Genomic DNA, 113,648 nt, shown 5'->3' on the forward strand with positions numbered 1-113,648 from the left:
ATGTTCGACATTCCCATGGACGCGATCCTGCCCGTCGACGCCGTCGATGTGCGCCTCGACGCCGAGCCGCATCCTTACGAGGCGCAGAACCTCGATGCCATCGAGGATAACTGGCGGACCGAGGTCGCCGCCAATCCGGCACTGTTCGACGGCACGATGGTCCTGCTTTCATCCCTGTCCTATTCGGGACGGCGCATGGTCGGCAAATGCCATGCGATCCGCTTCGCCACCTTCATGCACTGGCGCCGCCGCCGCTCGATCGACACGGCGCAGCACGCCTTTGCCCATGCCATGCTGGTCGCCGCCGACAATGCGCTGGTGGCGATCCGCATGGGCGCTCACACCGCGAGCCCCGGCAGCGTCTATTTCGCCGCGGGTTCGTTCGAGCCCAAGGATTTTCCGGAAGGCAAGGTCGATCTTCACTTCAACATGGCGCGTGAACTCAGTGAGGAAACAGGGCTTTCGATCGACGGCGCCCGACGCGAGGACCAGCATTATTTCATCTCGCTCGAAAGCGGCACGGTGATCTTCCGGCGCTACTTCCTCGACTATGAAGCCGAGACCCTGGCCGCTCAGATCCGTGAATTCGTAGCGACCGAAGCGGAACCGGAGATCGAGGGACCGGTGATCATACGCAATGCCACGGACCTGCCCGCCGGGCTTTCGCCCCATATGGTGCCGCTGGTCGCCTGGCATTTCGCCAATCCGCATTCCGGCTAACGCCTTCACATTGCCACCGCTTTCGCGGCGGCAAGATCGCGCCTCCACCAGAATGCCGGAGTGTGGAATGCCCGTTTCCTACACGATATGCTCCGTTTCGCAGGCTTGCGCCGTCGCCGGGGTCGTGGTTTCGGCCGCACCGGCCGGCCGCCGCCAGACGGCGCGGCATGGCCGCCCTCTCATGCGGGGCGAGGAGCCAGTGTCCTGATCTGGGCAGCGGCGCATGCCCTCCAGCATGTCGCGTGAAAAAGGGTTCACGTTTACGCGACACGCTGTAGGTTCTTGATTTGGCGCATGTCTTTTCCCCGAAAGCGCTGCTTTCGGGATACATGCTTTGGGCGCAGCGGCAGCGTTGCGTCCCCGTCCCACGCGAGCCCGACGACGCCCATGGTTTCGATTTTCGAGATTGCAGCCCTCCTGCTCACATTGTCCGCCATTTTCGGCTGGATCAATCTGCGCTTCTTCAAGCTGCCGCATACGATCGGTCTGCTGCTGATGGGGCTAGCCTCGTCGATATTCCTTCTGGGCATGCACCGCCTCCTGCCGGATCTCGGGATCGGAGCGCGGATGACCCATGCCATCGGCAGCATCGACTTCTACTCGACCATCATGGACGGCATGCTCGCCTTCCTGCTCTTCGCCGGAGCATTGCATGTCGACCTGCGCCCGCTGAAGAACCAGAAGTGGGCGATCGCGCTGATGGCGAGCATCGGGGTCGTCATCTCGACCGTCGTGATCGCCGTCTGCCTTTGGCTGGCCGCCCGGGCACTCGGTTTCCAACTCTCGATGCCCTGGGCTCTGGTCTTCGGAGCGCTGATCTCGCCTACGGACCCGGTGGCCGTACTCAGCCTGCTCAAATCCGCCGACGTGCCCGAATCGATCGAAGCCAAGATCGCAGGTGAATCCCTGTTCAACGACGGCGTGGCCGTCGTGGCCTTCAGCGCGCTGCTGGCGTTCGCGCTCGGTTCGCCGGACCAGGTTCCGCAGGACCTCAGCTTCGACACCGTGTCGGAAGTCCTGGCGGAGCAGGCTCCGGGCGCGGCGCTGTTCGGCCTCGCCACAGGCTGGATCGCCTGCCGCGCCATGGCTGCGATAAACGACCGTATCGTCGAGATCCTGATCTCGCTCGGCGTCTGTGTCGCGACCTATGCCGTCTGTCTGCGTTACGGCATGTCGGGACCGATCGCGGTGGTCGTCGCTGGCCTGCTGATCGGCAGCCGCGCAGGAGGTGGGATAAGCATGAAGGCGAAGGACCATCTGTTCGCCTTCTGGGAAGTGATCGACGAGATCCTCAACTCGGTGCTCTTCCTGCTGATCGGCCTCGAGGTTCTGGTGCTGCATCTCCAGGGCGGCCATCTCCTCCTGGTCCTGGCGGCAATCCCGATCGTCCTGTTCGGCAGGCTGGTTTCCGTGACGGTGCCGATTTCGCTTCTGTCGTTCCGGCAGAAATTCGCGGTCGGGGCGATCCCCATCCTGACATGGGGCGGCCTGCGCGGAGGCGTCTCGGTCGCGCTCGCCTTGTCCTTGCCCGACAGCGAGGCCAAGCCGACCATTCTGGCCGTGACCTATGGCGTGGTGCTCTTCTCGATCATCGTCCAGGGGCTGACGGTCAAGCACCTGGTGGCGCGGACCCTGAAACCCGCCTGACATATCCAGTGGGCGGATGCTGCGCATCGACCCGGCCTCGATCGTCGGCGCGGCCCATCCGGGCCGCTTGGCTTTCGCGCTGCCGCATCGGCCCGAAAATCGTACTCGATTTTTGCTGCGCTGACCTTCGGTTCGGAAAGCACGATGCGCCTCCTAATAGTGGCGGAGCGTCCTTTCCGCGTGCAAGTGGACGCGCGGCGCTCTGACGGGCGTGGGCCACGCGGTCGCGCGCTCCAGCGGTCGATCCTGTCGACCGCTGGTACTATTCGTGACGCAGCGCCTCGATCGGGTCGAGGCGCGCGCCGCGCAGCGCCGGGAAGAAGCCGAACACCATGCCGATGAGGGCGGAGAAGCCGACCGCGAGCAGGATCACGGCAAGGCTCGGACTGAACGGGATCGTCAGCGTCCAGCTCGCGAGGCCGGCGATAAGAAGGCCGAGCGCGATGCCGATGAGACCGCCGAACAGCGACAGCACCGTCGCCTCGACCAGGAACTGGACGAGGATGTGCCTTTCATGGGCGCCTATGGCCAGCCTGATGCCGATCTCGCGCGTGCGCTCGGTGACCGAGACGAGCATGATGTTCATGATGCCGATGCCGCCGACCAGGAGGCTGACGGCCGCGACGGCGCCCAGCATGCCGGTCATCACGCCGGTCGCGCTCGCCATGGCGTCTGCGACCTGGGTCATGTCGCGCACCGAGAAATCGTCTTCCCGGTCGGGCGCGATGCGCCGCGAGTCCCGCAATATGTCCTCCACGCGGTCCTGCAGCATGCTCGTGGGCGTGGCCTCGTCGGCCGAGACATAGATCGTCTCGATGTCGCGGTTGCCGGCGACGCGGCGCTGGAAAGCCGTCAGCGGCATCAGCACCACATTGTCCTGGTCCTGGCCGAATCCGGAGAAGCCTTTCGGTCCCAGAAGCCCGATGACCTTGCAGCTCATCTTGCCGACCCGGATCGTCATGCCTTCCGGGTCGCCCGCGCCGAAGAACTGCCGGCGCACGGTTTCGCCGAGCAGGCACAGGCCCGTTCCGCCGCGGACCTCGGATTCGGTGAAGGCGCGGCCGGAGGCCACCGTCCAGTCCCGCGCGTCGAAATAATCGAGGTCGGTGCCGGTGACGGAGACCGAAAGGCTTTCCGTGCCGTAGACGACGCGCACCGTCTTCTGCGACGCCGCCGAAACGGCGCGGGCCCCTTCCAACCCATGCGCAAGCGCTGCGACATCCTTCTCGTCCAGCGCACGGATGGCGCGCTCCGGCGGCGAGCCGGGCTGCGGCGGCCGCCCGGCGCGCACGACGAGCAGGTTGCTGCCGAGCTTGGAGATATCCGACTTCACCTTCTCGGTCGTGCCGCTGCCGATGGTGATCATGGCGATGACCGCCGCCACGCCGATGACGATGCCGAGCAGCGTCAGGATCGAGCGCAGCACATTGCGCCTGACCGAACCGAGGGCGAGCTTGACGGTCTCGTAAAGCATCAGGCCGCCTCGCTGTCGGCGGTATCGGATTCGACATGTCCGTCCAGGAAGCCGACGGTGCGCCCGGCATAGGCGGCGATGTCGGGCTCATGGGTGACCATCACCACAGTCAGGCCGAGATCTCGGTTGAGACCCGTCAGCAGGTCCATGATCTCATGGCTGCGGGCCGTGTCGAGATTGCCGGTCGGCTCGTCCGCGACGAGCAGGGTGGGCTTCGTCACGATCGCGCGGGCGATCGCGACACGCTGCTGCTGGCCGCCGGAAAGTTCCGCCGGCGTGTGATCGGCGCGGCCGGAAAGCCCGACCTGGGCCAGCGCCTCCAGGGCGCGCGACCGGCGCTCGGCGGCGCCGACCCCGCGATAGATCAGCGGCAGCTCGACATTCTCGACCGCCGTCGTGCGCGCAAGTAGATTGTAGCCCTGGAAGACGAAGCCGATGTGCAGGTTGCGCAGCGTGGCGCGGCGGCCGCGATCCAGCCGCCCCGCGTCGATGCCCAGGAAGCCATGACGGCCCGCCGTCGGTGTGTCGAGGCAGCCGATGATGTTCATGGCCGTCGACTTGCCGGATCCGGACGGCCCCATGATGGCGACGAACTCGCCGCGCCCGATGGCAAGGTCGACGCCGGCAAGCGCCTGGACCCTGGCTTCACCGTCGCCATAGGTCTTCCAGACCTTGTCGAAGGTGACGAGCGGCTCCGCGGCGGTCGGCATCAGCGTGCAGCGGCTGCCGGCGTGTTGCCGGTGATGACGGGATCGCCGGCTTCGAGGCCCGAAACGATCTCGGTCAGTTCGCCGTCGGTCGAGCCGGTCTTGACCCGCACCGGCTTGGGCTGTCCGTCCTCCAGGACGTAAAGCGTGCGCATCCCTGCCGGCGCGGTGTCGCGCTGGCGCTGGCCCATGCCGCGCGGCATGCGCGGCATGAAAAGGTTTTGCAGGCTCCAGCCGGAGCGGCGCTCGGTCACGGGCGGGCGATAGCGGAAGGCGGCGCTCGGCACGGTGATGACGTCGTTCGCCTGTTTGGTGACCACGGAGACGGTCGCGGTCATGCCCGGACGCAGGAGCAACTCCTCATTGTCGACATCGAGCCGCGCGTCATAGGTCACCACGCCCTCGGTGGTCACGGAGGCATAGGCGATGTCGCGGATGTCGGCGTCGAAGACGCGGCCGGGGAAGGCGTCGACGGTGAAGCTCGCCGCCTGGCCCGGTTTCACCGTGCCGATGTCGGCCTCGTCGATGGCAGCCTTGAGCTCCATCTTCGCGAGATCGGCGGCGATGACGAAGAGCACCGGCGCCTGCAGCGACGAAGCGACGGTCTGGCCGGGATCGACCGAGCGGGTCAGGACGACGCCGTCGATCGGTGCGTAGATCGTGCTCTTGGCGAGGTCGGCCTGCTGCAGTTTCAGCTCGGCCACGGCAATGGCGAGATTGGCCTCGGCGATGGCGACGGCGCTCGCCGCGCGGTCGCGTGCCGCGGTCGCCGCGTCGAGGGCCTGGGTGGTGGCCATGCCGCGTCCGGTGAGCTGGTTCGTCCTGACGAAGGCCTGCTCGGTCTCCTGCAGCGTCGTTTTCGCGTCGGTGACCTTGGCTTCGGCCGCCTTGACCGAGGCCTCGCCACGCTCGACCTGGGCGGCGAGGCGGGTCGTATCGAGTGCGGCGAGCACGTCGCCTTTGCTCACCCGTTGATTCTCGTTGACGGCCACCGAGCGGACGACACCCGACAGTTCGCTCGAAATGTCGACCTGGGTGAGGGGCTGGAGCGTGCCGGTGGCCGAGACCTCGACGGTGAGGCTGCCGCGCTCGGCAGGCACTGTTGCGAAGGCCGGCACCGGCGAGGGCCTGCCGAAATAGTGATAACCGCCATAGGCGGCGCCAACGACCAGCACGCCGGCGGCCAGCCAGCGCCACAAGCGACGGTGCTTGCGCCCGCGCCCTTTGTGGTCGAGCCCGAGCGCCGCCTCCATGGCCGCGACGCTCTCTGTGCGCGGGCGATTGACGACCTGGTCCATTGTGGACCTCCCCAAGCGCTCAATAGAATCCCTATCAGGGACACATCATGTCTGATCCAGCCGAATTCAAATTAAATTTCGCCCATGTTCTCTTTGCGGCATGATGGGGGCGAAGGAGAAATCACGATGCCGAAGCGCAGATACGCCGTCTACGACGTTTTCACCGACAAGGTGCTGGCCGGAAACCCTCTTGCCGTGGTGTTTGAAGCCGAGGGGCTGGACGATGCGGCTATGCAGCGCATCGCGGGAGAGTTCAACCTTTCCGAGACAAGCTTCGTCCTGCCGCCTGTCAATCCGCGACACCGGGCCAATGTCAGGATATTCACCCCGCACTACGAGATGCCCTTCGCCGGCCATCCGACCGTCGGGACGGCGATCGCACTCGCCGAAGCGGCTGCCGAGGCGGGAGAGCGCGGTACCGGCATCCTGGTGCTGGAGGAGAAGGTCGGGCCGATCCGCTGCGCGGTGAAACAGGATGGCGGCCCGGCCTTTGCCGAGTTCGACCTGCCCCGCCTGCCGGAGCAGTTGCCGCTGTCGGCCGAGCCCGATGCGATCGGAGCGGCACTCGGCCTCGATTCGCAGGAGATCGGCTTCGAGAATCACCGCGTCGGCCTCTGGTCCGGCGGCGTGCCCTACATCACCGTGCCGGTCGCCTCGCTGGCGGCGGCCGGCCGTGCGGTCCTCGACGGCAGCGCCTGGCTCGACCTCGCGCCCACCCGCGACAATGGCGCGCCGGCCTGCGCCTACGTCTACACGCGCGAGACGGTGGGGAAGGACAGTGCGTTCCATGCCCGCATGTTCGTACCGGGCAGTCCCGGCTACGAGGACCCGGCGACCGGTTCCGCGGCCGCGGCCTTTGCGGGCGTGATCCATCATTTCGACCGCCCGGTGGACGGGCCGGCGCGCTACTGGATCGAGCAGGGCATCGAGATGGGGCGCCCCTCGCGCATCCGGCTCGAGCTCGACATCGAAGGCGGCGGCATCGCCGCGGCCCGCATCGGCGGCAACGCGGTCAGGATCGCGGAGGGCAGCCTTTTCGCGTGAAGCGCTGTTCGGCGCCCTGTGAAAAAACAGCACGTCGTGGCTAGACAGGCCGGACGGCTATGGCTATATGCCCGCCATTCGCCGTCGCAAACGGCCGTGGGTGTGTAGCTCAGTTGGTAGAGCAGCTGACTCTTAATCAGCGGGTCCACAGTTCGATCCTGTGCACACCCACCACTAACTCCTTGGGAAACTTATGTTTTTCCAATCATCCAAAATAAATCAGCAGGCAGTGTGTTCTAAAGTGTGTCTGCGGGCATCTGGTCCACGGCGCGCTTTAGGGGCTTCAGGCTGTTTTGGGAATACCGGCGCGTCATCGAGGCGGTCTTGTGTCCCATCAGGTCCTGAGTGGTCTTATCCGCCACGCCTGAAGGCAGCGAGCTCCTCGCGGGTATGGATCTCCAGCAAGTCCCGGAGGAACTTGTTGTCCTCCTCCCAGGGCCAGCTCTCCGCGGTCTTCAGCGCTTCAATCAGCTTCTCGTTGTCGGCGGTCGTGTCGTTGACGTGCGCCAGCTGGATGCGGATGGTCGGCGCGTCCTGGAAGGCGTCCAGCGGTTCGACGACTGCGAGCCAACCCTTGAACGGATGGATGGAGAGGTATGCCGTCATGCGTCCACACCTTCCACCAAGCTGTACACCAGCGGGGTGTCCGAGTAGTCACAGATCACATCCTCGTCGTTGCCGTGGACGAGCATCAGCCAGCCGACCTTGCCGCTGTCCTCCTTGCGCCGGAATATGAACTGTGACTCGTCGGTGACGGCGACTTCGGCGGTGAGCTGCTCATAGTCGATCGATCTGATGACCGGCCAGTCCTCGCCGTCCCAGTCCTCGCCGTCGTAAACGGAGACGACGTAGTGCAGGCCGAGGGCCTTCTTGATGAGGGCTTCGACGATCTTCTGCTCGGCCGGCCTCATGTAGCTGGGGAATGCCACGCGATTGCTCCTCTTGCAGGCAGAGAAAAAGCCCCAAGAGTGCTCTTGGGGCTTCGCTATTGATGGTTGTTGAGATCGACTAACCGCCGGGTGCTGGTTTTCGCGGCGCGACGGCGGCGCTCGCGGAAGATGTTCCTCCTGCAGCCGCGTTGCGCGCCAACACCTCGCGCGCCTCCTGCGCTTTTTCTTCCCGTTGTCGATCCCGCCGATGCTTATGCAGTTTGGCTTCGCTTACGAATAACCGCGAGCGGACAAAGACCCACACAGCTCCAACAAAGCGCTCGACAGTGTCAGGAGTGGAAAAAAATTCTTGCTTGGGAAGCCTTTTGACTAGGTTCTTAATTTCTTCGTTCTCAAAATTGATCTCGACATCTGAGTGAGCAAAAGTATTTCGTATTTCACGTATTGTATGCAAATGTTTCCACGTTTCTTCGTCAATCCAACCCATCGAAAATACGTAATCAATTTTTGCAGAAAAACTACTCAAAGGGCCTGGGTATCTGAACAGCCTATTTATAAGTTTATCACCGTTATATTTCTTTTCTAGGTTAGCTGTTTCCATGTAGTACTCAATAATTTCCTTTAGAGTGTTTTCAATACGTGTAACTATGTATATGGCGGTGCCCGGGTCAGTTCGCCGTCGGAGTTCTTTCGCGAACGCTTTTATTTCCTCTGGGGATGCGTTCTCAACGTTCTTTCTCAAAACTTGAAGTATACCATCAATGCTCATAACCCCGAACTCCGTTCGCCGGCCCAATATCTGCCGATTGAGTGCTTTTCTAAAGTTGGGGCGTCCCGCCCTTAGACGTTCTTCGCCCGTATGTGGCGGGCATCAGCGGCCCGTCGCCGCCGATCCGCGCAACTTTCTCCAGCCTATCGGCTCAGTTTCTGCTCACTTGCTCCCGATTTTGCCCTCGATTTCCTGATTTTGGACGCAGCCTTCCCCTCAGGCCGTGCCGGCCTTGACGAGAACGAGCGCCCGTTTGGCATTTATCGCGCAGGCGACAAGCTGCAGATGGCAGTGGTTGCGCGCCAGGCCGAGATAGCGAACCCGGGCCATGCCGTACCAGTTCTTCATCGTCGCGTTGGTCCGCTCGATGCCGGCCCGCACGCTGGCGGCGACCTTGTTCATCCACTTCTGCCAATTCGGCTGCTGCTTGCCCCGCTTGGCCTTGTAGGCAATCCGGTCCTTGATGCCTCGATCCGCCAGTTCGTCGCGCAGCGCCTGACTGTCATAGGCCTTGTCGGCGTAATAGGCCTCTTCGTCACCTTGAATGAGCACAGCGCCCATCTGGCTGTCATGCAGATCGGCCGAGCTCATCTCCGCCTGGCGTATCAGCCCGCTCTCCGCGTCGCCGGCGAGATGGGCCTTGTAGCCGAAATAGGTCTTGCCGTGCTTGTGCGTGAAGCCTGCATCCGGATCGCGCGCCGACACCTGGCCCTTCTCGTAGTCGGGCCTGGCCACCGCCGCCGAGATGATGGTGGCGTCAACCAGCGTGCCGCGCCTTACCAGAAGACCGCGCCCTTCCAACTGCCGGTTCAATTCGGCAAGCAGCTTATCTTGAAGCGCCAGTTCGACCAGCCTCTGGCGGAAGCGCCAGATCGACATGTGGTCCGGTGTCTTTTGATCGAGCGGAAACCCACAGAAGCGGCGGAACGACAGCCGGTCGGCCACCGCTTCTTCCGCCGCCGGATCGGACAGGCCGTACCATTGCTGCAAGAGCGCAATCTTGAACATTGCTATCGGCGGGTAGCCGGGCGCCCCCAGAGCATCGTTATGGATTTCCCGGAACAGCACCTCGAAAGCCGACCAATCGATCAACTTCTGCACTTCTTCCAGAAACTTGTTACCCCTGCTCACGTCACGCACCAATGCATCGGCGAGTGAAGGTTGCGCCAAGTTACGACGAGACATAGCCGAATCAATCCTAACTTTTCTCTATTGAATCATAGAGTTGGGACTTTTGAAAAGCGCTCCGATTGTACTATCGGGCATTTAGGGGCGAGTCGCCAGATAGTGGCGCAGCACGCGCGTCAAGTTCGATGTCGCGTCGACCTTCGGCGGTCGTGTTCGGCGCAGTAGGCTTTCCAGCGCCGGAGGACGTATTGGGCGGCTCGGCGCCGTTCCCAGTCCTCGGGGGTGTTCAGCCATGAATGAAGGCCCAGGGCTTTCACCATGGGCCTCAAGTCGTTGTCGCGGGTTCGGTTGACCCCAAGGATCGAGATCGCTCTATCCATGTTCATCGAGGTCCTCCGGCTTGGCGTAGCGGGCCAGGCGTAGGCGGTGTTTGTCGTCGAAGGTGAGGAAGAACCCGTTGGCGCCGAGATCCAGGTCGTTCAGCGCCCGGATCAGTTCGACAGCCCTGCCGGGGAGCGTTTGACGGCGCGCCTCACGCCTGAGACTGAACTGAACCTCGTAGATCTCTCGCCAGGTGCGGGAGCCGGCGTGGGTGAAGCTCAGGACCTGGGGCTTTGTGAGCGCCATGAATTGCTCGGGCGTCGTGATGCCGTTGTTCCGCAGCACGTTACCTGCTCGGACGCTGAGTTCGAGCGTGTCGATGAAGTCATTGGTCAAGGCACAGCTCCGCGCCTTCACCTTGTCTAGCTCGGTGGTCATGGTATTCTCCAAGAATGAAGTGGTTTTGGCCGCCAGTGGCCTTGAAACGCCGAATTGAGGTCAAGTCGGTCGAGGAATGCCTCCAGCAAATGCGGCAGTGGCAGAGGGTCGGCCCCAAGATGAGGGCCGCCTATCCGGTCTGCTATGGTGCGCCAGAGGGGAGTTCGACCGTGGAGGAGGCGAGGGCCGCGTTCGTGGCGGCGGCGAAGGAGGCGAAGGTGCTGCTCGAGGGCTAGTGGTGGAAATCTGACGCTTGGTTGCGGAGCCGTAGGCCCACTTGGGTGGTCTTCGGCCGTACGTTCGCGCGATCGGAACGCGTGAAGCGCGGCGGGGCGGTAGCGTCTGTCGGCCGGTTGCGGTAGCGCCACCCACCGGAGGTGGCACACGCTGCTCTATTCGGTAGAATAGGAGCGTCAGGGGGTGCCGGGAGTGGGGCTAGGTTTCGAGAAGTGGTTCGTTCATGTAGTTGCCGCGATAGTGCTGGCACTGGAATGGGTTGAAGTTGCTTGGAATTTGGCCAGTGCCATTGGACGGTGCTGTCTCCTTAGGCGCTTACGTTGGTTCTTGTTTCCCTTTCGGCCCGATTGGCGGGTCATCGTGGTGGGCAAAAGATGAGTGGTATAGGGAATGCAAGGCACGGCAGCTTGTTTGACTGGATCCAGGCCGGCGGTACGATCGTTCAAACCATCGCAATTGTTGCAGGTATCTGGTTCGCAATCTCTGAACTCAGACAAGCCCTTACCAAGCTACCACGGTAAGTGAAATTCACGGGCGCACGACAGAATTACAATGGCGGGTAATCGACAACGACGACTTGGCTCCGTTGTTGCTTGATAAAGTCACTTCCGAAGCGAAGCAGGCTGTTGTTGCGGCAATGGTTATTAACGAGTTCGCTACGATGTTCGATCTCTGGAAGTTGGGTGGCATTCCGGACCGCGCTTGGGAGAGCTTCGACAGCGATATTAGGTCAACAATGTCCTCAAGGTACTTCTCGTCCCGTTGGAAGCAAGTACGTCGGCAGCATGGGGGCGAGTTTCAGCGATACATTGATGAAGTCGTGAAACTGGAGGGGAATAATCCATGAAACCAATACTAGTTGTTGCTTGTACACTTCTATCCCTGCAAGGATCGCAGTCTGCGGCCTATGCTCGCGGTTTTTGTAATGTGGACCACTATGGTAAGGATGAAAACCGTGAAGAGGCTAGGTCTGCCGCTGCACAGTTTTACGGCGGTGCCGCAAAGCTGATGCAGGCATTCGCGGCTTTCGAACTGGACAGTAACGATGACGTATACCGCAACGGCAAAGAGGCGGCTGAGGTTTTCCGTCGTTCTTCCGGCACCTATGCCAAAGCAAAAGCCCTCTTCGAGGAAAACCCTGGCAACAATGTCACGACGTTCGGCGATTTGAATCCTGATGCGATAGCTGCAATGGCAGGTGCAAACCAAGATGCATTGGCCGTATTGCACGCCGGTCAGGTGAGCCCGGGAATGCTCCTCGCGCGCTGCGGGGAAGAGGCAGAGGAAGTCGCAGCTGCCGTCGAGCGGTTTGTGTCGAAATCCACCGAGGAACTTAGGTCCGAGGACTTCAGCAGTGTGTTGGGGCAGCTTTCGGAGGCATTTAGATTCGGCAGCGTCATCTCAGCGACTTTTGCATACGCAAGCGGTGAAAGGCCTGAGCAGAAGCAACCTCAATAGGCCGATCTATTCGAAGAGGATGACGAAGCCGCGCTCACCCGCGAGCGGTTGGTGTTCTGGGGCGCCCGCCGCCTTCCACGACGAAGGCAACTGTCAGGCCATACGCGGCACCGCCAATGATGGCCATGAGCGAATACTGGCCGCCGAGCATATAGCCGACCCAGGCGGCCACCACGGCAATGATGCAGCCGTAAACGCTGCTTAGAAGAAGGCGTCTGAAGTCAAGCTGCATCATGACTGGCCGCCTGCGTTGAGGGAACTCCAATACATGGTCATCGCTACATATACCACGGCTGCCACCGCTCCGCCGATCACATAGGCAAGGAGAGCGTCGCCGCTGCTCTTCTTGAGCCATAAGTGGGCGACATAGTTCGCAATCGCCGTCGGTATCGTGAACTGCAGGAATAGAAAGATGAGTTCCGCGGTGGTCACGATCGCCTTCCCTCGATAGCGAATCGAATGCTAGACACTGAACCGGCAATCCGCTGTTGTATAGATGCTGCCTGCTCATCTTTTGGCGGTATGGGATTGCGGCCTCTGGAGCATCGGCAATGAAAAAAATTCTCGTGATGTTCTTCCTGTCGGCTTTGCTGGCGAGCAGCGCATCCGCGCAGTTCGCGGGGCCGAGCATTTCCCAGCAAATCACTACGGTTGAAGAAGCCCTGACGGCGCGCCGAGGGCAGGATGTCACCGTGAAGGGTTTCGTCGTCAAACACCTGCGCGATCGCTATTACCTGTTTCGCGACGTGACCGGGGAGATACGCGTCAAGGTCGACCGGCTTCGTTGGCGGGGCCGCAGGGTGACATCCAAGACCCCTGTTCGACTGACCGGCAGGATCGACCGCGATTTCCGGGAGCTCTACATCAACGTCGGTCGGGTGGACGTTCTGAAATAAGGGAATTCCATCACATTCCGGACTCCCGGTCGTGCTCAGAATTGTGAGATACGCCGATCGGGGGGAGCCTGGGAACTTCGCCGCGCGTCTTTACCGGTACGCGGAGCTGTGACGGTCGTCAGATCGTGAAAGACCAGAACAGGCAGGCAAGCGTCGCCCCTGCAAAGACGATTACGAACAGGCTGCGCAGCAGGACGTTGCGCCGGAAATCGTCCATCGCAAGGTGGCAGCCGACGATCGCCGCGACGAACAGGAAGCGCCAGTTCCACAGTGCCCACAATGCTTCGCCCTGTCCGAAGGCCCAGCGCGCGGCCAGGCCGCCGACGATGGTCGCGAACAGGACGACGGCGGTCCAGTGGATCGCTTCCGCGGCGGTGAAGACGAAGCCGGCGGCCCGGATCGGCAGGAGCATCATGAGCAGCGCGGCCAGGAAGTAGACGGCCGCCAGCGGCAGGAACGTGCCGGCATCGGCGATCATGTCCAGCCGCTTCACGCCGATGGCGCCGAACGGATAGCCATGCCGCGCCACCGCCAGGCTGAGCGCCATGAGCAGCGCGGCCATGACGGCCACGAAGGCGAAGGAGGCGAGTGTCTTGCCCATGCCGATTCCAATGCCGCTTGATTCGTACAGGCAGGTCCGTAGCGCACCACGACGAGCATTGCCAATGTGGGCATAAAGGGCCGCGCGGGAAGGGGGCGCCTTGCCCGATCCGCCATCTTCGCAAGGGCGATATGAAAAATTGTGCGTTGCAATATCGGATGGCCCGAACTAAATCTGAACCTGTCGGTCATCTACTCCTCCTCCCGGATGTCCGACGCCGAATGCGGCGTACCTCCTCCCACGCCGCATTTGAAATCAGAGCCCGCTGCCTCCTCCTCCCGGCAGCGGGCTTTTTCGTTTTCCTTCGCCGCTCAGGCTCACCATTTCTTGATCTCACGCCGGTTCGCTTCGCTCGCAGTTCCGATGGGGCGGTCTGACCGGCCGACGGGCGGTCGCCCTTGCGACCCTCCGGGTTCGATCGGCCGAGGGCAGATTGGTCCTGGCGGGAGCGTGCGGGTGGTCCAGCAATCACGCAAGCGCGATATGAAAAATTGTGCATTGCAACATCGAATGGCCCGGGCTAAATACACCCCTGTCGGTCATCTACTCCTCCTCCCGGATGTCCGACGCCGAATGCGGCATACCTCCTCCCATGCCGCATTTGAAATCAGAGCCCGCTGCCTCCTCCTCCCGGCAGCGGGCTTTTTCGTTTTCCTTCGCCGCCCAGGCGCACCATTTCTTGATCTCACGCCGGTTCTCTACGCTCGCAGTTCCGATGGGGCGGCCTGACCGGCCGACGGGCGGTCGCCCTTGCGAACCCTCCGGGTTCGATCGTCCGAGGGCAAATTGGTCCTGGCCGGGCGTGCGGGTGGTCCAGCAATCACGCAAGCGCGATATGAAAAATTGTGCATTGCAACATCGGATGGCTCTACCTAAATAAATGCCTGTCGGTCATCTACTCCTCCTCCCGGATGCCCGACGCCGAATGCGGCATACCTCCTCCCATGCCGCATTTGAGATCAAAGCCCGCTGCCTCCTCCTCCCGGCAGCGGGCTTTTTCATTTCTTCCGAAACAGAACTGCGACGTTTGACCCGGCGCTGCCACTGCCGGAGATTGTGGTCATTGAGACAATCTACTTTCTGTGGCACCTTTTCGGCTGGTGATCTTTCTTGCCGTGGGCCGTGGGGGTTGAAGAGACAATAGTCTCTGCGCCGAGATCGTCTTTCCATGACGGTGCCGACCTTGAAAGTCTCTATGTGAGTTCTTCATGAGCCGTCGAAAAAAGGAGGACGAGGATGGCAACTTTTACCGGCACGACCGGCGACGACACCATTACACCAGGTCTGGTCACATCAGGCGTGGTTGTGGTTCCGGCGGGAACCAAGCCAAGCAATGCCAATGACATCATCAACGCCGGCGCGGGCGCGGACACCATCGATTCCGGCGGCGGCAACGATACGGTCGCCGGCCAGCAGGGCAATGACATCATTCGGCTTGGCGACGGCAACGACACGGCTCTGTGGAACCCGGGTGACGGCAGCGACACAATTGACGGCGGCGCCGGTTTCGACACGTTGGACTTCTTTGCCAGCAACGCCAGCGAAATAGTGGCGCTTTCCAGCAATGCCGGCCACCTCCGGCTTAGCCGCGATGTGGGCAGCGTCACCCTGGATGTCGACGCCATGGAGAAGGTCGTGTTTCACGCCTTTGGCGGAACCGACTCGATCACTGTCGGCGACCTCTCCGGAACGGATGTCACGCAGGTCGTGATCAATCTGGAAGGCGTGCTCGGTTCCGGCAGCGGCGACGCGGTGGCCGATATCGTCGTCTTCAACGGGACCGACACCAGCAATTCCATCACGATCTCAGGAGTCGGCGGTAGCATCGCCATCGCCGGCCTTCCGTGGACGGCTGCCGTCAGCGCGGCAGATGCCTTCGACAGGCTGGTCGTCAATGGCGGCGGCGGCAACGACACGATTTCCGCCGCAGGATTGGGCACTACCCTGGCAAGCTTGACTATCGATGCTGGTCTCGGCAACGATACCGTCATCGGCAGCGCGGCTACAGACGTCCTGCTCGGGAGCGCCGGCAACGACGTGGTCACGGGCCGTGCGGGCAACGACATCATTTTCCTTGGCGCCGGATCCGATCGCGCGATCTGGAATCCCGGCGACGGCAGCGACACGATCGAAGGCCAGGGGCAGACCGATACGCTCGAGTTCAACGGCTCCGCGGCGACCGAGAACTTCACTCTCAGCGCCAATGGCGGTCGCGCGCGACTGTTCCGCGATGTTGCCGCCGTCACCATGGACCTCGACGATGTCGAACTGCTCGTGCTCAATGCCGGCAGCGGTTCGAACAGCCTGCAGGTCGGAAACATGACCGGCACCGATCTGGTCGGTTCGATCGTCTATGTCGGCGGCAGTCAGGTCGACACGGTCGATGCAAGCGCCGCCTTCAACGATATGATCGTGACCGGCGGCGGGGGCGCCGATTCCCTGATCGGCGGCAATGGGGACGACTACTTTCGCTACTTCTCAGGGGCCGACGCGGCGTCGGGCGAGGTTGTCCTCGGGGCAGGGGGCGTCAACGACACGATCCAGCTTTTCAACACCGGCGCGATCGGCTTTTCCGCAGTCACGCTTTCCGGACTGGAGCGGCTGCAGTTCGCGTCCGGCAACTCGTCCGTCACGTTCAAGGGAGATCAGATTGGCGGCTCTGGGATCGAGCGGGTGACGGGTGGCGCCGGCAGCGATGCGGTGATCGTGAAGGGCAATCTGCTCGATCTCTCGACGGTGCTGTTTTCAAGCTGGAACGACGCGACCGACCGAATCATGCTCTTCGGCACTGCCGACGTCAGCCATTTGACCGGCTCGGTGCGAAACGACGTCATCCATGGCGGCGGCGGAGCCGACCGGATGGCGGGTGAGGCGGGGAACGATGTCTATTATGTCGACAATATCGGCGACAGGACGATCGAGGAGGCGGGCGGCGGCACCGACACTGTCTACAGCGCGGTCAACTACGTCCTGGCTTCCGGCCAGCATATCGAAACGCTTGCTACGACACTGCTGGCAGGCACCGGCGCGATCCACCTCACGGGCAATGAACTCGGTCAACGCATCAACGGCAACAATGGCAACAACGGTCTCAACGGCCTTGCCGGCAACGACGTCCTGGCCGGCTATGGCGGCCATGACTGGCTGAAGGGGGGCGCCGGCAACGATACCTTGGCCGGTGGTGCCGGCTTCGACAATTTCGTGTTCGACACAGCGCTCAATGCCGCAACCAATGTCGACCGCATCACCGATTTCAACGTCACGGCCGACACGATCCGGCTCGACAATGCGATAATGCCGGGGCTAGGGGCGACGCTGGGTACGCTGGCCGCCGCCAAATTCTGGAAGAGTACGACCGGGCTCGCCCACGACGCCGACGACCGGATCATCTACGAGACCGATACGGGAAAACTGTTCTACGACGCCAACGGCAATGGCTCCGGCGGTGCCGTCCACTTCGCGACGCTGGCGCCGAACCTCGCCCTCACCAATGCGGATTTCGTTGTGTTCTGAACGATCGGCCGCGGCTATCGCTCGGCTTTCAGGAAGGTCTCGATGATGCCGGCCTCGAGGCCGGCTTCCTTGCCCAGGCGCCGGGCAAGCTCACAGGCTGCCGGCCGCGGCCGGCCTTCCGGGCGATCGAGCCAGTAGGATACGGGATTGAGAACCCGCCGCGTGTCGACCGCGACGATGCCGCCCGAGCGCAGCCGGGCTTCGCTGAGCGGCGGCCGGGCGAGCGCGATGCCGAGCCCATGTTCGGCTGCATCGAGCACGAGATTGTAGTCCTCGAACCGCCGATCCTGCGGACGAGGGCGATAGTCCATGCCCTGTGCGCCGAACCAGGCCCGCCAGCCGGAGGCATCGGAATCGTGGATCAGGGGAAGGTGCAGAAGCCGCCCGGCCCCGCCTTCGCCGATCCTGGCGGCGAGTGCGGGCGAGGCGATCGGAAAACATTGCTCTTCGAAGAGCTGGACCGAGACCCGGCCGGGGATGCGGCCTCGGCCGCAACGCACAGCGAGGTCGATACCTTCGTCGACGAGGTCGCTCTGGCGCTTGTCCACCTCCAGCAGGATGCGCAGTGGCGACACGCCGGCCTCGAGCGCGGCGAGACGCGGGATCAGCCACAGGCCGCAGATCGAGGGCAGGGTGGCCAGCCGCACCACGGCGGCGCCGCGCGGTTCGGTCCAGCGGTCCGTATTGTCCGCGATCAGCGCGAAAGCCTCCGAGGTGCGCAGGAAGAGGCGGTTGCCCTCTATGGTCAACGACACGCCGCGGGCGCCACGCTCGAAGACCTTGAAACCCAGCCAGGCTTCGAGCTTGGCGATCTGCCGGCTGACGGCGCCATGGGTCAGGTTGAGCGTTTCCGCGGCGGACGAGAAGCTGCCTGTGCGCGCGGCGACATCGAATGCATGCAGTGTCTCGAGCGGGGGGATAGGACGCGAGCTGTGCTCCATGCTCACAGCTGATCCTCGAATCGGTCGTTTGTCAATCAGCTCGAACACCGGCTTATTGGACGCGCATTTCGATTTTTCCGGAGGCGCCATGAGCACCGCTGTTTCTTCCACCGCCGTCAGGCCGTTCGACATGGTGACGGCTGCCGCCATCGCGATCACGGTGATCGGCTGGGCGTCCGCCTTTCCGGCGATCCGTGCCGGCCTCGCTTCCTTCGGTCCGGCCGAGCTCGGCGCGCTGCGTTTCGCCATCGCGGCGTTGCCGGCTGCGATCTTCCTGGCGCTGACACGTCCCGCTTTTCCCAGGCGTGGCGAGGTCTGGCGTTTCGCCTTCGGCGGCGTCGTGTTCGTGGCGCTCTACACGCTGTTCCTGAACTTCGGCGAGCTGACCGTTTCGGCGGGTGCTGCGAGCTTCATCATCAATGTCAGCCCGATCATCACGGCCGCACTCGCTTTGCCGATGCTTGGCGAACGCTTTCCGCCGCGGGGCTGGATCGGAACCTTCATATCCTTCGGCGGTGTCGGGCTGATCGCGCTCGGCGAGGGCGACGGCCTGACGCTGAACCAGGGCGCCTTGCTGGTGTTCGGCGGGGCCGTCTGCGCGGCCTTCACGAGTATCGTGCAGAAGCCGTTGTTCAAGACCCACAAGCCCGTCACGGTCGCGGCCTGGAACATGGTGATCGGAGCGCTGTGCCTCGCCCCGGCGCTGCCCGGCGGCATCGCGCAGGCTTCGGCAGCGGCACCCGCCGCCTTGTTCGCGGCGCTTTATCTCGGCGTCGTGCCGAGCCTCATCTCCTATGCGAGCTGGGCCGTCATGCTTTCGCGGCTGCCGGCGGCGCGCGCCGCCAACTTTCTCTATTGCGTGCCGCCGGTGGCGACGCTCATGGGCTTCTTCTGGCTCGGCGAGGTTCCAGGCCCGCTCGGCATCATCGGCGGCGTGCTGACGTTGGGAGGGGTGGTGATGGTGAATGTGAAACGGGGTTAGGAGCGAATAGCGAGTAGCCAGTAGCGAATAGGGAAGAAAAGGCTTGCAGCCAAAGCAATATTCGTGATCTGCTTCGCTATTCGCTATTCGCTATTCGCTATTCGCTATTCGCTATTCGCTATTCGCTATTCGCTACTCGCTATTCGCTATTCGCTAAGCTGCAATTTTCTCCCGCGCCGCGAGGATCTCCACGCACGCCCGTGCCGCTTCCTTCCCCTTCACCGTGAAATGCTCGAAGAAGAAGCGGTGATGCTCCGCGCCGTCGTGATAGTTGTGCGGCGTGAGAACGGCCGACAGCACCGGAACGCCTGTCGCGAGCTGCACCGACATCATGCCGTCCAGCACCGCCTGCGCCACGAATTCGTGCCGGTATATGCCGCCATTGACGACGAAGGCGCAGCCGAGGATCGCGGCATAACGGCCGGTCCCGGCAAGCGTCCTGGCATGCAGCGGAATCTCATAGGCGCCGGGCACGTCGAAGATGTCGACCGCAAGGCGTCCTGATGACAGCGTCGCGACGTCCGAGGCAAAGGCCGTGACGCACTGATCGACGATGTCGGCATGCCATCGGGCGCGGATGACGGCGACGCGGCTTCCAGCGAAGTCTTTGGGGGATTGCTGATTCATGGGTCCTTCCTTCCGTTTCGAACCAGAATCAGGACGCACGATACGGAAGCGCAGCCGCCGACAGGCGACCGTAGTCCCGCTCGTTCTCTTCCATCCGGACTGTAACCGTCGGCTCCGGAATCGCACCGGATCTGCTGACCCTTCCGAGGCCCGGAAGGCGCTCGCGGGCTCGGGCGAGAAGCCCTTACCGCCGGTGGGGACTTCCACCCCGCCCTGAGAACATTGACGGCGAAGCTATGGAAGAGCTGATCTTGCCTGTCAACCGACGCGATGATCTCGGACGCTTGGGAGCAAATGCGGCGATCCTGACAGGACAGTGTCAGGAGAAGCGGCGTCGTCTTGCTGTGACGGACGCCTGGGCATCTTGCTGGCACGGCCATTGCCCCGTTACCTCTGTCGTGTAGTGGACGTAGTCGGGGAACCGGCGCGAAGGATCGGGACGGAATGAAGGAAAAGCTCTCTCTGGCCATGGCGCGCCGCACGGCATTGGCGGCGCAGGGATTCGGGGAACGCCGCCCGGCAGGTCCGATCGACCGGCGACATCTCAAGCGCTTCCTCGCCCGCAACGGCCTGCTGCAGATGGATTCGGTCAACGTGCTGGTGCGGGCGCATTATATGCCGCTCTATTCGCGACTCGGGGCATACCCGCTCGGCCTCATCGACGACAATGCGCGCGGCCGCAAGCGCATGATGTTCGAATATTGGGCGCACGAGGCCTCGCTCCTGCCGATCGAACTGCAACCGCTGATGCGCTGGCGCATGGAGCGTGCCGCGCGCGGCGAGGGGGTCTATGGCGGGCTCGTCCGCTACGGACGGGAGCGAGCCGACTATATCGATGGCATCCACAAGGAGATCGTGGCGCGCGGGCCGGTCGCGGCTTCCGACTTCGACGGACAACGGGGGCAGGGCGGCTGGTGGGGCTGGAGCGAGGCCAAGCATGCGCTGGAATGGCTGTTCTGGACCGGCCGGGTGACCACGGCCGAACGCCGCGCCAGCTTCGAGCGCGTCTATGACGTGCCGGAACGGGTGTTGCCGGCCGCAGTCCTGGCGCAACCCACTCCGTCGGCCGAGGATGCCATACGCGAGTTGCTGCGCATTTCCGCCAGGGCGCTCGGCATCGCCACGGCGACTGACCTGCGGGACTATTTCCGGCTGCCGCCCGATGACGTGAAGGCGCGGCTTCCGGAACTGGTCGAGCAGGGAGAATTGCTGCCGGTGAAGGTCGACGGCTGGAGCCAGCAGGCATTCCTGCATCGCGAGGCCCGCATGCCCAGGCGGATCGAGGCGCAGGCGCTTCTGTCGCCTTTCGATCCTGTGGTGTGGGAGCGGTCGAGGGCCGAACGCCTTTTCGGTTTCCGTTACCGGATCGAGATCTACACGCCCGTGGAGAAGCGGGTCCATGGCTATTACGTGCTGCCTTTCCTCCTGGGCGATACGATCGCCGCCCGCGTCGATCTCAAGGCCGACCGGCAGGCGGGCGTGCTCAAGGTGGCGGCGGCGCATCGCGAAGAACAGGCGGGAGCGCATGTCGCGGAGGCACTCGCAACAGAGCTTCGCGGCATGGCTGGATGGCTGGGCCTGGCGAAGGTCGAGGTGCTGCCCAGCGGCGGTCTGGCGCCGGAGCTCGCGGCAGCCGTCGCATCGGTCTAAAGCAGATTCCGGAAAAGTGTCCCACGATTTTCCGACAAGAATCTGCGACAAAACAAAGGCCTAAGCAGACCATTCGTTGGCTTGCCAAGGAATGTCTGCTTAGAACCGCGCGAGCTTTCTCCGGACCTTCGCGAGGAAGGCCGCGCGGCTTTCCGGGGTCGAGCTGTCCATCATGTAATGCGCCGTGTAGAGCGTCTTGCAGCGCCAGGCGCAGAGCGCGCGCATACCGCGCAGCAAGGTCTTTCGACCCGGCTGACCGATCACGAACGACCACCAGCGCGGCGCCCCGCAAGTGGTGATGACGCCCAGCTTGCGGATATGTCCCATCAGCGGTGTGATCCTGCGGCGGCTGTCGCCCATGGCGAAGGCGACATCCTTGGCCCAGACGCGGTCCAGCCAGCCCTTCAGCATGGCGGGCAGGCCGTACCACCAGGTCGGATAGATGAAGAGTATGGCTTCCGCCCAGGCGAGATGAGCGATGTGAGCCTCGAGCGCCGGGTCCTTCGGAGCGCACTCGTTGTAGCTGCGGCGTTCGTCGACGGGCATCACCGGATCGAATTTTTCGGCGTAAAGGTCGATGACCCGCGCCTCGCATCCCTTCTGGACGATGGCCTCGATCGCCGTGTCGCGTATGGCAGCACAGAAGCTCTCCGGCACCGGATGGCAATAGACCACCAGGACGCGCATCAGAACGTGTCCATCTCGGCCGCGACTTTGTCCATGAATCTGCGCCGCGATTCGTCGGTGGAAAGGTTCATCGAATAATGCGCGAGGTAGGAAACCGGCGCGCCTGGCCGCACCGTGGCGCGCAGGAGCCGCCTTATCAGCTTGCGCGGCGGGTCACCCATCAGCCAGGCCCGGAGCCTGTCGCCGCCATAGGTGGTCACCGCGACGGCCTTGCGTATGTTGTGGAGCGATGGCCTGGCCTTGCCGTCGACCAGCACAAAGGAAACGCCGGGCAGGAAGACGCGGTCGAGGAAGCCCTTCAGGATCGCGGGATAGCCGTAGTTCCAGACGGGAAAGCAAAGCACCAGCGCCTGTGCCCAGCGCAGCCTCTCCACATAGGTCCGCACCGTCTCGATATTGCCGGGCACGTCGTGATAGGCGATCCGCTCGGCGCGGGTGAGGCGCGGATCGAAATCCTCGGCATAAAGGTCGCAGTCGTCGACTGTATGGCCCCTGGCGATCAGCCGCTCGACGATCAGCCGATGGAGTGCCGCGTTGAAGCTGGTCTCGACCGGATGGGCATAAAGAACGAGGACATTCATGCGTCCCACCGCGAAGCTGCGCGATCATATCGTGCTGGAGTTCGGCACCCGCGCATTCAGCCGACCTTCTGCAAACCCCTGAACAGGAAGGTCTTGCTTGACCGGTAGTCGTAAGCAGGGTCCTCCCAGGCGATCATCTTGCCGGGGTTGAGCAGGCCCTGCGGATCGGCTTCCTGCTTGAAGGCGAGCTGGATGTCGTCGGTCTGCTTCATCCCGCCTTCCTCGAGCGTGTAGCGGTGCGGGTTGAAGATCGGGCAGCCGTTCTCCTCATGGAGGCGCACGATCTCGTCCAGGCGTTCTTCGGTCGTGAAACGCACCAGCGGAAGGCCGAAGCAGGTGATGTTGCCGTCGAAGCGCACGAATTCGAGATGCGAAAAGACCTCGCCGGGAAACATGGCGTCCATCTTCTCGACCAGCGCCAGATGGTTCGGGAAGGGGTAGAGCGATTGCAGATAGGTGATGGAGGGATCGACGCGCAGTGCCCGCAACGTCGTATGGTTCCAGGCGAGCTCGAATGCAGGCGGAAGGCCCTTCCTGTCTTCCGCCTCCATGGTCGCGGCGTTGTAGGCGATCTCGCCGCCTTCGCGGCGGGTGAAGGCCAGGAAGGCGTCGAGAGAATGCGGCGCGACCATGACCAGGCAGATGCTCTGGCCCTCGCGCAGGAATTTCTGGTGCCGCTTGAAATAGAGCCATGGAACGGGGGCCGCGATCGGCGTGATCAGCTTGGTCAGGAGCCCGTCCTGGCAGGCCAGCGCGTTGCCGTAGCGGGCCGCGTCCATGAAGCTGTCGAAGCCCACGACGACGTCCACCCAGTCATAGGCAGCCGTCAGCGGCATCTCCACCTCCGTGATGATGCCGTTGGTGCCGTAGGCATGGGTCACCTTGTGCAGATCTTCGCCGGTGAGTTCGAGCACGCGCGGTTCGGCTTCCATGGTGACGACGCGCAGCCGCAGCACATTGCCGAAATCGCGCAAGCCGCCGAAATTGATCGATCCGACGCCGCCGGAGCCGCCGGCGATGAAACCGCCGATCGAGGCTGTGTTGTAGGTCGAGGGATGTAGCCGCAATTCCTGGCCCGAATGGGCGCGCGTGGCGCGATCGATATCGGCGAGCACGGCTCCGGGGCCGCAGACGACGCGGCCGGGTGCGATCGCGGTGACTGCGTTCATCTCGGCGAGGCTCAATACGACGCCGCCGGACAGCGGCATCGCCTGGCCGTAATTGCCCGTGCCGGTGCCGCGCGGGGTGACTGGGATGCCGAGCCGGTGGCAGGTCGCCAGGACGCGCACCACCTCGGCCTCGTTTCGCGGCGACACGACGATATCGGCCGTGACATGGTCGAGCTGGCGCTTCAGCACCGGGCTGTACCAGTAGAAGTCGCGGCTTTTCTGCTGGACGATCTTGGGGTTGTCCTCGATCTTCAGCCCGTCGAGGTCCCGTTTCAGTGTGGCGAGATCGATCGTCATGCCATCAGTTCATCCAGTTCCGAATAGTCCGGCAGCCTCGTATCGATCGCCTTGCCGCCGCGCACGACGAGCCGATCCGATTCGGGGCGCGACAGCAGTTCCGTCCAGCTTCGTCCGCGAAAGACGACGAAGTCGGCCGCCGCACCGGCGCCGAGTGTTCCGGGGCTCTGTAACCGCATGATGTCGCCGGGCGTCTCGGCCACCGCTTTCGGCCAGTCGCCGACCGGATGGTCGAAATGCAGGATGCGGGTCGCCATGCGGTACACTTCGAGCATGTCGAGATCGCCATAGGCGTAGAAGGGATCGCGTGTGTTGTCCGAGGCGACGGCGACGGGAATGCCGTGCGCCTTCATTTCGTGCAGCAGAGTGACCCCGCGCCAGCGTGGCGTGGTCAGGTCCGGGCGGCGGTCCTGGAGATAGAGATTGCACATTGGCAGCGACACGACAGAGAGGCCGGCCTTGGCCACCTTGGCGAGCGTGTCGGCCACCTCCCTGTCGGGCTGACGGGCGAGCGAGCAGCAATGGCCGACCAGGACCTTGCCCTCAAAGCCGCTCCACAGCGACGCTTCGGCGATCTTGCGCAGCGAGACGGCGGAGACGTCGTCGGTCTCGTCGGCATGGAAGTCGAGATCGAGTCCATGTTCGATCGCGGCGCGGAAGATGCGGTCGAGAAGCTCGTCGAGGTCCGGGACCATATAGGTCACCGCGCCGAGCACCCCGCCTGCCGCCGCGACCCGCTTGACCATTGTGTCGAACCAGGCCTCGTCGCGGATGGCATCGATGCCGAACAGGCAGGACGCCTGCAATTCGATCCTGCCTTTCCAGCGCTCGCGCATGGTCTCGAACACCGGCCAGGAGATCGCATCCTGGGGCGGGCTGCTGTCGAGATGCGTCCTGATCGCCCTTGTGCCGTGGGCATAGGCGCAACGCAGCGAGAACTCCATGCGTCGGGCGACGTCGTCGGCATTCCAGCGTGCGGCACGGTCGGTGCCGACGGCGGAGAGGGCGCCGGGAAAGGAGCCGTCCGGATTGGGGCTGCGGGCCCAGATATGGCCCTTGTCGAGATGGGTGTGGCAGTCGACGAAAGCCGGCAGCACGATGCGGCCGTTGAGGTCGAGGGTGCCGGGCTCCGGTGCCCGATGACGCGTGGGCGCTATGGCCGCAATCTTCCCGGCGGCCACGCCGATGTCGGCGGCGGCGAAACCGTCGGAATCGAAATCGGCCCTCAGGCCCGGCGTGAGCGAGGCGTGGACACGCGCGCCGGTGAGCACATAGGCGCCGGATGCGGGAAGTTGGATTTCAGTCATTCCAGCCCTTCATGAGTGTTTGACTGGCGGGGCGAAACTCTTGACGTCCGGCGCTGCCCCTCATCTGCCTGCCGGCAAATCGGTCTTCTCCCCGCGTTGCGGGGAGAAGGTACCGGTCCACCCTCCGCAGCTGCTGCGGAGGACGGGCAGGCGGATGAGACCCACCGGCCGGCGTCGGGCGCCATCCTGGATGAGTGCCGCGTGTCTTCGCACCCCTCTCTGTCCACCTGATATCTTCCCCACAAGGGGGGAGACCGGCCGGCCGCTTGGATTTCGCCAATCGTCAACGTTGCAGGACGAGTGCCGTCATCGATGACAGCCAGTCTCCCCCCTTGTGGGGGAGATGTCCGGCAGGACAGAGAGGGGTATCTGGCCAAGACGTATCCGACTGAAATCAAAAGGCTTTCTGCCCTGCTTTCAGAGCATGGGCCCAGACCGGCATCGCCGAATCCCTTATCCGACTGAAGCAAAACGGATTTCAGCGCTGCTTTCATGGCAGGGGCCTCTCGCGACGATCGTGAGACCCGTCGGAAAGCGGAGCAGGGCTTCGACAAACCACCCTACCGCTCCTGCTTCAACGCGCTTTCGTGCCAGCGCCTGAGGATAAGATGCGAGACCAGGCTGAGCACGAGGAAGATCAGGATGCCGGTGAGCGAGATGAGGATCAGCGCGGCGAAGAGGCGCGGGGCGTTCAGCCGGTAGCCGGCCTCTATGATGCGCGAGGCAAGGCCCGACGACTGGCCGCTTGCGCCGGCGACGAACTCGGCCACCACGGCGCCGATCAGCGACAGGCCGCCGGCGATCTTCAGTCCGCCGAGGAAATAGGGCATGGCCGCGGGCAGGCGCAGCAGGCGCAGTTGCTGCCAGCGCGTCGCGCCGTTGAGCTGGAACAGGTCGCGCAGGTTGCGGTCGACCGAATTCAGGCCGAGCGTCGTGTTCGACAGGATCGGGAAGAAGGCGACGATCCAGGCGCACAGCAGCAGCTTGGCCGTCTGGTTGTCGACATAGATGTTGATCAGCGGAAAGATCGCCACGATGGGCGTGACCTGGAGCACGACCGCGAAGGGGAAGAACGACATCTCCACCCATTTGGACTGCGCGAAAAGCACGGCCAGGCCGACGCCGCCGACGACCGCCAATGCGAGGCTGAGGAAGGTGATCTTCAGCGTGACGAGCAGCGACGAGAACAGCAGGGGGGCGTCGGTCCTGAGTGTCTGGAGCACCACGCCGGGGCGAGGCAGGATATATTGCGGGATCTCGTTCCAGACGCAGATGCGGTCCCACAGCCAGATCGCCACGATCATGATGACCAGCGGCAACAGCCAGCGGCCGACCCGCTCCAGCCGCGCGTTGCGGACGCGGCGCGCCTCCTCCGCGTCGAGCGCCTGCGGCCGCGCATTCTCTTCCAGAGCCGTCATCGCCGCGTCCCCGCATCGATCGCTTCGGCCAGCATGCCGGATGCCCGGCGGCAGAGCGCCGCATAGTCGGCCGACGTCCGGAAGGCTTCGCTCCGCGGATAGGGAGCCGTGACCGCAAGCTCCTTGTGGACGCGTCCGGGGCGGGCCGCCATCACAACGATGCGGTTCGACAAAAAGACGCTCTCGAACACGCTGTGGGTGACGAAGACCGCTGTGAAGCGCTCCTCCTGCCACAATTCCAGGAGGTCGTCGTTCAGCTTGAAGCGGGTGATCTCGTCGAGCGCAGCGAAGGGCTCGTCCATCAGGAGGACCCGCGGCTTGGTGACCAGAGCGCGGGCGATCGAGACGCGCATCTTCATTCCGCCGGAGAGTTCGCGCGGCACGGCGTGCTCGAAGCCGGCGAGATGAACGCGCTCCAGCATCATCCGCACGGCATGATCGGCCTGGCGGCGCGAGACGCCGCGCAGGCGGAGCGGCAGCCAGACATTGTCGAACACGCTCGCCCAGGGCAGCAGCGTCGGTTCCTGGAAGACGAAGCCCACGCGGTCGTCTCCCAAAATCTTGTGCCATTGAAGCGTGCCCGATGTGGGCATCGACAGGCCGGCGATGATGCGCAACGCCGTCGACTTGCCGCAACCCGACGGTCCGACGAGGCTCAGGAAGTCGCCCTCCCGGATCGTAAGGTCGACATCGGCAAGGGCCTTCACGCCATTGGAGAAGGTCTTGCCGACGGCGCGCAGCAACAGCAGCGGCGCGCCGCTCTCGGTATCCGCCGCCATTGGCGATGCCTGCTCCTGAAGCATTCCGGATTGGCCGGCCTTACTTCTTCAGCTCCAGCCCGACGCCCTTGTTCACGAACTCCAGCGTGTAGGCCTTCTTGATGTCGAGCCCTTCGGGAACGACCTTGGCCTTCACCATCGTGTCGTAGAAGCTCTTGATGTGCTCGTCGGTCATCGCGCCGATGCCGAGTTTTTCCGCATCGCCGGAATCGACGATGCCGAACTCTTTCATCTGCATGATCGAGAAGGCGATCTGCTCGTCGGTGATATCGGGATTGTCCTTCTTGATCATTTCGTTGGCGGCCTTGTTGTCGCCGTAGAGGTAGTTGTACCAGCCCTTGGCCGAGCCATCGACGAAGCACTTCACCACGTCAGGCCGCTCGTCGATCGTCTTCTGCATCGTCTCGATGGTGGTGGCATAGGTGCCGAAGCCGTAATCCGCGAGCAGGAAAATGTTCGGCTTGAAGCCGCCCTCTTTTTCGACGGCGAAAGGCTCCGACGTGACGTAGCCTTGCTGGATCGACTTCGGATTGGCGATGAAGGGTGCCGGGTTGTAGACGTAAGGAATGCGCTTGGCTGCATCGAAGCCGAAGTCAGTGATCATCCACTGGAAGAAGCTCTGGAATCCTTCATCGCCGATGATGAACTGTTCTGCGTTCTTCAGGTCCTCCCATTTGTCGAGGCCCTGGCCGGGGTGCGACATCACCACCTGGGGCTCCTTCTGGAACGAGGCGGCGACGATCCTCAGCGGAATGTTCTGCTGCACGGCGTCGAAGGCCTGCAGCAGGTTGCCGCCCATGTAGAAGTCGATCTTGCCGGCCATAAGCAGCGGTCGGCCGGTGACCTGGGGGCCGCCCTGCGTGATGGTGACGTCGAGGCCGCAGGCCGCATAGGTCCCGTCTGCCACGGCCTGATAGTAGCCGCCGTGCTCGGCCTGCGCGAACCAGTTGGTCATGTAGGTGACCTTTTCGGCGGCCGCCGCGCCGAAGGCCGACGCCGCCACCAACGCGGCCGTCGCGACGGAGATGCTGAAGTTCCTGTTCATCGACACCACCTCTTGTTGCCCGTGCTCTTCGCCGGGTCCGACACTGGAGAACCAAGAAGCAAATCGCATGCCATCGGCTCGCACTCTTGGAACCGTCGGCCGGGCCGTCGGCGGGTGGTGTGGCCGGACGGGTCATGCCGCTGCCCGAAAAGCATCGTGCCCATTTTTTGGGCCGCTGTCCACAGCGGGCAGGCGCTGCGCACAACCACCTTCTGCGGATCAGAGAATGGCTTGGGATAGCAGAAGGATTGCGCCCACAACCATCATGGCCAGGCCTGGCCAGTTCGTCCCCAGGCCGAGGAATCTCACCCCGCGCCGCGCCGGCTCGAGCGTGGGGCTTCGAGATTCCACCTGGGATGTCGTCGGATCGCTCATCCGGCCCCGCCAGATGCTCTGCCTGGCAAGATAGAGCAGGCCGGCAATCACAAGAAGCACGCCGAGCCATATGGTCAGCATCCTTGCCTCCGGAACGCATCGATCTTGGCTGCTATCTAGTGTGGCAAGCGATGGCGGCAACGCGCCAGCGACCTTACAAAAGGCGCCGGTCTGAACTATGGACAACATAACGCTGGCAAATCAGGCGAGGCAGAGGTGACAGAGAACAGAAGACGGGTCTGGTGGGGCGATTTCCGGACGACCGAATATGCCTCGATCGATCCGGAGGCGACGATCGCGGTGCTGCCCGTCGCCGCGATCGAGCAGCACGGGCCGCATCTGCCGGTTTCGACCGACACCACGATCATGAACGGCATGCTCGAAACGGTCATTGCGCGGCTGCCCGACGATCTCGACGTCCGCATCCTGCCGGTACAGGCGGTCGGAAAGTCCAACGAGCATCTCCATGCCGCCGGCACGCTTACCCTGCCGGCGACGACGTTGATCGATGCCTGGACCGAGCTTGGCGTCTCGATCGCGCGCGCCGGTCTGCGCAAGCTGGTCGTGGTCAATTCGCATGGCGGTAACGAGGAGATCATGGGCATCGTCACGCGCGAGTTGCGCGTGCGCTTTTCCATGATGGCGGTGAAGACGAGCTGGCAGCGCTTCGGCCGGCCGGCCGGCATGTATCCCGAGCTGGAGGATCGCCACGGCATTCACGGCGGGGACGTCGAAACCTCGCTGATGCTGCATTTCCGGCCCGATCTCGTCGACATGACCAAGGCCGAGAATTTCATTTCGGGTGTGGCGCGCGCCGAACAGGACTTCGAGCTTCTGCGCCATACCGGTACCCACGCCTTCGCCTGGATCGCGTCCGATCTCAACCCGCATGGCGTGGTCGGCGATGCTTCGGTCGCGACCGCCGAGAAGGGCAGGCTGACGGCGGAGTTCCAGGCCGACGGTTTCATCCGGCTGCTCAGGGACATCCGCAAGGCCAGCCTGGCGGATTATCTCGCATAGAGGCTACATACGCACGCGTTCGGCCTTCGGATCGTAAAGCGGCTTGAGTGCGGCTTCGGCGGCGAAGCGCTCGCCGGCGATTTCGATCTCGTAGGACGACGCGAGCACATCCGCCTCGCTCTCACCGGCGCAGGGCACATAACCGAGCCCGATGGCGCCGCCGAGATGGTGGCCGTAATTGCCCGATGTGATCGTGCCGACGATCCTGCCGTCGCGCACGATCGCCTCGTTGTGGAAGAGCAGGGGCTCGCGATCGGCGAGGCGGAACTGGACGAGCCGGCGGGAAAGCCCTGCCTCTTTTTTCCGCAGCACCGCGTCGCGGCCGATGAAGTCGCCCTTGGATGGCTTCACGGCAAAGCCGAGGCCGGCTTCCAGGACATGGTCCTCGTCGGTGATGTCGTGTCCGAAATGGCGGAACGCCTTTTCGATGCGGCAGGAGTCCAGCGTGTGCAGGCCGCAGAGTCTCAGCCCCGTCCCGGCGCCGGCGTCCTCGATCGCCTCGAAGACATGGGCCGCCTGGTCGGTCGGCACATAGAGCTCCCAGCCCAGTTCGCCGACATAGGTGACGCGGTGGGCCCGGGCCAGCCCCATCCCGATCTCGACTTCCTGAAACGTTCCGAACGGATTGTTCTCATTGGAGAAATCGTTCGGGCTCACCTTTTGAATCAAGCCGCGCGACCGCGGCCCCATCAGGCAAAGAACGCTTTCGGCAGCCGTCACGTCGGTGACCACGACGAATTCGTCGCCGAGATGCCGGCGCAGCCAGGCGAGGTCGCGCTGGAGCGTCGCCCCGGGCACCACCAGCAGGAAGGCGGTATCCGAAAGCCGGGCGACGGTGAGGTCGCTTTCGATGCCGCCTTTGGCGTTGAGCATCTGGGTGTAGACGATGCGCCCGGGAGCGACATCCACATCGTTGGCGCAGAGCTTCTGCAGGAACGCCGCCGCATCGCGGCCTTCCACCCGGATCTTGCCGAAGGAGGTCATGTCGAAGAGGCCGACGCCGTTGCGGACGGCGAGGTGCTCGTCTCGCTGGTTGTCGAACCAGTTCTGGCGTTTCCAGGAATAGCGGTATTCCCGCTCCTGTCCGTCGCGGGCGAACCAGTTGGCGCGCTCCCAGCCGGCAACCTCGCCGAAGACGGCGCCGCGCGCCTTGAGGTGCTCATGCAGGGGCGAGCGCCGCACGCCGCGCGAGGTCACGACCTGGCGGTAGGGGAAGTGGTCGGCATAGAGAAGGCCGAGCGTCTCGGAGACGCGCTCCTTCAGGTAGCGGCGGTTCTTCTGGAAGGGCTGGGCGCGGCGGATATCCACCTCCCAGAGGTCGAAGGGCGCTTCGCCGTCGTTTATCCATTGCGCCAGCGCCATGCCGGCGCCGCCCGACGAGACGATGCCGATCGAATTGTAGCCGGCCGCGACCCAGTAGCCGCCGAGTTCGGGCGCCTCGCCGAGATAATAGCGGTCGTCCGGCGTGAAGCTCTCCGGGCCGTTGAAGAATGTGTGGATGCCGGCCGTGCCGAGCATGGGCATGCGATTGACGCCCTTTTCCAGGATCGGCTCGAAATGCGCGAAATCCTCCGGCAACTGGTCGAAACAGAAGTCCTCCGGGATGCCGGCCATGCCCCAGGGTTTGGCGACCGGCTCGAAGGCGCCGAGCATCATCTTGCCGGCGTCCTCCTTGTAGTAGGCGCATTCGTCGGGCACACGCAGCACCGGCAGCCGGCTGAGGCCGGGGATCGGCTCGGTGACCAGATAGAAATGCTCGCAAGCGTGCAGCGGCACGGTCACGCCGCTCGAGGCGGCCAGCTCGCGTGCCCACATGCCGGCACAGTTGACGACGATGTCGCTGTCGATCGTCCCCCGTTCCTCTTCCTTCTCCCAGGACACCCCGGTGACGCGTCCCCTGGCGGCGTGGATCTTCGTCACTTTCACATTCTCGACGATGCGGGCGCCTCGCTGCCGGGCGCCCCTGGCGAGCGCCATGGCGATGTTGGCGGGATCGCATTGGCCGTCGAGCGGCAGATGCACGGCGCCGACGACGTCGGAGGTGTTGAGATGCGGATACATCTGCTTCACCTCGGCCGGCGAGATCTCGCGCACGTCGACGTCGAAGGCGCGCGCCAGCGAGGCTTGCCGGTAGATCTCGTGCTTGCGCTCTTCCGTCAGCGCCACGGTGATCGAGCCGACCTGGCGCATGCCGGTGGCGACGCCGGTCTCGGCTTCAAGCTTCACATAGAGGTCGGCGGAGTATTTCGCGAGCCGCGTCATGTTCTGGGAGGCGCGCAACTGGCCGATCAGCCCGGCGGCGTGCCAGGTCGTGCCCGACGTGAGTTGCTTGCGCTCGAGCAGCACGATGTCGCTCCAGCCGAGCTTCGCCAGGTGATAGGCGACCGAACAGCCCGAAACGCCGCCGCCGATGACGACGGCGCGCGCCTTGGCGGGTAGCAAACTCATGCGGCCTTGCTCCTGTATTGCGAAACGAAGCGGCGCAGACGCGTCACGGCTTCCTCGAGTATGGCGTCGGGCTGGCAGAGGCTGAGGCGGATATGGCCGGCCGCCGCCTCGCCGAAGCTGGCGCCGGGCATGACGCTGACCTTCTCCGCGTCCAGCAGGGCGAAGGCGAATTTCTCGCAGTCGGGTTCGATCGCGCGGATGTCGAGCATGACATACATGCCCCCTTCGGAGCCGCGCACCACGACGTCGTTCATGCCCAGGATCGCATCGAGCAGGATCAGTCGGCGCGCGGCATAACGCTCCGCGATCTCCCTGACGCCGTATTCCTTCTCCAGCGCCTCGGCCGCGGCGTGGGAGACGAAGTCGGTGAGGCCGTAGGTCGTGACGAGATTGAGGTCGATCAGTTGCCGGATCACGTCCTTCGGCGCGGTCAGCCAGCCGATGCGCCAGCCGGTCATGCCGTGGCTCTTCGACATGGAGTTGATGACCAGTGTGCGCTCGGCCATGCCGGGCAGGGCGCGCGGCGAGACATGCTCGCCGCTGCCCAGCGTCCAATAGACCTCGTCCGACAGAAGCCAGAGGTCGCGCTCGCGGCAGAGAGCTGCGATGTCCTCCAGCGATGCTTTCGAATAGACGGCGCCGGTCGGGTTGTTGGGCGTATTGATCAGGATCGCGCGGCTATCGGGCCGGAGCGCCCGTTCGATCGCGGCGGCATCGGGCTGGAAGCCGTCTTCGGCGCGCGTCTCGACAACGGTGTAGCCCGCGCCGGCGGCACGGAACGTGCCGGGATAGGTCGCGTAGTAGGGCGCGACCACGATGGCGTGGTCGCCGGGATCGAGCACGGCCTGTACCGCGGCGTAGAGGGCGGCCTGACCGCCCGGCGTGGCGATGACCTCGGCTGGCGTGGTCGCGACCCCGGTGGCTTGGGTCGAAACCTTGGCCATGGCCACGCGCAGCTCGGGTATTCCGGGAAGCTGCGTATAGTGATGGAAGCCACCATGCAGGGCGCTCACACACGCCTCGACGGTCTCTTGCGGCGTCGAGAAATCATGGTCGCCGACCGACAGCATGATGATGTCCTCGCCGGCATGCCTGCGCGTCATGGCAGTGAAATGCACTTCCCATCCGTCCTTGCCGGAAGGAATGATGCCGGTGATGCGGGAGGAGAGGCGAGGCATGTTGATGTTCCTGATGGGTGGAGTTCGTGGGCGGCGGCTTACCCCTCATCCGACCTCGCCCTTGCGGGCGAGGCCACCTTCTCCCACAAGGGGAGAAGGCTGGAGCCCAGCTTAGCCGCCGCTGCAAGTCGCCAGTATTTGTGATTGACCGAGACGTTGCCGCCGGCGTTCCCTTCTCCCCTTGTGGGAGAAGGTGGCCGCGCGCAAGCGCGGTCGGATGAGGGGTGCTCCAGCGCGCGACAACATCTCAGCTTCTCAGCCTCCGATTCTCCGGGTCCCACAGCGGCTTGTCCTCCTGGACGATCGCCGGATGGCGCACGCCGAAGATCTCGACTTCGACTGCCGTTCCCGGCGTCGCCAGGTCGGCGCGCAGCATGCCGAGCGCAATCGAGCGGTCGATGCGGTAACCCCAGCCGCCCGATGTCGTCTCTCCGACCACTTTTCCATCGTGCCAGAGCGTCGACATATAGGGCGCGTCGTAGTCGCCGGCTTCGACCAACAGCGTGACGAAACGTTTTGCGACGCCCTGCTGCCTTTCGTTGAGCAGCGCCGCCTTGCCCTTGAAGGCGGGTTTGTCCCACCTCACGAAGCGGTCGAGCCCGCCCTGCAGAACCGTGTAGTCGGTCGAAAGGTCCTGTTTCCATGCGCGGTAGCCCTTTTCCAGGCGCAGCGCGTCGAGCGCGAACATGCCGAAGGGCTTCAACCCGTGTTTCTGCCCGGCCGCCCAGACCGCGTCGAATATCGCGGCGGTGTCACCGACCTTGCTGTGGATTTCCCAGCCCAACTCGCCGGCGAAGGAGACACGCACGAGCTGGCACCAGCGCCCCGAAATCTGCACTGACTGGTGCGACAGCCAGGGCCGAGCCAGGTCGGCCTCGCTCACCTCGGCCAGTATGTCGCGCGATTTCGGCCCCGACAGGATCTGGCAGGCGAAGGCTTCGGTGGCATTCTCCAGCGTGATCGCGGAGCCCTCGGGCAAATGGTTCTTCAGCCATTCGAAATCGTGCCATTCGGCGACCGCGGCCGTGATCAGGAAGAAGAAGTCCTCGTCGGCCGCCATGATCGACATTTCGGTGACAATGCGTCCCTGGTCGTCGGCGAAATAGCCGAGGCCGATGCGGCCTGGCTTCGGCACGACGCCGGTGATCATGGTGGAGAGCCAGTCGCGCGCGCCGTCGCCCTGCAGCCGGAACCGTGAAAAACCCGGGAGGTCGAGGATGCCGGCGGCGTCGCGCACCGCGAGGCATTCCTCGCGGATACGCTTCTCCCACGGACCGGAGCGGGCGAAGGTCTGGATCGAGGCTTCCGAGACGTCGTCGCCGGAATGCGCATACCAGGTGGCGCGCTCCCAGCCGTTATAGGCGTTGAACTGGGCGTCAAGTGCGGCGATGCGGTCATGGATCGGCGACAGTTTCCGGTTCCGGCCGGCCGGCCAGGCGTGGCGCGGGAAATGGATCGCATATTCGTGGCCATAGACCTCCATGCCCTTGGCCACCGCATAGTCCTTGGCCGAGGCGAAGCCTGTGAAGCGGCGCGGATCGCAGCTCCACATGTCCCATTCCGTGCGGCCCTCGGTCACCCATTCGGCCAGCACCTTGCCGGCGCCGCCGGCCTGGGCGATGCCGAAGGTGAAGACGCAGGCTTCGAAGGCGTTGGGCACGCCGGGCATCGGGCCGATCAGGGGATTGCCGTCGGGCGCGTAGGGGATCGGCCCGTTGATCACCTTCGACAGGCCGGCCGTGCCGAGGATCGGGACGCGCGCGGCGGCGTCGGCGAGATAGTGCTCCAGCCGCTCCAGATCGTCGGGGAAGAGCTGGAAGGAGAAATCGTCCGGCATCGGATCGCCGGGGTCGGCCCAATGGGCGCGGCAGTTGCGCTCATAGGGGCCGAGATTCATGCCGTTCTTTTCCTGGCGCAGATAATATGAGGTGTCGACGTCGCGCAGCAGCGGCAGCTTCCGGCAGCTCTCGCGGGTCCAGGCCGCGAGCTCGGCAATCTCGTCGAACAGGATGTATTGATGGCTCATCACCATCATGGGTACGTCGCGGCCGAACATCCTGCCGACTTCGGCGGCGCGGTAGCCCGCGGCATTGACCACATACTCGCAGCGAATCTCGCCTTGCGGCGTGGCGACGACCCATTCGTCGCGGTCGCGCTTTACGCCCGTGACGGGACAGAAGCGCAGGATACGGGCGCCCATGTCGCGAGCGCCCTTGGCGAGCGCCTGGGTGAGTTGGGCCGGGTCGATGTCGCCGTCGCTCGGATCGTAAAGCGCGCCCTTCAGATCATGCGTCTCGATGAAGGGATAGCGCGATCGGATCTCATCCACCCCGATCACGTCGATCGCCATGCCCTGGTAGCGGCCCATGCCCCTGACGCGCTCGAATTCCTGCATCCGCTCCGCCGTGTGGGCGAGGCGGATCGAGCCGGTGACGTGATAGTTCATCGGATAGTCGACCGCCTGTGCCAGCCCGCGATAGAGCTCGGCCGAATAGCGTTGCATGTTCATGAGCGACCACGATGAGGAGAAGGTCGGCACATTGCCGGCGGCATGCCAGGTCGAGCCCGAGGTGAGTTCGTTCTTCTCCAGCAGCACGCTGTCGGTCCAGCCCGCCTTGGCCAGATGGTAGAGCGACGAGACGCCGACAGCGCCGCCGCCGATGATCACCACGCGTGCTGTGGCGGGCAAACCGGCCATGATGTCCTCCTCCCGTTGCGTCGCCGCCGGGCGGCGCCGCCTGTTCTCAGTACACCGGCGGCGATACGACCCAGATGACGACCGCCGGCTCCGCGCCGGGGTTGCGCCAGCGGAAGGGTTTGCCGCTGAATCGGAAGCTGTCGCCTTCCGACAGCCGATGCCAGGTCCCCGCGATCTCGATGTCGAAATGTCCCGAAACGACGTAGCCGGCCTCCTCGGTGGGGCGGTTGGCAGGTTCCGTCAGTTCGGCACCCGGCGCGAACACCGAGCGCAGCAATTCGAAACTGCCGCCGAGATCCGGCGAGAGCAGTTCTTCCACCAGACCGGATTCGCTCGTGCCGAGCGAGCGGCGGCGTCCGGCCCGCACGATCGCGCCGCGTTCCGCCTCGTTCGCGACCTCGTGGCCGAAGAACAGGCTGACGGGCACAGCGAAAAGATCGGCGAAGGCGCGCAAGTCGCCGAGAGTAGGCACCGAGAGGCCCCGCTCCACCTGGCTGACCCATCCCACCGATCGGCCGAGCCTGAGGGCGATCTCCGAAAGCGTCAGGCCGCGCGCCTTGCGCAGGGCGCGGATGTCGCCCGCCAGCATCGCGCCCGGCGGGGCCTCTTCATGATCGATCCGGATGGCGTCCGCTGCCACGTCATGTCCCATGAAAAACACGAATAGAATTTCATCTGTGACAGTTTCGTGAAAATTTCAAGCAGAATTTCATGGAGTCGCGCAAGATTTGCTTGCGGGACGAAAGCGGCTTATGCAAATGCTCGCCCGCCGAAAGCCATGTCAGGCTCGGACCGAGGAAAGTCGCCGCCCATGCTGGCACCGGACAGAAAGAACGAAATCCCTGATGAGACGGCGATCGTCGATGAAGCGATCACGTCGCGGCGGTCGGTGCGCGCCTTCCTGCCGGACCCTGTCGACGAAGCGATGATTCGCGACATTCTGGATGTGGCGTCGCGCGCGCCCTCGGGCACCAACATGCAGCCGTGGCGGGTCTACGTGACGACGGGGCAGGTCAAGGACCAGATCTCCGACGCGATCCTCAATTCGGGCATCCGGGCCGAAAAGGCAGCCTGGGATGAGTACAAATATTATCCCGACCAGTTCTTCGAGCCCTATCTGACGCGCCGGCGCTCCGTCGGTTTCGGCCTTTATTCCTCCCTAGGCATCGGCCGGCGCGAGGTCGACCGGATGCGCGAGCAGCACGACCGGAACTTCCTGTTTTTCGACGCGCCGGTCGGCATGATCTTCACCATCGACCGCCGGCTGAACCAGGGATCCTGGATCGATCTCGGCATGTTCCTCGAAAACATAATGATCGCCGCGCGGGGCAGGGGCCTGCACACCTGCCCGCAGGCTGCCTTCGCGCCCTATCACAACCAGATCCGCCCCGTGCTCGGCATGGCCGAGGAGGAGATCCTGGTGTGCGGCATGGCGCTCGGCTATGAGGACACCTCCAAGCCCGAGAACAATTTCCGCACGGAGCGGGCGCCCCAGGAAGAGTGGGTCAAGTTCCTGAAGTGAGCCGGTCCCAGGCGGCCATGGCGCCGTCGGCAACGGCATCGAGCATATCGCGGCTCGCGCCGTCGCGTGCCTGGATCGACATGCCCTGCTGCACCGTCGCGTAGAACTGCGCCACCGCGGCGCTGTCGATCCCGTCTGGCAGTTCGCCTGCCGCGATCGCCTTGTCGAGCCTTTCCCGCAAGCTCTCGACGTTCTCGGAGCGGATGCCCTTCAGCGCGTCGCAGATGCCGGCATTGCTGCCTGACATGTGGAGGGCGCCGAGCACGATCAGGCAGCCTTGCGGCTTGCCCGGTTGCGTGAAGGACATGGCGGTCGCGTGCAGATAGCCCGATATCGCCTCCCTGGCCGTCGGCGCCACGGTGAGGGCGTCCCAGATCTCCGTGCCTTCGGTCTTGCCGTAGAGCACGACCGCCTCGTTGAAAAGTTCCTCTTTTGAGCCGAAGGCCGCATAGAGGCTGGGCGCATTGATGCCCATCGCCGCCGTCAGATCCGCCAGCGACGTGTTGTCGTATCCTTTCGCCCAGAACACTTCCATCGCGCGCCGCAGCGCCATATCCCGGTCGAAGCTTCGCGGCCTGCCTCTTTCCGCCATGGCTCTCTCTTTTTTTGTAGTGACTGATAAATAAACCTGTTGACCCCATCCGACAAGGCTGTCATCAAATATGTATCGACCGATACATAAATGGAGATGGACATGTCTCGTCTGGACGGAAAAGTGGCCCTTGTGACCGGCGGCAGCCGCGGCATTGGCGCGGCGACTGCGCATCGGTTGGCGACCGAGGGCGCCGATGTGGCGATCACCTATGCGCGCTCGCCGGAGCGGGCCGGGCAGGTGGTGGGCGACATCGAGGCCGCCGGCCGGCGCGGCCTGGCGATCAAGGCGGACAATCTCGACGCCGACGCCGTCGAGGCCGCAGTCGCGACGACGGTCGAGAGGCTCGGCCGGCTCGATATCCTGGTCAACAATGCCGGTGTCTTCCAGGTCGGTCCGATCGATGAACTGACACGGGCGGACTTCGAGGAAACGGTTGCCGTCAATCTGCGTGCGCCGTTCCTCGCGGCACGGGCGGCGGCCCGGCATATGGGAAAGGGCGGCCGCATCGTCTCGATCGGCAGCAACCTCGCCGTGCGCGTGCCAGGCCCCGGCTTGAGCCTCTATTCGCTGAGCAAGGCCGCGCTGATCGGCATGACGAAAGGGCTGGCGCGGGATCTGGGCTCCCGGGGGATAACCGTCAACGTGATCCATCCCGGCCCGACGGATACCGAGATGAACCCGGCCCGCGGCCCGATGGCGGATGGCCAGCGCTCACTGATGGCGATCCCGCATTTCGGCGATGCCGGCGACGTCGCCGCCATGGTCGCCTATCTGTCCGGCGCGGAAGCGGGCGGCATCACCGGAGCCGAGTTCACGATCGACGGCGGCGCCAACGCCTGAGCGGTTCCGGCCAAGCGTCGCCGCGACGAATGCCGGGCCAACTTGGGAAACTCTGAAGAGCATGCGATCCAGACGGTCCCTCATGGCGTCGTTTCGCTTATTTTTCGGAATCCCTTAGGCCCGGCGGCTGTCGGAAGGCGAGCGGACGCTCACCCCTCCGCGTAGCGTTCGGGTGATTGCCTCAGCCGCTGGATATCCTTCAGCGGCGGGGCCCCGAAGAGCCGGCTGTATTCCCGGCTGAACTGGGAAGGGCTGTCATATCCGACGGAATGACCGGCAATGGCGGCATCGAGCGACTGGCTGAGGATCAGTCGCCTTGCTTCCTGGAGCCGAAGTTGCTTCTGGTACTGTAGCGGGCTCAAGCCGGTAACGTCCTTGAAATGCGCGTGCAGCGACGACGTGCTCATGCGTGCCTCCATCGCCACGGCCTCGATGCTGAACGGCTTCTTGAAATTCTGCTTGATCCAGCCGATCGCGCGGCTGACCTGTCTCGTGCTGCTGTCACCGGTCGCGATCTGCCGCAGCAGGGCCGCCTGATCGCCAAGAAGCAGGCGGTAGAGGATCTCGCGTTCCGCCATCGGCGCCAGCACCGCGATGTCGCGTGGACTATCGAGCAATCGTGCTAGCCGCAGCACGGCGTCGATCAGCTCCGGCGCGCTCGGATTTAGCGCCATGCCCAGATGTTCCGGTCGTGCGGCCTCGTCGGACATGCCCATGGCGAGCATCAGTTCCGCAACGATGGAAGTATCGAGTTCGAGCTTGAGGCTGAGATAGGGCTCTTCGGGACTGGCCTCGATCACCTGGCCGACGACGGGCACATCGACCGTCACCACAAGATGATGCGAGGGTCCATAGACATAGACGCGATCGCCGACCATAACCTGCTTTCTGCCCTGCGCGATCACGCAGAAGGCAGGCTGGTGCATGCCGTGCATCGGCTCGGTGATCTTGGATGCGCGGGCCATCGAGAGGCGCGGGACCGCCGTCGGAGTGACGCCGTCCCCTTCGGTCCATTGATCGATGATCTGGGCGAGTTCCGCGATCTGCTGCATATCGTTTTCTCCGACCGGATGTCGGCGTCACCCCTGGGGTTCCGCCCTTGTCCGTCAGATATGCAAGGTGCCGTCCCAGACAACGGTCAATCTGCATCTTTCGGATTTTTGTGCAATCATCCCGGAGGTCTGGTCTACCGCTCCCGGACCCTGGCGAGGCATTGTCGCCTCGTTCCAATCGAGCCGGTCCCAGAGGCGGCTCCAACATGGGAGCGACATCATGAATCTCTATCCAACCCAAATCGTCAGGCGTGTCGTTCCGAGCGCCCCGACACCACGCCGCCGTTCCGCGCGGGCCGTGCTTTCCGCGATCGAACGCGTGCTGCGCGGACGCACCGATCCCAAGCGGACGATGAACGGTTAGTAATATGCCCGGACGTTTTCCGTCCCTGGCAGCGAGGGCGATGCCTTGGATCGCTTTCGTCGCGGCGTTCATCACCGTGGCTGCGTTCGCCGTCGGTCCGGATCCGGACCGCGGCGCTTCCCGTTCAATCCAGGAGACGGGCCGAACGGGCTTGCACGCGAAAGACCGTTCCTATGTCGGCGTCTGGATGACGGCGGACGGCCAGGTCCGTCACGAGTTGTTGCCCGATGGACGCTACGACGAGACACGCGGCAAATGGAAAAGCTCCTATCGGGGGCGCTACTGGCTGGAGGGCGACCATATCGAATATGCCGACGACACCGGCTTCACCGCCGATGGCGATTTCCGCGACGGCGTGCTTCATCACGCCGGCATGGTGTTTTACCGGGAACCTCGTCGGCCAGCCCCCCGCTGATCGTCCAGGGGCTCCGTCCTTCCGGAATCCGAAATTGTATAGGGATGTATAGACAACTGCCGGCAAACATGTTCCAGTCTCTGCCGGCCGCGTTCCGGCGGCCAAGCGCAGCCATTGGGGGACGCCGGCATGACAGCGCCGTCCATGTTCGATCTGACGGGCCGCAAGGCGCTGGTGACGGGCGGCAACCGCGGCATCGGCCAAGCGATCGCCGAGGCGCTCGCCGGCGCCGGCGCCGACGTGGCGATCACCGCCCGTGACGAGTGCACGCTCGACGAGACCGTGTCGCGCCTGACGGCGTTGGGCCGCAAGGCGGTGACCGCGGCGCTCGACGTCACCGATACCGCACGCTGCGGCGTCGTGATCGGAGCCTGCGCCGAGGCGCTGGGCGGGCTCGACATACTCGTCAACAACGCCGGACATGAGGAGGTCCGTCCCTCGCTCGATGTCGACGAAGGTCTGTGGGATCGGGTCGTCTCGACCAACCTCAAGGGCGCATTCTTCTGCGCCCAGGCCGCCGCGCGGCGCATGACGGAAGCCGGCCAGGGCGGCGCCATCGTCAACCTCTGCTCGCTCACCTCCTATGTCGGCATTCCCACCGCCACGCCCTACGGCTCGTCGAAATCGGGACTGATGGGCATGACGAGGGCGCTCGCCGCCGAGTGGGCCCAGCACGGCATCCGCGTGAATGCGATCGCGCCCGGCTATTTCCACACCGGCATGACCGACGCCTTCTACCGCGATCCCGAATGGCAGCAGACCATGCTTGCCAAGATCCCGCAGCGCCGCTTCGGCGCCATGGAGGATATCGGCGGCGCGGTGGTCTTCCTGGCGAGCGCGGCGTCGTCCTATGTGACCGGCCATTGCATTCCGATCGATGGCGGCTATCTCGCCTCGATCTGATCTGTTTGGAAACGAGGGCATCGCCCGATGGTCGGCGAGGGGAAACGAATGCCGGATGCTTCCAGGGTTGCCGCCTCAATGGAACGTGCTGGCGAGCCCGACGCGACGGGCACGGCGCGCGACGTGGTGGTCGCGGCACGTGACCGGGCGGTTTCCACACATGACGTAGCGGTGTCCGCACGCGGCGTCGGCATGGAATTCAACGGTTTCCATGCGGTGAAGGACGCCTCCTTCGACCTGCCGAGGGGCCGTTTCCTGACCATCCTCGGCCCGTCCGGTTCCGGCAAGACGACCCTGCTGCGCATGATCGCCGGCTTCCAGAAACCCTCCGCCGGCGAGATCTTCATCAACGGCCAGGCGGTCAGCGCGGTGCCGCCGCACAAGCGCTCGATCGGCATGGTGTTCCAGAAGCTGGCGCTGTTCCCGCATATGACGGCGGCGGAGAACGTCGCCTTTCCGCTGAGGATGCGCCGCCAGGATGCCCGTGCCATTCCGGAGCGCGTGGACCGCTATCTCGACCTCGTGAAGCTCGGCGGTTATGGCGGCCGCCGCATCCACGAACTTTCCGGCGGCCAGCAGCAGCGCGTCGCCATCGCCCGCGCCCTGGTCTTCGAGCCAGATCTCCTGCTGCTCGACGAACCGCTCGCGGCCCTCGACCGCAAGCTGCGCGAGGAAATGCAGCTGGAATTTCGGCGTATCCAGCGCGAGCTCGGCGTCACCACAATCAACGTCACCCACGATCAGCGCGAGGCGCTCGTCGTCTCCGACGAGATCATCGTCATGGACCAGGGCGAAATCCAGCAGAAGGCGCAGCCGGCCGTGACCTATCGCCAGCCGAGCAACGCCTTCGTCGCCAATTTCATCGGCGTCACCAATTTTATCCCGGGCCTCGTCGACACCGTCTCCGGCGGTGCGGTCTCGATGACCAGCCGCGGTGTCGAGATTTCAGGGGTGGTCGGCGACGGGCGCGCTCCGCCGGTCGAAGGGCGGGAGGCATCGGGCGCGATCCGTGCCGAGCAGATCCGCATTGCAGGGGACGAGAGCCGTCTGGCGGGTCTCGCCACCGTGCTCGCCGGCGAGGTGACCGACGCGATCTTCGAAGGCGAACGCGTCGTCTACGAGATCGCCGTGCCGGCGCTTGATGGCGACGTGCTGAGGGTCTTCGATCACGACCCGGCGGGGCATACGCAACATGACATCGGCGCCAGGGTGTTCGTCGGCTGGAACGCCCGGGATGTTTTTATTTTCAACAACTAGCCGAGACCAACCAGAGGAGAATCACGATGAAAGGCCCGAAATTCCCGATGCCGTCACTCGATCGCCGCAGCTTCCTGCAAGCAGCGGCCGCGTTCGGAGGAGCCGCCGGCCTGTCGGCGCTCGGCGTCTCGCGCGGCTACGCCGCCGAGCCGGAAAAGCCGAAGGAACTGATCGTGCGCGCCTGGGGCGGAAGCTGGGTCGACAGCCTCAAGGCAGGGGTCTCCGACAGCTTCACCAAGGAGACCGGCATCGCCATCCGTCACGACCTCACCGAGGACAATGAGATCCAGCCCAAGGTCTGGGCCGCCGTCGCGCAGAAGCGCGTGCCCCCGATCCACATCAATTGGGACACCACCACCAACGCCACCAAATCGGCGCTGCGCGGGGTGACCGAGGACCTGTCCGACCTGCCCAATCTCGCCAATGTCACGGATCTCGCCAAGCCGGTCGGGCTCGACGGCTTTCCGATCGTCAACACCTACGGCTATGTCTATGTACTGGCCTATCGGCCCGAGGCCTTCCCGGACGGCGCGCCGAAATCCTGGAAGGACCTGCTCGATCCGAAATTCAAGGGACGGCTGGCCTTCTACAATGACGGCATCGGCTTCCACTTCCCCGCGCAGGTCGCCGGCGGCGGCAAGCTCGAGGACATTCCGGCCAACATGCAGCCGGCCTGGGACTTCATCGCGAAGATGAAGGAGCAGCAGCCGCTGCTCGGCGAGGATCCCGATTTCACCACCTGGTTCCAGAAGGGCGAGATCGACGCGGCCTGCACCATCTCGACCAATGCCCGCGAGGCGCGCAAGAACGGCATCGACATCAGATGGGTTGTGCCGGAGGAAGGCGCCAAGTTCGACACGGACGGGCTGTGGATTCCGAAGGGCCTTCCCGAGAACGAGTTGTTCTGGGCCAAGCAATACATCAATCACGCACTGACGAAGGAAGCGCAGCAGGTCTGGCTCGACGGCCTCGGCCTGCCTGGCGTGGTGCCCGGGCTGACGCCGCCGGCCGACCTCGTCGGCGACCCCTCTTATCCGACCAAGCCCGAGGACTTCGAGCACCTCATCCGCATCTCCTCGAAGATCCAGGTCGAAAACGAGAGCGACTGGTTCTCCAAATTCAAGGCCATCATGCAGGGCTGATCCATCGCAAAGGGGCCGCCGCCCGCGGCGGCCCCTCCGTCATCGACCTTGCACCTCGGGAATTCGGCATGCGTGCGGCCAGAACTGCCTATCCCCTGACCTGGCGCGTCATGGACGCGCTTGAGAGCTTCGCGGCCTTCATCTGGCCGGGCACCTTCAAGGGGGCCGTTCCTTACCTCTTGCTCGCGCCGGCTGTGCTTCTCGTCGGCCTGCTCGTGCTCGGCCTCTTCCAGATCGGCGACGCCAGCCTGCGCACGCTCGACACCACGACCTTCCTCTTCTCCGAGGACTATTCGCTCGCCAATTATCGCAGGGCCCTGTCGGAGCCGCTCTTCACCGCCGTCGCCGGCCGCAGCCTCATGGCCGCCGTGATCGTCACGGTAGTGACGCTGATCTTTGCTTTTCCCTATGCCTATCTGATGGTGCGAACGCCGTCGCCCGGCCTGCGCAAATTCCTGCTCATCGCGCTCTTCCTGCCCTTCTTCATCGGCCAGGTGGTGCGCGCCTATGGCTGGCTGATCATCCTCGGCAACCAGGGCATGGTCAACGAAGCCCTCGGGCTTGTCGGCATTCCTCCGATGCGGCTGATCTACAACTATCCTGCCGTGCTGTTCGGCCTCGTCCAGTACATGCTGCCCTTCGCCGTGCTGATGCTCGCCCCGGCATTGACGGCGATCCCGGAGGAACTGGAGGCGGCGGCCGGTTCGCTCGGCGCCAACTGGGTGAAAACCTTCATCCATGTCGTGCTGCCGCTCGCGCGGCCTGGCTTCGTCGGTGCCGGGCTCGTGGTGGTGACGCTGTCGCTCACCGACTTCGCCGTCCCCGCCATCCTCGGCGGCGGCTCGCAGGACTTCATCGCCAACGCCATCTACGACCAGTTCTTCCGCACCTCCGACCAGGGGCTCGGCGCCACGCTGACATTGATGCTGGTGGCGCTCGGTTCGCTGGTGGTCGGGCTGGTCTTCACGCTCTTCGGCGCCGGCACGCTGGCCATGGGGAGGGCGCGCCGATGAACGCCCCGTTGAGCAAGACCATTACGCTCTGGGTGTTCGTCGCGATCGCGCTGATCACGCTCTCCGCGCCGACCGTCGTCGTGCTGGGCGCGTCCTTCACCGCAGGCAACATCATCACCTTCCCGCCCGAGGGGTTCTCGCTGAAATGGTATGCGGCGATCTCGCAGGCGACCGATCTGCGCGACGCCTTCCTGCGCACACTGTTCGTGGCTTCCGTCTGCACCATCGTCGCGATCCCCGTCGGCACGCTGGCCGGCATCGCGCTCGCCAAATATGCGGTCCGCTTCGAAAAGACGTTCCAGATCTACCTCCTGCTTCCCTTCACCATTCCGCTGATCGGCTCGGGCATCGGCCTGATGCTGGTGTTCGGCAATGCCGGCGTGCTCGGCCAGCTCTGGCCCGTCGGCATCGCCTGCTGCGTCATCAACCTGCCCTTCATGATCTGGGCGGTCACGGCGAGCGCCTCGGCATTGGATCCCGATCTCGAGCTCGCCGCCGCCAATTGCGGCGCGCCGCCCTTGCAGACCTTCTTCTCGGTCACGCTACCGGCGGTCATGCCCGGCGTCATCAGCGGGTCGCTGCTGATGTTCATCCTGGCGCTCAACGAATTCCTGGTCAGCCTGCTCCTGGTCGACGCGCGCATCGTCACCCTGCCGGTCCAGATCTACAACTCCATCCGGTCGATTATCACGCCCGACCTCGCCGCGATCTCTGTCGTCTTCATCGCCTCCGCCGCGGCGGCGATCTTCCTGCTCGACCGGCTGGTCGGCCTCGACATCTTCCTCAAATCGAAATGACGGCCGCGTGTCCGCCGCGGCCGGGCGGAAAGGAGCCTCCCATGGCAGACGTATCGTTCCATGAACTCGAAAAGCTGGATGAGGGCCAACGCGCCACCCTTCTGAAACGCTCCGAGACCGACCTTTCCGGCTTCATCGAGAAGGTCGGGCCGATCATCGAGGCCGTGCGCAGCGAAGGCGACGCCGCACTCGTGCGCTTCGGCCGCGAACTCGACAAGGCCGACCTGAAGGCGGGCGGCCTGAAGGCGACGCCGGCCGAGTTCGACGCCGCCTTCAAGGCGGTCGACGCGCAAGTGATCGAGGCCATCCGCTTCGGCATCGACAATATCAGGCGTTTCCACGAGGAGCAGAAGCCGGAAGCCATGTGGCTGAAGGAGATGCGGCCCGGCGCCTTCGCCGGCGACCGCTTCACGCCGATCCGCTCCGTCGCGCTCTACATTCCGCGCGGCAAGGGCGCCTTTCCCTCGGTGACGATGATGACCGCGGTGCCGGCCGTGGTGGCCGGCGTTCCTGATATCGCCATCGTCACGCCGCCCGCACCCGACGGGACGGTCGATGCCGCGACGCTGGTCGCCGCGCGTCTTGCCGGGGTCGAGACCGTCTATAAATGCGGCGGCGCCCAGGCCGTCGCCGCCGTCGCCTATGGCACCGAGACGGTGAAGCCGGCGCTCAAGATCGTCGGCCCCGGCAGCCCTTGGGTGGTGGCGGCCAAGCGGCTGCTGTCCGGCGTGATCGATCCGGGCCTTCCGGCCGGCCCCTCCGAGGCGATCATCTTCGCCGACGACAGCGTCCATGGCGGCCTTGCCGCGCTCGACCTTTTGATCGAGGCCGAGCACGGGCCGGACTCGTCCGCCTATCTGGTCACCCACGTCAGGCGTGTCGCCGAGGAGGCGCTCGCGGCTCTGCCCGAACACTGGGCGCGCATGACCGAGCAGCGCGTGGCCTTCTCGACGGCGGTCCTGACCGGCAAGTTCGGCGGCATCGTGCTGACGCCGTCGCTGGAGGAGAGCTATCGCTTCGTCAACGACTATGCGCCGGAGCATCTGGAGATCCTCTCGACCGATCCCTTCGCCCATCTTGGCCGCATCACCGAAGCCGCCGAGATCCTGATGGGCCCGCACACGCCTGTCGCCATCGGCAATTTCGGTCTCGGGCCGAACGCGGTGCTGCCGACCAGCCGCTGGGCGCGGACCTACGGGCCGCTGTCGGTCACCGACTTCGTCAAGCGCTCCTCGATCGGCTATGTGACGGCATCCGCCTATCCGGAGTTTGCGCGGCACGCCCATACGCTGGCGCGTTATGAGGGGTTCTCTTCCCACGAACACGCGGTGTCGCCGGTGCGGGATGCGTATCTGGGGAGGTGAGGGGGCGATGGCGCGACGGTCGGGTGGGAGGACAAGGCAGGTGTCTCGGGTGGGCTGGGCGTTGCGTTCCGGGTGTTGGTCGCCGCCGTTGCTGGATGGGTGCCCAGATCGGGGCAACCGGCGCCATCTTACCCCTCATCCGACCTCGCTTCGCGAGGCCACCTTCTCCCACAAGGGGAGAAGGCCGGAGCCTGGCTTCGCCGGCCCTGCAAATCACCACCGTCGGCGATTGGCCGAGGCCTTGCTGCGGGCGTTCCCTTCTCCCCTTGTGGGAGAAGGTGGCCGCGCGAAGCGCGGACGGATGAGGGGTACCCTCCGCTTCCACCTCAACCATAGTCACCAGGAAACCTCCCCATGAAAGCCGCGCGTCTCCATGCGGCGGGCGATCTGCGCGTCGAGCATATCCCGGCCCCGGGCGAACCCGAGCGCGGCAATGTGCGCCTGCGTGTGACGGCAGCCGGTATCTGCGGCTCCGACATTCACAATTTCCGTACCGGCCAATGGATCAGCCGCGCGCCCAGCGTTGCCGGCCACGAATTCGCCGGCGTCGTCGCGGCGCTCGCCCCCGGTGTCACCGATCTCGCGATAGGCGATACCGTCGTCGCCGATTCCCGCTTCTGGTGCGGCGAATGCCCGGCATGCCGGCGCGGCCGCTGGAATGTCTGCGCGAAGCTCGGCTTCGTCGGCGAGGTCTGCGACGGCGGTTTCGCCGAGGAGGTCGAATTGCCGGCGCGCCTCTTGGTGCGGCACGATCCCGGCCTCGATCCGGCCATTGCCGCGATGGCCGAGCCGCTGGCGGTGGCGCTGCACGCCGTGCGCCGCCTCGCTCCCAGCAAAGGCGAACCGGTGCTGGTGGCCGGCTGCGGGCCGATCGGCGGCCTGACGGCGGTGCTGCTCTCTCGATTGCATGAGGGGCCCCTGCTGGTCGCCGACCGCAACCGGGAGCGTGCCGCCAGGGTGGCCGAGGCGACGGACGCAACGATCGTGGACCTCGACGCCGCTCCGATCGGCAAGGCATTGTCCGGCAAGGCGCTTCTTCACGCGATCGACGCCACGGGAAGCGTCGGTGTGGTCACCACGCTGCTCGACCTGATCGCGGGCGGCGGCTCGCTCGCCTTGGTCGGTATTTCGCATGGCAGGCTCGACCTGGACCCCAATTTGCTGGTCGAGCGCGAGATCGCCTTGCTGGGCTGCCACGTCTTCCGGGACGAACTGCCCGAGGCCGTCGCGATGCTCGGCCCGCTGGCGTCGGTCCTGCGTCCGCTGATCGATCGCGAGATCGCCATCGAAGACATCCCGGAAGCCTATCAGCGGCTGATCGCCGGAGAGAGCAGGGGCCTGAAGACGATCGTCCGCATCGGAGGGCCCAAATGACCATGGACGACCGGCTGAGACGACCCGCCAACGGCCTGCCGGAGGCGGCGAGCCCGCTCTACGAGCAGGTCAAGGACTATGTCTTGAAGAACATCGGCAGCGGCGAATGGTCGAAGGACCAGCGGCTGCCTTCAGAAAACGAGTTGGTCACCGCGCTCGGCGTCTCGCGCATGACGGTCAACCGCGCTCTGCGCGAACTGACGTCCGAGGGCTATCTCCTGCGCATCCAGGGCGTTGGCACCTTCGTCGCGCCGCCCAAGCCGCAATCGGCGCTGATCGAGATCATCGACATTGCCGACGAGATCCGTGCGCGCGGCAGCCGTTATTCGGCGAAGGTCGTGCTCCTTGAGAAGATTGCCGAGCCGTCGGCCGGGTTGATCGCGGCTTTCGAATTCGACGGGAGCCGCCCGATCTCCCATTCGATCGTCGTCCACTGCGAGAACGACGTCCCCGTTCTGCTCGAGGAGCGCTTCGTCAATGCCGACCTTGCGCCCGACTATCACCGGCAGGATTTCGTGCAGGCGACCACCACCTACGACTATCTGACCCGGGCGATGCCGCTGACCGAGGTCGAGCATGTGATCTCGGCCGTCGCCGCCGACGATGCCACCGCCGGCCATCTGGCGATCGCGGCGGGCGAACCCTGCCTGCTTCTCCACCGCCGCACCTGGTCGGGCGCGGCGGTCGCCACGGTCAACAAGTTCATCTATGCCGGCAGCCGCTACTCGCTCGGCAGCCGCTACGCGCCCGGCATGCTGGGGTGAGGGGCGGTTGTCGTCACCCGCCGGCAGGAGGAGATTCCTGCAAGCCGACAGTTGTCGCGATTCATAGCAATGTGACCTTGCCAGTCGCTATGTCATAGCGGGCGGCCACGACCTTCAGCTTCCCCTCCTTGATTGCCGCGGCGAGGATCGGGGAAGCTTCGCTGAGCAGTGTCGCCTGGATCCGAGCATTGGCGTCGATGGCGGCATCGAGGTCTGGGCCTGCAGCGTTCACGGCTGGCCAGATGGGGGCGTAGAGGGCGCCGATCTGGCCTGGCACGGCCTTGCCTTCGATGGTTGCTTTCACCGCGCCGCAATTGCTGTGCCCCATCACCATGATCACTTTGGTGCCCAGAACGGCGACACCATATTCCAGGCTCGCCGTGATCTCCGGTGTGGTGATGTTCCCGGCCACACGCACCACAAAGAGACGGCCGATGCTCTGGTCGAAGACGAACTCCACCGGCACCCGGGAATCCGCGCAGGACAGCAGGGCGGCAAAGGGCTCCTGCTTCTCGGCCGTTTTTGCCTTCAGGATCGACAGGTCCTCATTGAGCGACTGGAGCTGACCGCCGACATAGCGTTGGTTGCCGTCCATCAGCTCCTTGAGCGCAGCGTCCGGCGTCAACGTGCTCTGGGCCAAGGCCGGCCGGGTGGTGGAGACTGTGGCGCCAGCCAGCACCGCGGCCGTGCCGCCGATCGCGCTGGCCAGAAAGCCGCGCCGGGACAGCGCGCCATCCTTCTCGGCACCGCCTTGCGCTGTCGAGCAGCTGTCGCAACCGCACGCCACGCCGACATGCCGGACAAAACCGTTCTCGGGTTGCATATCCGTCTCCTCCTGTTTGCACGCCGCTGTCGAAAGACTGTCTGTGCGAAAATATACGCCATACTTAGATTTCTTTGAAAGTCTATTTAGACGATTGTGAAAATTTTACCTTATTCTATACGAGATCGAGTAACAAGCTGAATAGGAAGGCACTCGCGATGTCGATGAAGAACATCGGCAAGGGGCACGATATGGGGTGCCCAATGCGTCTTGGCGCTGCGTGACCGCCGTGATTCTGGTCGTAGCCGTCGACGGGCGCCAGGACCGACCCCGACGAGCCGGCCGGCACGGCAGCAGCGTTGCCGTCGCGGCTCGATCACGCGGAAGCCAGACAAGAATCGTAAACAGACCGCCAGCGCGATGTGCAGGGCAACCGGTGCCAGGAGCGGTCCGGCAAGGTCGTCGCGTCATGGCTGCATGCTCGCCAGCGACACGGCGAGGAACAGGTTCAATGCTGTCGCAGAGTTGCAAAGCCGATCGGTTAGAGTAACCTCGCCATTGCGAGTATGATTTGCGTGTCCAAGGCACATGAGGGGATCATGACCCAGGACGAGGGAAGTTCCGTTGCTGCAAAGCCGGACGCTTCGACACGCCGTAGGGAACTTATCGCTTTTCTCGTCCTGGCGTTCGGAATCTGGCCGGTCGTCGCGGTCGGTGTCGTCGGCGGCTACGGTTTCCTTGTCTGGATGTGGCAATTGGTCTTCGGGCCGCCCGGACCTCCGGGAAGCTGAGCCGATGGCGCATCCGGCCAGCATCAGCCGCAGGTCATTCCTTACCGGCCGCGCCGCGCAGCCGGTGCCTGACATAGCGCCGCCCGGGGTGGTCGAGGGCTGGACGGCTGCCTGCAGCGGGTGCGGCGCTTGTGCGGGCGCGTGTCCGACCGGGATCATCCTGATGCGCGACGGCAGGCCGTCGCTCGATTTCTCCGCCGGTGAATGCCTGTTCTGCGGCGACTGCGCCGAGGCATGTCCCGAGCCCGTGTTCGACCGCGCCGCAAAGCCTGCGTTCACGCACGTCGTTGCCGTCTCCGACACCTGCCTTGCCCGCAACGGCGTGTCCTGCATGAGCTGCCGCGACGCGTGTCCTGAGGCGGCGATCTCTTTCCGACCCCGTGTCGGCGGGCCGTTCGTGCCCGTACTGGCGGAGGACAGCTGTACCGGCTGCGGCGCCTGCATCGCGACATGCCCCGTCCGGGCGATCGCGGTCGCGCCAGGATCCCGTGAGGCCGGCCATGGCTGACGGCCGCCGCTATCATCACATATCGAGCGCCGTGATATCCGTCATGCCCGGCCGTCTCGATGAGGTGGCCGAGGCGATCGTCGGCATGAACGGCCCGGAAATCCGGGCGCAGGGCAACAACCGCATCGTGGTCGTCATGGAAGGCGAGAGCGCCGGAGAACTCGGCGCGCAACTCACGGCTCTCGGCGCCCTCGACGGGGTGGTCGCGGCCAACATGGTTTTCGAACATATCGAGGAATTGGAGGGCTCCGGGCCATGACGGCAGAGTTGAACCGGCGCGAATTGTTGAAGGCGCAGGCGGCCGCCGTCGCGGCTGCGACGGCAGGCATTGCCCTGCCGGCTTCCGCCCAGCCGATCCCCGGCGGGGTGAGTGCCCTCGAGATAAAATGGTCCAAGGCGCCGTGCCGGTTCTGCGGCACCGGCTGCGGCGTGATGGTGGGTGTGAAGGACGGCCAGGTGGTCGCCACTCACGGCGACACGCAGGCCGAGGTCAACCGCGGTCTCAACTGCGTGAAAGGGTACTTCCTCTCCAAGATCATGTATGGCGCGGACCGTCTGACCACGCCGCTGATGCGCAAGCGCGACGGCGTCTACGACAAGGACGGCGAGTTCGAGCCGGTGAGCTGGGACGAGGCCTTCGGCCTGATGGCCGAGCGCGTCAAGAAGGTGCTGAAGGAGAAGGGGCCGACGGCCGTGGGCATGTTCGGCTCCGGCCAATGGACGATCTTCGAGGGTTACGCCGCGACCAAGCTGATGCGGGCCGGCTTCCGCTCCAACAATCTCGATCCCAATGCGCGCCATTGCATGGCCTCGGCCGCCTACGCCTTCATGCGCACCTTCGGCATGGACGAGCCAATGGGCTGCTACGACGATTTCGAGCACGCCGATGCCTTCGTGCTGTGGGGCTCGAACATGGCCGAGATGCATCCGATCCTGTGGACGCGGCTGGCCGACCGCCGGCTCGGGCATGAGCATGTCAAGGTTGCGGTGCTGTCGACCTTCACCCACCGCAGCATGGACCTCGCCGACATTCCCGTCGTGTTCAGGCCCGGCACCGACCTTGCGATCCTCAACTACATCGCCAACCACATCATCGCCACGGGCCGGGTCAACGAGGACTTCGTCAGGAACCATACCGTGTTCATGCGCGGCGAGACCGACATCGGCTACGGCCTGAGAGCGGAGGACCCGCGCGAGACCTCCGCAAAGGGCGCGGCCAACGCCGCTAGGATGGAGCCGATCGACTTCGAGGCGTTCAAGGCGCTTGTGTCGGAATATACGCTCGAGAAGGTCGCCGAGCTCAGCGGTGTCGAGAAGGGGTTCCTGGAGGAACTCGCCGAGCTCTACGCCGATCCGGCGCGCAAGGTCATGTCGCTCTGGACGATGGGCTTCAACCAGCATGTGCGCGGCGTTTGGGCCAACCACATGGTCTACAACATCCACCTCCTGACCGGGAAAATCTCGGAGCCCGGCAACAGCCCGTTCTCGCTGACCGGCCAGCCGTCGGCCTGCGGCACGGCGCGGGAGGTGGGAACCTTCGCCCATCGCCTGCCCGCGGACATGGTGGTGACCAATCCGGAGCACCGCAAGCATGCCGAGGAGATCTGGAAGCTGCCGGCCGGGCTCTTGCCCGAGAAGCCCGGGTTCCATGCGGTCGAGCAGGACCGGATGCTGAAGGACGGCAAGCTCAACTTCTACTGGGTGCAGGTCAACAACAACATCCAGGCATCGCCCAACAGCAGCAACGAGGCTTATCCCGGTTATCGCAACCCGGACAATTTCGTCGTCGTCTCCGACGCCTATCCGACGGTCACCGGCATGTCGGCCGATATCATCCTTCCGGCGGCGATGTGGGTCGAGAAGGAGGGCGCCTATGGCAACGCCGAGCGCCGCACCCATGTCTGGCACCAGCTGGTGCAGGCGCCCGGCGAGGCCCGTTCCGACCTCTGGCAGCTCACCGAGTTCTCCAAACACTTCACCACGGACGAGGTGTGGCCGAAGGAGATCCTCGACGCCAATCCGGCCTATCGCGGCAAGACGCTCTTCGACGTGCTCTATCGCAACGGCACTGTCGACAAGTTCCCGCGCAGCGAGATCGATCCCGACTATCCCAACAACGAAGCGACGGAGTTCGGCTTCTACATCCAGAAAGGGTTGTTCGAGGAATATGCCGCCTTCGGGCGCGGCCATGGCCACGACCTCGCGCCATACGACACCTACCATGAGGTGCGCGGCCTCAGATGGCCGGTGGTCGACGGCAAGGAGACGCTTTGGCGTTACCGGGAAGGGTTGGATCCCTATGTGAAGGCGGGGGAGGGCGTCAAATTCTATGGGCGCCCGGACGGGAAAGCGGTCGTCCTCGCCGTGCCCTATGAACCGCCTGCCGAATCCCCCGACAGCGAGTTCGACCTGTGGCTGGTTACCGGCCGGGTGCTCGAACATTGGCATTCGGGTTCGATGACGCTGCGCGTGCCCGAGCTCTACCGGGCCTTCCCGGGCGCGCGCTGCTTCATGAATGCCGACGACGCCCGCAAGCGCGGCATCAACCAGGGGGCGGAGGTGCGTGTCATTTCGCGGCGCGGCGAAATCCGGTCGCGCATCGAGACGCGCGGCCGCAATCGCATGCCGAGCGGCGTGATCTTCGTGCCCTGGTTCGACGCCAGCCAGTTGATCAACAAGGTCACGCTCGACGCCACTGACCCCATCTCCAAGCAGACGGATTTCAAGAAATGCGCAGTCAAGATCGTTCCGGTCGCATGACCTTGCGGCGCACCGTTCCCGCGCTTGTCCTGCTCACCCTGTTTTGCGCTGGCACCACGGCGCTTGCCCAGATGGCGGCGAAGACCTCGCCCGAACTCGTCGGTCCGCCGTCGCCGATGGAAGAGATACCCGCGCCGTCGGTTCCGAAATGGGTCACCGACGATGTGCGCCAGATGCGTGCCTATCCCGAACAGCCACCGGTCATCCCGCATTCGATCGAAGGTTACCAGCTATCGGTCAACACCAATCGCTGCCTGTCCTGCCACAAGCGCGAATTCACGCAGAGTTCGGGCGCGCCGATGATCAGCGTCACGCATTTCATGACGCGGGACGGCCAGATGCTCGCCGACGTCTCGCCGCGCCGGTATTTCTGCACCGAGTGCCATGTGCCTCAGGCGCAGGTCCAGCCCCTGGTCGAGAACCGCTTCAAGGACATGAGCGAACTGGGCGTGAAGCCCGCCGGCAGCGAGTAGGCCCATGCAGCGATTGAAGAAGTGGTTGCTCTGGGCCTGGCGCATCATAAGCACGCCGGCCGCGACGCTGAGCCTCGGCTTCCTGACGCTCGGAGGGTTCGTCGGCGGCGTGATGTTCTGGGGCGCTTTCAACACCGCGCTGGAGGTCACCAACACCGAGGCGTTCTGCACGTCATGCCACGAGATGCGTGACAACGTCTATCAGGAGCTCACCCACACCATACATTTCGCCAATCGTTCCGGCGTTCGCGCCTCATGCCCCGATTGCCACGTGCCCCACGACTGGACCGACAAGATCGCCCGAAAGATGCAGGCGTCCAAGGAGGTCTGGGGCAAGATCTTCGGCACCATCGATACCCGCCGCAAATTCCTGGACAAGCGGCTGGAGCTCGCCCAGCACGAATGGGCGCGGCTGAAGGCCAATGACAGCCTCGAATGCCGCAACTGCCACTCGTCGGTGGCCATGGACCTCACGCGCCAGACCGAGCGCGCGGCCGAGATCCATACGCGCTACCTGCTGACGGGAAAGGCGACCTGCATAGACTGCCACAAGGGCATCGCCCATGAGCTGCCCAATATGCAGGGCATTCCGCCGGGCTGGCAGGTGCCGCCCGAATTGCAGGGCGAGACGCTGCCGCAATCCTCGGCGATCGACGCGCTCGACAGTTTCGTCAGGGCGGCGCATGCGGGCCTGCCGGCGCAAGTCATGGCGTTCGATTGAAGCGTTACCCGTGTGATGTTCCCTCGCAGGTGCCGGCCGGATGGCGACAGGCCCAGCCCTTTGTGAGCCTCGTCGATAGCGGAGCGCTCGCGAACCCGCGGCGGCCCTTAAGCTGGCGCTTGAAGCGAATTGCGCAAACGCGCCAGGCGTGGTTCCGGCGCAGCCGGAAATGCGGCCAGCAGGGCAGCGCCAATGCGAGGCTTTGACAAACTAGGTCAATTGTCCTAGTGGTGTTCCGCCATCCAGGGGCAATTCCAGCAAGAGCGCGCAGCGGTCTTGCGTCCGGAATTGCGTAAAGACAAATCGTCAAAGCGGAATGCTGGGGACAATTGACCTGACATGCCGGCGCCATCCACTCGCGAACTGATCGTCGAAAAGGCGGACGCACTCTTTTACGAAGGCGGCTTCGAGGCCACGTCCTTTGCCGACATCGCGGCCGCCGTGGGCATTTCGCGCGGCAATTTCTATCATCATTTCAAGACCAAGGATGACATACTGGATGCGGTGATCGTGCGTCGCATGGAATGCACGCGCGCCATGCTCGACGGCTGGGAGGCCGATGGCGACGGGCCGCGCGAGCGCATCCTGAGCTTCGTCCATATGCTGATCGCCAACCAGGCGAAGATCATGGCCTTTGGCTGCCCGGTCGGCACCCTCTGTTCCGAACTCGCCAAGCTCGATCATGCAGCACAGGACCGTGCTTCCGATATCTTCGGGCTGTTCCGCGATTGGCTCGCCGGGCAATTCCAGGCGCTTGGTGCCGGTGACAGGGCGGAGGCGCTGGCGCTGCAGCTCTTGTCGAGGTCGCAAGGGGTGGCGGTCATGGCTACGGCTTTCCGCGACGAAACCTTCATCCGCAGCGAGGTGGCCGGCATCGAGCATTGGCTGGCTACGTTGCCGGATATTTCCTCATCCAACTGACGCTGCGAACGCAATGCTCCTTTGCAACCGGAGGCGGCAGTTTCTTGTCCGCTACCCGGCACAAGGAACACGCGTTGCTGAGCCGGACCAATGGGACGTGAGCAAATGATGAAGCGCAGCTCGTATTGCCGCTCGACAACCGGATCGCCGTTGCGGCGGAAAGCGGAGGCGCGTTCCAGAACGGCATCCAACGAAAGGTGCGATCCCGGAGCGGCAAGGCCCGTGCAGGCCGGCCGGCCGGCGACGGCTGGACGGCAGTCCGCGGTTCTGGGGAGCCTGGTCACCGGCCTGCTCGGCACCGCGGCCTGGTTCGCGCTTCCCGGCCAGACCCTGGCGCAGGAAAACTACTGCAGCGTCCAGAACAACGTCTATGGCTGCAACATACCAGCGGGAACCTATACCTCCCCGGTCAGCGTCGTTGAACCGTTTGACAGCGTCATTCAAAAGCAGAGCATGACCGTCACGAATTTGGGCGGCATAAACATAATATCGTCATCGGAACCCGCCGGGGCCTGGGGCATCGCTGCCTTGTCAGCTACTGCCAATGGGGTCTTCTTAGGGCAGGTCAGCAACGGCGACACCTACGGAATGACCATCTCCAATCAGGGTGCGATCGGCCTTACACCGGGCACTGCGACGGGGGTCGACAACTATATTTTCGGCATCTACGTGCTGCAGGCGGCCGATGTCGGCGGCTCCTCCGAGAGCGGTGTCACCCTCACAAACTCCGCCGCGATCGACATGAACCTTTCGGGTGTTCAGGCATGGGGCGGCGCCGCCATCCGGGCAACGGACCAGGGAGGCACATCGCTTGGAGCCTCCACCGGTGCGGCGGTCACCAACAGCGGCGCGATCACCGCCACGATGTCCGGGCAGCAGGGTTTTGCCGGCATCCAGGCGGTTTCGCTCGGTGGCGACGCTGGCCCCAGCGAACAGGGCGGGTCCGCGGGCACGGCCTCGATCGTCAACTCGGCGGCGGTGGACGTCACCTGGACCTGGCAGGATGTCGGGAGCATCAACAACGGCGTCTACGGTCTCCAGGCGCTTTCCCAGGGCGGCAATGGTGGCAGCAACGACGACGGCGCCGGCGGTACCGGCGGCAGCGGCGGCTCGGCGTCGGTCACGCTCACTGAGGGCGGCGATGTTACCGTCAATGTGAGCGACACGCCGCCAAGCTCCAGTGCGCCGTACAGCGCCGGCGTCCTGGCGGCGGTCATCGGCGGCGACGGCGCAGCGGGAGCTGGCGGCAAGCACTACAGCGGCGGCAACGGCGCGGCGGCCGGCGGGCCTGCCCAGATATCGGTCACGGATGCGAGTGTGGTTACCACCGGCGACCTGCTGCCCGGCATCTTCGAGCTGCTCCAATCCGGTGCCGGCGGGGCCGGCGGCTGCCAGGACGGCAAGGACTGCGAATACAGCGATACTCATGGCGAGGAAAACGCCGGCTATGCCGGGCATGTCCTCGGCGCAGGCTCCATCACGGTCGGTGCGCAGTCGCAGCCGGTCACGGTATCGACCACTGGCGATCAGTCCGCAGCGATCCAGATGTTCCTGTTGGGTGGCGACGGCGGTAACGGCGGCTCCGACAATGCCCTCTCAAACGACCAGGACGCCGGCAATGGCGGCAATGGCGGCGTGGTCTACGGGCAGGCCACCGTCACGCTTGGCGGCACCGGGCAGAACCTCGTCACGGTTACGACGGCGGGCGACAGCTCGCCCGGTATTAATGTCGCCAGCCTCGGCGGCAACGGAGGGTTGGGCGGCTTCTTTCATGCCGGATCCGGTGGCACGAACAGCGGCGGCATCGCAGGTTCCGGCGGATCGGCCGGCGACATCACTATCGCGCTGACGGCCGCCTCGATTGCCACAAACGGGGCTACCTCTTCGCCAGGCATCGTCGCTCAGTCCATCGGAGGGACAGGCGCGGAGGGAGGCTCGGTCACCGGCAGTAACAGCGCGAAGGGCGGAGGAGGCGGCAACGGCGGCAACGGCGGCGCCGTGACGGTTACGCTCGACAGCGCCTCATCGATCACCACGCAGGGTGCCGATTCGATTGGAATCCTGGCACAGAGCGTCGCCGGTGCCGGCGGCAATGCCGGCACCGCCAACGGCGAGGACACCAGCACCGGCGGCGACGGTGGCTCCGGCGGTGCCGGTGGCAACGTGACTGTGGAGAACGACGGCGCGATCACCACGGCCGGAGCGACTGCCCGCGGCATCCTTGCTCAATCGCTCGCGGGCGCGGGCGGAACAGGGGGCTCTGTGTGGTCCATCTTTCACAGCGGCGGCGGGACAGGCGGTGCCGGTGGTAGCGTCGGCGCCGTCAGTGTGACGAACAGCGGCTCGATCGCCACCAGTGGATCGAATGCGCAGGGCATCCTGCTGCAATCGATCGGCGGCAGCGGCGGTGCCGGCGGACAGGCCAGCGGCCTGTTCGACTCGGTCGGCGGCAACGCCGACACCAATCCGCTTGCTGCCGACGGCAACAGCGTCACCTTCACGTCGGACGGCGGCAGCATCCTGACGACCGGCATCTCCGCGACCGGGGTAATGGGCCAGTCCATCGGCGGTGGCGGCGGTGACGGCGGCGGTGCCTCGAGCATCTTGGTCAGCGTGGGCGGCAGCGGCGGCGCCGGCGGCGACGGTGGGACGGTCACGGCAACGCTCGGCACTGGCACGCAGATCGTCACGGAGGGCGACGCCTCGGCGGCCGTCCTCATGCAGTCGATCGGCGGCGGCGGCGGCAACGCCGGCAACGCCAGCAGCGACGGGCTCTTCAAGACGGTCGCCATCGGCGGCAGCGGCGGCAGCGGCGGCGTCGGCGGCGATGCCACGATCAGCGCTGACGGAACGACGATCGTGACCAGCGGGTCGACGTCGGCCGGCCTTTTGGTGCAGTCGATCGGTGGCGGTGGCGGCGTCGGCGGCCAGGCGTTGTCCGGCGCGGTTGGCCCGGGCGTCGCGTACGCGATCTCGGTCGGCGGCAGCGGCGGCGACGGCGGCCGCGCCTACACGGCGGCAGCTACCGTTTCGGGCGGCAGCCTGATCGCGACGGGACAAGGTTCCTGCACCTCGTCGTCGTACTGCAACACGCTTCCGGTCAACAGCTACGGCGTCGTGGTGCAGAGCATCGGCGGCGGCGGCGGGTTCGGCGGCTCGGCGCTGGCGGAGGCGGTCGCGCTTGCGATTCCGGTGTCGGAGGATGTCCAGGTCGGTGTTGCCGCGGGCTCTGCGGTCGGCGGGACGGGCGGCGGCGGCGGCGTTGGCGGGAAGGCTCAGTTCGCCCTGTCGGACGGCAGCGCGATCGCCACCAGCGGCCAGGGCTCCACGGCCGTGCTGGTGCAGAGCGTCGGCGGCGGCGGTGGCGTCGGTGGCAATGCCTCTGCGCTCGCCACCGTGATTGGATATGACTACACGCCCGAGAACGCCACGTCGCTCGCCGTCACGGCAACCTTCGCGACGGGTGGCGATGGCGGCGTCGCCGGCAATGGCGGTGAGGTGCTGGTGGTGCTCGGTGGCACGATCGCGTCGGATGGTACCCCCTCGCAGGATCCGGCCGGCAGTGCCGCGACCACCATCGTCACCTATGGCGACTATGCGAACGGCGTGACGGCGCAATCGATCGGCGGCGGCGGCGGCGATGCCGGTTATGGCAGCGGCAATACGCAGTCCTTCGGCACCGGCACCAGCACGTCAATCGGCGTTGTCCAGGGCTCGAGCGGTGGGAGCGGCGGCGATGGCGACGAGGTGCATGCCTATCTCTTTGCCGGAAACGGCATCACGACCTATGGCTCGGGCGCAATCGGCATTGCGGCGCTGTCGGTCGGCGGCGGTGGCGGCTCATCCCAGGGTGGCTCCCTCAGCGTTGCCCAGAGCTTCACGGCAGGCGGCCAGGACTACAAGCCCAGCCTGAACATCGAGATGGGCACCACCGGCGCTGGCGGCGGCGCAGGCGACAACGTTTCGGTCACCGTGGCGGCCCCCATCGCGACCCATGGCGGCGACGCGACCGGCGTGCTGGCGCAGTCGATTGGCGGCGGCGGCGGGCTCAGCGGCTCGGCCGGTGCCGATGCGTCGGCAGACAATCCGATCGTTCCCGGCCTTGCTGCGCGCGAGGGGACGAGCGAGGTTGCCGGCTTCCTTAAGAACTATTTCAGCGGCGATGATCAATCCCTTCCGACGGTCGACGCCACTTTCTCGCTTACGATAGGCGGCTCGGGCGGCGCTGGCGGCATCGGCGGCACCGTTTCTGTCGACCTTTCCGCGGCCATCGCGACGGCCGGCGACTGGGCCAACGGCATCGTTGCGCAGTCGATCGGCGGCGGTGGTGGCAAGGGCGGCACTGCCGCCGCAAGCGGCACGGGCGGGATCCCCGAAATCACCATCAACGCCGACGTGGCCCTGGGGGGCAGCGGTGGCGCCGGTGGTGACGGCGGCCAGGTGACCGTCAATCTGGGTGAGGGCGATACGGCCATCGGCACCGCCGGCTACGCGGCGGCGGCAGTGGTCGCGCAGAGCATCGGCGGCGGCGGCGGGATGGGCGCCGACGGCTCCGACAGTGCGGCGGGCCTGATGTCCGTGGGCGGTTCCGATGGCGGCAGCGGCGGCGGGGGCGGCGACGGTCAGTTGGTGACGCTGAATTACGGAAACGCCGGCGGCACCCATATCACCACCACGGGCGACGCGGCCGACGGCATCGTCCTGCAATCGGTCGGCGGCGGCGGCGGCATCGCGGGCGCAGGCAGCAGCCTCTTCATTCCCTCGTTCCTGATGTCCGACCAGATGCTGTCCCTTACCGCGGGCGGCAGTTCGGCCGTGGGTGGCGACGGCGGCGACGTGACGCTCGAGGAGAATTACTTCAACGCCGACAACACGCTCGACATCTCGACGGGCGGCGATTTCGCCTTCGGCATCCTGGCGCAGTCGATCGGCGGCGGCGGCGGCCTCGTGACCGTTCAGCCGAGCGCGGGGACCGTGACGACAGAACTCGGCAGCACGGCGGGGAGCGGTGACGGCGGAACCGTACATGTCTTCGCCACCAACGTCACAGTCGTCACCAATGGTATCGCGGCGCATGGCATTGTCGCGCAGTCGATCGGCGGCGGCGGCGGTCTCGTTCGCGTGGCGGATGCGAGCAACGATAGTCCTGCGCTGACGACCTCCTGGGACGGGGTCAACCTGGGCCTGCATCAAGGAAGCGGAAGCGGCGGAGACCTCGTATACGTCTATGCCGGCGGCGGTGGCAACATTGCCGTGAGCGGCGCAGGCGCGGTCGGCATCCTGGCGCAGTCGATCGGCGGCGGCGGCGGGCTGGTCATCGACGACGACTCGATGTTTGCCGGCTCCTCCAACGCAGCTTATCACAAGGTCTGTATCGGAACTTGCGGCAGCGGCGGTGCCGTCACAGCGTGGGTGGACGTGGGTAGCACGGTGTCGGCTACCGGTGAGAACGGCATCGGCGTTTTCGCGCAAAGCCAGGGTTACGGGACGAACGGGCAGATCATCGTCAAGGTGGATGGCACCGTAACCGGCGGGAGTGGCGCCGGCGCCGCCGGCATTTGGTTCGATGGCGGCTCCTCCAATGAGCTCACCGTAAGCGGGACTGTCACCACCGTGGACGGAACGGATGGCACGGCCGTCACGGCCACTTCCGGGACAGATTCTGGGACAGTGACCATTACCAATAACGGCACGATCATCGGTTCGATCTATGGCTCGACCGATTCGGGTGCCGTCTCCGCGGCCACGAGCGCCGCCTTCGCCCTGAAGGCGGCGTCCGGACCCTCGGTGACCATGCACAATCGCGGCACCTATCACGCCGGCGCCGTGATGGATGGAACGCTTCGCAACAGCGGCACCGTGAATGTCGGGATGCCGGGCGAACTGCTTGTCACCAGTGTCACCGGCGATTTCATCCAGACCGGCGACGGCCGGCTCGGCGTGACCGTCGATTCCCTCAACGCCACCGCCAGCCACCTCAAGGTCGACGGTTACGCCTCCATCGACGGCCTCGTCGTGCCGACGGCGGTGACCCTTCTGCCCGGCTCGCTCGCCGTGGCGACATCAGGAGATCTCGACACCACGGCCGACGCATTGGATTCGCTGCTGTTCCGGTGGGATGCCGCGCAATCCGGCAACCAGCTGGTCATCACGCCGCACGCGAACTTCAAGGCGGACGGGGTTTCCCTGACCGCCAGCCAGGCGACGCTCGCCGATCACTTCGGCCGGAAGTGGGACGCCGCCGACCCCGCCTTCGCCAGGCATTTCGCCACCCTGTCCCACATCGATGGAGCGCAGGACTATGCGGCCGCCCTCGACGAATATTCGAGCAAGGATATCTATGCGCAGGCAATGGCCCTGGCCAATTCGGCGGGCACCATTCTCGGCTCGTCGATGAGTTGCCCGGTCTTCGTCGACCAGAAGGTGCAGCTCGAGGAAGACACCTGCCTCTGGCTAAGCGTCTCCGGCCGCTGGAGCGATCAGGACGCGACGGGCGAAGTTCAGGGCTATGACGTCACGACCACCAGCTACCGCATCGGCGGCCAGTACGAGGTTGCGCCAGACTGGTTTCTCGGCGGCTCCTTCGCCTATGGAACCACCTCGGCGACGATGGATGGCGGCTCCTTCGGCGACGGCCAGACCTTCGACGGCTCCATCGCGCTGAAGCACACGGCCGGCCCCTGGATGTTCGCCGGTTCGGTGGCGCTGGCCCAGGGCTCGTATGATGTCAGCCGCCAGGTCAACCTGCCTGCATTCATCGCGCCGCTGGAGAGCGATCCCAGCATCCTGCTCGCCGGCGCGCGGCTGCGCGCCGCCTACCAGTTCACCTTCGACGACTGGTACATCCGGCCCTATGGCGATCTCGACGTGGTCTATTCGCATATGCCGGGGGTGCAGGAAACGGGCTCTCCCCTCTATGCGCTGGATCTCGGAAGCAGCAGCAGGACCAATGTCGCGCTTTCGATGATGGTGGAGTTCGGCGGCCGCGTCGACCTCGACCCGCAGACGACGCTCAGGCCCTACGCCGCCTTCGGCGTCAGCTACCTGCCCGACAACAACCGCTCGATCGACGGCCGCTTCGTCAACGAAACCGTCGACAACGGAACCTTCAGCGATTTCCTGGAGGCGCCGGAGGTGCTCGGCCGGATCGACCTCGGCCTGCAGCTCTACAGCGGCAACCGCTTCGACGTGAAGGCCGGATATACCGCCGACATCGGTGATTCCTATCTGAGCCAGACCGCCAGCGCGCGGGTCGGTTTCCACTTCTGATGCCAACGGCCGCAACATCGACCGTTGGAGCGCGACCGCGCGATCCACGCCCGTGCTTTCCGAGTACGATTTCGGGCCGATGCGGTAGCGCGAAAGCCAAGCGGCCCGGAGGGGCCGCGCCGGCGATTGGGTCAGCGGCTGCGGCCTTCTGTCTTCTCCCCGTCCTTCACGGGGAGAGATGCCGGTCCACCCTCCGCAGCTGCAGCGCAGCTGCTGCGGAGGACGGGCAGGCAGATGAGGAGCGGCGCAAACGCCACAAAAATCGCTCCTCGACGTCGCGCCCTCGGAGTTTGAGATGCCCTGGAATGCCGTTGGCATGATGCCTTCTCTCCGGTCCGGCCCTGTCTCCACAGCCTTGCCGGATCGGAACGCTTGCCTGCGGCATCGCGGTCGGGCAATTGTTGCAGATGCGTCGGCCCGAAGATCGGCATCGGTTTTCGGGCCGACGCGTCGTTTCAAACGGATAGGGCGTCATTATCGCGTCGAAGGCACGCGCGGCGCTCCACGACAAAGGGGGTTATGGCCGATGTCGGGTTCATCAAGGATTTGTGCGGTGACCGCTGCCGCCCTCATGGCGCTTTGCGCGTCGGCCGTAGCCCAGGAAGCCGGCCTGCCGGGCGGTGCCTCCTCGCTGAAGGAAACCTATGAGGATTGGGAGCTCTCCTGCCAGGCGACGCCGAAGCCGGTCTGCGCGGTTTCCCATCAGCAGTCGCAGCAGAACGGGCAGCGCTTGCTGGCGATCGAATTGGGCAAGGGGCAGGAGGGTGGCGTCGCGGGCAATCTCGTCCTGCCCTTCGGCCTGCAACTCGCCGCCGGCGCAACGCTTCAGGTCGACGATGGTGCAGCCGGCAAGCCGCTGCCTTTCTCCACCTGCCTGCCCGCCGGCTGCCTTGTGCCCCTCAGCTTCGACGCCAAGGCTGCCGCGCCGCTGCGCGCAGGCACGACGCTCAAGGTCACCGTCAAGAGCCTCGACCAGAAGGACGTGGCCTTGTCGGTATCGTTGAAGGGGCTGGCTGCGGCGCTGGATCGGTTGAAGGTGCTGGTCGGGGCTTAGGGGGCGGGGGCTGGCTGGCCATCTCGGCGGTCGCGGCTGACAACGTGGACGGATATCGACTCGGCATTTCGGCCAGCCAAGCCGAATTGGGAAAAGGGCTCGTTGTGAGCCTGGAAGCAGAAGTTCGCGCCGCCGATTCGAAATGTCGGCTTCGCGCCAATAGCGGTCATTCCGGCGCGTACCTGACGATCCCCAAAGCGGTCGTTTGTCAGTTGCTGAGCCGCGGCGTCTGCACTGCCGCGCCGAACAGGCGCTGGCAATCAGCCCGCGTCAGTCACCCGGACGCAGGCTGCTCGGGCGCAATGAACAGTCTTCCGAGGCGGTGACCGCGGGGCCATGCGCGGACCAGCGAACTCGATCGGTCTCGCCCTCGATCCTGAACTCGTTGCCTAGATTCCCGCCCCACAGCTTCGTGCGGAAGCTGCTGTCGTCCGTATTCTGGGCCTCTTCGACACCGGGGGGCGATCATTCCGCCGCCTGCGGATTGTCGGCGACGGGCATGCGCATCCACATCGCCGCGATGGCAAAGCCTACCGTGAGGTGGACGACGCCCCAGAGAATGGACGTGATTGCGACGCCAGCCAGCTCGGGGAAGAACGCGACGGCCAGGCCGATCGCGAGCGCGACGTTCTGGAACGCGACTTCGAGGGTGACTGCCCGACGGTCGGCGGCCACAAGGCCCGAAGCACGAGCGAGACCCCAGCCCAACAAGACGGCAACGGTGAAGGTGACGAGAACCGGGGGGAGCGCGATGCTGGCGAAGCTGCCGAGGACGCTCATGTTGCCCAGCAGCAGAATCGCCACAACGACGGCGAATACAAGACCGGCGATGCGGCGTACCCAATGCCGGATATTGTCGGTGGTCGCGGGACTCTTGGCGCGGATGATCATGCCCGCCGCGACCGGGACAATCAGCATGATGAGCAGCACCATGACCACCCGTACCGGCTCGATTTCGATCCGTTCGATCATCGCCCGGGTCTCGGGGTTCATCGGGGCCCAGAACGCGAACAAGAGGGGTGTGACGACGATGCTGAACAATGTGGAGATCGCCGTCATGCTGACCGAGGTGGCCACGCTCCCTCGCGCCACTCCGGTCAGGTAGTTCGACAGCGCCCCGGCGGGACAGCAGGACACGAGCAGCAAGCCGAGCGCGATGCTTGGCGTCGCCGCCATCAGCATGCCGATGCCGGAGGCGGCCGCCGGCAGGACGAGGTACTGGGCAGCCAGTCCGACGCCGGGCGCCCTGGGGCTCTTGAGAACCCTGCGGAACTGGTCCCAGGTCAGGTCCAGCGCCACGGCAAAGACCAGAAAACCAACCATGACAGCGACGGCCAGCCCGGCCCTTGGGCTGAAGTTGAACAGAGCCTGATCGATCGATTCCATGTCTTTCACCTTTGAATGCGCGGGGGCGGAGCCGGCTGTTCGCGACTTGCGAGGGGTGGAAGCGCTTGCGGCGCTGGCGCGCGATCGTGGCCGCCATCGCCCACGCTTGTTTCAGCGGGGACTCCGGGAGGCGCGGCATCAGCCATTTCTTGCAGCGTCAATCCAGCCCACGACACGGCGGGCGTCGCGCCCGACGCCTGAGACCAACGGCGAGGACACTGCATATTGGAAATGAAGCCCGGCGAAATACAGCCCAGCCACGTCGGTTGATTTGCCGAACCGGTGGCGAGGGTCGCCGCGCCCGTCCAGGACCGGCAGGTCGATCCAGTCGAAGCCGGGATCGAAGCCGGTGCACCAGATCACGCTCGCAAAAGCGACTTCTGCGCCGTCGTCGGCGACCGCCTTGCCGTCTCTGATCCGGGCGATTTTCCCGATCCGCCGCACCCCGGCGCGCTTCAGCTGACCCGGCCGTGTCCGGATCAGCGGCATGCCGTGACCGTGCATCCTGGAGCGGAACTTGCGCCCCATCGGCGTCCGCATCGTCAGAATGCGATGAAACAGTCCGCGAATGACGAGGCGAACCAGCAGTTTTCGTCCAAGGAAGCCGACGGGATCGAACGGAATGTGGCCGACGTCACGTCCGGACAAATAGACCTTGTGCGTCTTGGCCAGGTCCATTGCGATCTCGGCGCCCGAGTTGCCGGCGCCGACCAGCAGCACCGGGCCGTTCGGAAGCTGGGCGGGGTTACGGTATTCGTGCGAGTGCATCTGGAAAACCTGCGGGTCCAGATCGTTGGCCAAGGCCGGCAGGCGCGGCTTCTGATAGCTTGCCGCCGCGACAACCACGCGGTCCGCCTCACAAACGCGGTCCTTGGTTTCCAGGCGGAAGCGGCCGTTCGCCTTGTGCAGCCGCCTGACCGGCTCGTTCACGCGCACCGGCAGGTCGAATTTCGCGGCATATGCTTCGAGGTAATCCGCCATCTCGTCCTTGGTGGGAAAGGTGTCCTTGTGCGCCGGGAAACGATAGCCGTCGAGCGAGTCGAACTTCGCCGGCGTGAAGAGGCGCAGCGAGTCCCAGCGGTTGCGCCAGACGTCGCCGACGCGGGGCGCACCCTCAAGGATGACATGGTCGATGCCTCTCCGCTTGAGGTGATAGCTGACGGACAGTCCCGCCTGGCCGGCGCCGATCACCACGACGTCGTGACGTTCGGGCCTGGCTTCGGCCGGTTGCCGGAGCGATGCCGCCGGGAATGTGTCCGGTTGGGTTCTGAGCAGATTCCCCGTTTCCACCAGGTCGGCGGGGTGGCGGCCGGTGCGGGCCCTGTCGGATGTGCGTGTGTCGGCCATGGCTCTTCTCCTGTGGTCGTTGCGGAGACGAGCCTAGTCCTCTGGACACGCGGCTTTCATCGTTCGTATGACCCATGCCGCATCTTTCAGGAATGGGGTGTTCTACCCATTCCGCCGCGCGTCAATCGAGCCGGTCTGCAAGCCCTTGGCAACGGCGGCGGCGCGCGAGGAAACCCCGAGCTTGTTGAAAATGTTCTCGACATGGCGGTTCACTGTCTTGGGGCTGAGCCTGAGTTGCCTGGCGATCTCGCGGTTCGTGCCGCCGTCGGCGACCAGCGCCAGCACCTGCCGCTCGCGCGCCGTCAGATTGTCGGCTCCCGCCGCCGTGGAACCGGCCCGCAACTCGAGAATTCGCGCCAGATCGGGCGCCGCGCCGAGCTCCTCGAAAATATTCTCGGCTGCGTCGAACTCCCTTTCGGCGCTTTCGGTGTCGCCGAGCTCCGCGCAGGCACGCCCGATGTCGACGCGCAGACGCGCAACGAGATAGGGCGCGCCGAATTCCGACCAGTAGCGCCGGGCTCGGGTGAGCGGGGGGACCGCGTCGCCGAACTGACCGCGCGCCAGCGCCAGCGAGGCGTGTCCCTGATCGGCCACGCGGGCGAGGATTTCCGTGCCGAAGCGCTCCGCGATGTCCGACATTTCGCCGCACAGCCGTTCGGCGGCGTCCAGGTCGCCGCAGGCGATGAATATCTCGATGCCCGCGGGCAGCAGTGCCACCTTGCGGGGCATGTCGCCGGCCGTTTCTAAAGCGCGCCGAATCCCGGCAATCGCCTCCTCGCGCCGGCCCTGTGCAAGGCGCAGCAGCGCCAGTCCGGGCTGCGGGTCCACCCCGATTTCACCGGCCAGGCGATACTCGGCATCGGATTTGTCGAACTCGCCGCGCAGGCGCAGGATCTCCCCGCGCCGGTAGGCGGCATTGGCCATCGCGGTGTGCTCGGTCGTGCCACTCAGGCCGTCACCGGCGCGCTCCGCCTCCTCGAAGGCTTCTGCCCAGTGGCCCTCGAGTTGGAACACCTCGGCCCGGTGCACCTGGCAGACGCCGTTGAAGGCCCTGGCCTGGGGATTGCGCCGGCACCAGTCGGTGAGGATCGAGGTCCATTCGCGCGCGCGCACCATCTCGAGAACACGGCAGCAGGAGGCAACGATCTCGCAATAGACCACGCCGCATACCACCGGCGAAAGCCGTCGGCCGTTGGCGAGCAGCATTGCCTCGTCTATCGGGACATACCCCTCGTCGATGCGTCCGAGCCGAAAAAGGATTCCGCCCTTGAGGCTGCCAGCCATGGCGATCAGGTCGGGATCGTCTCCTTTCTCTCCGATGGCGATTGCATTGTCTGCAAGTTCGATCGCCGCTTCGTAGTCGCCTTTTCCCCGGTGCATGTAGACTTGAGGAAGGAGCAGATACCCGCGTTGCACGCAATCAGGCGCGGTCTGTTCGGCATGTTTGGCTGCGCGCTGAAGCCAGCCGGATCCCAGTCCGACCTCTCCGATCAGCATGTTCCGCAATCCGCACCAGAATGCCGTGCGTGCGCTTTCCTCGTGGTTCTCGTTGGCGGAGAATTGCGCGTAAAGCCGCTCCAGCCCGTCGAGCATGACCCGATCCTGCGCCGAAATCCCCGCAGCCCAGACCAGTGCCTCGAGGTCGTCGGTCCCGAGCTCCGACTCGGCGTCCGCATTCAGGAACAATTCGACCGCGTCTGCCCAGGCACCCCTGTCGTAAGCAGCCCGCGCGGCACGAATTGTTTCAAGCGGGTTCAGTGACATCTCGTCAGGAAGGGTACACCACTGCTACGGAATACAGAAACCTGATATCCGAGTTCAGAGGCCCCGCAGCAGGACTGCGGTTGATGCTGACGTGGGGATCGGAGCGGAACGACATCCCGAAAGCTGCCAATCCGCTGACGTGAAGAGTTTCGGGCGCCGGCAGGCGTACGAAAGTCCCCGAGGAAGGAACCCGCGGGCCACGGGCAGCGGCTGTGGGGATTTCGATATGCGGCCGGTGTCGGCGATGGCGCGACCCCCGCCAGGAAGCGGCCGGGTTGATGCGGCCGGACCGCTTCGGCTTTCAGCAACCCGGTCTTGTCGGCTTCATATCAGGTCGCGGATGACGATCAGGCTCCGGCGCTCCCCCAGGGCATCGAGAGTCGGATTGATCGGGCAGCCCGGGCGTGGTCATTCATGCGCACTCCAAAAACCGATTGCAATTTAAGATCAGTCGATCTAACTTGAAACTGCTTGCATAACGCAATCAGAGCCGCGGATATGCCGCGTGAGGAAAGGAAGTGGCCTGGCCAAGCTCGTGTTCGAAATGAACCAGTCCGTGGGCGGCTAAGTCGACCATATGGCGTTTGAGCCGAGTCCCACGTTCTTCCGCCACTTCATCGAGGACATGCGCGACCTGGCAAGCAGCGTGCAAATGTTGACGGAGATGAGAAGATGAACGCCCCCGCCTCGATCACCATCACGCCAATCCTCGTTGCCGACCTGCTTGTCGAGGGCGGGCGGATGCCGGTCTACGTGCACGTCATTGACCATCCCGATGCGCGCGTACTGGTCGACACCGGCATGACGGAGCTGCACCCGGCGGTGGCCGACCTCGATCCCCGCCTCCATCCACTGAGCAGGCAGGACTTCGACCTCGCCGGCATCGACATCGTCGTCAACACACACCTGCACGCCGACCATTGCGGCGGCAACCACCTCTTCGCCGACAAGCCGATCTACGTCCAGCGTCGGGAGCTCGACGACGCGCGCAGCGAGGACGAGTACACCATCCGCGAGTGGGTCGATGCGCCCGGCGTGCGGTATGTGCCGGTCGACGGCGAACTCGAACTGCTTCCCGGGCTCCGGCTTGTCCCGGCGCCGGGCCACACAGCCGGCATGCAGGTCGTCGTCGTCGAGACTGGCGGGCGCCCGGTCGTCGTTGGCGGCGACGTGGCGGTCTGGTTTGGCGAGCTCGACGAGCCGCACACCGAAGGCCAGCTGCGGGTGCACGCGCTGGAACCCGAGCTGGTCTGGCTCGCGCACGAGCACGAGCCGTGGCGACCCCGCACCGCATGAGGCATCACGCCGGCGCTTGCTGGGTGGGGGGAGTACATATCAAATCCAACTGCGCCCTGGCGCAGACCATTTTGCATTGCGCCCCGGTCGCGCGGCGCTTGGGAGGAGAAAAAAGGCATGGCCAAGCTCGTGTTCGGAATGAACCAGTCCCTGGACGGCTACGTCGACCATATGGCGTTCGCGCCGAGCCCCACGCTCTTCCGTCACTTCATCGAGGAGGCTCAGGGCCAGGCGGGCAGCGTGTACGGTCGCAAAATCTACGAGATCATGCGCTACTGGGATGACGATCATGCTGAATGGGATGCAGAACATCACGCCTTCGCGGCGGCGTGGCGCAACCAGCCGAAATGGGTCGTCTCGCGCTCGTTGAAGTCGGTCGGCCCCAACGCCAGGCTTGTTGAGGGTGATCTGGAGGGCGCGATTCGCGCGCTGAAGGTCGAGCGCGACGGGGAGATCGAAGTTGCTGGCCCGGACTTGGCGCAAAGCCTCACCGAACTTGGCTTGATCGATGAGTATCGAATCTACCTGCACCCCGTCGTGCTTGGTCACGGCAAGCCGTATTTCGCCGGCCCCCGGCCGCCGCTCCGCCTTATGACCAATGATCGGATTGGCGAGGATGTGATCAGGTTGACCTACGTTCCTGCTTGATCTCGCGACTCGCCGGATCGAAATCGTCGCAGAAGTCCGGTCTCGGGTTGGGGTGCGGGCAGAAACCGCTCGGGGAAGGTGCGCTGCCATCCTGGCGGCGAGGTTGGCCAGCTTCAGTTCCGGCCAGGATCGCGATGGATCGGGGCGCCCCCTTTGCCCCGGCGCACCCGGCATCGGAGTTCCCACCCGATCCGCTACAATTTGCGCCCCTGCTCACCCCTGAAACAATCGAAACACTCCCGCGCCGCTTCAGAAAAACACCTGAAAAGAAACCGGCGTAAGACAAGCACAGCCGCATGGATGCGGCAGATTCAACCGGCGATCAGCAAATATCCAGGGCGCGGGACGTTGTGCTCGTCTGCGCTGCGGCGCCGATATGACTTGCTCCGAACCTGAGAGATCAAGATGCAGAAGGCAATGACCCCACACGACTTCCCCGAGCGGCTCCGTGCGGGCCTCATCGGCGAAAACCATCCGGCCTATGACGAGGCGCGCGCGCTCTACAATGCCGCGATCGACAAGCGGCCGCGCTGGATCGTCCCTTGCGCCGAGGTCGAAGACGTCGTCGCAGCCGTCAATCATGCCCGGCAGTGGAACCTGCTCGTCGCCATTCGCGGCGGCGGCCACAGCGGTCCGGGCTTCGGCGGTTGCGACGGTGGCATGGTCATCGACACGTCGCCGATGAAGCGGGTCGACGTCGACCCGCATACCCGTACGGTTCGTGCCGAAGCCGGCTGCACGCAAAGCGACGTTGATCGCGCCACCAGCGCCCATGGGCTGGCTGTGCCGGCAGGCCTCGTCTCGACCACCGGCGTGGCAGGGCTGACGCTGGGCGGCGGCACCGGCCATCTCACGCGCAAGCACGGCCTCACCATCGACAACCTGCTTGCCGCCGAAGTCGTGCTGGCCGACGGCAGCGTCGTGACCGCAAGCAAGGACAAGCATCCGGACCTGTTCTGGGCGCTGCGCGGCGGCGGCGGCAATTTCGGCGTCGTGACGGCCTTTTTCTTCCGGGCGCATCCGGCGAAGGACGTCTATGCCGGGCCGATCTTCTACGATATCGCCGACGCCCCCGAGGTCATGCGCTGGTATCGCGACTTCCTGCCCGGCGCGCCGCGGGAACTGGGCATGTTCTTCGGCATCAAGACCGTGCCGTCCTGCGATCCGTTCCCGCGCGAGATCTGGGGCAGGCGCATCTGCGCGCTGATCAGTTGCTACAACGGCACGGAAGAGGAGGGCATGCGGGCGATGAAGCCGGCGCGCGACGCGCTGCCGGCGGCGCTGATGGACGGGATGATGCAGATGCCTTTCGTCGATCTGCAGGGCCTGTTCGATCCGCTGCTGCCGAAGGGGCTGCAATGGCACTGGAAGGGCGACTATGTCGACGAACTCTCCGATGCGGCGATCGCCACCCATGTCGAGCACAGCGCGAAGAGCCCCAGCGAGCTGTCGCTGATGCATCTCTACCCAATCGACGGGGCGGTCCAGGACGTGGCTTCCGATGCCACCGCCTGGGGCGCACGGGGCGCGCGCTGGTCCATGGTCATCGCCGGCATCGATCCCGACCCGATGATGGCGCCGGCGCTGAAACGCTGGGCGAGCGACTATTGGGCCGCGGTGCACAAGCACAATCAGCATGGCGGGGCCTATGTCAACTTCATGATGGATGACGAGGGCGAAGCGCGCGTGCGTGCCGCCTACGGCGACAACTACGACCGGCTCGTCGCGGTCAAGCGCGAATACGACCCGGCCAATCTCTTCCGGGTCAACCACAATATCCGGCCTTGAAGCCAGGCCTGCCCGCCCTTCGCTGAAAAAGGGGCGGGCAGGCGAGCGTATGGATCGGCCCGCTGATACGGCATCTCGGCACGGGTGCTCGATCAGCAGGAATTCATGTCATGGATGGCAGGCGCACATCCCTGCAGTCGATCAATCCTTGCTGACCACCGTTGACACCGGCGCCGCCACAGTGAATTTTTGACGCCTGCTTTCAACGTGATGAATTGCGTCCGCCGGCTCCGGCCGAGTCGCCTGAGCATATCTCCCGAAAGTGAGCAGCGGTTTCGGGAAAAAGAGGCATGCACTAAATCAAAAACCTGCAGGGTGTCGCGTGAATCTTTCCACAATACACGACGCAGCGGTCGCGGGTGATCAGCGGCAACATATCCGCTTCGTCATCCACGGACGAGCGCACGCAGCGAAGCGGAGGGCGCACCGATCCGTGGATCCATTCCGTGACCGATCCGAAGGTCGCAGACGGTCGAGGAAGAGGATGGCTCCCCGATCCATCCGCCCAAGCCCAGCACATATTCTACACCGAAGCAGTCAACCGCGATTTTCACGGCATGGATTCTCGGGTCTCCTCGCCCACGCTTCGCGTAGGCTCGGGCCCGAGAATGACGAAGGTAGGGCAGCGCGCCACCCCCAAACGGGGTCATCATTCACTCTGTCGTGTACTATGGAATCCTTCTTCACACGACGCGCTGGTGGAAGTACATATCCGCACAACGAGGCGAGCCCTCCCGGCAGGCGGTCCTCTCCGATCCTTCGCGAGATGTCGGCAGGCCGGCGACGGCGGCGCGAGCGCCGCAAGCATTGCCCCGTCACCCTGCCTTCGACGGCATGCCTGAATAACAGGCCCGTCCTGTAAATTTCCAGTTTTTAACAGGACAGCCGGCTGCTCGGTTATCCCCGGCCGAAGAACAGGAGCCGGCAGATACGAGGGAGGCCGGCGCCAAGGCTGAAGAGCGTTGGCGCTGCGCACCTCGGGACGATGGAGGCTGGCACTACGTTCCTCATCCTGAGGTGCGAGCGCAGCGAGCCTCGAAGGACGCACCAACTCGCCTTTTCCTCCGTGCGGAGCTATCAGACGTCCGCCGAAGCCCCGCCACCCCTCACTACGCCAGGCGGGCTGCCGATCACGCGCTTGAAGGCGCGGCTGAAGGCGGCCTGGGAGCCGTAGCCGAGGCGGTGGGCGGCGGTCTCGATCGGCATCCGGTCGCGGCCGATCCATTGCGAGGCGAGCCGCATGCGCAGTTCGGTCAGGTAGCGCACCGGCGTCATGCCCGTCACCGCCAGGAAGCGCTCGGCGAAGACGGAACGTGAGCTGCCCATTTCGGCAGCGAGGTCGGCCAGCGTCCAGTTGCGGCCGGGATCGCGATGGAGGGCGGCGATCACGCGGCCGAGGCGCGGGTCGCGCAGCGCTTCCACCCATCCGGTGGCGTCGCCGCAACCGCATTCCACCCAGCCGCGCACGATGAAGGCCGAGACGACGTCGGCGAGCCGCGCCAATATGCCGGCAAAGCCGGCACGGGCGTCGCGCGCCTCGCGCTCCATCGCCTCCAGCATCGGCAGGATCTCGGGATAACGCTCCATCAGCGTGCCCACGAACATCACCTCGGGCATCAGGGCGACCAGCGGGTGCATGCCGCCGAGATCGAAATCCATGCAGCCGCTGAAGACGATCACGTCGGTCGAGCGGCAGCCGTTGCAATCCTTGATCTCGCTGACGCTCTGGCAAAGCAGCGCCGCCTCGTAGGTGGAGACGTCGCGGCAGGGCAGGTCGCGGTCTGAGATGAGGTCGTGCAGGCCGCCGCGCGGCAGGAGCACGGCATCGCCGGTATCCATGACATGGACGCCGCCGTCCTTGCGGCGCAACAGCACGGGCCCTCGCGCGACGAAATGGAACTGCGCCCGTCCTTCCACAGTGCCGAAGCGGACGCCGAAGGGGGCGGAGAGCTGGATGCGGCGATAGTTGCCGCCGACCAGGCGCATCCCCATCAACAGCTCGCTGACGAGATCCGGCGGAACTTGCCGGGCGGATGGCTGCGTGCCGGTTTCGGACTTTCGATCAAGCATTCCGAATGCAGTGACATGGTGCGTCCGGAATGTCCATCCTAATTCTGCTGCATTGCAGCACAGCTCCTCTTGAAAGGACAGACGATGAGCGAACCATCACCACGGGCGGAGGCGGCCCCAGCCCGAGACAAGCCGGCCCGAGACAGGTCCATCCGAGATATGCCGGCTCGGGACAAGCCCGCCTGGGACGCCGTCATTGCGATGACGCTCGGCGTGTTCGGGCTGGTGACGGCGGAGTTCCTGCCGGCCAGCCTGCTGACGCCGATGGCGGCCGATCTCGGTATCACCGAAGGACTGGCGGGTCAGGCCGTCACGGCGACGGCGCTGGTGGCGCTGGCGGCGAGCCTGCTGATCCCGGCCGCGGTCGGGGATCTGGACAGGCGTGTCGTGCTGCTCGCCTTTTCCGCGATGCTGATCATTTCGAACCTGCTGGTCGCGCTCGCGCCATCGCTGCCGCTGCTCCTCATCGGCCGTGTGCTGCTCGGCGCCGCGCTCGGCGGCTTCTGGGCGATGTCGGCGGCTGTGACCATGCGCCTCGTGCCCGAGGCGCTGGTGCCACGGGCCCTGTCGATCATGTTCAGCGGCGTTTCCGCCGCCACGATCCTGGCCGCGCCGGTCGGCAGCTATCTCGGCGAGGTGATCGGCTGGCGAAGCGTCTTCCTGCTCACCGCTGTCCTGGCCGGCGTCGCGCTGGCAGTGCAGTTCGCGACGCTTCCCAGGATCGCGCCGACGGGGCAGGCGGGCCTGCGCACGCTGGGCGAGGTGCTGGCGCGACCCGGGATCGCGCTCGGCATGCTTGCGGCCATGCTGATCTTCACCGGGCATTTCGCTTTCTTCACCTATGTGCGTCCCTTCCTGGAAACCGTGACCGGCGTCGGCATCGGCGGCGTCTCGGGCATCCTGCTCGGCTTCGGCATCGCCAATTTCCTCGGCACGCTCCTGGCCGGTCCCCTGCTGGAGCGCAGCCTGCGGATGACGCTGCTGTCGATGCCGCTGCTGATGGGCCTTCTGGGTCTCGGCCTGGTGACGGTGGGCAGCGAGCCCGCGGCAGGCGCGGTGATGGTGGCGATCTGGGGCATGGCCTTCGGCGCCGTGCCGGTGGCATGGTCGACCTGGCTCACCCGCACGGTGCCCGACCAGGCGGAAAGCGCTGGCGGTCTGCTCGTCGCGGCGATCCAGTTCGCGATTGCGCTGGGCGCTGCGGCAGGCGGCGCGATCTTCGACACCAGCGGCGGCATCGGCGTCTTCACCGCGAGCAGCTTCATTCTCCTGCTGGCGGGGCTGATGATCGTGGCAGGTATACGCTCCCGCCGGGTGGCGGTCGCGGCCTGACATCAAGACTGCGGGCGGCGTGTGAGGATGCGCCGCCCGTAGCCATGACCGCCGACTCCCTCTATGCCGGCTCTTCGTCGGGGCATCGGAAAGGGACAGACGTGACCGTCACGCAAAGCAGGACCGCCGAGATCCGCCGGCTGGCAGCCGAGGATCGCGATGCCGCCGCCCGCGCGCTGGCGGAATTGCTGCGCGACCTCTTCGGCCTTGAGGCCGAACGAATAGAGATCAATCGCGACCGCTACAGCCTGAATTCGCTCAACGGCTTCTTCCGGACGGGTGATGAAGCCTTCTTCTTCAAGTTCCATCAGGAAGAGGGCGAGGAGGCGATGAGCGGCGAATATTACCGCGCCGACATCCTGGCCAAAGCCGGACTGCCGGTCGACAATCCCGTCCATATGTCGGCGCTGCCTGGCGAGCAGATCCTGATCTATCGCCGCCGCACCGATCCGCGCTTCTCCGATGTCCTGCGCCGCCTCGATCTCGCTCCCGATGAAGCGGCCGAGGCGCGGGCGCTTGCGGCCGAACGGAAGCTCAACGAGGCGCTGCTCGAAGTCTGTCGCAAGACGCTCCATCCCGTTGACGCGGCCGAAGTCGCGGCCGAGCCGATCCATCGCCTGTTCTACGAACGGCTGATCGACCCGAAAAGCGGCGCGCTGCCGGGCGGGCGTTTCGCCGACTTCTATGTCGGGCGGAGCTTCCGGTTTCCCGGCGTCGAGCTCGATTGGGAGGCTTTCAGCCGGGCGGCAGTCGTCATCAACGGCGTGCGCTACCGCAGGACGATCGGCGAGCTGTTCGCCGCGGCGGCAGAGCGGCTGCGGCCTGATCGCCTGGCGGATGCAGGCGGCGTGACCGCACATGGCGACGCCCACAACGCCAATGTCTGGTACGTGGAAGGGGGCGGCGCGCCGTCGCTTGCCTTCTTCGATCCGGCCTTCGCCGGCAGCCACGTGCCGACGCTTCTCGCCGAGATCAAGGCGACCTTCCACAACATCTTCGCCCATCCGCTCTGGCTCTACGATCCGGCCGAGGCCGCGACGCGCTATCGCGCGGACGCGACATTCGCCGACGGCGTGCTCGACATCGTCACCGACTGGCAGCCGAGCCGCATCCGCCTGGGCTTGCTCGAGGTGAAGGCCGGGACCTTCTGGCGGCCGCTGCTTGCCACACTTTCCGAGCGCGGGCTGCTGTCGCCCGACTGGCGCGAGGTGATCCGGCTTGCGCTGTTTCTGTGCCCGACATTGGTGATGAACCTGAGGGCAGGGGCCAGCAGCCACAATCCGGTGTCGTCGCTGATCGCCTTCTCGGTGGCGGTGATGGTCGGCAGCGAGCCGGTGGCGGGCGAGGATGTCGTGACGCGCTTCCTCGATATGGTCGACCCCGAGCGAGGTTAGCGCTCCAGAAGAAGCGGATCGCCTGCCGGTGAGGTCTCTTCATGCACAGCAGGTTCACCGCGTGCCCGCTTCGCGCAAATCCGTGACGGGCGCCACAGCAGTTGCGCTGCAGCTGCGAAGGGTGGACCGGTAGATGCCGGCGGGCGGCGCTATCGCACCTCGTAGCCGACTTCGGCAGCGCCGTGGCAGAGCGCCGTCCAGAAGCTCCTGGCGAAGGAGCGGAACACATAGAGGTCGAACTGCTCCGGCGCCGTGCGCTGAATCTGGGCGAAGACGTCGTGATGCGCGGTCGATCGGCCCGCACCGACCGGAAAGGCGGCCGGCGAGAAATCGATCGCGAAGAATTTCGCCAGCACCCATTCGGCACGGGCGCCTGAAATCCGGATCGCCGTGCGCCCGTGCGAGAGGGCGGTCACGACGCCGTCTTCGTCGCCAATCAGCCTGGCGAGGGCCGCCTCGGTCCCGGCGGCCTGATCGACCACCAGGAAGCGGCGGGGCGCGACGGTGAAGACCGCCTTCGTTTCCTCCGCCACGCCGGCGCCCGCGCCCTCCGGCAATGCGAGCCCGGTCGCCGTGCGGATCGCGGCGACCACGGAGGCTTCCTTGCCCGGCCAGGCGGTGACCTCGGCGATCGAGCCGGGCCTCGTCTCGGTGAGGACGACGCCCGCGCTCTCGGCGAGGCGACCGTGCGGCCCGGGCTTCCAGACGGGGAGCAGCGGCGAAACCGGCTCAACCATGCACGCGGCTCCCTTCAGGATCGAAGAAATGATGGCTGACGATCTCGACCGGGCCGAAGCGGTCGCGCAGCGGGTCGGAAACGAAGGCGCGGGTGCCGTGGCGCGCCTTGCCCCTCGCCACCAGCGCCAGCGCAATATGCTTGCCCAGGGCCGGCGAATAGCAGGCAGCCGTGATGTGGCCGATCGAACCATGGGGGCGCGCCCGGTCGAGTTCTTCGACGACATGCGCGCCGCCATTGAGCGCCCGATCGTCCAGCGCCACGAGACCGACGAGCTGCAGGCGGTCGGCCGCGACAAGGCCTTCGCGGTCCATCATGGCCGAGCCGATGAAGGGTTTCTTCTTCGACAGCATCCAGTCGAGATGGAGATCGCGCGCCGTGGTGCGGCCGTCGATCTCCGCCCCCGTGACATGGCCCTTCTCGATGCGCAGCGTGCCGAGCGCCTCGAGCCCATAGGGCAGGATGCCGAACGGGGCGCCGGCTTCCAGCAGAGCTTCCCACACATGGGTGCCGAAGCCGGCTCCGCAATAGACCTCATAGGCGAGTTCGCCGGAGAAGGAGAGGCGGCAGATCATGACCGGCACGCCGGCGATCTCGCCATGCACGATGCCCATGAAGGGCAGGGTGGCATTGTCGACGGCCGTGCCGGTGACGCAGGCTTCCAAGACCTTGCGCGCATTCGGGCCGGCGATCGCCGTGCCGGCCCATTCGTCGGTGACGGAGGTGACGGAGACTCTCAGCTCCGGCCAGATCACGTCGAGGAAATACTCCAGATGCTGCATGACCTTGCCGGCGTTGGCGGTGGTCGTGGTCATCAGGAAGTCGTTCTGGCCGAGCCGCCACGTCGTGCCGTCGTCGAAGGCGAAGCCGTCCTCTCGCAGCATCAGTCCGTAGCGCGCCTTGCCGACGGCGAGCGTGGAGAAGAGGTTGGTGTAGACCCGGTCGAGAAAGGTTGCCGCATCCGGTCCCCTGACCGCGATCTTGCCGAGGGTCGAGACGTCGACCATGCCGACATGATCGCGCACAGCCTTCGCCTCGCGCACATAGGCCTGCTCGACCGTCTCGCCGGGCAGCCCGTAGATCTGCGGACGGAACCAGAGGCCGGCCGGATAGAGCGTCGCGCCGTTTTCGACATGCCAGTCGTGCATCGGCGTCAGCCGCTCGGGCTTCAGGTCGCCGTAGCGCTCCGCCGCGAGCGCGCCGATCGAAACCGGTGCGAAGGGCGGCCGGAAGCGGGTGGTGCCCACTTCGGGCACGGGCTTGCCGAGCGCCTCGGCCATGATGGCGAGGCCGGGTACGTTGGAGGTCTTGCCCTGGTCGGTCGCCATGCCGAGCGTGGTGTAGCGCTTGAGATGTTCGACCGAGACGAAGCCTTCGCGATGCGCGAGCCGCACGTCCTCCGCCGTCACGTCGTGCTGCAGGTCGACGAAGGCCTTGCCCTTGGCCCTGATCTCGAAGACGGGGGCGGGGTGATGGTCGATCTCGGTCTCGCCGACATCGGGCAGCCGTCCGTTGCCGATGGTCGCGCCCGAAGCGGCAAGGCCGGCGTCCCGGCCTTCCTCGATCGCCCGGGACGTCGAAAAGCTGCCGTTGAAGCCGCCCGCGCCGAACCAGCGCTGCGTTGGTTTCGGCGGCAGGAAGGCCTGCAGGCCGTCATGCCAGGCCGGCCGCGCGCCGGCCTGGCTGGCGAGATGGATGGCCGGCGACCAGCCGCCGGAGACGGCGAGCAGGTCGGCCGCGATGCTGCGCGGATCGCCCGACAAGGCTCGCGTGGCGGCATCGAATTTCTGGACCTTGATGGCTGCCAGCGCCTTGCCCTCGGTGGCGACGACGGCATGGCCGGTCAAGATCTCCGCACCCGTCTCGGCGGCCAGTTCGTGTGCGGCTGCCGAGATGTCGGCCCTCACGTCGGCGATCGCGACGATGGTCGCCCCTGCGCGTGCGAGCGCGGCGGCCGCGCGGTAGGCGCTGTCGTTGTTGGTGAGGATCGCGATCCTCGCGCCGGGCAGCACGCCGAACTCGACCGCGTAGCGGACGGCCGAGTCGGCCAGCATCACGCCCGGCCTGTCATTGCCGGGAAACACCAGCGGGCGCTCGAAAGCGCCTGTCGCCAGCACCACGGCGCCGGCGCGGATCGTCCAGTGGCGGTGGCGCGGCTCGCCCTCGGCAGGCGCGGCCTTGTGGTCGGTGACGCGTTCGAGCGCGGCGATCGTGTTGTCGTCGTAGTAGCCCCAGGCCGTCGTGCGGGGCAGCAGCCGGACATTGCCGCGTCCGGCAAGGTCGCGCACGGTCGCCTCGGCCCAATCGGCCGCGCCGGCGCCGCCGATCGTCTCGCCCGACCAGTTGGCGGAGCCGCCGAAGCGCGCATCGAGTTCGGTCAGCACCACCTGCCTGCCCTGGTCGGCGGCGGCCTTCGCCGCCATGAGGCCGGCGGGCCCGGAGCCGACGACCAGAACGTCGCAAAAGGCATTCATGCGTTCATAGCGCGATGGATCCTTCGCCAGCCCCGCCCGGCCGAGGCCTGCCGCGCGCCGGATGAAGTATTCGCAGAACATCCAGAAGCGCGTGCCTCTCAGCGGGCCGATCGCCGGGCCCATGAAGGTCTTGTAGTAGAACCCCGCGGAAAAAAGATTGCCGGCCACCTGGTTGACGGCGCCGATGTCGAGGCCGAGCGACGGAAAGCGGTTCTGACTGACGACGGTGAGGCCGTCATGGATCTCCAGCATTGTCGCCGGGATGTTCGGCTCGCGCACGTCGTCGCGCAGCACTGTCACCAGCGCGTTGGGCTCGTCGACGCCGGCGGCGATCACGCCGCGCGGCCGGTGGTATTTGAACGATCGGCCGAACAGCGAGACCCGGTTGGCGAGCAGAGCGGACGCCAGCGTGTCGCCGGGGTGGCCGGTATAGGGATGGCCGTCGAAGGTGAAGCGGATGGTGCGGCTGCGGTCGATGCGCCGGCCCGCGTCGATGCGGCGTGCGCTCATGGCTTCGCTCCGGCTTCGCGCAGGTCGCGCGCCATCGCGACATTGGAAATCTTGTGCGTCAGCGTGTTGCGGGTGACGGCGAGATGGGCCCGGCAGCCGCCCGAGTGCTGCCAGATCTCATGATGCTCGCCGGCCGGGTTGAGCCGGTCGTAGACATAGGCGTTCCATGCGGCCTGATCCGTCGATGCCGGATCGGGGCGGGTGCGGTTGCCGTCGCCCTGGTAAGTGAATTCCGAGACGTCGCGCGAGCCGCAATAGGGGCAGCGGATCAGCATGGTTTGCGCTCCGCGGGAAAGGGGGACGTGGAGAGGATCATTCTCATTGTCTAATGCAATCTGGGCGTCGCGCCCTGGCCCTTGTCGTCGATGACGAGGCCGCGATGGAAACGGTCCAGCGTGAAGGCCGCATTGATCTCGTGCGGTTCGTCGCGCGCGATCGTCCAGGCGAAGGCGAAGCCTGAGGCGGGCGTTGCCTTGAAGCCGCCATAGCACCAGCCGCAATTGAGATACATGCCAGGCAGCGGCCCCGTCGTGATGATCGGCGAGCCGTCCATGGACATGTCGCAGACGCCGCCCCATGAACGCAGCACCCGCACGCCGGCGAGGCTCGGGAACAGCGCCAGCATCTCGCTCATCACCTCCTCGACAATCGGCAGGTTGCCGCGCTGCGCGTAGGAGTTGTAGCCGTCGATGTCGCCGCCATAGACGAGGCCGCCCTTGTCGGATTGCGACATGTAGAAATGGCCCATGCCGAAGGTGATGACGGTGTTCAGGAAGGGCTTCAGCGATTCCGACACGAAGGCCTGGAGCACATGGCTCTCGATCGGCAGCCTTTCGATGCCGGCGAGCCGCATGACATGCCCGGTGCTGCCGGCGACCGCGACCGCAACCTTCCTCGCCCTGATCTCGCCGCGCGTGGTGGTCACGCCGGTGATGCGGTCGCCGTCGCGCAGGAAGCCGGTCACCTCGCAGTTCTCGACGATGTCGACGCCGCGCCGGTCGGCGCCGCGCGCATAACCCCATGCCACCGCGTCGTGCCGGGCCGTGCCGGCACGCCGCTGCATGAGGCCTCCCACCACCGGGAAGCGCGCCGAGGCCGACAGGTCGAGGCCGGGTACCTCCCGCGCGAGCTGGGCGGGGCTCATCAGCTCGGCATCGATGCCGTCATGGCGCATGGCGTTGCCGCGGCGGGCATAGTCGTCGAGCTGGGCGGGCGAATGGGCGAGGTTGAGCACGCCGCGCTGCGAAAACATCACATTGTAGTTGAGTTCGTGGGACAACGTCTCCCACTGCTTCATCGAATGCTCGTAGAAGCGGGTGTTGGCGGGCAGGAGGTAGTTGGAGCGCACGGCCGTCGTGTTGCGGCCGACATTGCCCGAGCCGAGATAGCCCTTCTCGATGACCGCCACGTCGGTGATGCCGTGTTCTTTGGCGAGATAATAGGCGGTGGACAGGCCGTGTCCGCCGCCGCCGATGACGACGACTTCATAGGCGGGTTTCGGCTCCGGCTTGCGCCATGCCGGTTTCCAGTCGCGATTGCCGCCAAGAGCGTTCCTGAAGAGCGAAAGGGCCGAATATTCCGCCATTGGCAGTTGTGATCCGTTGCTGATTCCGGCGCACACTATCGGGGCGGCCGACGGACCAAGGCAAGGATTGCGCCACGCCCTTTCGCAGGGCCGACTCCCGAGGCCGGCGTTGCCGTTGCGCCTTGTCTTCCGGGAGGCGTGGCTTGCCCCTGACTGCGGGCATCTTTATCAAGGGCGCGGATTCAACCGTCACGCAGAGGGCACAGCCTGCAGAACCCCATGCCGATCCTGTCCTTCCGGCGCTTCGCCGTCCCCCTGATCCTGCTTCTGGCCGTACTTTGGGCCACGCTTGCTGGCGCACAGAACGGCAGCGGCCCGGGAAACGGACTGCTCGCCGAGCAGCAGCAGGTCGTCGGCCAACTCGGGGCCAGGATCGACGCGCTCGAAAAGAAGATCGGCGCCAATTCGCAGGACGACGCGAATCTCGTCGAGATCAGGACCGGGCTCGAGGAGCTGTCGCGCCAATTGCTGGCGAGCGGCGTCGCCTTTCGTCCGCGCCTCGCTGAGATCAATGCCCGGCTCGAGCAGCTCGGCCCGGCGCCGGCGGAGGGGCAGCCGCCCGAACCGGAGGCGGTCGCGTCGGAGCGAAAGTCACTGGTGGCGGACAAGGCCGAGATCAACGTGTTGCTGGGCAATGCGGAGAGCATGTCGATCCGCGTTACCGGCCTGATCAACAATATCGCCGAAATCCGCCGGGAGCTGTTCCAGAGCCTTCTGACCAAACGCTATGACGTCGGCTACGAGTTGCTGGGAGAAGTCGTCGGTGCCGCCTATTCCGAGATGGCCACCTTCTATCGGACCGTATCGTCGTGGCTTCGTTTCGTCGTGCAGTTCAAGCTGCAGTCGGTGCTCGCCGCAACCTTCTTCGCCTTGGTGGCTGCTGTGGTGCTGCTGGTCGGCGGGCGGCGGCTGTTCGGCGATCTCTTCGATGCCGACCCTCTGGTGGAGGAGCCGTCTTATCTCAGCCGCCTGTCCGTGGCCTTCTGGTCGACACTGGTTCCGACCGCGGCCGTGAGCGTGTTCCTGGCAACGACCTATCTGCTCTATCAGTATTTCGGTGTGTTGCGGCCCGATATCGCCACGATCATGGCCTCGCTTTTCAGCGTCATCGGGATCGTGTTCTTCGTCCATCGCCTGGGCGATGCGGTGCTATCGCCCAAGCTGCCGAACTGGCGGCTGATCGACGTGGACACCGGGGCGGCGCGGCTGCTCCATTGGCTGGTCTTCGCCACCGCGCTTTTCACCGGCGTCGACGCATTCCTCAGCCAGGTCTACCAGGTGCTGAGTTCGCCTCTGGCGTTGACGGTCGGCGAGAGTCTTATCTCGACGGTACTTACCGGCCTGCTGGTCATCTTCATTGGGATGGTGAGGCCTGCTTCCGGCGACGATGGCCGGCCACGGCGCTGGCATCCGCTGTTGCGTTTCACCCTGTTCCTTCTGGGCGGCGCCACGATCATCGCGGCACTGCTCGGTTATATCGGGCTGGCGCGCTTCATGTCGGCTCAGATCGTCATCACCGGCGCGGTGCTGGCGACCATGTATCTCGGCTTCCTGTCGTCGCGCGCGATGTCCGACGAAGGCGCCTTCGCCAATACGAAGATGGGTCAGCGTCTCGGCGAGGTCTTCAAGCTCGACGAGACCACGCTCGACCAACTCGGGCTCGTCGTCAGCATCGCGGTCAACATCCTCGTGCTCATCATCGGCCTGCCACTGATCCTTTTTCTCTGGGGGTTCCAGCCGGGCGACATCACCGCCTGGATCTACAGGTTCGCGACCGAGATCAAGATCGGCTCCTTCTCCTTTTCGTTGACCGGCATCCTCACCGGCATCATCGTCTTCGTGCTGGGCTATTTCGTTACCCGCTGGTTCCAGGGCTGGCTCGACGGTTCGGTCATGGCACGCGGCAAGCTCGATGCCGGCGTCCGCAACTCCATTCGCACCGCCGTCGGCTATGCCGGCGTCGCGCTCGCGGCATTGATCGGCGTTTCGGCCGCCGGCATCGACCTTTCCAATCTGGCGCTGGTCGCCGGTGCGCTCTCCCTCGGCATCGGCTTCGGCCTCCAGAACGTCGTCTCCAATTTCGTGTCGGGCCTGATCCTGCTGGCCGAGCGTCCGTTCAAGGTCGGTGACTGGATCGTGGCGGGCGCCGTCACGGGCACGGTCAAGAAAATCAGCGTTCGCGCCACCGAGATCGAGACGTTCCAGCGCCAGACCGTCATCCTGCCGAACTCCGAGCTGATCAATGCCGCGGTCGGCAACTGGACGCACAAGAACAAGCTCGGGCGCATCGAAGTCAGGGTCGGGGTGGCCTACGGTTCCGATCCGAGGAAGGTCCACAGCCTCCTCCTGGAGATAGCTCGCAACCATCCGATGGCGCTCAAGAATCCTGAACCCGCCGTGGCTTTCGTGAACTTCGGCGAATCCTCGCTCGACTTCGAGGTTCGTGTCTTCCTGTCCGACATCCTCAACGGTGTGAGCGTGCAGAACGATATCCGCTTCGCGATTGTGGACGCGTTCGAGCGCGAGAGGATCACCATTCCTTATCCTCACCGGGAACTCCTCGTCAGGGCTGCCGCTTCCGAGCAGGCGACCGAGGCCTGGCCCACCGACGACGACCGGGCGGATGCGGATCTCATGGAGAAGCACCGGGCCGCCGCCGCCAGGGAGGCCGAGAGGGCAGCCCCGAAACGAAAGGGCAGGGTCCGGAAGCCCGATCCCCATTGAGGCTTCCCGATCGGCGGGGCACGATCCGCCAATTCCGGCGAAACCGCGCCTGAACGGCGCATTCAGTTGCCGTTCAGGATGGAAGTCCTATAAGGTCCCACGAAAGAAGGCCGAAGGCCCTTCTCAGTGCAACAGAGGCGGTGGTAACACCGGTATCGCAATGAAGAAATACTGTCTCGCGTTCGCCGCGCTCCTTGCGATGGACGGCCACGGGATGGCTGCGAGCGCAGTCAATCTCGACTCGGAGCCGCGTACCCTGGTCGTCACCGAAGGCGGCAACAAGACCGAGCTTGCACTGCCTGCCGGTCAGACCGTCGAGTTCTGCCCGAACGGCTGCTTCGTCACCATGCCCAATGGCGACCGCGAAGCGCTGACGGGGTCGGAGACCATCGAGATCTCCGGCGGGGCTGCCAGGATCAAGTAGACGTCCTCTGTGCGAGCATGAAGCAAAGGCCGGGTCTCAAACCCGGCCTTTGTGTATACCCTGCAATCACCGGTTAACCTTCAGGTTGAAAACAGGCTAGAGTGGCTCTGCCGGATGCGGGGGATTAACGGTCGGTAGCGTGCTCGTCCGTTATGGGTCACCCCGCAGACAATGCGGGAGACGGCGGAACGACGGCGATGGACGTGCGATCGGACGGGAATGCGGTGCCTCTGGCCGTCGACCTCGACGGCACGCTGATTGCTACCGATCTTCTGTGGGAAGGCCTGTTCCTGCTTATCAGGCGCAATCCGCTTTTTCTGTTCATGGTGCCGGTGTGGATCGCGACCGGCGGGCCGGCGCGGCTGAAGCTCGAGATTGCCGCCCGTGTCGATATCGACGCTACCGTGCTGCCATATCGGCCTGCGGTGCTCGACCGGCTGCGCAGCGAACGGGATGCCGGCCGCAGCATCGTGCTCGCCACCGGAACCCCCCGTAAGTTCGCCGACGCCATCGCCGCCCATCTCGGCCTTTTCGATACCGTGATCGCCACCGAAGGCCGGGAGAACGTCACCGCCGGGCGAAAGCGCGCCGTGCTCACCGCAGCCTATGGCGACGGCGGTTTCGACTATGTCGGCAACAGCCGTCACGACCTGAAGGTGTTCGATGCCGCGCGCGAGGCGATCGTCGTCGCGCCGGACCGCCAAGCCGCGCGCTGGCAGGCGATGCACCGCTGCGAGCTCCTGGAGACGCCGAAGCCGACCTTGCGGACCGTCGCAAAAATGCTGCGCGCCCATCAATGGCTCAAGAACAGCCTGATCGCCGTGCCGATGGTGCTGGCGCACGAATATCTGAACCTGAACATGCTGTTGGCCTGCCTGCTGGCCTTCGTCTCCTTCAGCGCCTGCGCGTCGGCCGTCTACATCGTCAACGACTTCTTCGACCTGACGTTGGATCGCCGCCACGCGACCAAGCGCAGCCGGCCGTTCGCCAGCGGGCTTCTGTCGATGCGGTTCGGGCTCGTTTCCATGGCCGTGCTGCTGGCGGTCGGCTTGTTCACCGCGGCGTTCCTGCCGCCGTTGTTCTGGGCGGCGCTCGCCGCGTATCTCGTTGGCACGACGGCCTATTCGCTGGCGGTCAAGCGCATGCTGCTGATAGACGTGCTCGCGCTGGCTGGCCTCTATACGACGCGCATCCTTGCGGGCGCCGCCGCGACCGGCACCGAAGTGTCGTTCTGGCTGCTCGCCTTCTCGATCTTCTTCTTCCTGTCGCTCGCGCTGGTGAAGCGCTACGTCGAGCTGCGTTCGACGCCGTTGCCCGCCAAAGAGCGGATCGCCGGCCGCGGCTACCGCACCGAGGACCAGGAGATCATCGCGCAGGCGGGGATGGGGGCCGCCTTCTCCTCCGCGCTGGTGCTGGCGCTCTATATCGACAGCGCCGCTGTGCGCGAGCTCTACCCGCATCCCTGGATGATCTGGCCGCTGGCCCCGATCGTGCTCTATCTGACCATGCGAGTCTGGATCCTGGCCCGGCGGGACGAAATGCATGACGATCCCGTCGTCTTCATCATCAGCGACTGGCGAAGCCAACTGGTCGCCGGCATCGGCGCGATCATGCTCGTGGTCGCGAGCAACGTGTCATGAGCGCCTTCCAGAGCTTCGGCCTGGCGACCCCGCCGGCGCGTGCCGCGATCCTTCCCCGGGAGGCGATCGCCGGCCTGAAGGCGGCAGACATGCGTCGCCGCTCCTTTCTCGCCTACGGCAACGGGCGCAGCTACGGCGACAGTTGCCAGGCAGATTCCGGAACCGTCGTCGACATGCGCGGCATGAACCGCATGCTGTCCTTCGATCCCGAGACCGGGCTTATGGAGGCGGAAGCCGGGGCGCTGCTTTCCGATATCATCGCCGCCGCCGCGCCGCGCGGCTTCTTTCCGGCCGTGGTGCCCGGCACGCAATTCGTCACGCTCGGCGGCGCGATCGCCAACGATATCCATGGCAAGAACCACCATCGCCGCGGCAGCTTCGGCAGCCATGTGGAATCGCTGCGGCTGTTGCGTTCGGATGGGCGCTTGCATGCCTGCTCGGCAACCGAAAACTCCCCGCTCTTCGCCGCCACCATTGGCGGCATGGGACTGACGGGTCTGATCCTGTCTGCCGTGATCCGTCTCATGCGGGTGCCTTCGCTCGACGTAACCGAGCAGGTGACGCCGTTCCGCGACCTCGGCGAGTATTTCGATCTCGCTCAAGCTGCGGACCAGGCCAATGAATATGCCGTCGCCTGGGTCGACCAACTCGCGTCGGGCCGTGATGCCGGGCGCGGTCTCATGATGACTGGAAATCACTGCCCGGAAGGAGGTCGCGCGGCGCCCCTGTCAGCGCCGCGCCTTTCGGTTCCGTTCCGCGTTCCGGTCAATGTGCTCAATCGCCCCTTCCTGTCCGTCTTCAATGCCGCCTATCGCTGGAGAAAGGGCGCGTCGGCCGAGCCGCGGCGGAGCGGCTATCGGGCGTTCTTCTTCCCGCTCGACAGCCTCGGCAACTGGAACCGTCTCTACGGGCCGCGCGGCCTGTTTCAGCACCAGAGCGTGATCCCGTTCGAGGCGGCGCGCGAAGCGATCCCACGGATGCTGGAAGCCGCGCGCACGGCCGGGCGGGGCTCATTCCTGACCGTGCTCAAGCGGTTCGGCGACGTGCGCTCGCCCGGGCTGCTTTCGTTTCCGCGGCCGGGCTACACGCTCACGCTCGACTTTCCCAATCACGGCGCGTCGACCTTGGCGCTGCTTTCCGAACTCGACCGGATTACCGTCGGCGCGGGTGGGGCGGTCAATCCCTACAAGGATGCACGCATGGCTGCGACGACCTTCGCGGCCTCGTTTCCGAACTGGCGGGAGTTGGAGAGGTTGAGAGACCCCGTCTTCCTTTCGGCCTTCTGGGCGCGCACGGCGCTGAGGCTGCCGGCCGCTCCGGGCGGGGCGGCGGCAGCCGCCTGAGGGCGTTTCGGAAGAAGTTTCAAAGGAAGAACTAACAGACTGAATTTGCTTTTTATTTCGTCTATTCACGAAATGTTTCGACATTGGTGTTAGTACTGGTCAGGACAGGTGACGCATGAAATACATACCCTTCATCCTCTTCACGGTCATGACCAATGCCGCCGCGCAGCTCATGCTGAAGCAGGGCATGATCACGCTTGGGCCGATTTCCTTCGAGGGCGCCAATCCGGTACTGCGGCTGCTGCAGATCGTATTCAGTCCATGGGTGTTCGCAGGCCTCCTCACCTTCGTCGTGTCGATGGCTTCGCATCTCTATGTGCTGTCGAAGGTCGAACTCTCCTTCGCCTATCCCTTCCTCAGCCTTGCCTATGTGGCGGTGGCCGTCTTCGCCTATTTCGTGTTCAGAGAGGACCTCAACGCCTACCGCATCGCCGGCATTGGCTTCATCTGCGTCGGGACGGTGCTGATCGCCCAGAGCGGACGCAGCCATGCCGCACCTGAAGCCGATCCCTCCAAGCCGGTCCAGACAAGCGAGATCGTCCAATGAAACATGTGATCTTCGGCGGCGACGGTTTCGTCGGCCGCCATCTCGTGCCTCTGCTTCTCGCCGACGGCGAAGAGGTGATCGTCGCAGACATCGTCAGGAGCGAACTGCCGCACTACCGGCCGGCGCGTTTCGTCCAATGCGACGTGACCGATCCGGCCTCGGTCGCGGCGGTCGGCATCGGGCCCGACGACATGGTCTACAACCTTTCGGCCAAGATGCTTTCGCCGATCCAGGTTCGCGCCAAGCGTCACGATTTCTTCTGGCCGGTCAATTTCCACGGCACGGAGAACATCATCCAGGCCATGGACAAGGCCGGCGCCGGCAAGCTCGTCCACTATACGACCGACATGATCTACGGCCACACTTATGCCTGGCCGCAGACGGAGGATCACCCTGCCGCGCCGCTCGGCGAATACGGACTGTCCAAGCTCAAGACCGAGGAACTTGCGGCCCAGTGGCGCGAGCGCGGCATGAGCATTTCCCTGTTCCGGCCGCGGCTGATCATCGGTCCCGGACGCCTCGGCATTTTGGCGAAGCTGTTCAAGCTGATCGACTGGAACCTGCCGGTGCCGATGATCGGCTCGGGTCGCAACCCCTATCAGTTCATCTCGGTGTTCGATTGCGCCGAGGCGGCACGCCTCGCATGGAAGGCAGGCGTGCCCAACCAGGCCTATAATCTGGGATCGCTCAATCCGCCGCCGGTCCGCAAGCTGCTCGGCGACCTCGTCAGGCATGCCGGGTCGAAGTCGGTCCTCCTGCCGACGCCGGCCTGGGCGGTGAAGCGCACGCTCGATCTGCTCGATTTCCTGAACATGCCGATCATGGATCCGGAGCAGTATCTGATCGCCGACGAGATGTGTGTGCTCGACGTATCGAAGGCCGAACGCGAGCTCGGCTGGGTGCCGCGCTATCGCGACGAGGACATGCTGATCGCCGCCTACAGTGAATACCGCGCCGCCAGGGATGGCCGGGCCTCCTCGGAGAGCCGGGTTGCGGCGGAGTGAGACAGGAGCGAGTGATGAACGCCTTGACCAAAACCGCTGATGGCGGCGACCGCGCCGGCGAACTTGCCAGCAACGGCACGCCGAAACCCCACCTGATCACCGTCGAACAGGCGAAGAACCTCGACGTTGCCCGCATCACCGATCTCTTCAAGGCGCACATCAATCCCGGCCAGCTCCATTTCATGAAGCTGCTGGGCTTCCATAAGGTGAAGATCGAGCGCGCCGAGGGGATGTACTATTACGACCAGAACGGGCGGGCGATCCTCGACTTCTTCGGCGGATTCGGTTCGCTCGCCTTCGGCCACAACCACCCGAGGATTCTCGAGGCGCGCCGCAGGTTCCAGGAGGAGAAGCGGCACGAGATCGCGATCGCCTTCATGTCGCAATATGCGGCGGCCCTCTCGCACAATCTCGCCGCCTGCTCGCCGGGCGAGCTCGACATGGTGTTTCTCGGTTCGACGGGGTCCGAGGCGATGGAGGCGGCGATCAAGGTGGCCGAGCGTGCCGCCGGGCCGAAGCGGCCGAAGATCGTCTATGCCGAGAATTCCTTCCACGGCAAGACCAAGGGCGTTCTGTCGATCACCGACGGTCAACTCTATCGCGGCGAATTCAGGCTGGTCGACAACACGGTGCGCGTCCCCTTCGGGGACATCGAAGCGGTCGAGAACGCCTTCCGATCGGACCCGGCCATCGGCGTGATCGTGCTGGAGACCATCCAGGGCGGCGGCGGCATCATCCAGGCCGAGACGGACTATTGGCGCAAGCTGCGCGGGCTCTGCGACCGCTACGGCGTCCTCTGGGTGGCCGACGAGGTCCAGTGCGGCTATGGCCGGACGGGGTGCTTCTATGCCTTCGAGCATTACGGCGTGGTGCCCGACGTGACGGCCCTTGCCAAGTCGCTCGGCGGCGGCAAGGCCGCGGTCGGGGCGATGATAGCCAGCCGCGATGTCTACATGAAGGCCTATGGCACGCCGAAGACCGCCATGGTCCACGCGGCCGCGACCTTCGGTGGCATCGGCGAGGCCGCGATCACGGCCATCGAAGCGCTCAATGTCCTCTATGACGATGGCCTGATCGACAATGCCGCATCCGTCGGCGACCATCTGCTCGACAGGCTCAAGGCGCTCAAGGCCAGGTATCCGACGATCATCAAGGATGTGCGCGGCAAGGGCCTGATGGTCGGGCTGGAATTCCACGACTTCTCGCAGACCCTGCCGATGGTGCTGCGGCCTGTCGTCAGCGTGCTCGACGACAAGCTCAAGGGGTCGCTGTCGGGTTTCGTCGGAGCGTTGCTCTTGCGCGACTACGACGTGCTTGTCGCCTTCACCGAATACAACCGCAACGTCATCCGCCTTGAGCCGCCGCTGATCTGCGGGAACGAGCATGTCGACCGTTTCGCTGACGCACTCGACAGCCTGCTGTCGCGCGGCATCGTCGCCATCGTCAAGGATTTCGTGAAAAGCCAGGTGAAGTGACGGCCCGGTCGGGCAGGGGCACAGGGAAGGGAACTTGTCCATGACGGCCATCGAACGCACGGCGATCGGCTGGGCTTTGGGAACAATGCCCGCAAGGCTCCTGATGCGGGCCGCGGGCAGCAAGGTTCTGCTGGATCGCCTGGCCGTCGTGTTCTTCGCCGCGATCTGCCTGCTGGTCTCGGCCTATGCGCTCGTGCGCCCCGACTACAATTGGGACATGGTGGCCTATGTCGCCGCCGCACTCGAGGACCGCCACCCTGATCCGGCGAAGTTGCATGCCGAGACCTGGAAGCGCGTCTCGGAGGGGGCGAGCCAGTCCCAGCTCTACCACCTCCAATACGGCACCCCCTACAACAAGCATCAATGGGAGAATCCGGCCGACTTCCAGTCGCAGCTATCGATGTATCGGGTGAAGGTCGCCTATGTCGCACTCATCGAGGCTCTCGAGCCGCTGACCGGTCTGGTCAAGGCGTCGATGCTGCTGAGCATATTGCCGTCGCTCGCGCTCGGCGCGCTGTGCCTGTGGCTGCTCGGCCGCGACGATGCCCTGCAGGGGGCCTTCCTTCTGGCGCCGGTCCTGATGCTCGCCGGCTATGCCCACATGACAACGGCCGTCGTTCCCGACATGCTGGTGTCATTCGTCTCGCTGCTCGCCATTCTGCTCTTCGCGAGCAAGCGCGATATAGCGGCCTGCGTCGTCCTCCTTGTCTCCGTCCTGATCCGGCCGGACAACATCGTGCTCGTCTTCGCCCTTCTTCTGACGGCCATCGCCTTCGGCTGGCGTGTCCTTCCGCTCCTGGTGACCTTCGTCGTCGGGCTGGCGGCCTGCGTGGCCATGTCCAGGTTCGGCGGGCACCCGGGATGGTGGGCGCATTTCTACTTCTCCTGCGTCGAGGTCCAGAACTCGATGACGAACTTCCATCCGGACTTTTCGTTCGGCGCCTTCATGCGCGGCTATACACGCGGCGTGCTGGTGGCGATCATGGAAAATGACTGGCCGGCGATCTTCGCGCTGCTGATCGCGGCCTGGGCTCTGCTCAATCGCATCGGAAGGACGGGTACCGAGCGCGCCAATGCGCTGGTCTTCGCGCTCGTCATCGGCACGCTCGGCAAGTTCGCCAGCTTTCCCTTGCCTGACGACCGCTTTTACTTCGTGTCCATCGCCGCCATGGCGGTGGTGCTGGCCACCATGTGGAAGCCGCGTTTCGACATTGCCGCGGCCCGCGCTTGACCCTCTGGCGGGCAGCCGACATGATTTTGGTCGCGCGGTTTTTTGGCGATGTCGCAAACAGGCTGCAGTCGCGCCGCCGCCCCGACCTATAGTCCGCCGGCAACATCATCGCGGAGTCGCGTCTTATGGCAGGGTTTCCGGAAAAGGCGAAGGTCGTCATCGTCGGACTGGGCGGCATCGTGGGCGCATCGGTCGCCCATCACCTCATCGAGCGCGGATGGGACGACATCGTCGGCATCGACAAATCGGGCATACCGACCGACATCGGTTCGACGGCACATGCTTCCGACTTCTGCTACACGACGAGCCATGATTTCCTGTCGTGCTGGACGACGCTTTACTCCATCGATTTCTACGAGAAGATGGGCCATTACGCGCGCGTCGGCGGTCTCGAAGTTGCCCGCGTCAGCGACGACGACCGCATGGAGGAGATCCGGCGCAAGGTCGGTTCGGCGAAGGCATTCGGTACACGGGCCCGGCTGATCGAACCTGCCGAGATCAAGGAGAAGTTCCCGCTTATTGAGGAGAGCCTTGTACAGGGCGGCCTTTGGGACCCGGATGCGGGCCTGGTGATACCGCGCTCGCAGACCGTCGCCGGCAAGCTGGTCGACCAGGCCGAGGCCGCCGGCAAGTTGAAGGCCTTCGCCAACACGCCCGCCAAATCCCTCCTCATCGAGGACGGCCGCATCAAGGGCGTGGTGACGGATCGCGGCACCATCATGGCTGAGCATGTCGTGGTCTGCGCCGGCCTCTGGGGACGCCTGATCGCCGAAATGGCTGGCGAGGACCTGCCGGTCATGCCGGTCGACCATCCGCTCACCTTCTTCGGGCCGTATGACGAATTCGCCGGCACCGGCAAGGAGATCGGCTGGCCGCTGCTGCGCGATCAGGGCAACTCGGCCTATATGCGCGACACCGGCGACCCGAAGACCGCCGAGGGCGGACAGATCGAATGGGGATACTACGAGGAGACCAATCCGCGCCTGTGCCATCCGCGCGATCTCCTGGAAAAGGATCAGGCCCGCCTGTCGCCCTCGCAGCGCGATCTCGATATGGAACAGATCATGGCGCCGCTCGAACGCGCCATGGAACTCACGCCGATCCTGGGCGAGTTGGGCTACAATGAAAGCCACTCCTTCAACGGGCTACTGCAGGTGACGGCCGATGGCGGCCCCTCCATCGGCGAAAGCCAGAAGGTGAGGGGGCTCTGGTACGCCGTCGCCATCTGGGTCAAGGACGGCCCCGGCATGGGCAAGCTCGTCGCCGACTGGATGACCGACGGCCGGACGCCGATCGACCATGCACGCATAGACTATGCGCGCTTCTATCCGCACCAGATGGAGGAGACCTTCATAGTAGGACGCTGCGGCGAGGCGGCGCAGAAGGTCTACAACCCGGCGGTCCATCCGCGCGAGCCCTATGCGACCGGCCGCGATGTGCGCCGCTCGCCCTTCTGGGAACGCGAGAAGGAACTCGGCGGCTATTTCATGGAACTGGGCGGCTGGGAGCGCGCCCATGGCTACGCCGCCAACGAGCATCTTTTGGAGAAATACGGGAACCGCGTGCCGAAGCGCGAGAACGAGTGGGACAACCGCCATTTCTGGCGCGTCTCGAATGCCGAGCATCTCGCCATGAGCGAGGATTGCGGCATCGTGAACCTGTCGCATTTTGCCATCTACGATGTCGAGGGCCCGGATCACGTGGCGCTGATGGAGTGGCTGTGCGCGGCCAGGATCGGCGGCGACGCCATGATCGGCAAGGGCATCTACAACCATTTCCTCGACGACGAGGGCATGGTGCGCGCCGACCTGACGGTCATCCGCATGGCCGACCGCTGCCGCGTGATCGACGGCGCCGATGCCGGTCCGCGCGACTTCAACTATATGCGCCGGGTTGCCACCGACAAAGGCTTCGACGTGACGGTGACCGACGTGACCGAGAAGAACGTTACGGTGGGCATCTGGGGGCCGAATGCCCGCCGGACGCTGCAGAAGGTCGTGGAGGATCCGGACGGCCTCTCGCCGGAGAATTTCCCCTTTGCGGCGATCAAGCATGTCCGGATCGCCGGCAAGGACGTGACGGCCTTCCGCATCTCCTATGTCGGAGAGCAGGGCTGGGAACTGCACATGGCCTATGAGGACGGGCTGGCCGTGTGGGACGCGCTGCGGTCGACCGGCGTGATGGCCTTCGGCGTCGAGACCTACGCCAACAGCCGTCGCATGGAGAAGAGCCTGCGCCTCCAGAACGCCGATCTCCTGACCGAGTACAATCTCTTCGAGGCGGATCTCGCGCGGCCGAAGGTGAAGGAAGCCGATTTCCGCGGCAAGGCGAAGCATCTGGAGTACCGTGCCCGGACCCACCAGCCCGCCATGCTTTGCACGCTCGTCATGACGGACAATATCGATTCCAGGGACGTCGCGCGCTATCCGGTCGGCACGATGCCGGTGATGGACCCGGAGACGGGCGCCACACTTGTCGACGAACTTGGCCGCCGCTCCTTCACGACGTCGGTCGCCTATGGTCCGACCATCGGCAAGAACATCGCGCTCGCCTATCTGCCCTGGGCCTATTGCCAGGAAGGCCGCAAGCTCGCCGTGGAGTATTTCGCAGAGACCTATCCGGTGGAGGTGGTGGCGATCGGCTACAAACCGCTCTACGATCCGGACAACCTGAAGCCGCGGAGCTGAGGGCTGCCGGCTCGGGATTGGGGTCAGGCCCCGCTCCATCCCTCGACCCGGCAGGTCGCGGAAAAGTGAAGATGAAGCCGGCCTTTTCACGGGTTGGCTTTCTTTCTTCAGGCAATCCCTCACCTATACTGCCCTGATGTCGACGTTGCTTCGCCCATGGCGGACACTGACCTGCGCAGCGCTCGCGCTCACTGGCCTTGCATTGGAGCAGGCCATTGCGGCGGAGCCGGTCGACGTCGAACTCGTTCTTGCCGTCGACGTTTCGCTGTCGATGTCTCCGGGGGAACTCGAGATCCAGCGCGAAGGCTATGCGGCTGCCCTCACCGACAAGCGCGTGCTCGATGCCATCAGGCAAGGCATGAACGGCAGGATCGCCGTAACCTATTTCGAGTGGGCGGGCACGACCACCCAGCGTGTCGTGGTACCCTGGACGATCATCGAAACGCGCGATGATGCCGAGGCTGTCGCGGCCAAGCTGTCGGCGACGCCGCCGAACAGCGCACGCCGTACCTCGATCTCCAGTGCTCTGGAGTTCGGTTCCGACCTCTTCGCCGAAAGCCCGTTCCAGGGCGCCAAGCGCGTCATCGACATCTCCGGCGATGGACCGAACAACCAGGGCGCTCCCGTGGACCTCGTCCGAGACACGGTGGTTGCGCAGGGGATCGTCATCAACGGCCTGCCGCTGATGACCAACAGCGGCTTGATCAGCGCCTATGACGTCGCGGACCTCGACCGCTACTACAATGATTGCGTGATCGGCGGGCCGGGCGCCTTCATGATCCCGGTCAACGGCTGGTCGCAGTTCCCCGAGGCGGTGCGCCGCAAGCTCGTGCTGGAGCTTGCAGGTCCTGCCTGGCAGCGTCAGGCCGGCGAGGTAGCCGCGCACCCGCCCGTTATCCTTGCGGATGCGAGGTCTTCCTATGACTGCATGGTCGGCGAGAAGCTCTGGCGCGATCGCTCGGGCATGTGGGATTCGCGGTAGGCCGCCCCTGCAATGAATGAGGCGCCTCTGGTTTCAGACGCATATCGTTGCGACCCTCACTTCACGCGGCAAGCAACTGCTTGCGATCGACGCGCTCCTGCTGGGGCGAGCGGGAATAGAGTTCCCGGTAGCATTTCGAGAAATGCGACGCCGAGACGAAGCCACAGGCGACCGCCACTTCCACGACGGGCAACGACGACTGGATCAACAGGTGACGCGCCCGGTCGAGCCGGATCTCGAGATAATAGCGCGCCGGCGAGCGACCCATCTCCTGACGGAAGAGCCTCTCGATCTGGCGGCGGGAGAGACCGACGTCGTCCGCGATCTCGATGAGCGATAGCGGCTCGGCGAGGTTGCCCTCCATGAGTTCGATGATGCTCAGCACCTTGGCGTTCTGAACGCCGAGGCGTGCCCGGAGCGGCAGCCGCTGACGGTCCGTCGGGCTGCGCACGCGATCGGTCAGCACCTGCTCGCAAACGCGATTGACCAGTCCATCGTCGAAGTCGTCGCCGATCAGTTTCAGCATCATGTCGAGGGCGGCCGTACCGCCTGCGCAGGTATAGATGTTCTGGTCGACCTCGAACAGGTCGGCAAAGACGTTCACTTTCGGGAAGGCCTCGGAAAAGCCCGGAAGGTTCTCCCAATGGATGGCGCAGCGCTTGTTGGACAGAAGTCCCGCCGCCGCCAGCACATGGGCGCCCGTGCACAGGCCGCCGATCGCCACGCCGCGGTTATACTCCTCGCGCAGCCAGGCGAAGGCCGACTTGTTGTGATAGGTTTCGACATTTATGCCGCTGCAGACGATGACCATGGAGGGACGGTCAGGCCCGGCCATCTTGCGGCGTTCCTCCTCGAGCGAGGTGTTGACCGCGCAGAGCACGCCGTTGGAGGCAGGTACAGACTTCCCGTCGGTGCTGGCCAGACGCCACCGATAGGCTTCGTAGCCCAGCATGCGATTTGCGATGCGCAGCGGCTCGAGCGCCGTCGCGAAGGCGACCATGGTGAAATCGGGGACGAGGAAAAAGACCAGCGATCTCTTGATCGGATGCTTGATGGCGTTCACGGAGCCTCCACACACCGTTCATGACGCGAACCTGATGTCGCGATCAGCAAAGCGTCATCAGGAAAGCACATTGTTGTCAACGCTCTGCATGGGCTCCGCCGAGCAATATTTGCGACAGATGCCGCTTTGGGACCAGAGAGGAGCCCAAAGCCGAAAACCAGGACACCGTCCCGGTGGTGCCGGAACGGTGTCGTCTATCATTGCGGGTGTTCGCGCGCTGGCCGGGTGCCGGGCCACCGCATCGACGCGGAAGCCATGCTCGATCTTCCGAGGCACGATGCGCGGATCAACAGTGATGGGGCGACCGTTGCGCGTCCAAGTGGACGCGCGGCGCTTCATTGTCGAGCGCGCCGGGTCGAGCGCGCTGGTGGTCAGCCGACGAAGACTCCGAGCCGTGCGCCGGCTATCGCCGCCGTCTGGCCGGGCATGGTGTTGCCCAGGCGCTGCCGCTCAAGCTCGGTGGTCAGGTTGGTCCGGCGGCGGGCGGCGAAAATGCGGGAAAACAGTTTCATGACACAGCTCCATGCAGTCGTTTACACGGGGTGCCTTCGCGTTGTGGAGTGGGGCAGCTCGTTGATGGCGCGGATATAGGGATTGTGCGACGCAAACAACGCGCAAAAAGCGAAGCGCTTGATATGAAAAGCGACATAGCTGGCGTCGCGCAGGCGCTTCCGGCGGGAAATATCACAGCTGTGACAACGGATTAGTTTCGAATCTGACCTGATATGCGACGCACTCAAACGCGTCATGCGACAAATGCATAGCTTCGGGCGTTCCGCATCTGCGAAAAGATGCGCCTGCCGGAGGGTTGCAACCCGGCAGGCGCCCCGCTCGACGCATGTTCACCTCACTTGTCTCCGGCCCAGGAGCCGAGCGTCAACGGATAGTTGCGTGTGCGGGGACTGTCCGGCCAGCCGATGTCCTTCTGCACCTCGAGCGGGAGCGATCCGATGATGCGATAGGTACGCGCCTCGGCGCGGGCCACGCGCCACTCCTCGGCGAAGCGGCTCAATGCTGAATAGATCGACATGTCCTTTCTCCTCTGTCCGGCGGGCGGGCCATCTGTCCGTCCGCAGCTTGACTATCCCTCCGGATTGATGTTCAATCAATCGAAATGAAATGATCGTCTCAATCAATAAAATTGAAGAGTGTCCGTGATGACCGCGCCACTGAACCATCCTCTGCCGCTGCTCGACCTGGATGTGCTGCGCACATTCGTCGCCATCGCCGAAACCGGCAGCTTTACCTCGGCAGCCAACGCCGTGTTCCGCACGCCGTCGGCTGTCTCCATGCAGATCAAGAAGCTGGAGGACATCCTTGGGCGCGCGGTCTTCTCGCGCGACGCACGCTCGGTCTCGCTGACGACCGAAGGCGAGATGTTGCTCGGCTATGCCCGGCGCATGCTGGCCATCAACCGCGAGGCGGTGTCGAAATTCATAGTGCCCGACATCACCGGCGTGGTTCGGCTAGGTTCTCCCGACGATTATGGCGAGCGGGTCCTGCCGCACGTGCTTAAGCGCTTTGCGCAGTCGCATCCTTCGATCGCGGTGGATGTCGTCATCGACCAGAGCAGCAACCTGCGCCGCCGCATGGACGACCGCACGCTCGACATCACGCTGCTCACCAACTCCTTCAAGGTGAGCATGGAGGGGACGGAGATCCTGCTCACGGAGCCGATCGTCTGGGCCGGCGCGAAGGGCGGCTGTGCGCATCTGCGCGAGCCGCTTCCGGTTTCGCTGTGGGAAGAAGGCTGCGCCTGGCGCGCCGGTGCGCTGGAGGCGCTCGGGCGGGAAGGGCGCAACTATCGGGTCGCCTATATGAGCGCCCACACGGCCGGGCAACGCGCCGCCATCTTGGCCGATCTCGCGGTCGCGCCGCTGCCGAAATCCTTCCTCGGCTCCGAGATGGTCGAACTCACGCCCAAGGACGGCATGCCCGACATCGGCACCTACAGCCTTGCCATGATCGTCGCGCCCGACGCCATCCCCCCGGTCAAGGCCGCCGCGGACCACATCCGTGCCGCGTTCGAGGTGTTCAGGGAGACGGGGCGGTTCTGACCGGGGCCGGCGTCGACTTTCCGGCCCCGCCGATATCGCCAAGGAAGGTGACCATGCGGTCGCGCGCGCGGCGGGCTTCGGGCATGTCGATCAGCGGCCAGACATGGATCATGCCGGGCTCCGAAACGAGATCCACATCGATGCCGGCGGCGCGCGCACGCTCGGCGAAGATAAGGCTGTCCGGATTGAGGATGTCGCGCGTCCCGGTGAAAAGCAGCGTCCTGGGCAACACTGACAGGTCGCCGTAGAGCGGACTGATGCGCCAGTCCGTCCGCTCGATGCCGGCACTGTAGAGGCGGACCGCCTCGAGCCCGCCTGGTATCCCCAGCCACGGATCGATGCGCTCGACCGCGTGCAAGGCGGGGTTGGCGAGCGTCATGTCAAGGCCGGGCGAGATCAGCACATGACGGGCGGGCGCCGGCAAGCCCTCCCGAACCGCCATCATGGTCAACACCACGGCCATGTTGCCGCCTGCCGAATCTCCCATGAAGACGATGTCGTTTTCCGGCGTCTCGTCGAGCATGCCGCGATAGACTTCGCCGACCATGCCGAACATGGCGTGAAAATCATGCTCGGGCGCCAGCGGGTAGACGGGAACCGTGATCCGCGCCCCGAGCCTCTCGGCCATCTCGGCGATCAGAGCCCAGTGAAATTTCGTGATTTCAAAGACATAGGCGCCGCCGTGAAGGTAGAGAATCCGCATGTCGCCAAACGTCTTCGGGGTAACCTCGTAGACCGGGAACCCTTGGACCTCGCGGCATGTCGTGGCGATCCGGGCCGCGATCTTCGGCGGGGGCCGATGGTCCTGCGTCCGGCGCGAACGGGCTATCCAGCGATGCAGCCCTTCGGGGCTGGTGAAGGCTTTCTTGCGGCTGTGCTTGAGGATGAAGGCGACGAAATGGCTTTTCAGGCTCGGCATGCAGTTTGTTCCATCGGCGCGGGATCTGCGGCTGTGGCGGGATCGCCGAGCCTGACTGACCTGTCGGGAAAGTCAACCGCCCCCCGGCGGATGGCTAGCCCCTCCGGCAAGCAGCGCCACCGGATTGGTCTCCGGTGGCGCCGAGCGCCCTGCCCAATGGCAGCCCCCGCCATGGTGCCCACGGACGCTGAGGTCGAGAATTAGCCAGTTCGAGGAAACAGCTTTCTGTCACGATGATGGGGCGGCCGTGTATCCGGACGATTGCGGCAGGGCACCAACCTTGGCCGTTTCTGTTACCGGGCTGAAACATTGGCGCGCCGCTATCGCGGAACTCCAAGCCTCGCAGGGTGCCGTCAACCTCTGCGCCGCGCCGCCCGTTCTTCGCGCGAGCGCCGGCGCGGCGCTCCGTCGCCGGGCTCGCCCGTCTCGGTTGCCGCCTTGCGTAGCGGAAGCTTCACCTGCTCGGTGAGCTTCGGGAATGGATCGACCTTGTTCGGCAGCGCCATGGCGTTGACGAAGAGTTGCTGGAAGTTGGGTTCGAGCGCCGTCTCGATCTTCTCGATGCGCGCGACTTCCGTCTCGATCTCGCGGCGATGGTTGCGGTTGAGCAGCGCCATGAGCGCCCCGGTGCCGGCCGCATTGCCGACCGCCTTCACTTCCGAAAGATCGCAGTCGGGGATCAGGCCGAGAACCATCGCATATTTCGGATCGATGAACGAACCGAATGCGCCGGCGAAGCGGATGATGTCGACGTGATCGATGCCCTGTTTTTCCATCAAGAGCTTCACGCCGGCATAGAGCGCTGCTTTGGCAAGCTGGATGGCGCGAACGTCGTTCTGCGTGACCGTGATGCGCGGTTCGCCGTCGCGAAGCAGGTAGGAGAAGGTGCGGCCGTTCTGGATGATGCGTGGGCTTCTTTCGGCGAGCGCGCCGTCGACGACGCCGTCTTCGGAGATGATCCCGGTGAGATACATCTCGGCGACGACCTCGATGATGGCGGAACCGCAGATGCCGGTGACGCCTGTCGCGGCGGCAGCGGCCTCGAAGCCTTCCTCGTCGGACCACTTGTCGACGCCGATGACCCGGAACTTCGGCTCCAGCGTCTCGGGATCGATGCGCACGCGCTCGATCGCGCCGGGGGCAGCGCGCTGGCCGGAGGAGATCTCCGCGCCTTCGAAGGCGGGTCCGGTCGGCGAGGAGGCCGCCACCACGCGCGTGCTGTTGCCGAGCACGATTTCGGCATTGGTGCCGACGTCGACCAGCAGCATCATCTTGTCCTGGCGATATGGGCCTTCCGACAGCGTCGCGCCGGCCGCGTCGGCGCCGACATGACCGGCGATGCACGGGAGCATGTAGAGGCGCGCGCCGCGATTGACGGCAATATCCACCTCATGCGCCCAGTACTGCAGCGAGCCCGAGACGGCGAGCGCGAAGGGAGCCTGGCCGAGTTCGGTCGGGTCGATGCCGAGGAACAGATGGTGCATGATCGGATTGGCGACGAAGACACAGTCGAAGATGTCTTCGCGATTGACGTCGCCTTCCGCGCAGACCTTGCCGATCAGCGTGTTGACCGCCTCGCGCACCGCCTTGGTCATGGCCTCGCGGCCGTCCGGGTTCATCATCACATAGGACACGCGGCTCATCAGGTCTTCGCCGAAGCGGATCTGCGGGTTCGACGTGCCGGAGGAGGCCGCGATGCGCCCTGAGAGCAACGACACCAGATGCATCGCGATCGTGGTCGATCCGATGTCGCAGGCTATGCCGTAAGCTTCGTTCTTCAGCCCCGGGAACAGGCCGATAATGAAGGGGCGGGAGGTGTCCATATCGCGATGGATGGCAGCGGTGACGCCCCAATTGCCCTTGCGCAGGATCGACTGTACCTGCGGGATCAGGTGCGGGGCGATCAGCAGGTCCTTCCAGCCCCAGTCCTTCTCCAGCATTGCCTTCAGCCGGTCGAGATCGCCGAGCGGCTTGTGCATGTCCGGCTCGTCCACTTCGACATAGCAGAGCTGGACGGCGGCGTTGCGCTCGATCACGCGGTCGGTCGCCGCCTTGCGCACGACCTGGGCGTTGATGACCGTGTCCTGCGGCACGTCGACGACAAGATCGCCCTCGACCGTCGCCGAGCAGGAGAGGCGGCGGCCTTCCGGCAGGCCGCGGACGCGCTCGTAACGCTCTTCCTTTGCTCCCTTGGGAGATATGTGCTCGAGCGAGGAGACGATCTTGTGCTTGGCGAAATTGCCTTGCTGCACCTCGATCTGGCAACGTCCGCAGGTGGCGCGCCCGCCGCACACGCTCTCGACATAGACGCCGAGGGAACGTGCCGCGTCGAGGATGGGCGTGCCTCTCGGGAACCGCCCGCGCTTGCCTGACGGCATGAACAGGACGAGCGGGTCGGTGATGTTGGGGGGAGGGTTCAATTTGGTGCCTCCTTCGAGGCTCGCTTCGCTCGCTCCTCAAGGTGAGGAAGGTCGGCGCGTTTTATTTTGTCCTCAAGGCGAGGAGATTGGCTCGCTTTTTTTGGCCGAGGGTACGGGAGTGCGTCCTTCGAGGCTCGCTTCGCTCGCACCTCAGGATGAGGAAGGTGTGCGCTTCTTGATCCCATCTCAGGATGGGGGAGTGCAGTGTGCCGACCGTCCTCATTCTGAGGTGCGAGCGAAGCGAGCCTCGAAGGACGCACCAGATCGTTGAAACGCCGACACGTTGTCATTCGATGCGTGCTCGTGGCAGAATTTCTCCTGGAAGCTGGGCGAGTTTCCAAGGGGGGAGCCTGATGCCGTTTGAGATGACCGTCTACATTCTCCGCTGCGCTGACGATTCCTACTATGTCGGGTCGACCAAGCAGGCTGTCGAGGCACGCGTTTGGGAACACAACAACCTGCCTATCGACGGCTACACCACGAGGCGGCGCCCCGTTGAGCTCGTGTTCACGGAAACCTACGACCGCATCACCGATGCGATCGCGCGTGAGCAGCAGCTGAAGGGATGGTCGCGACGCAAGAAAGAAGCGCTTATCGCGCTTGCCTACGAATCTCTGCCGGAGCTTTCTCGTCGTGGCCACCTTGTCGCCAAGGCCCCTTAGGCTGTTCAGCAAATAAGGTGGTGGGTCCTTCGAGGCTCGCTTCGCTCGCTCCTCAGGATGAGGGAAGTTGCGGCCCGGCATTTTGGATCCGCCAACCCTAGATGTTGGGAGCAACCCTACCGTCGTCCTGACTGTTCGGACGGGCCGAGTTCTCCAAGTAGCGGACGCAGTGCGCCTTCCGTCCTCATCCTGAGGAGCGAGCAAAGCGAGCCTCGAAGGACGCACCACTTCATCTACCCTCTCGCCAGCCGCGCCTCGCGGCCGCCGCGGCGCCGTCCGCCGTTGCCGGCGGCGGCGTCGCCGGGCGTGTTGACCGCGACCGGGGCAGGGGCTGCATGGCCGCCTTCGGCCGGTTTGTAGTCCTTGTAGGTCTTGATCCAGGTCGTGCAGTGCTCGTCCGTGCCGGCCAGGACGTTGGCGCCGCGCACTGCTTCCATTTCCTGGGGGCGGCAGGGATTCATGATGGCGCTGGTCATGCCGGCGCCGATCACCATGGGGATGAAGGCCGCGTTGATGCCATGGCGGTGCGGCAGGCCGAAGGAGATGTTGGACAGGCCGCAGGTGGTGTTGACCTTCAGTTCCTCGCGCAGGCGGCGAAGCAGCGCGAAGACCTGGCGGCCGGCGTCGCCCAGCGCGCCGATGGGCATCACAAGCGGATCGACCACCACGTCATGCGCCGGGATGCCATGGTCGGCGGCCCGCTCGACGATCTTCTTGGCCACGGCGAAACGTACGTCCGGGTCCATAGAGATGCCGGTCTCGTCATTGGAGATCGCCACGACGGGCACGTTGTATTTCCTGACCAGCGGCAGGATCGCTTCGAGCTTCTCCTCCTCGCCGGTGACGGAGTTCACCAGGGGCCGGCCCTTGGCGACCTTCAGCGCGGCCTCGATGGCGGCTGTCACCGAACTGTCGATCGACAGCGGCAGGTCGACGAGTCCCTGGACGATCTCCAGCGTCCGGACGAGCAGCGCCGGCTCGGTCGCGTTGGGGTCCACGGCGGTCACGCCGGCATTGACGTCGAGCATGGTGGCGCCGGCTGCTGCCTGCTCCAGCGCGTCCTTGCGGACCGTGTCGAAATTGCCTGCCACCATCTCGGCCGCCAGCTTCTTGCGGCCGGTCGGGTTGATGCGCTCGCCGATGACGCAGAACGGCTGGTCGAAACCGATGATGATTTCCTTGGTCGCCGAGGCGACGATGGTACGGGTCATTATCCTCTCCGTGGGATATAAAGATTTCTTTATGTCTTTGTCTGGGCCCTATCAAGCAAGCTGCGCCGCCTGACACTCACTCAATGCGCGGTCTTCACCATGTCGATCTGGGACTCGGTAACGTTGTCATGCAGGATGTGGTCGAGCCGCTGGGCGACCACATGGTCGTCGCTGCGCGGTTCGCGCTTCCAGGGCCTTCGCCCTTTCAGCACGCCCGATTCGTCGACGATCTCGGCGACATATTCCTCCTGGCGGTAGGCCATCACATGGATGCCGGAAACGCCCTGGATCTCCTTCACCTCGTTGATGATGTCGATCGCCAGCTTCTTGCCTTCCTTCTTCTGGTCCTGCGCGCCTTCGAGCCGCTCGACCACCGCATCGGGGATGTGGATTCCCGGCACGTTGGAGCGGATCCAGCGGGCGGTTCTGGCCGATGCCAGCGGGCCGACGCCGACCAGGATGAAGCACTTCTCGGCATAACCGAGGTCGCGCACGCGCTTCATGTATTCGCGGAACATCGGCACGTCGAAGCAGTACTGGCTCTGTACGAACTGTGCGCCGGCGGCGATCTTTTTGCCCAGCCGGTAAGGCCGGAAATCGTAAGGCGGCGCGAAGGGGTTGATGGCAGCGCCGAGGAAAAGCTGGGGCGGCGTGGTCAACTTGCGGCCCGACAGGAATTTGCCGTTGTCGCGCATGATACGGACGGTCTCCAGCAGCGACATGCAGTCGAGGTCGAAGACGGGTTTCGCCCCGGGCTGGTCGCCTGCCTGCACGCCGTCGCCGGTCAGGCACAATATGTTGCCCACGCCCATGGCTGCCGCGCCCAGCACGTCGCCCTGTATGGCGATGCGGTTCTTGTCGCGGCAGGCGATCTGCATGATCGGCGCATAACCCATGCGGGTCAGCAGGGCGCAGATGCCTACCGACGACATGTGGCAGTTGGCGCCCGAGGCGTCGACCGCGTTGATGCCGTCGACCCAGCCGTCGAAGATCCTGGCGCGGTTGTAGACGTCTTCCGGGTCGGCGCTGTCCGGCGGGTTGAGCTCGGTCGTGACCGCGAACTCGCCGCGACGCAGCACCCGTTCCAGCCGGCCGCGCGAGGAATGGCCGGGCAAGGGTTCGAGCGGCAGGTGTATGCCTTCCGGATTCTCGTCGCGCTGGGGAGGGCGTTTCTCGATCATGCCGCGGTCCTGGCCTTGTCCTTTTCCGCGGCGGCGAGCGCGGTGACGCGCAGCCAGGCCGAGGTCTCGCGCAGTGACTGGTCGACCGGCTTCTGCACTGCGAGGATGTTGTCGCCATGGACCATGTTGCGCGACCCTTCCCAGGCCTTCACCCAGACGCAGGGCATGTCGGGCTCGACCTCGCAATTGCCATTGGCCCGCACACCGCCGCAGGGGCCGTTGCGCAACTGCTTCGGGCAGTTCATCGGGCAGGACATGCCGGTCGAGGAGAGCACGCATTGGCCGCACATGCGGCAGTCGAACATCAGGCCTTTGACCCGCTTCTCGACGAACGTCACCGGTCCTTCGACGCGCGCATAACCGATGCCCTTCCACAAGGGATGGAGCAGCAGGAACATGTCGGCGAAGTGGCCGTAGAACCATTCGAGCAATCGCGAATGCCGCACGGACCAGAGCCGCATCGTGTAGCGGCGCTGCACGCGCCTCTGCGGCGAGACATCAGCCGGCTTGTAGTCGGATTTGGGCGCCGCCTTCTTGACGAGCGTCGCCTGGGTCACCATCGGCTGGGTATCAGACATCTTCCTTGCCGCCTGCCTTGACCAGGGCGACCAGCCGCTCCCGGTCGTATTTCGCATCGAGCGCCTGAAAGGCCTTCTCCGCCTCCGCTTCGAGATCGTCGCCGACAGGCACGGGGTCGGCCTTGCGCCATTCGGCGAGATAGGCGTCGGTATCGCCGGCTCCGGTGCGCATGGCGCACATGTCGATCGCCTCGGTGAATCGCAGCGGCAGTTCGCGCTTGGCGCTCTGCCGGCCCTTCTTCACGATGACCTGGGCGGGGATATCACGCCAGTAGACGACAATGAGATCGGCCATTTGCTGCTCGTTTCGCTGTTTGTCGGAGCATTGCCGCAACGGGCCATGGCCCGCTTCTCATCGGACGACGCGGGTGCATTCAAAAGCGACGCGCGACAGTATCGCAAAAGGCAAATCCTGCGGCGTTCCGAAGTCTGGTGGCGAGGCGAGCCGATGGTCGGGCTAGAACATCCAGCCGAGCGCGGCGTGGGTGGCGACGCCCGCGGCGCCGACCACGAAGAAGGTCACCGCGAGCGCGGCGATGCCGACCGCGCCGCCGATCGCGAGCAGGATGCCGTCGCGCTCGACCAAAGAGAGGCCGAGCAGCGCGGTGGTGCAGGCCGGCAGCCAGTTGCCGAACGGGATCGGCAGCGTCACCACGATCGCCATTATGAGCGCGACGAAGCCGACGACACGCTCGCCGCGGCGCCGCCAGAACGGCCAGTAGCGAGGGCGGATCACATCTTCCAGCCGCACCAGCCGTGGCACCGCCCAGTCGATGACCGTGCGGAACTGCTCGGCCGAGATCGATCGGTTCATCACGAAGCCGGGCAACCAGGCCCGCCGGCTGCCCAGCGTCATCTGCGCGGCCACGATGACCATGGGCAGGCCGAGCACGGCCGAAGCGCCGGGCGGCAGCGGGATCATGTTGAAGGCGGCGAAAAGCACCAGCAGGGCCGCGAAGCTGCGGTCGCCGAGGCCGTCGCGGATGCTCGCCAGAGACACGCGACCTTCAGCCTCACGGGCGATCTTTTCGAAGATCTGCGACAGGCGTCGAGGTCGACGCCGTCGCGGCGCGCCTATCCCGTCGCCTTCATGTCCGGCGATCTCCTGCCTCATGCAGTGCTGCCCCAGCCCCGATTTCCCACGCGATGCCTGCAAGCCTCACTATGGGCGCGGCCGGTTAAACCTTGATGACGGGTCAGCGCCTGAACTCCAGCACATCGAGCGTGGATTCATATTCCGGCAGGGGCAGTTCGATGCGCCATTCGCTCGGGCCGGTGCGGACGGCATAGCCGACCTGATCGCTCTCACGGCCGCTCCCATAGGGTTTGGCGGGGTCTCCGGCCACGTAGAAGGAGCCGAGATAGATGAGACGCGTGTCGCTTTCGGTATAGAAGCGCCCCTTGGTGCGTTGCGAGCCCGTCAGCTTCTCCAGCATCCAGCCGGAGCCGTCGTCGGTCACCTTGCACTTGAACCAACCATAGATCACCAGCGCGCCGAGCCCGCCGACCTTGACTGTGCGGCACTGCCAGTTCCCGGTCATATCGAAATCCGAGAAGGAGATTGGGGGCTTCGCCAGTATCTGGTCGAGAACGGCCACGTCTTGTGCGCCGCCGCCGGCCTTCGCCTCGGCGATGGCCTTGGTGCGGGCCGCCTCGTAACCGGCGAGCCGGGTCTTGTCGGCCGCGGTCATGATCTTGTCGACGACGCCGTCGGCGGCCGCGGGCAAGGGGACGAATGCCAGCAGCGCGGCGAACAGGCGGGTTCGGAAATCCATGCTTTGCCTCCGGGCGTTGGGCTGACGAAAAGGCCGTCGGCCCCTCGCTCGTCACCTCACCGCGGTGGCGGCCCGGTCGAGCGCCCTGGTCAGATCGCCATAGCCCGTCGACCTGCGCTCATAAGCGAGGCCCAGCATCTTTGCCGCATCTTCCGCCACCTTGTCGAGATCGGGGTCGTCCGTCTGCGCGAGAAAGACCAGCTTTTCGTAGTTGCCGAAATAGTCCTTCGCGAGTTCCGGATGCCGGTCGAGCCCTAGCGGCTTGATGAAGAACGCCTCGAACTGCCGGCACAGGAAGTCGGTCATATAGAAGACCAGCATATCGGCATCGCCCTGTGCCTCGAAGGCGGCGAGGCCCTGATAGAAGGCGAAGCAATGGGGGCCGGCAATCCGTTCCACGCCATGCTTTTCCAGGACGCGATCGAGCAGCCCGCCGGTACCGCAATCGCCGTAGCCAACAAAGACATGCTGGAACCCCTCGGCCCTGGCTTCGGCGATCGCCGTCTCCATGGCCGCCGGAATCCGATCCGGATGATAGTGCAGTTCGGCCGGCAGGCATTTGAGATCGAGGTGGTCGAGGCCGAGTTTCTCCTTAACCGCCAAAACCTCGCGGGCAATCATGCCGCAGGCAATGACGCGCAGGTCTCCCGGTCCGCGCGTCATGCCTTTGCCGCTTGCCTTCATCGAACTACTTTCGTACTGCCGCATTTCTCAATCTGAGCATATTCGCGAGGAGAACCGATGATGAGACTGTCCAGACTTGTCCCGATCGCCGTGATCGTCTCGGCATTGGCGCTTTCATCCTGCGCGAACACGGTTCGCGGTATCGGTAAGGATGTCAGGGCTACTGCAGACGCGGTCGCGGATTCAGTCGAGTAGCAGAGTGCGATCAAGTCCAAGTGCGGCATCGGGGCGCCGCGCCTCGTTCGACAATTCCTAGCGGCGCGCGCCTGACGGAACGCACGCCGCTTGGTTTCAAAGTCAGGCCGAAGCGCGCAGATTGTGCTTGCGATTGACGAAGTCCTTGGCTGTTTCCACCGCAACTGCGGCGTCGCGGCAATAGGCGTCGGCGCCGACGGCCCTGCCGAATTCTTCATTGAGCGGCGCGCCGCCCACCAGCACGATGTAGTCGTCGCGAATGCCCTTTTCCTTCATCGTGTCGATCACCACCTTCATATAGGGCATGGTCGTGGTCAGCAGTGCCGACATGCCGATGATGTCGGGCTGGTGCTCCTCGATGGCGTTCAGGTAGTTCTCGACCGGGTTGTTGATGCCGAGGTCGATCACGTCGAAGCCGGCCCCTTCCATCATCATGCCGACGAGGTTCTTGCCGATGTCGTGGATGTCGCCCTTTACGGTGCCGATCACCAGCTTGCCCTGCTTGGGTGCGCCGGTGGCGGCAAGCAGCGGACGCAGGATGGCCATGCCCGCCTTCATGGCGTTGGCCGACAGGAGCACTTCGGGGACGAACAGGATGCCGTCACGAAAGTCCTCGCCGACGATGCGCATGCCTTCGACCAGGGCCTCGGTCAGCACCTTGTAGGGCAACCAGCCGCGATCGAGCAGGATCTGCGTGCCTTCCTCGATCTCTTCCTTCAGGCCGTCATAGAGGTCGTCATGCATCTGCTGGACGAGCTCGTCGTCGGACAGCTCGGACAGGATGATCTCGTCGTCGGACATGAAGGGCTCCTCGGTGCCGCTTTGAAGGACGAAGTAAACGTAAGGTCTCGACCCAATATCTATTCGCAAGCCGTTCGTCGCCATAGCTGATTTGCGACTTCCTGCAAAACGAAAGCGACCGGAAGGCCGACGGGGAAGCCAATGGTTTTCTTGTCGATTTTGCGACACGGCTTGGCGCTGGCGGGCCGTTTCATCTAGGGTGCATGACTACGATCCCGGCAGTGGCCGCGGGCATCGGCCAAGCCATGATTTTCTAGGGAATACGACGATGGAACAGAAGTCGGCAGCCGATCAGGAAGCGACGGGCGGCAGGCGCGGCAGAGGCGATCGCGGCGGCGCCGCTGCGCGGCGCGCGGCCCGTTCGGGCGGCGGGCCGGGCCAGTCGCTCACCTATATCCGTCGCAAGGTCAAGGTCTACGAGGTGCTCGACGAGGACGGGCTCGCCCTGATCGAGAAAAACGCCGACACCGTGCTCGAAGAGATCGGCATCGAGTTTCGTGACGATGCCGAGGCCCTTGCCCTTTGGAAGGAGGCCGGCGCCGATGTGAAGGGCGAGCGTGTGCATTTCCCGCGCGGCCTGCCGCGATCGTTGCTGAAGAGCGCGCCGTCCGTCTTCACGCAGCATGCCCGCAACGCCGAGCGTTCGGTGCAGATCGGCGGCAACGCGACCGTGTTCGCGCCTGTCTACGGCCCTCCCTTCGTGCGCGATCTCGACGGCAATCGCCGCTATGCCACGATCGAGGATTTCCGCAATTTCGTAAAGCTCGCCTACATGGCGCCGTCGATCCATCACTCGGGCGGCACCTTGTGCGAGCCGGTCGACGTGCCGGTGAACAAGCGCCATCTCGACATGGTCTATTCGCATATGCGCTATTCCGACAAGCCGTTCATGGGGTCGGTCACGGCGCCGGAGCGGGCGGAAGACACCGTGGCGATGGCGAAGATCCTGTTCGGCGAGAAATTCGTCGAGGAAAATACCGTCATTATCAACCTGATCAACGCCAACTCGCCGATGGTCTTCGACGAAACCATGCTCGGCGCGGCTAAGGTCTATGCCCGCAACAACCAGGCGACGATCATCACGCCCTTCATCCTGGCCGGCGCCATGAGCCCGGTCACCGTGGCAGGCACTCTGACGCAAGTGTTGGCCGAGGTGCTGGCGGGCGCGGCCTTCACCCAGTTGATACGGCCGGGTGCGCCGGTTCTGTTCGGCACTTTTGCATCCTCGATCTCGATGCAATCGGGTGCGCCGACCTTCGGCACGCCTGAGCCGTCGCTGGTTTCCTATGGCGCCGCGCAGCTCGCCCGGCGCCTCGGCCTGCCGTTCCGCACCGGCGGCTCGCTTTGCGCATCCAAGGTTCCGGACGCGCAGGCCGCCTATGAGAGCGCCAACACGCTGAACTCCACCATCCTCGCGGGCACGAATTTCGTGCTGCACGCCGCCGGCTGGCTCGAGGGAGGGCTCGCATCCTGCTACGAGAAGTTCATGATGGACATCGATCAGCTCGGCATGCAGCAGAAATTCGCCGAGGGCGTGGACCTCTCGGAAAACGGCCAGGCGATGGACGCCATCCGGCAGGTCGGCCCGGGCAGCCATTTCCTCGGCTGCGACCACACCCAGGCCAATTTCCAGACGGCCTTCTACCGCTCCAGCATCGCCGACAACAATTCCTACGAGCAATGGCTGGCGGAGGGGGAAAAGACGGCACCGCAGCGCGCCAACGAACTCGCCCGCCGCTGGCTCGAAAGCTACGAGGCGCCGGCGCTCGACCAGGGTATCGACGATGGGCTGAAGGACTTCATCGCCAGGAAAAAGGAGTCCATGCCCGACGCCTTCACGTGAAGGGAGCCCGTGTCAGGCCGGGCTAAAGTGGCCGCGATCATCCATAAGGAAGTCTGGCGGAGTGCGTTCTCCGACCGGGGAGGGCGATAGCCTTGTCCGAGTGGGGAGGGACCGGCGAGGGCCTGCCGGGTGAAATCGCCTCGGCGCTTTCCGGCCACGGCCTCATTCTGCGCGGTGGCTTCGTGTTCGGCGAAGACGAAGCCAGGCCGCAGGGGCTATCAGGCGCGCCGGCGACCGCGGTGCTGCTCGTCGGCCAGGCCGGGGCAACCCATTGGCCGCATTTCCTGCGCTGGCGGCAGAGCCGGTCACGAGAGATTGCCGACCCGCTCGACAGCTGGAGCCGTGAGGCCATAGGCGCGGTCGCAGAGTTCTTCGGTGCGCGGGCGGTGCTTCCGTCGGACCGCCCCTATCTGCCGTTCCAGCAATGGGCGATGCGCGCCGAGGGGCTGAAGCCGTCACCGCTCGGAATCCTCATGCACCCGGACTATGGACTGTGGCACGCCTATCGCGGGGCGCTGCTGTTCGACGTCGCGGTCGCGATCGAGGCACCTCGCAATCCGATTCATCTTTGCGATCTATGTGTCGGAAAACCTTGCCTTAGGTCCTGCCCGGTCGATGCCCATTCCGAAGCCGGTTTCGCTTATGGCGACTGTCTTCGTCACGTCAGATCGCCTTCCGGCAACGCTTGCTTGACCGGGGGCTGCCTCGATCGCAACGCGTGCCCGCACGGACAGGGCCATCGTTACCCGGCGGAGCTCCAGGCCTTACACATGGCCGCCTTCGCAGGGGCAGCCGAAGAATTCTAGCGCCCGCCTCTGTTGGGATCGGTCCGGGTGGGCGCCACGATCTTCGGCTTGTTCTCCGCCG

General features: G+C 64.9%; 101 protein-coding genes, 1 tRNA gene, 1 pseudogene and 1 riboswitch (1 of these 104 cut by a window edge). Of the genes and pseudogenes, 53 read left to right on the forward strand and 50 right to left on the reverse strand.

The window, feature by feature from the left end:
- Positions 1 to 720, forward strand: a complete 720-nt coding sequence (locus tag JN302_RS20075) for a hypothetical protein (RefSeq protein WP_202304399.1) — start codon at positions 1 to 3, stop codon at positions 718 to 720.
- A 387-nt stretch (positions 721 to 1,107) separates the two neighbouring features.
- Positions 1,108 to 2,367, forward strand: a complete 1,260-nt coding sequence (locus tag JN302_RS20080) for a cation:proton antiporter (protein ID WP_202328722.1) — start codon at positions 1,108 to 1,110, stop codon at positions 2,365 to 2,367.
- A 262-nt stretch (positions 2,368 to 2,629) separates the two neighbouring features.
- Here JN302_RS20080 and JN302_RS20085 read toward each other — a convergent pair whose 3' ends face one another.
- From JN302_RS20085 to JN302_RS20095, 3 genes are read right to left on the reverse strand one after another with little or no spacing between them, the layout of a single operon-like run.
- Positions 2,630 to 3,841, reverse strand: a complete 1,212-nt coding sequence (locus JN302_RS20085) for an ABC transporter permease (RefSeq protein WP_202304403.1) — start codon at positions 3,839 to 3,841, stop codon at positions 2,630 to 2,632.
- The gene (locus JN302_RS20090; protein ID WP_202328723.1) at positions 3,841 to 4,551 is read right to left on the reverse strand and encodes an ABC transporter ATP-binding protein; all 711 of its coding nucleotides are present in this window, start codon (positions 4,549 to 4,551) and stop codon (positions 3,841 to 3,843) included. Before JN302_RS20090 ends, JN302_RS20085 begins: the two co-directional genes overlap by 1 nt.
- Entirely contained in the window at positions 4,551 to 5,846 is a 1,296-nt protein-coding gene (locus JN302_RS20095) for an efflux RND transporter periplasmic adaptor subunit (protein ID WP_202328724.1), read from the reverse strand. Before JN302_RS20095 ends, JN302_RS20090 begins: the two co-directional genes overlap by 1 nt.
- A gap of 126 nt (positions 5,847 to 5,972) precedes the next feature.
- Here JN302_RS20095 and JN302_RS20100 point away from each other — a divergent pair, with 126 nt between their 5' ends.
- Positions 5,973 to 6,890: a PhzF family phenazine biosynthesis protein gene (locus JN302_RS20100; RefSeq protein WP_202328725.1), complete on the forward strand. Its 918-nt coding sequence runs from the start codon at positions 5,973 to 5,975 to the stop codon at positions 6,888 to 6,890.
- Between the two features lie 98 nt (positions 6,891 to 6,988).
- A tRNA-Lys gene (locus JN302_RS20105) sits at positions 6,989 to 7,064 on the forward strand.
- Positions 7,065 to 7,241: 177 nt separating this feature from the next.
- Here JN302_RS20105 and JN302_RS20110 read toward each other — a convergent pair.
- From JN302_RS20110 to JN302_RS20130, 5 genes are all read right to left on the reverse strand, one after another.
- Entirely contained in the window at positions 7,242 to 7,496 is a 255-nt protein-coding gene (locus tag JN302_RS20110; protein WP_202328727.1) for a hypothetical protein, read from the reverse strand.
- Positions 7,493 to 7,819, reverse strand: a complete 327-nt coding sequence (locus JN302_RS20115; RefSeq protein WP_202328729.1) for a hypothetical protein — start codon at positions 7,817 to 7,819, stop codon at positions 7,493 to 7,495. Before JN302_RS20115 ends, JN302_RS20110 begins: the two co-directional genes overlap by 4 nt.
- A 79-nt stretch (positions 7,820 to 7,898) precedes the next feature.
- Entirely contained in the window at positions 7,899 to 8,549 is a 651-nt protein-coding gene (locus JN302_RS20120) for an MltR family transcriptional regulator (protein ID WP_202328730.1), read from the reverse strand.
- 216 nt (positions 8,550 to 8,765) lie between these two features.
- The gene (locus JN302_RS20125; RefSeq protein WP_202328731.1) at positions 8,766 to 9,734 is read right to left on the reverse strand and encodes an IS5 family transposase; all 969 of its coding nucleotides are present in this window, start codon (positions 9,732 to 9,734) and stop codon (positions 8,766 to 8,768) included.
- Between the two features lie 315 nt (positions 9,735 to 10,049).
- The gene (locus tag JN302_RS20130; protein ID WP_202328734.1) at positions 10,050 to 10,436 is read right to left on the reverse strand and encodes a DNA-directed RNA polymerase subunit alpha C-terminal domain-containing protein; all 387 of its coding nucleotides are present in this window, start codon (positions 10,434 to 10,436) and stop codon (positions 10,050 to 10,052) included.
- A gap of 14 nt (positions 10,437 to 10,450) precedes the next feature.
- Here JN302_RS20130 and JN302_RS20135 point away from each other — a divergent pair, with 14 nt between their 5' ends.
- Positions 10,451 to 10,672, forward strand: coding sequence for a DUF982 domain-containing protein (locus tag JN302_RS20135; RefSeq protein WP_274609227.1), 222 nt, complete (start codon positions 10,451 to 10,453; stop codon positions 10,670 to 10,672).
- 844 nt (positions 10,673 to 11,516) lie between these two features.
- Entirely contained in the window at positions 11,517 to 12,131 is a 615-nt protein-coding gene (locus JN302_RS20140; RefSeq protein WP_202328738.1) for a hypothetical protein, read from the forward strand.
- 34 nt (positions 12,132 to 12,165) lie between these two features.
- Here the strand turns inward: JN302_RS20140 and JN302_RS20145 are convergent, their stop codons facing one another.
- Positions 12,166 to 12,366: a hypothetical protein gene (locus JN302_RS20145; protein WP_202328740.1), complete on the reverse strand. Its 201-nt coding sequence runs from the start codon at positions 12,364 to 12,366 to the stop codon at positions 12,166 to 12,168.
- Positions 12,363 to 12,563 (reverse strand): hypothetical protein, encoded by a 201-nt coding sequence (locus JN302_RS20150; protein ID WP_202328741.1) that lies wholly within the window; start codon positions 12,561 to 12,563, stop codon positions 12,363 to 12,365. Before JN302_RS20150 ends, JN302_RS20145 begins: the two co-directional genes overlap by 4 nt.
- 119 nt (positions 12,564 to 12,682) lie before the next feature.
- Here JN302_RS20150 and JN302_RS20155 point away from each other — a divergent pair, with 119 nt between their 5' ends.
- Positions 12,683 to 13,027 carry a YgiW/YdeI family stress tolerance OB fold protein gene (locus JN302_RS20155; protein ID WP_202328742.1) on the forward strand — a complete coding sequence of 115 codons (345 nt, stop codon included), beginning with the start codon at positions 12,683 to 12,685 and terminating at the stop codon, positions 13,025 to 13,027.
- Between the two features lie 118 nt (positions 13,028 to 13,145).
- Here the strand turns inward: JN302_RS20155 and JN302_RS20160 are convergent, their stop codons facing one another.
- Entirely contained in the window at positions 13,146 to 13,628 is a 483-nt protein-coding gene (locus JN302_RS20160) for a hypothetical protein (protein ID WP_202328743.1), read from the reverse strand.
- A 1,236-nt stretch (positions 13,629 to 14,864) separates the two neighbouring features.
- On the opposite strand from JN302_RS20160, the gene JN302_RS20165 reads away from it, so the two are divergent.
- Positions 14,865 to 17,141, forward strand: a complete 2,277-nt coding sequence (locus tag JN302_RS20165; protein WP_202328744.1) for a beta strand repeat-containing protein — start codon at positions 14,865 to 14,867, stop codon at positions 17,139 to 17,141.
- A 14-nt stretch (positions 17,142 to 17,155) separates the two neighbouring features.
- On the opposite strand, the gene JN302_RS20170 is transcribed toward JN302_RS20165, so the two are convergent.
- Positions 17,156 to 18,082, reverse strand: coding sequence for a LysR substrate-binding domain-containing protein (locus JN302_RS20170; protein ID WP_202328745.1), 927 nt, complete (start codon positions 18,080 to 18,082; stop codon positions 17,156 to 17,158).
- 88 nt (positions 18,083 to 18,170) lie between these two features.
- Between JN302_RS20170 and JN302_RS20175 the strand changes: the two genes are divergently transcribed.
- The gene (locus tag JN302_RS20175; RefSeq protein WP_202328746.1) at positions 18,171 to 19,064 is read left to right on the forward strand and encodes a DMT family transporter; all 894 of its coding nucleotides are present in this window, start codon (positions 18,171 to 18,173) and stop codon (positions 19,062 to 19,064) included.
- 153 nt (positions 19,065 to 19,217) lie between these two features.
- Here JN302_RS20175 and JN302_RS20180 read toward each other — a convergent pair whose 3' ends face one another.
- Positions 19,218 to 19,691 carry a 6,7-dimethyl-8-ribityllumazine synthase gene (locus JN302_RS20180; RefSeq protein WP_202304421.1) on the reverse strand — a complete coding sequence of 158 codons (474 nt, stop codon included), beginning with the start codon at positions 19,689 to 19,691 and terminating at the stop codon, positions 19,218 to 19,220.
- A gap of 78 nt (positions 19,692 to 19,769) precedes the next feature.
- Positions 19,770 to 19,916, reverse strand: a riboswitch (FMN riboswitch).
- A 219-nt stretch (positions 19,917 to 20,135) separates the two neighbouring features.
- Here JN302_RS20180 and JN302_RS20185 point away from each other — a divergent pair.
- Entirely contained in the window at positions 20,136 to 21,341 is a 1,206-nt protein-coding gene (locus tag JN302_RS20185) for a winged helix-turn-helix domain-containing protein (protein ID WP_202328749.1), read from the forward strand.
- 99 nt (positions 21,342 to 21,440) lie between these two features.
- On the opposite strand, the gene JN302_RS20190 is transcribed toward JN302_RS20185, so the two are convergent.
- From JN302_RS20190 to JN302_RS20225, 8 genes are all read right to left on the reverse strand, one after another.
- Entirely contained in the window at positions 21,441 to 22,028 is a 588-nt protein-coding gene (locus JN302_RS20190; protein WP_202328751.1) for an NAD(P)H-dependent oxidoreductase, read from the reverse strand.
- Positions 22,028 to 22,609, reverse strand: a complete 582-nt coding sequence (locus JN302_RS20195; protein WP_202304426.1) for an NAD(P)H-dependent oxidoreductase — start codon at positions 22,607 to 22,609, stop codon at positions 22,028 to 22,030. The genes JN302_RS20190 and JN302_RS20195 overlap by 1 nt, the downstream gene beginning before the upstream one ends.
- 56 nt (positions 22,610 to 22,665) lie before the next feature.
- Entirely contained in the window at positions 22,666 to 24,069 is a 1,404-nt protein-coding gene (locus JN302_RS20200) for an FAD-binding oxidoreductase (RefSeq protein WP_202334368.1), read from the reverse strand.
- Between the two features lie 2 nt (positions 24,070 to 24,071).
- Complete coding sequence (locus JN302_RS20205; protein ID WP_202328753.1) at positions 24,072 to 25,382, reverse strand: cytosine deaminase; 1,311 nt, start codon at positions 25,380 to 25,382, stop codon at positions 24,072 to 24,074.
- Positions 25,383 to 25,942: 560 nt separating this feature from the next.
- On the reverse strand, positions 25,943 to 26,800 hold the full coding sequence (locus tag JN302_RS20210) for an ABC transporter permease (RefSeq protein WP_202328755.1): 858 nt from the start codon (positions 26,798 to 26,800) through the stop codon (positions 25,943 to 25,945).
- Positions 26,797 to 27,579, reverse strand: a complete 783-nt coding sequence (locus tag JN302_RS20215) for an ABC transporter ATP-binding protein (protein ID WP_446720669.1) — start codon at positions 27,577 to 27,579, stop codon at positions 26,797 to 26,799. Before JN302_RS20215 ends, JN302_RS20210 begins: the two co-directional genes overlap by 4 nt.
- A gap of 40 nt (positions 27,580 to 27,619) precedes the next feature.
- Complete coding sequence (locus JN302_RS20220) at positions 27,620 to 28,624, reverse strand: ABC transporter substrate-binding protein (protein WP_202328758.1); 1,005 nt, start codon at positions 28,622 to 28,624, stop codon at positions 27,620 to 27,622.
- Positions 28,625 to 28,843: 219 nt separating this feature from the next.
- The gene (locus JN302_RS20225; protein ID WP_202304431.1) at positions 28,844 to 29,080 is read right to left on the reverse strand and encodes a hypothetical protein; all 237 of its coding nucleotides are present in this window, start codon (positions 29,078 to 29,080) and stop codon (positions 28,844 to 28,846) included.
- A gap of 135 nt (positions 29,081 to 29,215) precedes the next feature.
- Here JN302_RS20225 and JN302_RS20230 point away from each other — a divergent pair, with 135 nt between their 5' ends.
- Positions 29,216 to 30,019 (forward strand): creatininase family protein, encoded by an 804-nt coding sequence (locus tag JN302_RS20230; protein WP_202328759.1) that lies wholly within the window; start codon positions 29,216 to 29,218, stop codon positions 30,017 to 30,019.
- Between the two features lie 3 nt (positions 30,020 to 30,022).
- Here JN302_RS20230 and JN302_RS20235 read toward each other — a convergent pair whose 3' ends face one another.
- The 4 genes from JN302_RS20235 to JN302_RS20250 form a co-directional block, all read right to left on the reverse strand.
- Positions 30,023 to 32,467, reverse strand: a complete 2,445-nt coding sequence (locus JN302_RS20235) for a GcvT family protein (RefSeq protein WP_202328760.1) — start codon at positions 32,465 to 32,467, stop codon at positions 30,023 to 30,025.
- Positions 32,464 to 33,645, reverse strand: coding sequence for a pyridoxal phosphate-dependent aminotransferase (locus JN302_RS20240; RefSeq protein ID WP_202328761.1), 1,182 nt, complete (start codon positions 33,643 to 33,645; stop codon positions 32,464 to 32,466). The genes JN302_RS20235 and JN302_RS20240 overlap by 4 nt, the downstream gene beginning before the upstream one ends.
- A 247-nt stretch (positions 33,646 to 33,892) precedes the next feature.
- Entirely contained in the window at positions 33,893 to 36,343 is a 2,451-nt protein-coding gene (locus JN302_RS20245) for a GcvT family protein (protein ID WP_202328762.1), read from the reverse strand.
- Positions 36,344 to 36,389: 46 nt separating this feature from the next.
- On the reverse strand, positions 36,390 to 36,932 hold the full coding sequence (locus JN302_RS20250) for a helix-turn-helix domain-containing protein (RefSeq protein ID WP_202334370.1): 543 nt from the start codon (positions 36,930 to 36,932) through the stop codon (positions 36,390 to 36,392).
- Between the two features lie 222 nt (positions 36,933 to 37,154).
- Between JN302_RS20250 and JN302_RS20255 the strand changes: the two genes are divergently transcribed.
- Positions 37,155 to 37,865, forward strand: a complete 711-nt coding sequence (locus JN302_RS20255) for a nitroreductase (protein WP_202304440.1) — start codon at positions 37,155 to 37,157, stop codon at positions 37,863 to 37,865.
- On the opposite strand, the gene JN302_RS20260 is transcribed toward JN302_RS20255, so the two are convergent.
- Entirely contained in the window at positions 37,849 to 38,457 is a 609-nt protein-coding gene (locus JN302_RS20260; protein WP_202328763.1) for a TetR/AcrR family transcriptional regulator, read from the reverse strand. The two genes, JN302_RS20255 and JN302_RS20260, sit on opposite strands and share 17 nt — an antisense overlap.
- A gap of 96 nt (positions 38,458 to 38,553) precedes the next feature.
- On the opposite strand from JN302_RS20260, the gene JN302_RS20265 reads away from it, so the two are divergent.
- Positions 38,554 to 39,300, forward strand: coding sequence for an SDR family NAD(P)-dependent oxidoreductase (locus JN302_RS20265; protein ID WP_202334372.1), 747 nt, complete (start codon positions 38,554 to 38,556; stop codon positions 39,298 to 39,300).
- A 149-nt stretch (positions 39,301 to 39,449) separates the two neighbouring features.
- Here JN302_RS20265 and JN302_RS20270 read toward each other — a convergent pair whose 3' ends face one another.
- A complete protein-coding gene (locus JN302_RS20270) occupies positions 39,450 to 40,352 on the reverse strand; it encodes an AraC family transcriptional regulator (RefSeq protein ID WP_202328765.1) in 903 nt (300 codons plus the stop codon).
- Between the two features lie 220 nt (positions 40,353 to 40,572).
- On the opposite strand from JN302_RS20270, the gene JN302_RS20275 reads away from it, so the two are divergent.
- The 10 genes from JN302_RS20275 to hutC all read left to right on the forward strand — a co-directional run bounded on the left by JN302_RS20275 (position 40,573) and on the right by hutC (position 49,745).
- The gene (locus JN302_RS20275; RefSeq protein ID WP_202304446.1) at positions 40,573 to 40,716 is read left to right on the forward strand and encodes a hypothetical protein; all 144 of its coding nucleotides are present in this window, start codon (positions 40,573 to 40,575) and stop codon (positions 40,714 to 40,716) included.
- A 40-nt stretch (positions 40,717 to 40,756) separates the two neighbouring features.
- Positions 40,757 to 41,131, forward strand: a complete 375-nt coding sequence (locus tag JN302_RS20280; RefSeq protein ID WP_202328768.1) for an Atu4866 domain-containing protein — start codon at positions 40,757 to 40,759, stop codon at positions 41,129 to 41,131.
- Positions 41,132 to 41,260: 129 nt separating this feature from the next.
- The gene (locus JN302_RS20285) at positions 41,261 to 42,034 is read left to right on the forward strand and encodes an SDR family NAD(P)-dependent oxidoreductase (RefSeq protein ID WP_202328770.1); all 774 of its coding nucleotides are present in this window, start codon (positions 41,261 to 41,263) and stop codon (positions 42,032 to 42,034) included.
- Between the two features lie 78 nt (positions 42,035 to 42,112).
- Positions 42,113 to 43,291, forward strand: a complete 1,179-nt coding sequence (locus JN302_RS20290) for an ABC transporter ATP-binding protein (RefSeq protein ID WP_202334373.1) — start codon at positions 42,113 to 42,115, stop codon at positions 43,289 to 43,291.
- A 26-nt stretch (positions 43,292 to 43,317) separates the two neighbouring features.
- Positions 43,318 to 44,433, forward strand: coding sequence for an ABC transporter substrate-binding protein (locus JN302_RS20295; RefSeq protein WP_202304453.1), 1,116 nt, complete (start codon positions 43,318 to 43,320; stop codon positions 44,431 to 44,433).
- A 68-nt stretch (positions 44,434 to 44,501) separates the two neighbouring features.
- Positions 44,502 to 45,446, forward strand: coding sequence for an ABC transporter permease (locus JN302_RS20300; RefSeq protein ID WP_202304454.1), 945 nt, complete (start codon positions 44,502 to 44,504; stop codon positions 45,444 to 45,446).
- Positions 45,443 to 46,243, forward strand: a complete 801-nt coding sequence (locus JN302_RS20305; RefSeq protein ID WP_202328772.1) for an ABC transporter permease — start codon at positions 45,443 to 45,445, stop codon at positions 46,241 to 46,243. The genes JN302_RS20300 and JN302_RS20305 overlap by 4 nt, the downstream gene beginning before the upstream one ends.
- Positions 46,244 to 46,284: 41 nt before the next feature.
- Entirely contained in the window at positions 46,285 to 47,607 is a 1,323-nt protein-coding gene (gene hisD, locus JN302_RS20310; protein ID WP_202304457.1) for a histidinol dehydrogenase, read from the forward strand.
- Between the two features lie 354 nt (positions 47,608 to 47,961).
- Entirely contained in the window at positions 47,962 to 48,981 is a 1,020-nt protein-coding gene (locus JN302_RS20315; protein ID WP_202328774.1) for a zinc-dependent alcohol dehydrogenase, read from the forward strand.
- Positions 48,978 to 49,745: a histidine utilization repressor gene (gene hutC / locus JN302_RS20320; RefSeq protein ID WP_244845788.1), complete on the forward strand. Its 768-nt coding sequence runs from the start codon at positions 48,978 to 48,980 to the stop codon at positions 49,743 to 49,745. The genes JN302_RS20315 and hutC overlap by 4 nt, the downstream gene beginning before the upstream one ends.
- A 61-nt stretch (positions 49,746 to 49,806) precedes the next feature.
- Here hutC and JN302_RS20325 read toward each other — a convergent pair whose 3' ends face one another.
- Entirely contained in the window at positions 49,807 to 50,568 is a 762-nt protein-coding gene (locus JN302_RS20325; protein ID WP_202328775.1) for a carbonic anhydrase, read from the reverse strand.
- 539 nt (positions 50,569 to 51,107) lie between these two features.
- Here JN302_RS20325 and napE point away from each other — a divergent pair.
- From napE to JN302_RS20370, 9 genes are all read left to right on the forward strand, one after another.
- Positions 51,108 to 51,299, forward strand: a complete 192-nt coding sequence (gene napE, locus JN302_RS20330; RefSeq protein WP_202304460.1) for a periplasmic nitrate reductase, NapE protein — start codon at positions 51,108 to 51,110, stop codon at positions 51,297 to 51,299.
- Positions 51,300 to 51,303: 4 nt separating this feature from the next.
- The gene (gene napF, locus JN302_RS20335; protein WP_202328776.1) at positions 51,304 to 51,807 is read left to right on the forward strand and encodes a ferredoxin-type protein NapF; all 504 of its coding nucleotides are present in this window, start codon (positions 51,304 to 51,306) and stop codon (positions 51,805 to 51,807) included.
- Positions 51,800 to 52,066 carry a chaperone NapD gene (locus tag JN302_RS20340; protein WP_202304462.1) on the forward strand — a complete coding sequence of 89 codons (267 nt, stop codon included), beginning with the start codon at positions 51,800 to 51,802 and terminating at the stop codon, positions 52,064 to 52,066. Before napF ends, JN302_RS20340 begins: the two co-directional genes overlap by 8 nt.
- Positions 52,063 to 54,567, forward strand: a complete 2,505-nt coding sequence (gene napA / locus JN302_RS20345) for a periplasmic nitrate reductase subunit alpha (protein ID WP_202328777.1) — start codon at positions 52,063 to 52,065, stop codon at positions 54,565 to 54,567. Before JN302_RS20340 ends, napA begins: the two co-directional genes overlap by 4 nt.
- Positions 54,537 to 55,040 (forward strand): nitrate reductase cytochrome c-type subunit, encoded by a 504-nt coding sequence (locus JN302_RS20350; RefSeq protein WP_202304463.1) that lies wholly within the window; start codon positions 54,537 to 54,539, stop codon positions 55,038 to 55,040. The genes napA and JN302_RS20350 overlap by 31 nt, the downstream gene beginning before the upstream one ends.
- A 4-nt stretch (positions 55,041 to 55,044) precedes the next feature.
- Positions 55,045 to 55,761 (forward strand): cytochrome c3 family protein, encoded by a 717-nt coding sequence (locus tag JN302_RS20355; protein WP_202304464.1) that lies wholly within the window; start codon positions 55,045 to 55,047, stop codon positions 55,759 to 55,761.
- A 339-nt stretch (positions 55,762 to 56,100) separates the two neighbouring features.
- Positions 56,101 to 56,682: a TetR/AcrR family transcriptional regulator gene (locus tag JN302_RS20360; RefSeq protein ID WP_202328778.1), complete on the forward strand. Its 582-nt coding sequence runs from the start codon at positions 56,101 to 56,103 to the stop codon at positions 56,680 to 56,682.
- 222 nt (positions 56,683 to 56,904) lie between these two features.
- Positions 56,905 to 63,951 carry an autotransporter outer membrane beta-barrel domain-containing protein gene (locus tag JN302_RS20365; protein WP_202328779.1) on the forward strand — a complete coding sequence of 2,349 codons (7,047 nt, stop codon included), beginning with the start codon at positions 56,905 to 56,907 and terminating at the stop codon, positions 63,949 to 63,951.
- A gap of 526 nt (positions 63,952 to 64,477) precedes the next feature.
- Complete coding sequence (locus JN302_RS20370; protein ID WP_202304470.1) at positions 64,478 to 65,005, forward strand: invasion associated locus B family protein; 528 nt, start codon at positions 64,478 to 64,480, stop codon at positions 65,003 to 65,005.
- A gap of 465 nt (positions 65,006 to 65,470) precedes the next feature.
- Here JN302_RS20370 and JN302_RS20375 read toward each other — a convergent pair whose 3' ends face one another.
- The 3 genes from JN302_RS20375 to JN302_RS20385 form a co-directional block, all read right to left on the reverse strand.
- Positions 65,471 to 66,391: a bile acid:sodium symporter family protein gene (locus tag JN302_RS20375; protein WP_202328780.1), complete on the reverse strand. Its 921-nt coding sequence runs from the start codon at positions 66,389 to 66,391 to the stop codon at positions 65,471 to 65,473.
- A gap of 138 nt (positions 66,392 to 66,529) precedes the next feature.
- Positions 66,530 to 67,738 (reverse strand): flavin-containing monooxygenase, encoded by a 1,209-nt coding sequence (locus tag JN302_RS20380; RefSeq protein ID WP_202304472.1) that lies wholly within the window; start codon positions 67,736 to 67,738, stop codon positions 66,530 to 66,532.
- Positions 67,739 to 67,840: 102 nt separating this feature from the next.
- Positions 67,841 to 69,424 carry a LuxR C-terminal-related transcriptional regulator gene (locus tag JN302_RS20385; protein WP_202304474.1) on the reverse strand — a complete coding sequence of 528 codons (1,584 nt, stop codon included), beginning with the start codon at positions 69,422 to 69,424 and terminating at the stop codon, positions 67,841 to 67,843.
- 601 nt (positions 69,425 to 70,025) lie between these two features.
- Here JN302_RS20385 and JN302_RS39205 point away from each other — a divergent pair.
- The 4 genes and pseudogenes from JN302_RS39205 to JN302_RS20400 all read left to right on the forward strand — a co-directional run.
- Positions 70,026 to 70,172 (forward strand): annotated as a pseudogene (locus JN302_RS39205) (dihydrofolate reductase family protein); the annotation flags it as partial.
- Between the two features lie 2 nt (positions 70,173 to 70,174).
- Positions 70,175 to 70,798, forward strand: coding sequence for an MBL fold metallo-hydrolase (locus JN302_RS20390; protein ID WP_202328781.1), 624 nt, complete (start codon positions 70,175 to 70,177; stop codon positions 70,796 to 70,798).
- 117 nt (positions 70,799 to 70,915) lie between these two features.
- Positions 70,916 to 71,446, forward strand: coding sequence for a dihydrofolate reductase family protein (locus JN302_RS20395; RefSeq protein ID WP_202328782.1), 531 nt, complete (start codon positions 70,916 to 70,918; stop codon positions 71,444 to 71,446).
- A 405-nt stretch (positions 71,447 to 71,851) separates the two neighbouring features.
- On the forward strand, positions 71,852 to 73,234 hold the full coding sequence (locus tag JN302_RS20400; protein WP_244845790.1) for an FAD-binding oxidoreductase: 1,383 nt from the start codon (positions 71,852 to 71,854) through the stop codon (positions 73,232 to 73,234).
- A gap of 1,077 nt (positions 73,235 to 74,311) precedes the next feature.
- On the opposite strand, the gene JN302_RS20405 is transcribed toward JN302_RS20400, so the two are convergent.
- Positions 74,312 to 75,304: an AraC family transcriptional regulator gene (locus JN302_RS20405; protein ID WP_202328784.1), complete on the reverse strand. Its 993-nt coding sequence runs from the start codon at positions 75,302 to 75,304 to the stop codon at positions 74,312 to 74,314.
- 159 nt (positions 75,305 to 75,463) lie between these two features.
- On the opposite strand from JN302_RS20405, the gene JN302_RS20410 reads away from it, so the two are divergent.
- Positions 75,464 to 76,636, forward strand: coding sequence for an MFS transporter (locus tag JN302_RS20410; protein ID WP_202328786.1), 1,173 nt, complete (start codon positions 75,464 to 75,466; stop codon positions 76,634 to 76,636).
- 101 nt (positions 76,637 to 76,737) lie between these two features.
- Positions 76,738 to 78,030, forward strand: coding sequence for a hypothetical protein (locus tag JN302_RS20415; RefSeq protein ID WP_202334376.1), 1,293 nt, complete (start codon positions 76,738 to 76,740; stop codon positions 78,028 to 78,030).
- A 149-nt stretch (positions 78,031 to 78,179) separates the two neighbouring features.
- Here the strand turns inward: JN302_RS20415 and soxG are convergent, their stop codons facing one another.
- From soxG to JN302_RS20435, 4 genes are read right to left on the reverse strand one after another with little or no spacing between them, the layout of a single operon-like run.
- Positions 78,180 to 78,767: a sarcosine oxidase subunit gamma family protein gene (gene soxG, locus JN302_RS20420; protein WP_202328787.1), complete on the reverse strand. Its 588-nt coding sequence runs from the start codon at positions 78,765 to 78,767 to the stop codon at positions 78,180 to 78,182.
- Positions 78,760 to 81,750, reverse strand: coding sequence for a sarcosine oxidase subunit alpha family protein (locus tag JN302_RS20425; protein ID WP_202328788.1), 2,991 nt, complete (start codon positions 81,748 to 81,750; stop codon positions 78,760 to 78,762). Before JN302_RS20425 ends, soxG begins: the two co-directional genes overlap by 8 nt.
- Entirely contained in the window at positions 81,747 to 82,025 is a 279-nt protein-coding gene (locus JN302_RS20430) for a sarcosine oxidase subunit delta family protein (RefSeq protein WP_202328789.1), read from the reverse strand. Before JN302_RS20430 ends, JN302_RS20425 begins: the two co-directional genes overlap by 4 nt.
- A gap of 50 nt (positions 82,026 to 82,075) precedes the next feature.
- On the reverse strand, positions 82,076 to 83,335 hold the full coding sequence (locus JN302_RS20435) for a sarcosine oxidase subunit beta family protein (RefSeq protein ID WP_202304484.1): 1,260 nt from the start codon (positions 83,333 to 83,335) through the stop codon (positions 82,076 to 82,078).
- A gap of 219 nt (positions 83,336 to 83,554) precedes the next feature.
- Between JN302_RS20435 and JN302_RS20440 the strand changes: the two genes are divergently transcribed.
- The 10 genes from JN302_RS20440 to JN302_RS20485 all read left to right on the forward strand — a co-directional run bounded on the left by JN302_RS20440 (position 83,555) and on the right by JN302_RS20485 (position 97,392).
- Positions 83,555 to 86,059, forward strand: a complete 2,505-nt coding sequence (locus JN302_RS20440) for a mechanosensitive ion channel family protein (RefSeq protein ID WP_202304485.1) — start codon at positions 83,555 to 83,557, stop codon at positions 86,057 to 86,059.
- A gap of 160 nt (positions 86,060 to 86,219) precedes the next feature.
- Positions 86,220 to 86,483 (forward strand): hypothetical protein, encoded by a 264-nt coding sequence (locus JN302_RS20445; protein WP_202304486.1) that lies wholly within the window; start codon positions 86,220 to 86,222, stop codon positions 86,481 to 86,483.
- A 197-nt stretch (positions 86,484 to 86,680) separates the two neighbouring features.
- Positions 86,681 to 88,123 (forward strand): UbiA family prenyltransferase, encoded by a 1,443-nt coding sequence (locus JN302_RS20450; RefSeq protein ID WP_202328790.1) that lies wholly within the window; start codon positions 86,681 to 86,683, stop codon positions 88,121 to 88,123.
- Positions 88,120 to 89,466, forward strand: a complete 1,347-nt coding sequence (locus JN302_RS20455) for an FAD-binding oxidoreductase (RefSeq protein ID WP_202328791.1) — start codon at positions 88,120 to 88,122, stop codon at positions 89,464 to 89,466. The genes JN302_RS20450 and JN302_RS20455 overlap by 4 nt, the downstream gene beginning before the upstream one ends.
- Positions 89,467 to 89,581: 115 nt before the next feature.
- Positions 89,582 to 90,013 (forward strand): EamA family transporter, encoded by a 432-nt coding sequence (locus JN302_RS20460; RefSeq protein ID WP_202304489.1) that lies wholly within the window; start codon positions 89,582 to 89,584, stop codon positions 90,011 to 90,013.
- Entirely contained in the window at positions 90,010 to 91,017 is a 1,008-nt protein-coding gene (locus JN302_RS20465) for an NAD-dependent epimerase/dehydratase family protein (protein WP_202328793.1), read from the forward strand. Before JN302_RS20460 ends, JN302_RS20465 begins: the two co-directional genes overlap by 4 nt.
- A 14-nt stretch (positions 91,018 to 91,031) precedes the next feature.
- Positions 91,032 to 92,492: an aspartate aminotransferase family protein gene (locus JN302_RS20470; protein WP_202304493.1), complete on the forward strand. Its 1,461-nt coding sequence runs from the start codon at positions 91,032 to 91,034 to the stop codon at positions 92,490 to 92,492.
- Positions 92,493 to 92,532: 40 nt separating this feature from the next.
- The gene (locus tag JN302_RS20475; RefSeq protein ID WP_202328794.1) at positions 92,533 to 93,723 is read left to right on the forward strand and encodes a hypothetical protein; all 1,191 of its coding nucleotides are present in this window, start codon (positions 92,533 to 92,535) and stop codon (positions 93,721 to 93,723) included.
- 125 nt (positions 93,724 to 93,848) lie between these two features.
- A complete protein-coding gene (locus tag JN302_RS20480; RefSeq protein ID WP_202328795.1) occupies positions 93,849 to 96,410 on the forward strand; it encodes a GcvT family protein in 2,562 nt (853 codons plus the stop codon).
- A 136-nt stretch (positions 96,411 to 96,546) separates the two neighbouring features.
- Positions 96,547 to 97,392, forward strand: a complete 846-nt coding sequence (locus JN302_RS20485; RefSeq protein ID WP_202328796.1) for a DUF1194 domain-containing protein — start codon at positions 96,547 to 96,549, stop codon at positions 97,390 to 97,392.
- A gap of 61 nt (positions 97,393 to 97,453) precedes the next feature.
- Here the strand turns inward: JN302_RS20485 and JN302_RS39990 are convergent, their stop codons facing one another.
- The 3 genes from JN302_RS39990 to JN302_RS20500 all read right to left on the reverse strand — a co-directional run bounded on the left by JN302_RS39990 (position 97,454) and on the right by JN302_RS20500 (position 99,485).
- Positions 97,454 to 98,392: a GlxA family transcriptional regulator gene (locus JN302_RS39990; protein ID WP_446720763.1), complete on the reverse strand. Its 939-nt coding sequence runs from the start codon at positions 98,390 to 98,392 to the stop codon at positions 97,454 to 97,456.
- A 434-nt stretch (positions 98,393 to 98,826) separates the two neighbouring features.
- Entirely contained in the window at positions 98,827 to 98,967 is a 141-nt protein-coding gene (locus tag JN302_RS20495) for a hypothetical protein (protein WP_202304503.1), read from the reverse strand.
- Positions 98,968 to 99,302: 335 nt separating this feature from the next.
- Entirely contained in the window at positions 99,303 to 99,485 is a 183-nt protein-coding gene (locus JN302_RS20500; RefSeq protein WP_202304505.1) for a hypothetical protein, read from the reverse strand.
- A gap of 127 nt (positions 99,486 to 99,612) precedes the next feature.
- On the opposite strand from JN302_RS20500, the gene JN302_RS20505 reads away from it, so the two are divergent.
- The gene (locus JN302_RS20505; protein WP_202304507.1) at positions 99,613 to 100,512 is read left to right on the forward strand and encodes a LysR substrate-binding domain-containing protein; all 900 of its coding nucleotides are present in this window, start codon (positions 99,613 to 99,615) and stop codon (positions 100,510 to 100,512) included.
- Here JN302_RS20505 and JN302_RS20510 read toward each other — a convergent pair.
- Positions 100,490 to 101,431: an alpha/beta hydrolase gene (locus JN302_RS20510; protein ID WP_202328798.1), complete on the reverse strand. Its 942-nt coding sequence runs from the start codon at positions 101,429 to 101,431 to the stop codon at positions 100,490 to 100,492. The two genes, JN302_RS20505 and JN302_RS20510, sit on opposite strands and share 23 nt — an antisense overlap.
- A gap of 353 nt (positions 101,432 to 101,784) precedes the next feature.
- On the reverse strand, positions 101,785 to 103,809 hold the full coding sequence (locus JN302_RS20515) for an ASKHA domain-containing protein (protein ID WP_202334377.1): 2,025 nt from the start codon (positions 103,807 to 103,809) through the stop codon (positions 101,785 to 101,787).
- 395 nt (positions 103,810 to 104,204) lie between these two features.
- Between JN302_RS20515 and JN302_RS20520 the strand changes: the two genes are divergently transcribed.
- The gene (locus tag JN302_RS20520) at positions 104,205 to 104,513 is read left to right on the forward strand and encodes a GIY-YIG nuclease family protein (RefSeq protein WP_202328799.1); all 309 of its coding nucleotides are present in this window, start codon (positions 104,205 to 104,207) and stop codon (positions 104,511 to 104,513) included.
- Between the two features lie 233 nt (positions 104,514 to 104,746).
- Here JN302_RS20520 and JN302_RS20525 read toward each other — a convergent pair whose 3' ends face one another.
- The 7 genes from JN302_RS20525 to JN302_RS20555 all read right to left on the reverse strand — a co-directional run bounded on the left by JN302_RS20525 (position 104,747) and on the right by JN302_RS20555 (position 109,942).
- Complete coding sequence (locus JN302_RS20525) at positions 104,747 to 105,724, reverse strand: methyltetrahydrofolate cobalamin methyltransferase (RefSeq protein WP_202304513.1); 978 nt, start codon at positions 105,722 to 105,724, stop codon at positions 104,747 to 104,749.
- 80 nt (positions 105,725 to 105,804) lie between these two features.
- On the reverse strand, positions 105,805 to 106,905 hold the full coding sequence (locus JN302_RS20530; protein WP_202304515.1) for a methylenetetrahydrofolate reductase: 1,101 nt from the start codon (positions 106,903 to 106,905) through the stop codon (positions 105,805 to 105,807).
- Complete coding sequence (locus tag JN302_RS20535) at positions 106,902 to 107,483, reverse strand: methylenetetrahydrofolate reductase C-terminal domain-containing protein (RefSeq protein ID WP_202304517.1); 582 nt, start codon at positions 107,481 to 107,483, stop codon at positions 106,902 to 106,904. The genes JN302_RS20530 and JN302_RS20535 overlap by 4 nt, the downstream gene beginning before the upstream one ends.
- Positions 107,476 to 107,778 (reverse strand): virulence factor, encoded by a 303-nt coding sequence (locus JN302_RS20540; RefSeq protein ID WP_202304519.1) that lies wholly within the window; start codon positions 107,776 to 107,778, stop codon positions 107,476 to 107,478. The genes JN302_RS20535 and JN302_RS20540 overlap by 8 nt, the downstream gene beginning before the upstream one ends.
- A 162-nt stretch (positions 107,779 to 107,940) precedes the next feature.
- Positions 107,941 to 108,597 (reverse strand): exopolysaccharide biosynthesis protein, encoded by a 657-nt coding sequence (locus tag JN302_RS20545; RefSeq protein WP_202304521.1) that lies wholly within the window; start codon positions 108,595 to 108,597, stop codon positions 107,941 to 107,943.
- A gap of 82 nt (positions 108,598 to 108,679) precedes the next feature.
- The gene (locus JN302_RS20550; RefSeq protein WP_202304523.1) at positions 108,680 to 109,258 is read right to left on the reverse strand and encodes a DUF4893 domain-containing protein; all 579 of its coding nucleotides are present in this window, start codon (positions 109,256 to 109,258) and stop codon (positions 108,680 to 108,682) included.
- A 51-nt stretch (positions 109,259 to 109,309) separates the two neighbouring features.
- Complete coding sequence (locus tag JN302_RS20555) at positions 109,310 to 109,942, reverse strand: DUF1638 domain-containing protein (RefSeq protein WP_202328800.1); 633 nt, start codon at positions 109,940 to 109,942, stop codon at positions 109,310 to 109,312.
- Positions 109,943 to 110,002: 60 nt separating this feature from the next.
- Between JN302_RS20555 and JN302_RS20560 the strand changes: the two genes are divergently transcribed.
- Positions 110,003 to 110,137, forward strand: coding sequence for an entericidin EcnAB (locus JN302_RS20560; RefSeq protein WP_202304527.1), 135 nt, complete (start codon positions 110,003 to 110,005; stop codon positions 110,135 to 110,137).
- Positions 110,138 to 110,239: 102 nt separating this feature from the next.
- On the opposite strand, the gene JN302_RS20565 is transcribed toward JN302_RS20560, so the two are convergent.
- On the reverse strand, positions 110,240 to 110,938 hold the full coding sequence (locus tag JN302_RS20565; protein WP_202304529.1) for a corrinoid protein: 699 nt from the start codon (positions 110,936 to 110,938) through the stop codon (positions 110,240 to 110,242).
- Between the two features lie 268 nt (positions 110,939 to 111,206).
- On the opposite strand from JN302_RS20565, the gene JN302_RS20570 reads away from it, so the two are divergent.
- Positions 111,207 to 112,781: a trimethylamine methyltransferase family protein gene (locus tag JN302_RS20570; protein ID WP_202304531.1), complete on the forward strand. Its 1,575-nt coding sequence runs from the start codon at positions 111,207 to 111,209 to the stop codon at positions 112,779 to 112,781.
- Positions 112,782 to 112,873: 92 nt separating this feature from the next.
- Positions 112,874 to 113,587, forward strand: coding sequence for a hypothetical protein (locus tag JN302_RS20575; protein ID WP_202328801.1), 714 nt, complete (start codon positions 112,874 to 112,876; stop codon positions 113,585 to 113,587).
- On the opposite strand, the gene JN302_RS20580 is transcribed toward JN302_RS20575, so the two are convergent.
- On the reverse strand, positions 113,584 to 113,648 hold the 3' portion of the coding sequence (locus JN302_RS20580; protein ID WP_202328802.1) for an SH3 domain-containing protein. The gene runs 919 nt beyond the window's last position; only the last 65 of its 984 coding nucleotides appear in the window; its start codon lies beyond the right edge, outside the window; it ends in the stop codon at positions 113,584 to 113,586. The genes JN302_RS20575 and JN302_RS20580 overlap by 4 nt on opposite strands.

Source organism: Mesorhizobium sp. L-8-3, from assembly GCF_016756615.1.
In the GTDB taxonomy this organism is placed as follows: Bacteria; Pseudomonadota; Alphaproteobacteria; order Rhizobiales; family Rhizobiaceae.

Excerpts from the sequence above, each read along its gene's own strand:
- JN302_RS20075 (WP_202304399.1), top strand. The coding sequence starts at position 1 with ATGTTCGACATTCCCATGGACGCGATCCTGCCCGTCGACGCCGTCGAT.
- JN302_RS20080 (WP_202328722.1), top strand. The coding sequence starts at position 1,108 with ATGGTTTCGATTTTCGAGATTGCAGCCCTCCTGCTCACATTGTCCGCC.
- JN302_RS20085 (WP_202304403.1), bottom strand. The coding sequence starts at position 3,841 with ATGCTTTACGAGACCGTCAAGCTCGCCCTCGGTTCGGTCAGGCGCAAT.
- JN302_RS20090 (WP_202328723.1), bottom strand. The coding sequence starts at position 4,551 with ATGCCGACCGCCGCGGAGCCGCTCGTCACCTTCGACAAGGTCTGGAAG.
- JN302_RS20095 (WP_202328724.1), bottom strand. The coding sequence starts at position 5,846 with ATGGACCAGGTCGTCAATCGCCCGCGCACAGAGAGCGTCGCGGCCATG.
- JN302_RS20100 (WP_202328725.1), top strand. The coding sequence starts at position 5,973 with ATGCCGAAGCGCAGATACGCCGTCTACGACGTTTTCACCGACAAGGTG.
- JN302_RS20110 (WP_202328727.1), bottom strand. The coding sequence starts at position 7,496 with ATGACGGCATACCTCTCCATCCATCCGTTCAAGGGTTGGCTCGCAGTC.
- JN302_RS20120 (WP_202328730.1), bottom strand. The coding sequence starts at position 8,549 with ATGAGCATTGATGGTATACTTCAAGTTTTGAGAAAGAACGTTGAGAAC.
- JN302_RS20125 (WP_202328731.1), bottom strand. The coding sequence starts at position 9,734 with ATGTCTCGTCGTAACTTGGCGCAACCTTCACTCGCCGATGCATTGGTG.
- JN302_RS20130 (WP_202328734.1), bottom strand. The coding sequence starts at position 10,436 with ATGACCACCGAGCTAGACAAGGTGAAGGCGCGGAGCTGTGCCTTGACC.
- JN302_RS20135 (WP_274609227.1), top strand. The coding sequence starts at position 10,451 with ATGAAGTGGTTTTGGCCGCCAGTGGCCTTGAAACGCCGAATTGAGGTC.
- JN302_RS20140 (WP_202328738.1), top strand. The coding sequence starts at position 11,517 with ATGAAACCAATACTAGTTGTTGCTTGTACACTTCTATCCCTGCAAGGA.
- JN302_RS20145 (WP_202328740.1), bottom strand. The coding sequence starts at position 12,366 with ATGATGCAGCTTGACTTCAGACGCCTTCTTCTAAGCAGCGTTTACGGC.
- JN302_RS20155 (WP_202328742.1), top strand. The coding sequence starts at position 12,683 with ATGAAAAAAATTCTCGTGATGTTCTTCCTGTCGGCTTTGCTGGCGAGC.
- JN302_RS20160 (WP_202328743.1), bottom strand. The coding sequence starts at position 13,628 with ATGGGCAAGACACTCGCCTCCTTCGCCTTCGTGGCCGTCATGGCCGCG.
- JN302_RS20165 (WP_202328744.1), top strand. The coding sequence starts at position 14,865 with ATGGCAACTTTTACCGGCACGACCGGCGACGACACCATTACACCAGGT.
- JN302_RS20170 (WP_202328745.1), bottom strand. The coding sequence starts at position 18,082 with ATGGAGCACAGCTCGCGTCCTATCCCCCCGCTCGAGACACTGCATGCA.
- JN302_RS20175 (WP_202328746.1), top strand. The coding sequence starts at position 18,171 with ATGAGCACCGCTGTTTCTTCCACCGCCGTCAGGCCGTTCGACATGGTG.
- JN302_RS20180 (WP_202304421.1), bottom strand. The coding sequence starts at position 19,691 with ATGAATCAGCAATCCCCCAAAGACTTCGCTGGAAGCCGCGTCGCCGTC.
- JN302_RS20185 (WP_202328749.1), top strand. The coding sequence starts at position 20,136 with ATGAAGGAAAAGCTCTCTCTGGCCATGGCGCGCCGCACGGCATTGGCG.
- JN302_RS20190 (WP_202328751.1), bottom strand. The coding sequence starts at position 22,028 with ATGCGCGTCCTGGTGGTCTATTGCCATCCGGTGCCGGAGAGCTTCTGT.
- JN302_RS20195 (WP_202304426.1), bottom strand. The coding sequence starts at position 22,609 with ATGAATGTCCTCGTTCTTTATGCCCATCCGGTCGAGACCAGCTTCAAC.
- JN302_RS20205 (WP_202328753.1), bottom strand. The coding sequence starts at position 25,382 with ATGACTGAAATCCAACTTCCCGCATCCGGCGCCTATGTGCTCACCGGC.
- JN302_RS20210 (WP_202328755.1), bottom strand. The coding sequence starts at position 26,800 with ATGACGGCTCTGGAAGAGAATGCGCGGCCGCAGGCGCTCGACGCGGAG.
- JN302_RS20215 (WP_446720669.1), bottom strand. The coding sequence starts at position 27,579 with ATGGCGGCGGATACCGAGAGCGGCGCGCCGCTGCTGTTGCTGCGCGCC.
- JN302_RS20220 (WP_202328758.1), bottom strand. The coding sequence starts at position 28,624 with ATGAACAGGAACTTCAGCATCTCCGTCGCGACGGCCGCGTTGGTGGCG.
- JN302_RS20225 (WP_202304431.1), bottom strand. The coding sequence starts at position 29,080 with ATGCTGACCATATGGCTCGGCGTGCTTCTTGTGATTGCCGGCCTGCTC.
- JN302_RS20235 (WP_202328760.1), bottom strand. The coding sequence starts at position 32,467 with ATGAGTTTGCTACCCGCCAAGGCGCGCGCCGTCGTCATCGGCGGCGGC.
- JN302_RS20240 (WP_202328761.1), bottom strand. The coding sequence starts at position 33,645 with ATGCCTCGCCTCTCCTCCCGCATCACCGGCATCATTCCTTCCGGCAAG.
- JN302_RS20245 (WP_202328762.1), bottom strand. The coding sequence starts at position 36,343 with ATGGCCGGTTTGCCCGCCACAGCACGCGTGGTGATCATCGGCGGCGGC.
- JN302_RS20250 (WP_202334370.1), bottom strand. The coding sequence starts at position 36,932 with ATGCTGGCGGGCGACATCCGCGCCCTGCGCAAGGCGCGCGGCCTGACG.
- JN302_RS20255 (WP_202304440.1), top strand. The coding sequence starts at position 37,155 with ATGCTGGCACCGGACAGAAAGAACGAAATCCCTGATGAGACGGCGATC.
- JN302_RS20260 (WP_202328763.1), bottom strand. The coding sequence starts at position 38,457 with ATGGCGGAAAGAGGCAGGCCGCGAAGCTTCGACCGGGATATGGCGCTG.
- JN302_RS20265 (WP_202334372.1), top strand. The coding sequence starts at position 38,554 with ATGGACATGTCTCGTCTGGACGGAAAAGTGGCCCTTGTGACCGGCGGC.
- JN302_RS20270 (WP_202328765.1), bottom strand. The coding sequence starts at position 40,352 with ATGCAGCAGATCGCGGAACTCGCCCAGATCATCGATCAATGGACCGAA.
- JN302_RS20275 (WP_202304446.1), top strand. The coding sequence starts at position 40,573 with ATGAATCTCTATCCAACCCAAATCGTCAGGCGTGTCGTTCCGAGCGCC.
- JN302_RS20280 (WP_202328768.1), top strand. The coding sequence starts at position 40,757 with ATGCCTTGGATCGCTTTCGTCGCGGCGTTCATCACCGTGGCTGCGTTC.
- JN302_RS20285 (WP_202328770.1), top strand. The coding sequence starts at position 41,261 with ATGACAGCGCCGTCCATGTTCGATCTGACGGGCCGCAAGGCGCTGGTG.
- JN302_RS20290 (WP_202334373.1), top strand. The coding sequence starts at position 42,113 with ATGGAACGTGCTGGCGAGCCCGACGCGACGGGCACGGCGCGCGACGTG.
- JN302_RS20295 (WP_202304453.1), top strand. The coding sequence starts at position 43,318 with ATGAAAGGCCCGAAATTCCCGATGCCGTCACTCGATCGCCGCAGCTTC.
- JN302_RS20300 (WP_202304454.1), top strand. The coding sequence starts at position 44,502 with ATGCGTGCGGCCAGAACTGCCTATCCCCTGACCTGGCGCGTCATGGAC.
- JN302_RS20305 (WP_202328772.1), top strand. The coding sequence starts at position 45,443 with ATGAACGCCCCGTTGAGCAAGACCATTACGCTCTGGGTGTTCGTCGCG.
- hisD (WP_202304457.1), top strand. The coding sequence starts at position 46,285 with ATGGCAGACGTATCGTTCCATGAACTCGAAAAGCTGGATGAGGGCCAA.
- JN302_RS20315 (WP_202328774.1), top strand. The coding sequence starts at position 47,962 with ATGAAAGCCGCGCGTCTCCATGCGGCGGGCGATCTGCGCGTCGAGCAT.
- hutC (WP_244845788.1), top strand. The coding sequence starts at position 48,978 with ATGACCATGGACGACCGGCTGAGACGACCCGCCAACGGCCTGCCGGAG.
- JN302_RS20325 (WP_202328775.1), bottom strand. The coding sequence starts at position 50,568 with ATGCAACCCGAGAACGGTTTTGTCCGGCATGTCGGCGTGGCGTGCGGT.
- napE (WP_202304460.1), top strand. The coding sequence starts at position 51,108 with ATGACCCAGGACGAGGGAAGTTCCGTTGCTGCAAAGCCGGACGCTTCG.
- napF (WP_202328776.1), top strand. The coding sequence starts at position 51,304 with ATGGCGCATCCGGCCAGCATCAGCCGCAGGTCATTCCTTACCGGCCGC.
- JN302_RS20340 (WP_202304462.1), top strand. The coding sequence starts at position 51,800 with ATGGCTGACGGCCGCCGCTATCATCACATATCGAGCGCCGTGATATCC.
- napA (WP_202328777.1), top strand. The coding sequence starts at position 52,063 with ATGACGGCAGAGTTGAACCGGCGCGAATTGTTGAAGGCGCAGGCGGCC.
- JN302_RS20350 (WP_202304463.1), top strand. The coding sequence starts at position 54,537 with ATGCGCAGTCAAGATCGTTCCGGTCGCATGACCTTGCGGCGCACCGTT.
- JN302_RS20355 (WP_202304464.1), top strand. The coding sequence starts at position 55,045 with ATGCAGCGATTGAAGAAGTGGTTGCTCTGGGCCTGGCGCATCATAAGC.
- JN302_RS20360 (WP_202328778.1), top strand. The coding sequence starts at position 56,101 with ATGCCGGCGCCATCCACTCGCGAACTGATCGTCGAAAAGGCGGACGCA.
- JN302_RS20370 (WP_202304470.1), top strand. The coding sequence starts at position 64,478 with ATGTCGGGTTCATCAAGGATTTGTGCGGTGACCGCTGCCGCCCTCATG.
- JN302_RS20375 (WP_202328780.1), bottom strand. The coding sequence starts at position 66,391 with ATGGAATCGATCGATCAGGCTCTGTTCAACTTCAGCCCAAGGGCCGGG.
- JN302_RS20380 (WP_202304472.1), bottom strand. The coding sequence starts at position 67,738 with ATGGCCGACACACGCACATCCGACAGGGCCCGCACCGGCCGCCACCCC.
- JN302_RS20390 (WP_202328781.1), top strand. The coding sequence starts at position 70,175 with ATGAACGCCCCCGCCTCGATCACCATCACGCCAATCCTCGTTGCCGAC.
- JN302_RS20395 (WP_202328782.1), top strand. The coding sequence starts at position 70,916 with ATGGCCAAGCTCGTGTTCGGAATGAACCAGTCCCTGGACGGCTACGTC.
- JN302_RS20400 (WP_244845790.1), top strand. The coding sequence starts at position 71,852 with ATGCAGAAGGCAATGACCCCACACGACTTCCCCGAGCGGCTCCGTGCG.
- JN302_RS20405 (WP_202328784.1), bottom strand. The coding sequence starts at position 75,304 with ATGCTTGATCGAAAGTCCGAAACCGGCACGCAGCCATCCGCCCGGCAA.
- JN302_RS20410 (WP_202328786.1), top strand. The coding sequence starts at position 75,464 with ATGCCGGCTCGGGACAAGCCCGCCTGGGACGCCGTCATTGCGATGACG.
- soxG (WP_202328787.1), bottom strand. The coding sequence starts at position 78,767 with ATGGTTGAGCCGGTTTCGCCGCTGCTCCCCGTCTGGAAGCCCGGGCCG.
- JN302_RS20425 (WP_202328788.1), bottom strand. The coding sequence starts at position 81,750 with ATGAGCGCACGCCGCATCGACGCGGGCCGGCGCATCGACCGCAGCCGC.
- JN302_RS20430 (WP_202328789.1), bottom strand. The coding sequence starts at position 82,025 with ATGCTGATCCGCTGCCCCTATTGCGGCTCGCGCGACGTCTCGGAATTC.
- JN302_RS20435 (WP_202304484.1), bottom strand. The coding sequence starts at position 83,335 with ATGGCGGAATATTCGGCCCTTTCGCTCTTCAGGAACGCTCTTGGCGGC.
- JN302_RS20440 (WP_202304485.1), top strand. The coding sequence starts at position 83,555 with ATGCCGATCCTGTCCTTCCGGCGCTTCGCCGTCCCCCTGATCCTGCTT.
- JN302_RS20445 (WP_202304486.1), top strand. The coding sequence starts at position 86,220 with ATGAAGAAATACTGTCTCGCGTTCGCCGCGCTCCTTGCGATGGACGGC.
- JN302_RS20450 (WP_202328790.1), top strand. The coding sequence starts at position 86,681 with ATGGACGTGCGATCGGACGGGAATGCGGTGCCTCTGGCCGTCGACCTC.
- JN302_RS20455 (WP_202328791.1), top strand. The coding sequence starts at position 88,120 with ATGAGCGCCTTCCAGAGCTTCGGCCTGGCGACCCCGCCGGCGCGTGCC.
- JN302_RS20460 (WP_202304489.1), top strand. The coding sequence starts at position 89,582 with ATGAAATACATACCCTTCATCCTCTTCACGGTCATGACCAATGCCGCC.
- JN302_RS20465 (WP_202328793.1), top strand. The coding sequence starts at position 90,010 with ATGAAACATGTGATCTTCGGCGGCGACGGTTTCGTCGGCCGCCATCTC.
- JN302_RS20470 (WP_202304493.1), top strand. The coding sequence starts at position 91,032 with ATGAACGCCTTGACCAAAACCGCTGATGGCGGCGACCGCGCCGGCGAA.
- JN302_RS20475 (WP_202328794.1), top strand. The coding sequence starts at position 92,533 with ATGACGGCCATCGAACGCACGGCGATCGGCTGGGCTTTGGGAACAATG.
- JN302_RS20480 (WP_202328795.1), top strand. The coding sequence starts at position 93,849 with ATGGCAGGGTTTCCGGAAAAGGCGAAGGTCGTCATCGTCGGACTGGGC.
- JN302_RS20485 (WP_202328796.1), top strand. The coding sequence starts at position 96,547 with ATGTCGACGTTGCTTCGCCCATGGCGGACACTGACCTGCGCAGCGCTC.
- JN302_RS39990 (WP_446720763.1), bottom strand. The coding sequence starts at position 98,392 with ATGGTCGCCTTCGCGACGGCGCTCGAGCCGCTGCGCATCGCAAATCGC.
- JN302_RS20495 (WP_202304503.1), bottom strand. The coding sequence starts at position 98,967 with ATGAAACTGTTTTCCCGCATTTTCGCCGCCCGCCGCCGGACCAACCTG.
- JN302_RS20500 (WP_202304505.1), bottom strand. The coding sequence starts at position 99,485 with ATGTCGATCTATTCAGCATTGAGCCGCTTCGCCGAGGAGTGGCGCGTG.
- JN302_RS20505 (WP_202304507.1), top strand. The coding sequence starts at position 99,613 with ATGACCGCGCCACTGAACCATCCTCTGCCGCTGCTCGACCTGGATGTG.
- JN302_RS20510 (WP_202328798.1), bottom strand. The coding sequence starts at position 101,431 with ATGCCGAGCCTGAAAAGCCATTTCGTCGCCTTCATCCTCAAGCACAGC.
- JN302_RS20515 (WP_202334377.1), bottom strand. The coding sequence starts at position 103,809 with ATGCCGTCAGGCAAGCGCGGGCGGTTCCCGAGAGGCACGCCCATCCTC.
- JN302_RS20520 (WP_202328799.1), top strand. The coding sequence starts at position 104,205 with ATGCCGTTTGAGATGACCGTCTACATTCTCCGCTGCGCTGACGATTCC.
- JN302_RS20525 (WP_202304513.1), bottom strand. The coding sequence starts at position 105,724 with ATGACCCGTACCATCGTCGCCTCGGCGACCAAGGAAATCATCATCGGT.
- JN302_RS20530 (WP_202304515.1), bottom strand. The coding sequence starts at position 106,905 with ATGATCGAGAAACGCCCTCCCCAGCGCGACGAGAATCCGGAAGGCATA.
- JN302_RS20535 (WP_202304517.1), bottom strand. The coding sequence starts at position 107,483 with ATGTCTGATACCCAGCCGATGGTGACCCAGGCGACGCTCGTCAAGAAG.
- JN302_RS20540 (WP_202304519.1), bottom strand. The coding sequence starts at position 107,778 with ATGGCCGATCTCATTGTCGTCTACTGGCGTGATATCCCCGCCCAGGTC.
- JN302_RS20545 (WP_202304521.1), bottom strand. The coding sequence starts at position 108,597 with ATGAGGCAGGAGATCGCCGGACATGAAGGCGACGGGATAGGCGCGCCG.
- JN302_RS20550 (WP_202304523.1), bottom strand. The coding sequence starts at position 109,258 with ATGGATTTCCGAACCCGCCTGTTCGCCGCGCTGCTGGCATTCGTCCCC.
- JN302_RS20555 (WP_202328800.1), bottom strand. The coding sequence starts at position 109,942 with ATGAAGGCAAGCGGCAAAGGCATGACGCGCGGACCGGGAGACCTGCGC.
- JN302_RS20560 (WP_202304527.1), top strand. The coding sequence starts at position 110,003 with ATGAGACTGTCCAGACTTGTCCCGATCGCCGTGATCGTCTCGGCATTG.
- JN302_RS20565 (WP_202304529.1), bottom strand. The coding sequence starts at position 110,938 with ATGTCCGACGACGAGATCATCCTGTCCGAGCTGTCCGACGACGAGCTC.
- JN302_RS20570 (WP_202304531.1), top strand. The coding sequence starts at position 111,207 with ATGGAACAGAAGTCGGCAGCCGATCAGGAAGCGACGGGCGGCAGGCGC.